Here is a 108,164-nt window from a genome sequence, read left to right as displayed (position 1 = left end):
TGCCAGGCATCAAATAAAGCGAAAGGCCATCCGTCAGGATGGCCTTTTTGCGTTGATGCAGAAAAAAAAGCCGGATGCGGCGCTGGTGCGTCTTATTCGTCCTCCGCAGGGTTACGGTAGGGGGCAACAGCGCATTATTCCCTCACATACGCCAGATTCAGCAACGGATACGGTTTCCCCAAATCGTCCACCTCAGAGCGCCCTGTAACCTTAAAGCCCATCTTCTTATAGAACCCAACCGCCTGCTCATTTTGCTCATTAACGTTGGTTGTCAGTTCCGGTGCCATCGAGAGCGCATGCTCCACCAGCATCCGACCCACGCCGCAGCCGCGCACATCAGGATCGATAAACAGCGCATCCATATGCTGCCCACTTAATAACATAAACCCAACCGGCTGATCCCGCTCATTAACCGCGACCCACAACGGTGCTTCCGGCAGAAAGGAACGCACCAGCTCTTCCAATTCGGCCCTATACTCTGCTGATAAAAAATCGTGGGTGGCATCGACAGAACGACACCAAATCGCAACGAGTTCCTCCCCTTCCTCATGCCGTGAGCGGCGAATACTAATAACCATTTTCTCTCCTTTTAGTCATTCTTATATTCTAACGTAGCCTTTTCCTTGAAACTTTCTCACCTTCAACATGCAGGCTCGACATTGGTAAATTTTCTGGTTATCTTCAGCTATCTGGATGTCTAAACGTATAAGCGTATGTAGTGAGGTAATCAGGTTATGCCGATTCGTGTGCCGGACGAGCTACCCGCCGTCAATTTCTTGCGTGAAGAAAACGTCTTTGTGATGACAACTTCTCGCGCGTCTGGTCAGGAAATTCGTCCGCTAAAGGTGCTTATCCTTAACCTGATGCCGAAGAAGATCGAAACTGAAAATCAGTTCTTACGCCTGCTTTCAAACTCGCCTTTACAGGTCGATATTCAGCTGTTGCGCATCGATTCCCGTGAATCGCGCAACACGCCCGCAGAGCATCTGAACAACTTCTACTGTAACTTTGAAGATATTCAGGAACAGAACTTTGACGGTCTGATTGTCACGGGTGCGCCGCTGGGTCTGGTGGAGTTTAATGATGTCGCTTACTGGCCACAGATCAAACAGGTGCTGGAGTGGTCGAAAGATCACGTCACCTCAACGCTGTTTGTTTGCTGGGCGGTACAGGCCGCGCTCAATATCCTCTACGGCATTCCTAAGCAAACTCGCACCGACAAACTCTCTGGCGTTTACGAGCATCATATTCTCCATCCTCATGCGCTTCTGACGCGTGGCTTTGATGATTCATTTCTGGCACCACATTCGCGCTATGCTGACTTTCCGGCAGCGTTGATTCGTGATTATACCGATCTGGAAATTCTGGCGGAGACAGAAGAAGGGGATGCATATCTGTTTGCCAGTAAAGATAAGCGCATTGCCTTTGTGACGGGCCATCCCGAATATGATGCGCAAACGCTGGCGCAGGAATATTTCCGCGATGTGGAAGCCGGACTAAACCCGGATGTACCGTATAATTATTTCCCGCACAACGATCCGCAAAACAAACCGCGAGCGAGCTGGCGCAGTCATGGCAATTTGCTGTTTACCAACTGGCTCAACTATTACGTCTACCAGATCACGCCATACGATCTACGCCGTATGAATCCTACACTGGATTAATCTTCTGTGGCGGTCGATCGTTAAGCGATTCAGCACTTTACCTCAGGCACCTTCGGGTGCCTTTTTTATTTCCGAAACACACCTCAGCAAGTGAATAAATTTTATTCATATTGTTATCAATAAGTTATCATATATTTTTATTTAAAATGGAAATTGTTTTTGATTTTGCATTTTAAATGAGTAGTCTTAGTTGTGCTGAACGAAAAGCACACAACGATCCTTCGTTCACAGTGGGGAAGTTTTCGGATCCATGACGAGGAGCTGCACGATGACTGAACAGGCAACAACAATCGATGAACTGGCTTTCACAAGGCCGTATGGCGAGCAGGAGAAGCAAGTTCTCACTGCCGAGGCGGTAGAATTTCTGACTGAACTGGTGACACGTTTTACGCCTCAGCGGAATAAATTACTGGCAGCGCGCATTCAGCAGCAGCAAGATATTGATAACGGAACGTTGCCTTATTTTATTTCGGAAACAGCTTCCATTCGCGATACAGGCTGGAAAATTCGTGGTATTCCTGCGGACTTACAAGATCGTCGAGTCGAGATAACTGGCCCGGTTGAGCGCAAGATGGTGATCAACGCACTCAACGCGAATGTGAAAGTGTTTATGGCCGATTTCGAAGATTCACTGGCACCAGACTGGAACAAAGTGATCGATGGGCAAATTAACCTGCGCGATGCGGTTAACGGCACCATCAGTTACACCAACGAAGCAGGCAAAATCTATCAGCTCAAGCCAAATCCCGCGGTGTTGATTTGCCGGGTACGCGGTCTGCACTTGCCGGAAAAACATGTCACCTGGCGCGGCGAAGCGATTCCTGGCAGCCTGTTTGATTTTGCGCTCTATTTCTTTCACAACTACCAGGTACTGTTGGCAAAAGGCAGCGGCCCCTATTTCTATCTGCCGAAAACCCAGTCCTGGCAGGAAGCGGCCTGGTGGAGCGAAGTTTTCTGCTATGCAGAAGATCGCTTTAACCTGCCGCGCGGAACTATCAAGGCGACGTTGCTGATTGAAACGCTGCCTGCCGTGTTCCAGATGGACGAAATCCTTCACGCGCTGCGTGACCATATTGTTGGTCTGAACTGCGGTCGCTGGGATTACATCTTCAGCTATATCAAAACGTTGAAAAACTATCCCGATCGCGTCCTGCCAGACAGACAGGCAGTCACGATGGATAAACCCTTCCTGAATGCTTACTCACGCCTGTTGATTAAAACCTGCCATAAACGCGGTGCTTTTGCGATGGGCGGCATGGCGGCGTTTATTCCGAGCAAAGATGAAGAGCGCAATAACCAGGTGCTCAACAAAGTAAAAGCGGATAAAGCGCTGGAAGCCAATAACGGTCACGATGGCACGTGGATCGCACATCCCGGCCTTGCTGACACGGCAATGGCGGTATTCAACGACATTCTCGGCTCCCGCAAAAACCAGCTTGACGTAATGCGCGAACAAGACGCGCCGATTACTGCCGATCAGCTGCTGGCACCTTGTGATGGTGAACGCACCGAAGAAGGTATGCGCGCCAACATTCGCGTGGCTGTGCAATACATCGAAGCATGGATCTCCGGCAACGGCTGCGTGCCGATTTATGGCCTGATGGAAGATGCGGCGACGGCTGAAATTTCCCGTACCTCGATCTGGCAGTGGATCCATCATCAAAAAACGTTGAGCAATGGCAAACCGGTGACCAAAGCCTTGTTCCGCCAGATGCTGGGCGAAGAGATGAAAGTCATTGCCAGCGAACTGGGCGAAGAGCGTTTCTCCCAGGGGCGTTTCGACGATGCCGCACGCCTGATGGAACAGATCACCACTTCTGATGAGTTAATTGATTTCCTGACCCTGCCAGGCTACCGCCTGTTAGCGTAAACCACCACATAACTATGGAGCATCTGCACATGAAAACCCGTACACAACAAATTGAAGAATTACAGAAAGAGTGGACTCAACCGCGTTGGGAAGGCATTACTCGCCCATACAGCGCGGAAGATGTGGTGAAATTACGCGGTTCAGTCAATCCTGAATGCACGCTGGCGCAACTGGGCGCGGCGAAAATGTGGCGTCTGCTGCATGGCGAGTCGAAAAAAGGCTACATCAACAGCCTCGGTGCACTGACTGGCGGTCAGGCGCTGCAACAGGCGAAAGCGGGCATTGAAGCGGTCTACCTGTCTGGCTGGCAGGTTGCGGCAGACGCTAACCTGGCGGCCAGCATGTATCCGGATCAGTCGCTCTATCCGGCGAACTCGGTTCCTGCCGTAGTGGAGCGGATCAACAATACTTTCCGCCGTGCGGATCAGATCCAGTGGTCCGCGGGCATTGAGCCGGGCGATCCGCGCTATGTCGATTACTTCCTGCCGATCGTTGCTGATGCGGAAGCCGGTTTTGGCGGTGTCCTGAATGCCTTTGAACTGATGAAAGCGATGATTGAAGCCGGTGCAGCGGCAGTTCACTTCGAAGATCAGCTGGCGTCAGTGAAGAAATGCGGTCACATGGGCGGCAAAGTTTTGGTGCCAACTCAGGAAGCTATTCAGAAACTGGTCGCGGCGCGTCTGGCAGCTGACGTGACGGGCGTTCCAACCCTGCTGGTTGCACGTACCGATGCCGATGCGGCGGATCTGATCACCTCCGATTGTGACCCGTATGATAGCGAATTTATTACCGGCGAGCGCACCAACGAAGGTTTCTTCCGTACTCATGCAGGTATTGAACAAGCGATCAGCCGCGGCCTGGCGTATGCGCCGTATGCTGACCTGGTATGGTGTGAAACCTCCACGCCGGATCTGGAACTGGCACGTCGCTTTGCGGAAGCTATTCACGCGAAATATCCGGGCAAACTGCTGGCTTATAACTGCTCGCCGTCGTTCAACTGGCAGAAAAACCTCGACGACAAAACTATTGCCAGCTTCCAGCAGCAGCTGTCGGATATGGGTTACAAGTTCCAGTTCATCACCCTGGCAGGCATCCACAGCATGTGGTTCAACATGTTCGACCTGGCAAACGCCTATGCCCAGGGCGAGGGTATGAAGCACTATGTTGAAAAAGTGCAGCAACCGGAATTCGCCGCCGCGAAAGATGGCTACACCTTTGTTTCTCACCAGCAGGAAGTGGGGACAGGTTATTTCGATAAAGTGACGACCATTATTCAGGGCGGCACGTCGTCAGTTACCGCGCTGACCGGCTCCACCGAAGAATCGCAGTTCTAACAACCGATAAACGTTGCTAACTGTAGGCCGGATAAGGCGTTCACGCCGCATCCGGCAATGAGCATCTGATGCGACGCTTGCGCGTCTTATCATGCCTACAAATGTTGCTGACTGTAGGCAGGATAAGGCGTTCACGCCGCATCCAGCAATCAACGCCTGATGCGACGCTTGCGCGTCTTATCCGGCAATTCTCTGCTCCCGACGAGGACAACAAATGCCGCGTGGCCTGGAATTACTGATTGCACAAACCATTTTGCAAGGTTTCGACGCTCAGTATGGTCGATTCCTCGAAGTGACTTCCGGGGCGCAGCAGCGTTTCGAGCAAGCCGACTGGCACGCTGTCCAGCAGGCGATGAAAAACCGTATCCATCTTTATGATCATCACGTTGGTCTGGTGGTGGAACAGCTGCGCTGTATCACTAACGGCCAAAGCACGGACGCGGAATTTTTACTGCGCGTCAAAGAGCATTACACCCGGCTGTTGCCGGATTATCCGCGCTTCGAGATTGCGGAGAGCTTTTTTAACTCCGTGTACTGTCGGTTATTTGACCACCGCTCGCTGACTCCCGAGCGGCTTTTTATCTTTAGCTCCCAGCCAGAGCGTCGCTTTCGTACCATTCCGCGCCCGCTGGCAAAAGACTTTTATCCCGATCACGGCTGGGAATCGCTACTAATGCGTGTTATCAGCGATCTGCCGCTGCGCCTGCGCTGGCAGAATAAAAGCCGTGATATCAACTACATCATTCGCCATCTGACCGAAACGATGGGGACTGATAACCTCGCCGAAAGCCATTTACAGGTGGCGAACGAACTGTTTTACCGCAATAAAGCCGCCTGGCTGGTGGGCAAACTGATCACGCCTTCCGGCACGTTGCCCTTTTTGCTGCCTATCCACCAGGCGGACGACGGCGAGCTGTTTATTGATACCTGCCTGACGACGACCGCCGAAGCGAGCATCGTCTTTGGCTTCGCTCGTTCATATTTTATGGTTTACGCGTCGCTACCTGCCGCACTGGTCGAGTGGTTACGGGAAATTCTACCGGGCAAAACGACCGCAGAGCTGTACATGGCCATCGGCTGCCAGAAGCACGCCAAAACTGAAAGTTACCGTGAATATCTGATTTATCTGCAAGGCTGTAATGAGCAATTTATTGAAGCGCCGGGCATTCGTGGAATGGTGATGCTGGTGTTCACGCTGCCGGGCTTTGATCGGGTATTCAAAGTGATTAAAGACAAGTTCGCGCCGCAGAAAGAGATGTCTGCCGCTCACGTTCGCGCCTGCTATCAGTTGGTTAAAGAGCACGATCGTGTAGGTCGAATGGCGGACACCCAGGAGTTTGAAAACTTTGTGCTGGAGAAGCGGCAAATCGCACCGGCATTAATGGAATTACTGCTCCAGGAAGCGCCGGAAAAAATCACCGATCTCGGCGAACAGATTGTGATTCGCCATCTCTACATCGAACGGCGGATGGTGCCGCTCAATATCTGGCTGGAACAGGTTGAGGGCCAACAGCTGCGCGACGCTATTGAAGAGTACGGCAACGCTATTCGCCAGCTTGCCGCCGCCAACATCTTCCCCGGCGACATGCTATTTAAAAACTTTGGTGTCACCCGTCACGGGCGCGTGGTGTTTTATGATTACGATGAAATTTGCTACATGACGGAAGTGAATTTCCGCGACATCCCACCGCCGCGCTACCCGGAGGACGAACTTGCCAGTGAGCCGTGGTACAGCGTCTCGCCGGGCGATGTTTTCCCAGAAGAATTCCGCCACTGGCTATGTGCCGACCCGCGCATTGGGCCACTGTTTGAAGAGATGCACGCCGACCTGTTCCGCGCTGATTACTGGCGCGCGCTACAAAAACGTATCCGTGAAGGGCACGTGGAAGATGTTTATGCGTATCGGCGCAGGCAGCGGTTTAGCGTGCGATTCGTATAAATCAGAGACGAAAAATCACCGCATACCGCCATATGCCAGCGTGACTTCCTTCGCCGCTTTAATCACCATCGCGCCAAACTCGGTTACGCGGTCGTCGGTAATACGTGAAATCGGCCCGGAAATCGAAATTGCGGCAAATGGTTCGCGGTGCTCATCGAAAATACACGCCGCGAGGCAACGAAGCCCCAACGCATGTTCTTCATCGTCAAATGAATAGCCACGTTTACGCGTCTGGGCGAGGTCCTCTTTTAGATGCACAGGAGACACCAGCGTCGCGTGGGTATAGGCATGTAAGCCTTTGCGATGCAGCAGCTTCGTCACCTGCTCTTCGCTTAGTTGGGCTAAAAAGGCTTTACCGGCACCAGAGGCATGCATCGGTAACTTACCGCCGATAGGGGCTGACATACGCATCAGATGCGTACACTGCACCTGGTCGATAATAATCGCTTCGTGATCGCTTTGATCCAGCACCGCCATATTGACCGTTTCGCCAGACTCTTCCATCAGATTGCGCAGAATAGGATGGACAATGGCTAACAAATTACGGCTCTGGAGAAAGCTGCTGCCGACCATAAAAGCATGTGCGCCGATCGCCCAGTGACCCAGTTCACCGACCTGACGGACGAACCCCTGCTGTTGCATCGTGGTTAGCAGGCGGTGAGTCGTGGAATTGGGTAATCCGGCTTGCTGTGCCAGTTCCGTAAGTGCCACACTGCCATTGGATTCGGCAATCCACTCCAGTAATTTCAGCCCACGCGTTAAAGACTGAACCTGTCCAGTCGCGGGTGCGGTGGCAACGGCGGGTTTTCTGCCGCGTTTTGCGGGAATGGGTGCGACCATGACAGTCTCCTTTTTCTGTATCGTGGAAATCATTTTCATTTTTATTACGGTGTAATGCAATAGTTGCCACACTGATCCGATGAGTTAATGTTGAACAAATCTCATGTTGCGTGGTGGTCGCTTTTACCACTGATGCGTTTATGCCAGTATGGTCTGTTGAATTTTTTTACAGTCTGGGTTGAGCGTGTCGGGAGCGAGTGTGAGCAGCAAAGTTGAACAACTGCGTGCGCAGTTAAATGAACGTATTCTGGTGCTGGACGGCGGTATGGGCACCATGATCCAGAGTTATCGACTGAACGAGGCAGATTTTCGCGGTGAACGTTTTGCCGACTGGCCTTGCGATCTTAAAGGTAACAACGACCTGCTGGTTCTCAGCAAACCGGAAGTGATCTCCGCCATCCACAACGCTTACTTTGAAGCGGGCGCAGATATCATCGAAACCAACACCTTCAACTCCACGACGATTGCGATGGCGGATTACCAGATGGAATCCCTGTCGGCGGAAATCAACTTTGCGGCGGCGAAACTGGCGCGTGCTTGTGCTGACGAGTGGACCGCGCGCACGCCGGAGAAACCGCGCTACGTTGCTGGTGTTCTCGGCCCAACCAACCGCACGGCGTCTATATCGCCGGACGTAAACGATCCGGCATTCCGCAACATCACTTTTGACCAGCTGGTGGCGGCTTATCGCGAATCCACCAAAGCGCTGGTGGAAGGTGGCGCGGATCTGATCCTGATTGAAACCGTTTTCGACACCCTTAACGCCAAAGCGGCGATTTTTGCGGTGAAAACGGAGTTCGAAGCGCTGGGCGTTGAACTGCCGATTATGATCTCCGGCACCATCACCGACGCCTCCGGGCGCACACTCTCCGGGCAGACCACCGAAGCATTTTACAACTCATTGCGTCACGCCGAAGCGCTGACCTTTGGCCTGAACTGTGCGCTGGGACCCGATGAACTGCGCCAGTACGTGCAGGAGCTGTCACGTATTGCGGAATGCTACGTCACCGCCCACCCGAACGCCGGGCTGCCCAACGCTTTTGGTGAATACGATCTCGATGCCGACACGATGGCAAAGCACATCCGCGAATGGGCGGAAGCGGGATTCCTCAATATCGTCGGCGGTTGCTGCGGCACCACGCCACGACATATTGCGGCAATGAGTCGCGCAGTAGAAGGATTAGCGCCGCGCAAACTGCCGGAGATCCCCGTCGCCTGTCGTTTGTCCGGCCTGGAGCCGCTGAACATTGGCGAAGACAGCCTGTTTGTTAACGTCGGGGAGCGGACTAACGTCACCGGTTCTGCCAAATTCAAACGCCTGATTAAAGAAGAGAAATACAGCGAGGCGCTGGATGTGGCGCGTCAGCAGGTGGAAAGCGGCGCGCAGATTATTGATATCAACATGGATGAAGGGATGCTCGACGCCGAAGCGGCGATGGTGCGTTTCCTTAGCCTGATTGCCGGTGAACCGGATATCGCCCGCGTGCCGATTATGATCGACTCCTCAAAATGGGACGTCATTGAAAAAGGTCTGAAGTGTATTCAGGGCAAAGGCATTGTTAACTCTATCTCAATGAAAGAGGGCGTCGACGCCTTTATCCATCATGCGAAACTGTTGCGTCGTTACGGTGCAGCGGTGGTGGTAATGGCCTTTGACGAACAGGGCCAGGCCGATACCCGTGCACGGAAAATCGAAATTTGCCGTCGGGCGTACAAAATACTCACCGAGGAAGTCGGCTTCCCGGCGGAAGATATCATCTTTGATCCGAACATCTTCGCGGTCGCAACTGGCATTGAAGAGCACAACAACTACGCGCAGGACTTTATCGGCGCGTGTGAAGACATCAAACGCGAGCTGCCCCATGCGCTGATCTCCGGCGGCGTCTCTAACGTCTCGTTCTCGTTCCGTGGTAACGATCCGGTGCGCGAAGCTATTCACGCGGTGTTCCTCTACTACGCCATTCGTAACGGTATGGATATGGGGATCGTCAACGCCGGGCAACTGGCGATTTACGACGACCTGCCCGCCGAACTGCGCGACGCGGTGGAAGATGTGATCCTTAACCGTCGCGACGATGGCACCGAGCGTTTACTGGAACTTGCCGAGAAATATCGCGGCAGCAAAACCGACGATACCGCTAACGCCCAGCAGGCGGAGTGGCGCTCGTGGGACGTGAATAAACGTCTGGAATACTCGCTAGTCAAAGGCATTACCGAGTTTATCGAACAGGACACCGAAGAAGCCCGCCAGCAGGCCGAGCGCCCCATTCAGGTGATTGAAGGCCCGCTGATGGACGGCATGAACGTGGTCGGCGACCTGTTTGGCGAGGGCAAAATGTTCCTGCCGCAGGTGGTGAAATCGGCGCGCGTCATGAAGCAGGCGGTGGCGTATCTCGAGCCGTTCATTGAAGCCAGCAAAGAGCAGGGCAAAACCAACGGCAAGATGGTGATCGCCACAGTGAAGGGTGATGTCCACGACATCGGTAAAAATATCGTTGGCGTGGTGCTGCAATGTAACAACTACGAAATTGTCGATCTCGGCGTGATGGTGCCTGCGGAAAAAATCCTCCGTACCGCCAGAGAAGTGAATGCCGATTTGATTGGCCTTTCGGGATTGATCACTCCATCGCTGGACGAAATGGTCAACGTGGCGAAAGAGATGGAGCGTCAGGGCTTCACCATTCCGCTACTGATTGGCGGTGCGACCACCTCAAAAGCGCACACAGCGGTGAAAATCGAGCAAAACTACAGCGGCCCGACGGTGTATGTTCAGAACGCCTCGCGCACCGTTGGCGTCGTGGCGGCGCTGCTTTCCGACACTCAGCGTGATGACTTTGTCACTCGTACCCGCAAGGAGTACGAAACCGTGCGTATTCAGCACGGACGCAAGAAACCGCGCACCCCGCCAGTTACGCTGGAAGCTGCGCGCGATAACGACTTCGCTTTTGACTGGCAGGCTTACACGCCGCCCGTGGCACACCGTCTCGGCGTGCAGGAAGTCGAAGCCAGCATTGAAACGCTGCGTAATTACATCGACTGGACGCCGTTCTTTATGACCTGGTCGCTGGCTGGGAAGTATCCGCGCATTCTGGAAGATGAAGTGGTAGGCGAAGAGGCGAAGCGGCTGTTTAAAGACGCCAACGACATGTTGGATAAATTAAGCGCCGAGAAAATGCTGAATCCGCGTGGCGTGGTGGGCCTGTTCCCGGCAAACCGTGTGGGCGATGACATTGAAATCTACCGTGACGAAACGCGTACACATGTGATTAATGTTAGCCACCATCTGCGTCAACAGACCGAAAAAACCGGCTTCGCTAACTACTGTCTCGCTGATTTCGTGGCGCCGAAACTCTCTGGCAAAGCGGATTACATCGGCGCATTTGCCGTGACTGGTGGACTGGAAGAAGATGCACTGGCTGATGCCTTCGAAGCACAGCATGATGATTACAACAAAATCATGGTGAAAGCGCTTGCCGACCGTCTGGCGGAAGCCTTTGCGGAATATCTCCATGAGCGCGTGCGTAAAGTTTACTGGGGCTATGCGCCGAACGAGAACCTCAGCAACGAAGAGCTGATCCGCGAAAACTACCAGGGCATCCGTCCGGCACCGGGCTATCCGGCCTGCCCGGAACATACGGAAAAAGCCACCATCTGGGAGCTGCTGGAAGTGGAAAAACACACTGGCATGAAACTCACGGAATCTTTCGCGATGTGGCCCGGTGCATCGGTTTCGGGTTGGTACTTCAGCCATCCGGACAGCAAGTACTATGCCGTGGCGCAGATTCAACGCGATCAGGTCGAAGACTATGCCCGTCGTAAAGGTATGAGCGTTACCGAAGTTGAGCGCTGGCTGGCACCGAATCTGGGGTATGACGCGGACTGATTCACAAATATGTCACTTTTCCTTACAACAAACAGGGCACTCAATGGGTGCCCTGTCTCTTTATTAATATGAAACACTTATACTGGAATCAGGCGGGAATAATCTTAGCCGGAAAAACGAATGTCAAAAGGCACAGTAAAGATGCCAGCCAGCGTGTTTCCGGTCCTTTGGTCATTCAATTGCTTCAGGAACATATAACGATAAGGAGAACCTGAACTCGTGTTAACGCTGCTTCACCTGCTTTCTGCCGTCGCCCTGTTGGTCTGGGGGACGCATATTGTTCGAACAGGCGTAATGCGCGTCTTCGGCGCACGCCTGCGTACAGTCCTTAGCCGGAGTGTCGAAAAGAAGCCGCTCGCCTTTTGCGCGGGGATCGGCGTTACCGCACTGGTACAGAGTAGTAATGCCACCACCATGCTGGTGACCTCGTTTGTCGCCCAGGATCTGGTTGCTCTCGCGCCCGCGCTGGTGATTGTGCTGGGGGCTGATGTCGGGACGGCGCTAATGGCGCGGGTCCTCACCTTCGATTTATCCTGGTTGTCACCGCTGCTCATTTTTATCGGCGTTATTTTTTTCCTCGGACGCAAACAGTCACGCGCCGGGCAACTGGGCCGCGTCGGTATTGGTCTTGGGCTGATTTTGCTGGCGCTGGAGTTGATTGTGCAGGCCGTAACGCCGATCACCCAGGCAAACGGCGTTCAGGTGATCTTTGCTTCGTTGACTGGCGATATTCTGCTGGATGCGCTGATTGGCGCGATGTTCGCCGTTATCAGCTACTCCAGCCTTGCTGCTGTATTGCTGACCGCTACTTTGACCGCCGCAGGCATTATCTCCTTCCCGGTGGCGCTCTGTCTGGTAATCGGAGCCAACCTCGGTTCCGGCCTGCTGGCGATGCTCAACAATAGTGCCGCCAATGCCGCTGCTCGCCGTGTTGCGATGGGTAGCTTGTTGTTTAAGCTGGTGGGGAGCTTGATTATCCTGCCATTTGTCCATGTTCTGGCTGAATCAATGGATAAACTGCCTTTGCCAAAAGCGGAACTGGTTATCTATTTCCACGTCTTCTACAACCTCGTTCGTTGCCTGGTCATGCTGCCGTTTGTCGATCCAATGGCGCGATTTTGCAAAACGATTATTCGCGATGAACCTGAGTTGGATGCCCATCTGAAACCAAAACATCTGGACGTTAGTGCGCTGGATACTCCGACTCTTGCTCTGGCGAATGCCGCCCGTGAAACACTGCGCATCGGTGACGCGATGGAACAGATGATGGAAGGGCTGAATAAAGTGATGCACGGTGAACCGCGTGAAGAGAAGGAGTTGCGCAAGCTGGCGGATGATATCAACGTCCTCTACACCGCGATTAAACTTTATTTGGCGAGGATGCCAAAAGAAGAGCTGGCGGAAGAAGAGTCGCGCCGCTGGGCAGAGATTATCGAAATGGCTCTCAACCTGGAGCAGGCTTCCGATATCGTCGAGCGCATGGGCAGCGAAATTGCTGACAAATCACTGGCAGCACGGCGGGCATTTTCGCTTGATGGGTTGAAGGAACTGGATGCGCTCTATGAGCAATTGCTCAGTAATTTAAAGCTGGCAATGTCGGTGTTCTTCTCTGGCGATGTCACCAGCGCTCGTCGTTTGCGCCGTAGTAAGCATCGCTTTCGCATTCTTAATCGCCGTTATTCCCATGCTCACGTTGATCGCCTGCATCAGCAAAACGTGCAAAGCATTGAAACCAGTTCGCTGCATTTAGGCTTACTGGGCGATATGCAGCGTCTGAACTCGCTGTTTTGTTCGGTGGCTTACAGTGTGCTGGAACAGCCGGATGAAGATGAGGGTCGGGACGAGTATTAATATGCCTGATAAGACGCGTCAAGCGTCGCATCAGGCACTATGTACAAGATGCCGGATCATGCATCCGGCAATTCACTTAAAAACGGTGACCCGCTTCCAGCGGCACCGCTTCCTCACCAGCTTTAAATACATAAGTGGTATTCGGGCCGCCCAGCGTAGCGTGACCTTTACTCACCGTGATCCAGTTACCTTCCGGCAGGCCAATAATGGTCAGTTCTGGCGCGACGACCAGCAGTTCGCGAATACGCTGCTCGCGCGTTTCCCCTTTATGGCCTTCCGGCAGCGCGTTGGTGAAGTGCGGGTTGATTTGCAGCGGGAACAGATTCAGCGCATCGAAACCTTGCGGATCGACAATCGGCATATCGTTGGTGGTACGAATGGTTGGGCAAGCCAGGTTAGCGCCTGCGCTCCAGCCAATATACAGCGCGCCACGTTTAACCACGTCAGTAATTGGTGCCAGCAGCCCGCGCTCGCGGCACTGTTTCAGCAACTGGAAAGTGTTGCCGCCGCCGACAATCACGATCTCAGCATTTTCAATCGCGGCAACAGGATCGGCCACGCTATGAATACCGGTGACAGAAACGCCAAGTGGGGCAAGGACCGCAGCCGTTTTGGCCGTATAATCATCCCAGGTTTGCGTTACGCCAGCGAAAGGAATAAACACCGCTGAACGGCGACCTTGCAACTGTTCAGCAATCAACGGCAGCGCATGTTCCAGCCAGGCTTTACCCGGCAGCGTCGAGTTACTCAATAAAAGCAGTTCCATTACTTCTCCGGTTAGTAAGAAAACACGGAAGGAATGCTACCACTGCAAATTTAACCACTTACTGACGTGGCTCACGATGTCACACATTGTACCAGGCGTTCTGAAGACGGTTAGCAAACAAGGCGCTGAGGCTGATGACAAACGTAAGATTGCCTGATGCGCTACGCTTATCAGGCCTACAAGCTAATCGCAATATCTTGAATTTTCGCGATTTTGTAGGCCGAATAAGGTGTTTGCGCCGCATCCGGCATGAACAACGTGCACTTTGCCACCAATCAGAGCGCCCCTTAATGCGCTGATGTTTCTTATCCTTCTCGTGCAAATTGTGCCGCTTCAGTAATCAGCCGCGCATCAGGTCGCACACCGGTATACATCGCGAACTGCTCGACGGCCTGTAAAGCAATCACCTCTGCGCCGCTGATCGTCTGCTTATCAAGCTGCTGCGCCAGACGAATGAGCGGCGTTTCCGGTGGCAATGCCACGACGTCAAAAACGACGCTTGCCGTAGAGATCATTGCCTCGCTGAAGGCCAGCTCATGGCTCTCTTTACCGCCAGCCATGCCAACGGGGGTAACGTTAACCAGAATGTCGCAGTCGATTCCTTCTGGCTGCGGTTGCCACTGGAAGCCATACTGCTTCGCCAGCGCCGGGCCGCTCTCGTGGTTGCGGGCGGCGATGATGACATCGGTAAACCCCGCGTCGCGAAAGGCGGCAATGACCGCTTTGCCCATGCCGCCACTGCCGCGAATCATCACACGTGCGGCGCTATTGAGCTGGTGGTGAATAATCAGGTTTTTCACCGCAATGTAGTCGGTGTTAAACCCGGTCAGCCTGCCGCCGTCATTCACGATGGTATTCACTGAATCAATGATTTTCGCTGACGGATCGATCGCATCGAGAAAGGGCATACAGCTTTCTTTAAACGGCATCGACACGGCACAGCCGCGGATACCTAATGCGCGAACACCTTTCACCGCCGCCTCAATATCCTGGGTGGCGAACGCTTTGTAGATGAAATTCAGCCCCAGCTTTTCATACAGATAATTGTGAAAACGTGTGCCGAAGTTGCCGGGGCGACCGGCCAGCGACATGCACAGTTGAGTATCGCGATTAATCATGGCTGATTGCCTTTGCATGAGTGAGCAGATATTGCTCCGCCTCACCGGACCATACTCCCTGATGACGCGTCAGAATTGCCGCCAGTGCTTGATCCTGAATCTGCGTGAGTGACGTCAGCGGCAGGTCTTTCCCGGTATACACCAGTTTTTTGCCGCCGCCGACGGCAGGCAATTCAAGCGTGGTTTCGCCCGCAGCATTCAGCCCAAGAATATGTGTTACCACTTTTGCGGCCTGCACTTTTTTCTCTTCGATCAGTTTGACCGCCGCACGCATGTCATCGGTATTGCCGCCCGATGTGCCAACGTAATGAGTAAAGGCATAATGCACATCGTAGAAATTAATTGGCGCGCTGAAGTGCTTATCCTGCGGTCCGGCGAAGAAATTCAGACAACCATCTGTCGCCAGCAAGGAAGAGGCGAGAGTCACCAGTCCTTCATTAGGCACAAAGACGAAAATATCATCGAAGCCGTGACCGCCACTCAGTGCCATTAACGTATCAAATGCTGCATCGGCGGCATTGAGATAATGAATCAGTGTTTGCGGTTCTGATGGATAGTGCTGCCGTGCATAACTCAATTTGTTATTGTCGGTATCGGTAATAACGAGCAGCGACGGGTTAACAGGCCCATGCAGCGCATAATCAATCGCTAACAGTCCCATTGGTCCGGTGCCGCCGAGGATCAGTGTGCGCCCTTGCGGGCGAATCCCCATCGTGTGGTTATAACTACCTTCCTGAAGATGATAGTTGGCGTTGAACGCGCCAATCACGCAGGAAAGCGGTTCAACCAGCGAGCCTTCAAAGTAGGTTTCGCCGTCGTATGCCAGCAGGCAATCCTGTTCCATAACCTCATTTGGGATAACCACATGTGTGGCTTCACCACCCACCCACGGGAAAGAGTAACCGGGGCAGTCCGGGCTTTCCGGCAATTGCAGGTTGGCCTGAATCACATAGCGCTGGCCCGGCTGAAATTTGTGCTGCCACTTTTTACCCACGGCCAGAATATCGCCGCAAAATTCATGGCCGATGATGATGGGATTGGTCGCTACATCGTCGGGTACTTTTTTATGGTTTTCACCCAGATTGGCCTCTTTCCAGGAAGAGAGGCACAGGCTGTCGGTGACCACCGTCGCGAGGATTTCATCCTCCTGCATTTCAGGAAGATCAAAGGTTTCCAGGCGTAAATCACGTTTACCATAAAGACGCAGAGCTGTTGTTTTCATAAACCACCTCGTGTTGAACGATGGCCCCGACGGTTGCGCCGGGGCGAAGAATCAGGACAGGAAGCCCAGCGCATTGCCGATAATCCCTAAACCAAACAGGGCGAAAATCAGCCATACCGGGTTAATTTTTTTGTTGAGCAGACGCACCATCAGCAGCGTCAGACCGAGCGCCAGCAAACCAGGGCAAAGTTGGTCGAGAATGTTCTGCACGGTCATGGTGACGGTGGAGCCATCGGCGGCAGGCGTTTGCGAGACGACCAGCGGCACGTTGATCGACGTCCATTTGGTGACCAGCACGCCCATCACAAACAGTCCGAGAATCGATGCGCCCTCAGTCAGTTTTTGCAGCAAATTACCGCCCATATCGCTGACGATATTCACGCCTTTACGAAAGCCCAGTTGCAGCCCATACCATTTCATTGCCAGACGTACTGCATTGAAAATAAAGAAGAACAGCAGTGGGCCGAGAATGTTGCCAGAAAGAGCCAGAGATGCGCCGAGCGCGGCGGTAATCGGGCGCAGGGTTCCCCAGACCAGTGGATCGCCAACCCCTGCCAATGGTCCCATCAGACCGACTTTGATGCCGTTAATGGTGCCGTCATCAATTTCTGCACCGTTGGCCCGCGCTTCTTCCATGGCGGCGGTCACGCCGATGACCGGACCACATACGGCTGGCGTGGTATTGAAGAACACCAGGTGTCGCCTGAGCGCCGCAACCTGATCCTCTTTTAATGGGTAGAGTCGCTTGATGGCGGGGATCATGTCGTAGCAAAAGCCCAGCCCATGAATGCGTTCAAAGTTGAAGGACGCCTGTTGCAGGTTGGAGCGCAGAAACATGCTCACCAGATCGCTGCGTGTAATTTTTCTCTGTTCCATGATGGCTCCGTTAATCATCAAGTTGGTCAAGGGCGGTGATAGTGGTGGTCTGGGGATGTGGTTCAGCTTTACGCCACTGTGGATTTAGCTGGATGTAGAGCAGGGCCATGATCACGCCGACGCCACCGAACGCCAGCAGACTGAGATCGAGGTAGCCACCTGCGAGGAAACCGAGGAAAAAGAAAGGCATCAAATATTTCACGCCCATCATGCGAAGCACCATGGCGTAACCGACCACCACGATAAAACCGCCAGCAATCTGCAATCCACGGGTCACAAATTCGGGAATGGCGCTCAGCATATTGCTCACCATATCGGCGCTGACGAACAGCGAGACAATCAGTGCCGGAATCGCAACGCGCAGTGCCTGCACGCCAAGCGCGGAGACATGCAGAATATCGAGAGTGCGAAACCGCGCTTCTTCCGCTGCTTTATCCGCCGCGTGCTGGAACACAACGGTGATGGTGCGGGCAAACACCGTCAGCACCTGGCCTGCCGCAGCCACAGGCAACGCGATGGCGATACCGGTGGCGATGCTTTGCTGGCCAACGATAACCAGAATGGCGGAGATTATGCTGGCGAGTGCAGAATCCGGAGATTGCGCCGCGCCGACGTTCATCCAGCCGAGAGCTATCAATTCCAGCGTACCACCGAGCATAATTCCGGTTTTTAAATCACCGAGAATTAAACCAATCACCGTACAGGCAATTAACGGGCGATGAGTCTGAAATTCATCCAGCACGCTGCCCATTCCGGCAATACAGGAAAAAAGAAATATGGCAATGATTTGTAGGGTACTTATTTCCATGATTTGTCACCTTTTAAGTGTCGTCATCCCTGCCTGTTAAAGCATATGTACACAGGCGCTATTATTTAATTTGCGACTAACTGTTCTTTTATTTTGTCGATAATATTGATGGAAGGATCTGACGCTACAACGCGTAAATCCAGCGTGACGCCAAGATTATTTAACTCATGAAATGCGTTAATATCATCGTCATCTAATGAAACTGCTTTGGTTAACTGTTTTTTACCGGGTCGCCAGGCCATGCCGCCAATATTCAGGGTGCCGATTTTTACTCCCTGGCGAACCATCGCTAAGGCATCCTGAGGTCGGGTAAAAAGATAAAATACGGTTTCGTCCTGATATTGTGGGTTGTGATACACCGCGACGGCTTTTTCAATATTGACCACGTTAACTTTCATTCCCGGCGGGGCGGCCTGACGCAATAATGTCCGGCGAACTTCATCGTTATACACCTCGTCATTGCAGATAATAATGCGCTGGGCGTTAGCTACTTTCGACCAGACGGTAGTGACCTGGCCGTGGATTAGGCGGTCATCAATGCGGGCGAGCGTAATGTTCATCAGAAATCCTCCTCTGCCGTTGCCAGTTGTTTCCAGACAACGCAGGTTTGCTTTGCGATTTGCGTCAGGTGTTCACACAGTTCATCAACGTTCATGCTGTCCTGGTTATCGACCAGTTCGAGCGCCAGCGGCAGGGAAAGGCCGCTGATTACCCGCAGGCACGGATTACGCATCGCAAGCGTTGCCGCCGCGTTCCACGGGCTGCCGCACTGTAAGTCCACGGCGATTAACCACTCGTCATGATTGTGAATACTCACTAACTTTTCCAGCTTTGCCACGATGTCTCCGGCGTTCTCGCCGGGCACAAATTCAACTGCCTCAACATTGGCGTCGCCGTACACCATCTGAACCGATTCCAGCATGGCGCAAGCTAATTTGCCGTGGGCGCAAAAAATGGCATTGACCATAAAGCCTCCTTACCCGCGCGTTTTGCCGCCGGCAATGTTAGTGGTTACTCCGGTGATATAGCTGGCGCGTTCAGACAGCAGATAACAAACAAAATCAGCCACTTCCGCTAATCTTCCGGAACGCCCAATAGGAATGGAATTTTTGGTGTAGCCTTCCCGCAACTGTTCGACGGTGATATTGCGCGTCCACGCCAGCGCTTCTTCATATTCCGGCGTGCGCAGCCCGGTTTTTTCCAGAATTCCCGGCGCGATACCGACCACACGGATACCGTGTTTACCCAGCTCTTTCGACCAGGAGCGCGTGAAACTATTGAGCGCGGCTTTGGTCGCGGCGTAGCAGCTTTGGCCTTCTGAGCCTTCCAGCCCACTTTCCGAGGAGACATTCACAATCACCCCATCATGTTGTTTGACCATCTGCCGCGCCACCGCCTGCGACATCAGAAAAACGCCTTTCTGGTTGATATTGACCATTTTTTCGAATGTAGCTTCGTTGAGTTCATACTGTCCGGCAGGCGCTTTCTCATCGACCAGCAGACGCGGGAAGTTGACCCCGGCGTTATTGACTAGACCGTCGATGCGACCAAAACGCTGAATAATTTCCGCTACCGTATGATTTACCTCTTTGGCGCTGGAAATATCGGTCGGCCAGAACTGATAACCTTTATGACTTTCATATTGAACATCGCCACCGTGAATATCGACCATCTGTACATTCGCGCCTTGTGCTAATAATTCATCCACAATCGCTAGACCAATACCGGATGCGCCACCGGTGACAATAATGATTTTATCCTGCAAATTTAACCACGTTTGCATAACAGACTCCTGATTTTAGGTAATAGAGGCCCGCCGTAATTTTTTATTACGGTAAACATCGGGAAGATTTTTATTTCAGTAATAGTTCAGCTGTGTTGCTATTCGTTACCAGACAATTAATATATTTTCCACGCAGTGCGCCAATAATTCCGCTATATTTCTCTTCACCTATAGCAATACCAATGGAATACCGCGCCTGCTTTAATTTATTCATTTCGATAGAGAGCGTTTTTTCGCTCATATTCGTTTCAACCATTGCGCCGTGAATATCAAAAAAGCGCGAGCAAATATCACCGGCAACCTGACGGGCATTCAGGTCGTCACTCTCTTCGCCGCCATAAAATGCATGCCAGTTGGCGCCATCGCGAATAGCCGGTGAGCCAATCCCCACGAGGGCGACATCCAGATTATCCCAGTAGGCTGAGATGGTTTTAAAGTGCTGAGACTGCATGATCCCATTACGAATTAAGGGGTTATCTAGCAGAGCTGGAAAATCCGCGAGCTGCGATTCCCCTTTCAGCTTTGCCGCCGCGCTGTAGGTTAATGTGTTTACGTGATAGCGGCTTTCGAGTTTACCGGACGGGCCGCCAATAATCGGTACGCAAATTAACTGCCGCGATTGCCCCGCCTGCGGCAAGTTTTCAACCAGTGCGCTCACCGCGCGGCCCCAGGAAAAACCAACAATATCACCAGGTTCCAGCAAACGATCTAACAATTGCGCGCCGTGTAACCCCATTACCGCCAACTGAGCGTCTTCCTCTTCATCGCGCCCTGATACCACCACAGCTTCTTTCAGACCAAACTTTTGCTTCAGTTGCTGCTCCAGCCAGAGATTTTCGTTGTAGTCATAGTTGATGGCGATGGTGACAATTCCCTGTTCGCGGCCCCGTTTAAGTAAGCGGCTGATGGTGGTCCGATAAATACCCAGTTCGCGGGCGATTTGCGCCTGCGTCATGTCCTGTTCGTAATAGAGTTGGGCAATCTTCACAATCAAACGGATATCGTCACTGTTTTCCATCGCCGCCTCCTGATTTTGCACATTTGTGCAAATATGCTTTTTAACCGCTTGATCTGATATAACTCCATCATGGTGACCTTTAAAAGCGATTTTTCACTCTTTGTTTGGACTGAAATGGCGCTTTATCTTGCACATTTGTTTCTCTGCGTAGCAGTCATCAGCACAGGTGTGCAGAGATTCGTAATAGGTTGATTATCCTGGTTTTCGCCAGGCAAATTTGCATCAGGCTTCTGGTGACACTTTTGTGATAAAAGGCGCGGCAGATCACATTTAATTTCGACGTTGCCGCATAACCCTGTTTTTCCCCGCTAAGAGGTACGGTATATTCCGCGTTTTACAGGAGAATTTATGCTGCCCGACTCATCAGTCCGTTTAAATAAATACATCAGCGAAAGCGGAATTTGCTCACGCCGCGAAGCGGATCGCTACATCGAGCAAGGCAATGTGTTCCTTAATGGCAAGCGTGCCACCATTGGCGATCAGGTGAAACCCGGCGACGTTGTAAAAGTAAACGGTCAGTTGATTGAGCCACGGGAAGCCGAAGATTTGGTACTTATCGCCCTGAACAAGCCCGTCGGTATTGTCAGCACCACCGAAGATGGCGAGCGCGATAACATTGTCGATTTCGTTAACCACAGCAAACGCGTGTTCCCGATTGGTCGCCTGGATAAAGACTCCCAGGGGCTGATTTTCCTCACCAACCACGGCGATCTGGTGAATAAGATCCTCCGCGCGGGTAACGATCATGAGAAAGAATATCTGGTGACGGTCGATAAACCGATTACCGAGGAGTTTATTCGCGGCATGAGTGCGGGAGTGCCAATCCTCGGGACGGTGACTAAAAAGTGCAAAGTCAAAAAAGAAGCGCCGTTTGTCTTCCGCATTACCCTGGTGCAGGGGCTGAACCGTCAGATCCGTCGCATGTGCGAGCACTTTGGCTACGAAGTGAAAAAGCTGGAACGTACGCGCATTATGAACGTCAGCTTAAGCGGCATTCCACTGGGAGAATGGCGCGATTTAACCGACGACGAGCTTATCGATCTCTTTAAGCTCATTGAAAATTCCTCTTCCGAGGCGAAGCCCAAAGCGAAGGCCAAACCGAAAACGGCAGGCATCAAACGCCCGGTGGTGAAGGTAGAAAAAACGGCGGAGAAAGGTGGCCGCCCGGCATCAAACGGCAAGCGTTTCGCCTCGCCGGGGCGGAAGAAAAAAGGTCGTTAATCAGCGTTTGCCGCGCGTCGACGTATTTGCCGACCAACTGAATGACGCTTCAGGATCCGGTTTATAAGCCTGCTTTTTCTTCAACTGGCGGGCTTTTTTCGCTTCAGCCTCACGCTCAACCATTAATTTATCGATGTACTCTTTCTTAATGCTGTTGGTTTCGGCGTTGGTCAGCACGCGACCATGTGCAATACGCGCGCGATCCAGCAGCGTCTTCAGTTCGCGCTGTTCACGCTCAGTCATCTCTTTTTGAGTAATACGGGGGAGTGCCATGATGGTGCCCTCTGTTAATCGGATAGTTCAGTGTACGGGAATTTATTTGCAAGCAGAACTGATAAGATTCATTTGCCTTCTCTTTATTTTTATCTGCTTAGATAATTGGCGATAAATACAGATAAAAATTTAACGAAAATAAATGACCGCTAACTTATAAAATTTAATTAATTCTTTGTTATTCAATGCGTTAAAGTTGTTATTTTACTTCTGGCCTGTTTCTCGCAATAACGATATCTCATTGATAACATCTCTGTTTTCAGTGGTCTGGTACGGGTTAGTTAATATCAAAGGATGAGTCAAATGCCATTAAATGGAGTCTGTGCTGCGATGCGCGAACGGGTATCGCAGCAGTTAAAGGAAATTGAACGTCGCTATGGCGTGAAAGTGCTGTACGCCTGCGAATCGGGGAGTCGCGGCTGGGGATTTGCTTCGCCCGACAGCGATTACGATGTGCGGTTTTTGTATGTTCATCCGCTGGAATGGTATCTGCGGGTAGAGTCACCACGCGATGTTATCGAACTGCCTATCGACGACGAACTTGATGTTTCCGGTTGGGAATGGCGCAAAGCGCTGGGATTGCTGAAAGGTGCGAACCCGACGCTAATTGAATGGCTGGATTCACCGGTGGTCTATCAGCAAGATGAAGAAACGATAACGGCGCTTAAGGCAATGGTCCCAATGTGGTTTTCTCCGTTGCGTGCGCGTTGGCATTATTATTCGATGGCGCGGAAAAATTTTCGCGGTTATTTACAAGGCGACGAAGTGCGGCTGAAAAAATACTTTTATGTGCTGCGTCCGCTGCTGGCCGTGCGCTGGGTCGAAGCGGGAAAAGGCGTACCGCCAATGTGTTTTTCCGAATTGCTGGTGGGAAGTGAGTTGGATGCGGCCTTACGCGCAGAAATAGATGAGTTGCTGGAACGTAAACAGCGTGCGGGTGAAGCGGAATATGGCCCACGCCGTCCATTGCTACATGTGTTTATCCATGCGGAACTGGCGCGTGGGGAAATTCCGCCTGTGTTACCGGATAGTAGGGATGGTGATGCCAGGGAGCTGGATAGGTTGTTGATGGCGACAGTGATGGGAGAATAAATTCGGCCCGGCAAGTATCATCCGGGCCGCACTGTTTTTACTCAAACAAATTACTATGCAGTTTCTGCACCACCTGTTCCGCATCTTCGCCTGGCACCAGGAAGCACAGGTTATGACTGGAAGCACCGTAGCAAATCATGCGAATGTTGAACGGTTCAAGTACGCCAAACACCTCTTTGCCAACACCACAGGCTTTTGACAGGTCGTTACCAATCAGAGCCACCAGCGCCAGGCCTTCTTCCACTTCTACCCGGCACAGAGCTGAAAGCTCCATCAGCAGCGATTGTGTCAGCAACGTATCGCCAGTTGACGTTGAACCGGTAGTGTCGAGAGTTAATGCCACGCTCACTTCTGACGTAGTAATTAAATCCACCGAAATATTATGCCGTGCGAGAATGCCGAAAACCTCCGCGAGGAAGCCGCGAGAATGCAGCATATTCAGGCTATGCAGGGTTAATAGCGTTTGTTTGCGACGCAGAGCCAGCGCACGAAACAACGGCGGATTCTCGGTTTTATTACACACCAAAGTACCGCCAGCACGCGGATCTTTGCTTGAACCGACAAACACCGGGATATCGCTGCGAACTGCAGGCAGTAAGGTTGCCGGATGAAGTACTTTGGCACCAAAGGTTGCCATTTCAGCTGCTTCTTCAAAGGCGATTTCATCAATTCGTTTGGCATCAGGCACGACGCGTGGGTCGGTAGTATAAATCCCCGGCACATCTGTCCAGATATCGACGCGAGCAGCGTTTAACGCTTCTGCCAATAGTGCCGCCGTGTAGTCACTACCGCCGCGACCAAGCGTTGTGGTGCGCCCTTTACTTTCACTGCCAATAAAGCCCTGGGTGATGACTAAACCTTCGCTGAGACGTGGGGTTAGTTGCAGCGCAGACAGTTCTGCCAGCGCAGCAATATCTGGCTCCGCGCGGCCAAAGCGATCGTTTGTGCGCATCACTTTACGCACATCGAACCACTGGGCCTGAACATTGCGTTCACGCAGAATCTCCACAAACAGTAGGGTAGACATCAGTTCGCCGTGGCTGACCAGTTCATCAGTTAGTGCTGGAGAGGTTGCCAGTGCAGCAGCTTCGGCCAGGACGGTAATGTTCTCCAGCAAACGTTCAATCTCTTCACGGATGACGTTCGGGTAACGCAGGCGCTCCAGAATGGCGAACTGAATATTGCGAATGGCATCGAGTTTTTCGAAACGCTCAACCGGTTCCAGACCTTCAGCCAGTGCAACCAACAGATTGGTAATGCCCGCAGAAGCAGAAAGCACAACTAAACGCACATTCACATCAGAAAGCACAATGTCGGCGCTGCGGTTCATGGCGTCGAAATCAGCCACGCTAGTACCACCAAATTTGGAGACAACAATATCGGGCATAACAACCTCGTGTCAGGGAATGAAAGAAGCGACCTTGGCACAAAGGCATAACAGAAACCGGTGCAGGCGCAGACCGTATTTATAAATAAAAGGTGTAGGGGAGTGTGTCAACGCCGGGATTATGCGGATTATTCATGCAGCGGGCGTGGTCAGAAATTGTGCTTATAACGTCTATACTTTTTATCCTCTTCAGTGGTTAGCTGAGCTAACGGCACTAAAACCATCACATTTTTCTGTGACTGGCGCTACAATCTTCCAAAGTCACAATTCTCAAAATCAGAAGAGTATTGCTAATGAAAAACATCAATCCAACGCAGACCGCTGCCTGGCAGGCACTACAGAAACACTTCGATGAAATGAAAGACGTTACGATCGCCGATCTTTTTGCTAAAGACGGCGATCGTTTTTCTAAGTTCTCCGCAACCTTTGACGATCAGATGCTGGTGGATTACTCCAAAAACCGCATCACTGAAGAGACGCTGGCGAAATTACAGGATCTGGCGAAAGAGTGCGATCTGGCGGGCGCGATTAAGTCGATGTTCTCTGGCGAGAAGATCAACCGCACCGAAAACCGTGCCGTACTGCACGTGGCGCTGCGTAACCGTAGCAATACCCCGATTCTGGTTGATGGCAAAGATGTTATGCCGGAAGTCAACGCGGTGCTGGAGAAGATGAAAACCTTCTCAGAAGCGATTATTTCTGGTGAGTGGAAAGGCTATACCGGCAAAGCCATCACCGACGTGGTGAACATTGGGATCGGCGGTTCTGACCTCGGCCCGTACATGGTGACCGAAGCACTGCGCCCTTACAAAAACCACCTGAACATGCACTTTGTTTCTAACGTTGATGGCACTCACATCGCGGAAGTGCTGAAAAAAGTAAACCCAGAAACCACGCTGTTCCTGGTAGCATCTAAAACCTTCACTACTCAGGAAACCATGACCAACGCCCATAGCGCGCGTGACTGGTTCCTGAAAGCGGCAGGTGATGAAAAACACGTTGCGAAACACTTTGCGGCGCTCTCCACCAATGCCAAAGCCGTTGGCGAGTTTGGTATTGATACCGCCAACATGTTCGAGTTCTGGGACTGGGTCGGCGGTCGTTACTCCCTGTGGTCAGCGATTGGCCTGTCGATTGTTCTCTCTATCGGCTTTGATAATTTCGTTGAACTGCTTTCTGGCGCACACGCGATGGACAAGCATTTCTCCACTACGCCTGCCGAGAAAAACCTGCCTGTACTGCTGGCGCTGATCGGCATCTGGTACAACAATTTCTTTGGCGCGGAAACTGAAGCGATTCTGCCGTACGACCAGTATATGCACCGTTTCGCGGCGTACTTCCAGCAGGGCAATATGGAATCCAACGGTAAGTATGTTGACCGTAACGGTAACGTAGTGGATTACCAGACTGGCCCGATTATCTGGGGTGAACCAGGCACTAACGGTCAGCATGCGTTCTACCAGCTGATCCACCAGGGAACCAAAATGGTACCGTGCGATTTCATCGCTCCGGCTATCACCCATAACCCACTCTCTGATCATCACCAGAAACTGCTGTCTAACTTCTTCGCTCAGACCGAGGCTCTGGCGTTTGGTAAATCCCGTGAAGTGGTTGAGCAGGAATATCGCGATCAGGGTAAAGATCCGGCAACGCTTGACTACGTGGTGCCGTTCAAAGTGTTCGAAGGTAACCGCCCGACCAACTCTATCCTGCTGCGCGAAATCACTCCGTTCAGCCTGGGGGCGTTGATTGCGCTGTATGAGCACAAAATCTTTACTCAGGGCGTGATCCTGAACATCTTCACCTTCGACCAGTGGGGCGTGGAGCTGGGTAAACAGCTGGCGAACCGTATTCTGCCAGAGCTGAAAGATGACAAAGAAATCAGCAGCCACGATAGCTCAACCAATGGTCTGATTAACCGCTATAAAGCGTGGCGCGGTTAATCATCGTGCATGCATGATGCCGATATGTACATCGTATTCGGCAATTAATACATAGCACGATTGATTAAATAACCTTAATAACAATGCCGACTATAAGTCGGCATTGTTTTATCAGATAAATCCCCTTGTCGGAGATTTAACGGAAATCATACCGTGAGGTTAATCCTAAAATAGATTTTTAGTCTGTAATGATTTCGGAAAATACGCAGGTTAATCACTTTTTAATTTATTTTAAATTCATGATTTTTAATCTTATTTATATATAAGTTAAAGCTTATATTTGATATTCATTCCAATTATCCTAAAACCCTATCACTAATTCCCCGCGCCGTAATTCGCATGCTTTAGTTGTGTATACTCGATCCCGCCTGAAATGTTTTTGGGTAAATCTCCATTCATTCAATGAAGGGAAATTGTTATGAAAAAAGTTCTGTATGGCATTTTTGCCATATCTGCGCTTGCGGCGACTTCTGCGTGGGCTGCACCTGTACAGGTGGGCGAAGCGGCAGGGTCGGCAGCAACGTCGGTTTCGGCGGGTAGTTCCTCCGCGACCAGCGTCAGCACCGTAAGCTCGGCGGTGGGTGTCGCGCTCGCGGCAACCGGTGGCGGTGATGGTTCTAATACCGGGACCACCACAACCACGACCACCAGTACCCAGTAATAACGTATGTATCCCCAAAATAATTCAGTATGACGGGGATTAACCATAACCACACTCCGGTGTGGTTATTCTGCCCCTCTGGAGAAGAGTCGTGAAGCGACCTGCACTCATTCTTATCTGCCTGTTATTACAGGCCTGTTCAGCCACGACTAAAGAGCTGGGCAATTCACTGTGGGACAGTCTGTTCGGTACGCCAGGCGTACAGCTGACGGACGATGATATTCAAAATATGCCCTACGCCAGCCAGTACATGCGGCTAAATGGCGGTCCACAATTATTTGTCGTTTTGGCCTTCGCTGAAGACGGACAACAAAAATGGGTTACTCAGGATCAGGCCACTCTCGTTACACAACATGGGCGTCTGGTGAAAACTTTGCTTGGCGGCGACAACCTGATTGAAGTGAATAACCTTGCCACTGACCCGCTGATCAAACCAGCACAAATCGTTGATGGCGCAACCTGGACGCGCACGATGGGCTGGACTGAGTACCAGCAGGTACGCTACGCCACCGCACGCTCAGTCTTCAAATGGGATGGCACCGATACCGTCAAAGTCGGCAGCGATGAAACCCCGGTTCGCGTGCTGGACGAAGAAGTCTCCACCGACCAGGCGCGCTGGCATAACCGCTACTGGATCGACAGCGAAGGGCAAATTCGCCAGTCGGAACAGTATCTCGGCGCGGATTATTTCCCGGTGAAAACCACTCTCATCAAGGCGGCAAAACAATGATTAAAAAAACTATTGTCGCGTTGCTTTTGAGTGTGGGGGCGTCATCGGTCTTCGCGGCGGGAACCGTCAAGGTATTCAGCAATGGCAGCAGTGAGGCCAAAACGCTGACGGGTGCAGAGCATTTAATCGATCTGGTAGGCCAATCTCGACTGGCAAACAGCTGGTGGCCCGGTGCGGTGATTAGCGAAGAGCTGGCAACGGCGGCAGCATTGCGTCAGCAGCAGGCGTTGCTGACACGGCTGGCAGAACTGGCTGCAGATTCCAGCGCCGACGATGCCGCCGCCATTAACGCCTTACGCCAGCAAATTCAGGCGTTGAAAGTGACGGGCAGGCAAAAAATCAAACTTGATCCCGATATCGTCCGCGTTGCTGAACGCGGTAACCCGCCGTTGCAGGGCAACTACACACTGTGGGTCGGACCACCGCCGTCCACGGTCACATTGTTCGGGCTTATCAGCCGTCCTGGCAATCAGCCATTCACTCCCGGTCGCGACGTGGCGAGCTATCTCTCTGACCAGAGCCTGCTCAGCGGTGCGGATCGCAGCTACGCGTGGGTGGTTTACCCGGACGGACGCACGCAAAAAGCGCCGGTGGCTTACTGGAACAAGCGTCACGTAGAGCCGATGCCCGGCAGCATTATTTATGTTGGCCTCGCGGACTCCGTCTGGAGTGAGACACCTGATGCCTTTAACGCCGACATTCTTCAGACTCTGACGCAGCGGATACCCCAATAATGAAAAAAAGACATCTGCTTAGCTTACTGGCGCTGGGCATTAGCACGGCTTGCTACGGCGAAACGTATCCTGCGCCCATTGGTCCGTCGCAATCGGATTTCGGTGGCGTAGGACTGTTACAAACGCCCACCGCCCGCATGGCGCGGGAAGGGGAGTTGAGCCTGAACTATCGCGATAACGATCAGTACCGTTATTACTCAGCTTCAGTGCAACTCTTCCCGTGGCTGGAAACAACGCTGCGCTACACCGACGTGCGCACCCGCCAGTACAGCAGCGTCGAAGCGTTCTCTGGTGATCAAACGTATAAAGATAAAGCCTTCGATCTCAAACTGCGTTTGTGGGAAGAGAGTTACTGGATGCCGCAAGTGGCGGTTGGCGCGCGGGATATCGGTGGCACGGGGCTGTTCGATGCAGAATATCTTGTCGCCAGCAAAGCTTGGGGGCCGTTCGATTTTACGCTCGGTCTGGGCTGGGGATATCTGGGTACCAGCGGTAACGTGAAAAATCCGCTCTGTTCAGCCAGTGATAAATATTGCTATCGCGATAACAGCTACAAACAGGCGGGATCTATCGACGGCAGCCAGATGTTCCACGGCCCGACCTCACTGTTTGGCGGCGTGGAATACCAGACGCCCTGGCAACCGCTGCGTCTGAAACTGGAGTATGAAGGCAATAATTATCAGCAGGATTTTGCCGGAAAGCTGGAGCAAAAAAGTAAGTTTAACGTCGGGGCGATTTATCGCGTTACCGATTGGGCCGACGTTAACCTTAGCTATGAACGTGGCAACACCTTCATGTTTGGCGTCACGCTGCGCACCAACTTTAATGATTTACGTCCTTCGTACAACGATAACGCCCGCCCGCAATATCAACCGCAGCCACAGGATGCCATTTTGCAGCATTCGGTGGTGGCGAATCAGTTAACGCTGTTGAAATACAACGCCGGACTGGCCGATCCGCAGATCCAGGCGAAAGGCGATACACTGTATGTTACTGGCGAGCAGGTGAAGTATCGTGATTCGCGCGAAGGGATCATTCGTGCTAATCGGATCGTGATGAACGATCTGCCGGAGGGGATCAAGACGATCCGCGTTACGGAAAATCGCCTTAACATGCCGCAGGTGACGACGGAAACCGATGTCGCCAGCTTGAAAAATCATCTCGCCGGAGAGCCGCTGGGCCACGAAACGAAGCTGGCGCAAAAACGCGTCGAGCCAGTGGTTCCGAAGTCCACCGAGCAGGGCTGGTATATCGACAAATCGCGCTTTGATTTCCATATCGATCCGGTGCTGAACCAGTCGGTCGGTGGCCCGGAAAACTTTTACATGTATCAGCTGGGCGTGATGGGAACGGCGGATTTGTGGCTGACGGACCATCTGCTCACCACCGGTAGCCTGTTTGCTAACCTTGCCAACAATTACGACAAGTTTAACTACACCAATCCACCGCAGGACTCACACTTACCGCGTGTTCGTACCCATGTGCGCGAGTATGTGCAGAACGATGTCTATGTGAATAACCTGCAAGCCAACTACTTCCAGCATCTGGGCAACGGCTTCTACGGTCAGGTCTACGGCGGCTATCTCGAAACCATGTTTGGCGGTGCGGGGGCAGAGGTGTTGTATCGCCCCCTGGACAGCAACTGGGCGTTTGGTCTGGATGCCAACTACGTTAAACAGCGCGACTGGCGTAGCGCAAAAGATATGATGAAATTCACCGATTACAGTGTGAAAACCGGACATCTGACCGCGTACTGGACGCCATCTTTCGCCCAGGACGTGTTGGTGAAAGCGAGTGTCGGGCAGTATCTGGCAGGGGATAAAGGCGGCACGCTGGAGATCGCCAAACGCTTTGATAGCGGCGTGGTGGTGGGTGGCTATGCCACGATCACTAATGTTTCGAAAGAGGAGTACGGCGAAGGGGACTTCACCAAAGGTGTGTATGTCTCTGTACCGCTGGATCTCTTCTCGTCTGGCCCGACACGTAGCCGTGCGGCAATTGGCTGGACGCCGCTGACGCGTGACGGGGGTCAGCAACTTGGGCGTAAGTTCCAGTTGTATGATATGACCAGCGACCGTAGCGTGAATTTCCGCTAAGTCATGGGAAAGGTGCCAGTTTTCGCAATCACTGGCACCCTCATTCTTAATGGCCTGTTGAGCCATCAGGAACGCAGTTCACCCCCGGTTTGCGATCTGGTGTGTAAAGGCGAAAACATTCTGTCTTCCTGTCCGTCGATATGGGTTGCAGGTCTGGTTGCCTGAGCGACTGGGCCATCATTGGGCTGGAGACATTGCTTTGCGGTAGGTCGGCTTTATCAGCAGTACCGAGCGGACCAGCATAAGCAGGAAGAACAGAGACTGATAACAACAAAGCAGCAAAATAAGGCTTCATTTTTACCACCTTTATCAGGTTACGTTTCATTTGTTCCAGAGGAACATTGTCGATTTTTCGCGCATTACTGGTGGCTGAGAATCACCTGAATGGGTGATTTTTGCATTACCGGCTTTGGTGCGGTTTGCCTTGCCGGATGCGCGCGCCAAATCCAGGTTGAACAAAACATACACAAAAAATATAGATCTCCGTCACATTTTTACGTTATACAGGAAGCTCGCCACTGTGAAGGAGGTACAGCTATGACGTCACTCTCTCGTCCGCGCGTGGAGTTTATCTCCACCATTTTGCAGACCGTACTCAATCTGGGTCTGTTGTGTCTCGGCCTGATTTTGGTTGTCTTCCTCGGCAAAGAAACGGTGCATCTGGCTGATGTGCTGTTCGCGCCAGAACAAACCAGCAAATATGAGCTGGTGGAAGGACTGGTGGTTTACTTTCTCTATTTCGAATTTATCGCGCTGATTGTGAAGTACTTTCAGTCCGGTTTTCACTTCCCGCTACGTTACTTTGTCTATATCGGGATCACCGCCATTGTGCGCTTGATCATCGTCGATCATAAATCGCCACTGGATGTGTTGATCTACTCAGCAGCGATCCTGTTGCTGGTGATCACCCTGTGGTTATGTAATTCGAAACGGCTGAAGCGGGAGTAAAAAAGAGGCGCTCCGAAGAGCGCCGAATAACAGTCACAAGTTAGGATAACGTAAGTTGAGGGTCTAGCGGCATAACATTGGCAGAACAACATCTTTAACCTTTCACACCACCTGCCGTCAGGCCGTTAACCAGCCAGCGCTGAGCCAGCAAGAAGACGATGGTGATGGGTAATGCAGACATCACGGCAGCGGCAGCAAAGTCGCCCCACAGGTAGTTTTGCGGGTTGAGGTATTGCTGCATACCCACGGCCAGGGTGTAACTGTTCACGTCACGCAGTAACAACGACGCGACCGGAACTTCGGTAATGGCAGCGATAAACGACAGGATGAACACCACCGCCAGAATCGGTACAGATAATGGCAACAGGACGAGGCGGAAGGCCTGCCACGGTGTCGCACCATCCAGCGCTGCTGCTTCTTCCAGCGAGCTGTCGATGGTTTCGAAATAGCCTTTAATCGTCCAGACGTGCAGCGCAATCCCCCCCAGGTACGCGAAGATCACGCCGCCGTGAGTATTCAGGCCGATGAACGGAATGTACTCACCCAGACGATCAAACAACGCATACAACGCCACCAGTGAGAGTACTGCCGGGAACATCTGGAAAATCAGCATCCCTTTCAGCAGCGTCGCTTTGCCAGGGAAGCGCATACGGGCGAAGGCATAAGCGCAGGTGGTGGAGAGCGCCACAATACCAATCGCGGAAATACCGGCGACCTTTACCGAGTTCCACAGCCACAGCAGTACCGGGAATGGCGGTGGCGTAATGCGGCCATCCGCCTGTTCAACGCTAAAACCTAACGCCAGTTTCCAGTGATCCCACGAGATTTGCTCCGGGATCAGGCTACCGGTCGCGAAGTTCCCCTGGCGCAGCGAGATGGCGACGACCATCAGCAGCGGGAACATAATTGCCGCGATAAAAAGTAGTAGTAGCAGGTGAGTAATAAACAAACGTGCTTTTTGCGATTTCGGTTGGACCATTGCCATTTTGTTATCTCCCTTAATCAAACTTCATTCGCGTGGCTTTCAGGTTCACTATCGCCAGCGCACCGACCAGCAGGAAGATCAGCGTGGCAATCGCCGCCGCCAGACCGAAGTCCTGACCCCCGCCGCCTTCAAAGGCGATACGGTAGGTGTAGTTAACGAGCAGGTCGGTATAACCGGCTGGCGTGGTCGTGCCAAGACGATCCGGGCCGCCGTTGGTTAACAGTTGAATCAGCACGAAGTTGTTAAAGTTAAAGGCAAAGCTGGCGATCATTAGTGGTGTGAGCGGCTTGATCAGCAGCGGTAGCGTAATTTTGAAGAAGTTCTGGAACGGACCTGCGCCATCCATCGCTGAGGCCTCATACAGATCGTCCGGAATCGCTTTCAGCAAGCCCATGCAGAGGATCATCATGTACGGATAACCCAGCCAGGTGTTGACGATAATCAGCATCGTTCTGGCGGTGGTTGGATCGCTGAACCAGGCGGGCTTCACACCAAACAGCGCGCTCAACATCATGTTGATTTCACCAAAGCTCTGGTTGAACAATCCTTTGAAAATCAAAATTGAAATAAACGATGGCACCGCGTAGGGCAGAATCAGCAGGACGCGATAGACAGCTTTGCCGCGCAACGCTTCCCACTGCACCAGACACGCCAGCACCATGCCGACCGCCACCGTTAAAAAGACGGTGATAAGTGAGAACACTACGGTCCAGACGAAAATTGCAAGGAACGGTTTTTGGATCCCTTCGTCGGTGAAGACGCGGGTAAAGTTTTTCCAGCCAGTAGTCACGGTATAACCCGGGCTGAGTTTTTCGTCACCCCAGTTGCCGTCAGCAGTGATGGACTGGTAAAAACCAATCTGGTCGTTTGGACGATATTTTACGCCACTCTGGTTATTGGTCAGCGTACCGTCATCGCCTAATGTGTACAGCGGCTGAGTGCCGGAGAACTGGCGCAGGGAGCTCATCATCACTTTGTTGCCATCCGGCAGAATGGCGGTAATGTTGCTCAGGGCTTGACGATTCTGGGTAATCACGCGCAGATTCGCACGCTCGCCTTCAGGCTGCGTGGCCGTTTCTTTCAGTTGCAGTTTTTGCTCGCCGCCAAATTTAAAGGCGTCGGAGAGATAATTTTTGCCGGTTTCGCCGTCGGTGAGCGCCAGTTGCCACTCATCACCAGCGGGATAAAGACCAAAGTTATAGGTTTTCCCTGCCTGCCAGGCGCGGTCCAACAGAACTTCCTGAGCGCGTTCAAAGGTAAGCTGGTTGGTGCTGCTGTAGTTGGTGAAGGCGATGGCGATGGTGCAGACCAGAGGGAAGAGGACGAATAGCCCCATCCCGGCCATTCCCGGGTAGACATAGCGCCAGGCGTAGACTTTACGATTGGCGAAAATATAGAGCCCCGCTGAGCTTAAAATCAGCGTGGTAATGGCGAACAGGTATTCCCCTTGTGCGTACATTAAAACAACAAGGTAACCCACCAGCAGGCCGAGCAGACCTAACACTGACCATTTCAGCGCGTCGCTTTGCCACCAATGTTTCTTTTTAATGACATCCATGGGGTTCTTCCTCATTCCAGGACAGATAAGGCGTTTACGCCGCATCCGGCAACAACTGCCTGATGCGACGCTGACGCGTCTTATCAGGCCTACATACGTTTCGTTTTCGTAGGCCGGATAAGGCGTTTACGCCGCATCCGGCAATCAATGCCTGATGCGACGCTGACGCGTCTTATCAGGCCTACATACGTTTTATTTTCGTAGGCCGGATAAGGCGTTCACGCCGCATCCGGCAACAACTGCCTGATGCTACGCTGGTGCGTCTTATCAGGCCTACATACGTTTCGGCTTCGTAGGCCGGATAAGGCGTTCACGCCGCATCCGGCAACAACTGCCTGATGCGACGCTGGTGCGTCTTATCAGGCCTACATACGTTTCGTTTTCGTAGGCCGGATAAGGCGTTTACGCCGCATCCGGCAACAACTGCCTGATGCGTCGCTGACGCGTCTTATCAGGCCTACATACGTTTCGGCTTCGTAGGCCGGATAAGGCGTTTACGCCGCATCCGGCATTTCAGGCATTACTTAGTGATACGACCCTGTGCATCTTTCAGCGCGGCATCAACGGTCTGACGACCACTGGCTGCGTTGATTACTGCGGTACGCACGGCATACCAGAAGGCGGACATCTGCGGGATGTTCGGCATGATTTCACCGTTCTTGGCGTTATCCATGGTGGCGGCGATGCGTTGATCTTTCGCCAGCTGATCCTGGTAAGACTTCAGCGCCACGGCACCCAGCGGTTTGTCTTTATTCACCGCTTCCAGACCTTCGTCGGTCAGCAGGTAGTTTTCGAGGAACTCTTTCGCCAGCTCTTTGTTCGGACTGGCCGCGTTAATGCCTGCGCTCAGCACGCCAACGAACGGTTTGGAAGGTTGTCCCTTGAAGGTTGGCAGCATCGTCACACCGTAGTTCACTTTGCTGGTGTCGATGTTAGACCATGCCCACGGACCATTAATGGTCATCGCAGTTTCACCTTTGTTAAAGGCTGCCTCTGCAATGGAGTAGTCAGTATCCGCATTCATGTGTTTGTTTTTAATCAGATCAACCAGGAAGGTCAGACCCGCTTTCGCGCCAGCGTTATCCACGCCAACGTCTTTCACGTTGTATTTGTCGTTTTCATACTTGAACGCATAACCACCGTCGGCAGCAATCAGCGGCCAGGTAAAGTACGGTTCTTGCAGGTTGAACATCAGCGCGCTCTTACCTTTCGCTTTCAGTTCTTTATCCAGCGCCGGGATCTCTTCCCAGGTTTTTGGCGGGTTCGGCAGCAGATCTTTGTTATAAATCAGCGATAACGCTTCAACTGCAACCGGGTAAGCAATGAGTTTGCCGTTAAAACGCACGGCATCCCAGGTGAATGGATAAATCTTGTCCTGGAGCGCTTTGTCCGGAGAGATTTCAGCTAACAGACCAGACTGGGCATAGCCGCCAAAGCGGTCGTGCGCCCAGAAGATGATGTCCGGACCATCGCCAGTTGCCGCAACCTGGGGGAATTTCTCTTCCAGCTTGTCCGGATGCTCAACGGTGACTTTAATTCCGGTATCTTTCTCGAATTTCTTACCGACTTCAGCAAGGCCGTTGTAGCCTTTATCGCCGTTGATCCAGATTACCAGCTTACCTTCTTCGATTTTGGCGAGAGCCGAGGCGGAAAACATCATCGTCGTTAAAACAGATAATGCGAGGATGCGTGCACCTGTTTTTATTTTCATAATCTCTGGTCCTTGTTGGTGAAGTGCTTGTGAAAACGCCTAAACGGACTCTAGTTTCTTTATACGGCAACCTCTTTCCATCCTCCTTGCCCCTACGCCCCACCTTCGTTTTGTGTGATCCATGTCGCAGAAATGGCAGTATTGCGGGAGGGCGCACACAAAATCGCCATGTTTTTTGCAAGCAACATCACGAATTTCCTTACTTTCCTTCGGATTAGTACGCAGACACCACCTTCTCATCCTCCCGCCTCCTCCCCCATAAAAAAGCCTGGGGGTGGAGGATTTAAGCTATCTGTCGATCAAGCATAGTCACCGCATCATGAATGTTGCTGTCGATGACAGGTTGTAACGAAGGGAGAAGGGCATGGCGAGCGTACAGCTGCAAAATGTAACGAAGGCCTGGGGGGATGTGGTGGTATCGAAAGATATCAACCTCGAGATCCACGAAGGTGAGTTCGTGGTGTTTGTCGGGCCATCTGGCTGCGGTAAATCAACGTTACTGCGCATGATTGCCGGTCTTGAGACGATCACCAGCGGCGACCTGTTCATCGGTGAGAAACGAATGAACGATACCCCGCCAGCAGAACGCGGCGTCGGCATGGTGTTCCAGTCCTATGCGCTCTATCCCCATCTGTCAGTGGCAGAAAACATGTCCTTTGGCCTGAAACTGGCGGGCGCGAAGAAAGAGGTGATCAACCAGCGCGTTAACCAGGTGGCGGAAGTACTGCAACTGGCGCACTTGCTTGATCGCAAACCGAAGGCACTCTCTGGCGGGCAGCGTCAGCGAGTGGCGATTGGTCGTACTCTGGTGGCAGAGCCAAGCGTGTTTTTACTTGATGAACCGCTATCCAACCTTGACGCTGCGCTGCGTGTGCAGATGCGTATCGAAATCTCCCGCCTGCATAAACGTCTGGGCCGCACGATGATTTACGTCACCCACGATCAGGTCGAAGCGATGACGCTGGCCGATAAAATCGTGGTGCTGGATGCCGGGCGCGTGGCGCAGGTCGGGAAACCCCTCGAACTGTATCACTATCCGGCAGACCGCTTTGTCGCAGGTTTTATTGGTTCGCCGAAAATGAACTTCCTGCCGGTAAAAGTGACCGCCGTTGCAATCGATCAAGTCCAGGTTGAGCTGCCGATGCCAAACCTCCAGCAAGTCTGGCTTCCTGTTGAAAGCCACAACGTTCAGGTCGGAGCCAACATGTCACTGGGCATTCGCCCGGAACATCTACTGCCAAGTGATATCGCCGACGTCATCCTTGAAGGTGAAGTTCAGGTCGTCGAGCAACTCGGCAACGAAACCCAAATTCATATCCAGATCCCTTCCATTCGTCAAAACCTGGTGTACCGCCAGTCTGACGTGGTGTTGGTAGAAGAAGGTGCCACATTCGCTATCGGCCTGCCGCCAGAGCGTTGCCATCTGTTCCGTGAGGATGGCACTGCATGTCGTCGACTGCATCAGGAGCCGGGCGTTTAAGCACCCAACAAAAGACACAAAACCTGTGACAGGTGATGTGAAAAAAGAAAAGCAATGACTCAGGAGATAGAATGATGATTACTCTGCGCAAACTTCCTCTGGCGGTTGCCGTCGCAGCGGGCGTAATGTCTGCTCAGGCAATGGCTGTGGATTTCCACGGTTACGCTCGTTCCGGTATCGGCTGGACAGGGAGTGGCGGTGAACAACAGTGTTTCCAGACCACTGGTGCTCAAAGTAAATACCGTCTTGGCAACGAATGTGAAACTTATGCTGAATTAAAATTGGGTCAGGAAGTGTGGAAAGAGGGCGATAAGAGCTTCTATTTCGACACTAACGTGGCCTATTCCGTCGCGCAACAGAATGACTGGGAAGCCACTGATCCGGCCTTCCGTGAAGCGAACGTGCAGGGTAAAAACCTGATTGAATGGCTGCCTGGTTCCACCATCTGGGCGGGTAAGCGTTTCTATCAACGTCATGACGTTCATATGATCGACTTCTACTACTGGGATATTTCTGGTCCTGGTGCCGGTCTGGAAAACATCGATGTTGGCTTCGGTAAGCTCTCTCTGGCTGCAACCCGCTCTTCTGAAGCAGGTGGTTCTTCCTCGTTCGCCAGCAACAATATCTATGACTACACCAACGAAACTGCGAACGATGTCTTCGACGTGCGTTTAGCGCAGATGGAAATCAACCCAGGCGGTACGTTAGAACTGGGTGTCGACTACGGTCGCGCTAACCTGCGTGATAACTATCGTCTGGTTGATGGCGCATCGAAAGACGGTTGGTTATTCACTGCTGAACATACTCAGAGCATCCTGAAGGGCTTCAACAAGTTTGTTGTTCAGTACGCAACTGACTCGATGACCTCGCAGGGTAAAGGTCTGTCGCAGGGCTCTGGCGTCGCGTTTGATAACGAACACTTTGCCTACAACATCAACAACAACGGTCACATGCTGCGTATTCTTGATCACGGTGCGATCTCGATGGGTGACAACTGGGACATGATGTACGTGGGTATGTATCAGGACATCAACTGGGATAACGATAACGGCACCAAGTGGTGGACCGTCGGTATTCGCCCGATGTACAAGTGGACGCCAATCATGAGTACCTTGATGGAGATCGGCTACGACAACGTCGAATCCCAGCGCACTGGCGACAAAAACAATCAGTACAAAATTACCCTCGCACAACAATGGCAGGCTGGCGACAGCATCTGGTCACGCCCGGCTATTCGTGTCTTCGCAACCTACGCCAAGTGGGATGAGAAATGGGGCTATGACTACAACGGTAGTTCCTCTTCCAACCCGAACTACGGTAAAGCCGTTCCGGCGAGCTTCGAAGGTGGTAGCTTCGGTCGCGGTGATAGCGACGAGTGGACCTTCGGCGCCCAGATGGAAATCTGGTGGTAATAGCAATGTGTATGCCGGATAAGGTGCTTGCGCCGCATCCGGCAACCAACGCCTGATGCGACGCTGCCGCGTCTTATCAGGCCTACAACAGCTGCCGAATGTAGGCCGGATAAGGCGTTCACGCCGCATCCGGCAACCAACGCCTGATGCGACGCTGTCGCGTCTTATCAGGCCTACAACAGCTGCCGAATGTAGGCCGGATAAGGCGTTTACGCCGCATCCGGCATAAAAACACGTTGCCATTATCTATAAGGGGCGCAAGCCCCTCTGATTATCGGTTTAGCGCGCTATTGCCTGGCTACCGCTGAACTCCAGATTTTGAGGTGAAAACAATGAAAATGAATAAAAGTCTCATCGCCCTCTGTTTATCAGCAGGGTTGCTGGCGAGCGCGCCTGGAATTAGCCTCGCCGACGTCAACTACGTACCGCAAAACACCAGTGACGCGCCTGCCATTCCATCTGCTGCGCTGCAACAATTAACCTGGACACCCGTCGATCAATCCAAAACTCAGACTACCCAGTTAGCGACTGGCGGCCAACGGTTGAACGTTCCTGGTATCAGTGGCCCGGTTGCGGCATACAGCGTTCCGGCAAACATTGGCGAACTGACCCTTACGCTGACCAGCGAAGTGAACAAACAAACCAGTGTATTTGCGCCGAACGTGCTGATTCTTGATCAAAACATGACGCCATCTGCCTTCTTCCCCAGCAGTTATTTCACTTACCAGGAACCTGGCGTCATGAGCGCCGATCGTCTGGAAGGGGTGATGCGCCTGACACCAGCGTTGGGGCAGCAAAAACTGTATGTTCTGGTCTTTACCACGGAAAAAGATCTCCAGCAGACGACGCAACTGCTCGACCCGGCAAAAGCCTATGCCAAAGGTGTCGGTAACTCGGTGCCAGATATTCCAGATCCGGTTGCCCGTCATACCACTGATGGCCTGCTGAAACTGAAAGTGAAAACCAACTCCAGCTCCAGCGTGTTGGTGGGGCCGTTATTTGGTTCTTCCGCTCCAGCTCCGGTTACGGTAGGTAACACGACGGCACCCGCCGTGGCTGCACCCGCTCCGGCACCGGTGAAGAAAAGCGAACCGATGCTCAACGACACGGAAAGTTATTTTAATACCGCGATCAAAAACGCTGTCGCGAAAGGTGATGTTGATAAGGCGTTAAAACTGCTTGATGAAGCTGAACGCCTGGGATCGACATCTGCCCGTTCCACCTTTATCAGCAGTGTAAAAGGCAAGGGGTAAGTACGCCCCACAGTGCTGATTTTGCAACAACTGGTGCGTCTTCCGGCGCACCTTTTTTTCTCCCTCCCAGTGATTGTTGCGTTTTTGTTGCGTATTAGATCACTTAATATGCTTTACATCTCCCGTTATCGCTTTTCTGCGATACAATGCCTTTACGTTATGTAACGGAGAGTTCGGCATGTCACACCCCGCGTTAACGCAACTGCGTGCGCTGCGCTATTTTGCAGAGATTCCTGCGCTGGAACCGCAACTGCTCGACTGGTTGTTGCTGGAAGATTCCATGACTAAACGTTTTGAACAGCAGGGAAAAACGGTGAGCGTAACGATGATCCGCGAAGGGTTTGTCGAGCAGAATGAAATCCCCGAAGAATTACCGCTGCTGCCGAAAGAGCCCCGTTACTGGTTACGAGAAATATTGTTATGTGCTGATGGTGAACCCTGGCTCGCCGGGCGTACCGTCGTTCCTGTGTCAACGTTAAGTGGCCCCGAGCTGGCGTTACAAAAATTAGGTAAAACGCCGTTAGGCCGCTATCTGTTCACATCATCGACATTAACCCGGGACTTTATTGAGATAGGCCGTGATGCCGGATTGTGGGGGCGACGTTCCCGCCTGCGATTAAGCGGTAAGCCACTGCTGCTGACCGAGCTATTTTTACCGGCGTCACCGTTGTACTAAGAGGAAAAAAATATGGAGTGGAGTCTGACGCAAAATAAGCTGCTGGCGTTTCACCGCTTAATGCGTACGGATAAGCCAATTGGCGCGTTACTGCTGCTCTGGCCAACGTTGTGGGCGCTGTGGGTGGCGACACCGGGTGTTCCCCAACTCTGGATCCTGGCGGTGTTTGTCGCAGGCGTCTGGCTGATGCGCGCCGCCGGTTGCGTGGTGAATGACTATGCTGACCGTAAGTTTGACGGCCATGTTAAGCGCACGGCAAACCGACCACTTCCCAGCGGTGCGGTTACGGAGAAAGAGGCGCGAACGCTATTTGTGGTGCTGGTGTTGCTTTCGTTCTTACTGGTATTGACACTGAACACGATGACCATTCTGTTGTCGATTGCCGGACTGGCGCTGGCGTGGGTTTACCCGTTTATGAAGCGGTATACCCATTTACCGCAAGTGGTGCTGGGTGCGGCGTTTGGTTGGTCGATTCCAATGGCTTTTGCCGCTGTGAGTGAATCGGTGCCGTTAAGCTGCTGGATGATGTTCCTTGCCAATATTCTGTGGGCGGTGGCTTACGACACGCAATATGCGATGGTCGACCGTGACGATGACGTGAAGATTGGCATTAAATCCACCGCAATTCTGTTCGGCCAATACGATAAGTTGATTATCGGTATTTTGCAGATTGGCGTACTGGCGCTGATGGCAATCATCGGTGAGTTAAATGGCTTAGGCTGGGGATATTACTGGTCAATTCTGGTGGCTGGCGCGCTGTTTGTTTATCAACAAAAACTGATTGCCAACCGCGAGCGTGAAGCCTGCTTTAAAGCATTTATGAATAATAACTATGTTGGCCTGGTGCTGTTTTTAGGGCTGGCAATGAGTTACTGGCATTTCTGATGATGTAAAAAAGCCGGATGATCATCCGGCTTTCTTCTGGGCTGCCTGATGCGCTGCGCTTATCAGGCCTACACAATAAATCGCAATTTATTGAATTTGCAGATTATGGTCGGCCGGATAAGGCGTTTGCGCCGCATCCGGCAACTCTCACCGATTACCCTTCGCTTTGCGTCGCACTCTCAATCGTCAAACGTACATCTGACGTAATCAACTCCGCCAGCAACTGATAGACCTTCATCGTTTCTGCCGGTTCGGCGTCGCCGCTGTCGCTGATATACCCTTCATCACGCAGCGTCAGTACCAGAGAACTGAATACTGCTTTGTCGAAGAACTCTGGCGCGTTGATACCGTGAAGCACGGAGAGACGTTGCGCCACGGTGCGGCTCTCTTTCTCCAGCGTACCGCGGTTGATCGACGGGTTGGCGCTCAGCAGCCAGAAAGTGATGGCATAACGTTGCAGCGTTTCGCGCGCGCCTGCGGCCAGCAACTGAAGCGTGCGGGAATGCGCTGGGTTGATATGCAATTCATCATCTTGCAGCGTAATCAGCCCCTGGCGTTGCATTTCATTCGCCAGCGCATCAATAACGCCCGGCAACTCGTCGCGCTCCCAGCGCAGGAACAGCTCCGCTTTCAGCATCGGATACAGCACATTGACGTGCTCCATCAATACGTCGCGGGAGATGTGGCGATGCTGGGTGACAATTGCCGCCATCAGCGAAGGCAGCACCAACATATGCGCAATGTTGTTGCGATAGTAGGTCATCAGCACTGCTTGCTCGCGCGGCAGAATGATGATGTCGCCGATCGTATCCTTCTCAACTTCAAACTTGTTCATCTGCAGCGCGTGATCGATAAGCTCGCTGGCACTGGCTGAAGGAACGGTAGAGTCCGTGGAGTAAGGCACGTTGCGCATCAAATCCAGATAGCAGTTGAGTTGCTCGGTTAACTGCTCGCGGGTGAGTGAGCGCTGACGTGACGCCAGAAGTGCAGTACAGCACAGGTTCATGGCGTTAGCCGCGCCCGCGTTGTTAATGCGTACCATCAGATCGGCAGCAATGTTATTGACCGTCGGCGTTAACCAGGCCGGACGCACCGCTTCGATGGGATCGATAGATTCACGCCAGTCTGGCACGTGCTGGTTAAGGTAGGTCATCAACGGCATTGGTTCACCGAAGTTGACATAGCCCTGACCGAGATTACGCAGCTTGCTTAAACCGCGCAGCATCTGCAGCAGGCTCTCTTTCTCTTTCGTTGCCCCGCGCAGTTCTTTGGCGTAAGTACCCACTTCCATGACGTGCTCATAACCGATGTAGATCGGAATTAACGTAATCGGACGTGTGCCGCCACGCAGCATCGCCTGAATGGTCATCGACAGCGTACCGGTTTTCGGGTCCAGCAAACGGCCTGTACGCGAACGACCGCCTTCCACAAAGTACTCGACGGAATAACCACGGCTGAACAGTTCGCCGAGATACTCACGGAAAACCGTGGAATAAAGTTTATTGCCTTTAAACGTGCGGCGAATAAAGAACGCACCCAGACGGCGGAAAATCGGCCCGGCAGGCCAGAAATTCAGGTTGATCCCGGCGGCGATATGCGGCGGCACCAGCCCCTGGTGATACAGCACGTAAGAAAGCAGCAGGTAGTCCATGTGGCTGCGGTGGCAAGGCACATACACCAGCTCATGACCGTCGTGGGCCAACTGGCGAACGCGCTCGGCGTTATGGACGTTGATGCCCTGATAAAGTCGGTTCCAGGTGAAGCCCAGAATACGGTCAGTCAGGCGGATCATCTCGTAAGAGAAGTTCGCAGCAATCTCTTCCATCAGTGCAATAGCATTCTGCTGCGCTTTTTCATGGGAGATTTTTTTGCTCCGCGCTTCGTCTTCTACCGCTTTGGCAATGGCGCGGGAGGCGAGCAGTTTGTTAAACAGATCCTGACGAGCTGGCAGGCGCGGCCCCACGGCTGCCAGACGCTGGCGGGCAAAGTGCATACGCGCCACGCGCGCCAGTTTTTGGGCGATGGTTTTATCCGTGCCGTGTTCATCCGCCATACGGCGCAGCGAAACTGACGGAGAAAAACGCACAAAGCTGTCGCGACCGAGCCATAGCACGGCGAAAAATTTCTGTACGCCGTTGAGCATGCGCAGTGGCGGGTTAACTTCACCTTTTTCGCGCCCCGGCGCACGACCAAACATCACCGATACCGGCACCATCTGCACATCCAGATTTGGGTTGCTGCGGTGCAGATCGAGATAGTCGTGGAACAGCTTAATAGACTCTTCTTTCGGTGTGTAATAGGTGAAAACACGCGGCCCGCCATGAATAAACACATAGCGCGGTAGTAACGTGCCGTCTATTTCCAGCGGCTCTAATGGGTCAGGCAGGTCGTGCGCCAGGCACTGGGCGCGCAACGTCAGCAAATCCGCTTTTGAGTTGTACGGTAAAACGTACATAATTGGACGAGAGGTATCCAGTCCCAGTTCCGGGGCAGGATCTGCCGGAATAGACTTGCTTTTTACCAGGATGCTTAATGGTAAATTCAGTAATTTGTAGTAAATTCGTGGCCAGCCGGACATAAACGATGTAAAGCCTCTGGTTAATAATGCAAATGCGCGGGAAGGATAGCAGAAAGTCATGGGAAATTCTGTGGTATCCGCTCATGTTTCGCGCGACGTTACGCTAACCGTAATCTTCGGATTCAACGGTACACTGATATTGACGCTCATAATGTAAAAAGGTTCTTTCGATGGCCAATAATACCACTGGATTCACCCGAATTATCAAAGCTGCTGGCTATTCCTGGAAAGGTTTACGTGCCGCATGGATCAACGAAGCGGCATTCCGTCAGGAAGGTGTCGCGGTATTGTTGGCAGTTGTTATTGCCTGTTGGCTGGATGTGGATGCAATAACCCGAGTATTGCTTATTAGTTCTGTCATGCTGGTGATGATTGTGGAAATTCTCAATAGTGCCATCGAAGCGGTGGTTGACCGTATTGGCTCTGAATACCATGAGCTTTCCGGGCGGGCGAAAGATATGGGCTCTGCCGCGGTGCTGATCGCCATTATCGTCGCCGTGATTACCTGGTGCATTCTGTTATGGTCGCATTTTGGATAACCCTTCCAGAATTCGATAAATCTCTGGTTTATTGTGTAGTTTATGGTTCCAAAATCACCTTTTGCTGTATATACTCACAGCATAACTGTATATACACCCAGGGGGCGGAATGAAAGCGTTAACGGCCAGGCAACAAGAGGTGTTTGATCTCATCCGTGATCACATCAGCCAGACAGGTATGCCGCCGACGCGTGCGGAAATCGCGCAGCGTTTGGGGTTCCGTTCCCCAAATGCGGCAGAAGAACATCTGAAGGCGCTGGCACGCAAAGGCGTTATTGAAATTGTTTCCGGCGCATCGCGCGGGATTCGTCTGTTGCAGGAAGAGGAAGAAGGGTTGCCGCTGGTGGGTCGTGTGGCTGCCGGTGAACCGCTTCTGGCGCAGCAGCATATTGAAGGTCATTATCAGGTCGATCCTTCCCTGTTCAAACCGAATGCCGATTTCCTGCTGCGCGTCAGTGGGATGTCGATGAAAGATATCGGCATTATGGACGGCGACTTGCTGGCAGTGCATAAAACCCAGGATGTGCGTAATGGTCAGGTCGTTGTCGCGCGTATAGATGACGAAGTTACCGTTAAGCGTCTGAAAAAACAGGGTAATAAAGTCGAACTTCTGCCAGAAAATAGCGAGTTTAAACCCATTGTCGTTGACCTTCGTCAGCAGAGCTTCAGCATTGAAGGGCTGGCGGTTGGTGTTATTCGCAACGGCGACTGGCTGTAATCTATCTCTGATACCGCGATGCCGCCTGGCATCGCGGTTGGTTTTTAATCTCTCTTCATCAGGCTTGTCTGCATGGCATTCCTCACTTCATCTGATAAGGCACTCTGGCATCTGGCTTTACCCATGATTTTCTCCAATATCACCGTTCCCTTGCTGGGACTGGTTGATACGGCGGTCATTGGTCATCTTGATAGTCCGGTTTATCTGGGCGGCGTGGCGGTTGGCGCAACGGCGACCAGTTTTCTCTTTATGCTGTTGCTGTTTTTGCGTATGAGCACTACCGGGCTTACTTCACAGGCTTATGGTGCCAAAAATCCTCAGGCATTGGCGCGTGCGCTGGTGCAGCCGTTGCTGCTGGCACTGGGGGCCGGAGCGTTGATTGCGTTACTGCGTACGCCGATTATCGAGCTGGCGCTGCATATTGTTGGTGGTAGCGAAGCGGTTCTGGAACAGGCGCGGCGATTTCTTGCAATCCGCTGGTTAAGCGCACCGGCGTCGCTGGCGAATCTGGTGCTGCTCGGCTGGTTGCTCGGCGTGCAATATGCCCGCGCGCCAGTGATTTTGTTAGTGGTTGGCAATATCCTCAACATTGTGCTGGATGTCTGGCTGGTGATGGGGCTGCATATGAACGTGCAGGGCGCGGCGCTGGCGACGGTTATTGCGGAATATGCAACATTGCTGATTGGTCTGCTAATGGTGCGTAAAATCCTCAAACTACGCGGCATCTCCGGCGAAATGCTGAAAACTGCCTGGCGAGGAAACTTCCGTCGCTTGCTGGCGCTTAACCGCGATATCATGCTGCGCTCGCTGTTGTTGCAACTCTGTTTCGGCGCGATCACCGTACTTGGCGCGCGACTGGGGAGCGATATTATCGCCGTCAACGCAGTCCTGATGACGTTACTCACCTTTACAGCCTATGCGCTGGATGGTTTTGCCTACGCGGTTGAAGCCCACTCCGGTCAGGCGTATGGTGCGCGCGACGGTAGCCAGTTACTGGATGTCTGGCGCGCAGCGTGCCGCCAGTCGGGGATCGTGGCATTGTTGTTTTCGGTGGTTTATTTGCTGGCGGGTGAACATATCATCGCGTTTCTAACGTCGTTAACGCAGATCCAGAATCTGGCCGATCGCTACCTAATCTGGCAGGTTATTTTACCGCTGGTAGGAGTCTGGTGTTATCTGCTGGATGGTATGTTTATTGGCGCAACGCGCGCTGCCGAAATGCGCAATAGTATGGCAGTCGCAGCAGCAGGGTTCGCTTTGACGCTACTGACGTTGCCGTGGTTGGGTAACCATGGTTTATGGCTGGCGTTAACCGTCTTTCTGGCGTTGCGCGGGCTTTCTCTGGCAGCTATCTGGCGGCGTCACTGGCGCAACGGTACCTGGTTTGCCGCAACATGACGGTTAAAAGTTCTGAATAAATAATCCTAAGCCAAATTCCTGACTACACTTAATCCCACGTTCAGAAGAAAAGTGAGCGTACACTCATTCACCACCTAACGATGAGGATTTGAATATGAATAAAGACGAAGTCGGCGGTAACTGGAAACAGTTCAAAGGTAAAGTGAAAGAGCAATGGGGCAAACTGACCGATGATGACATGACGGTCATTGAAGGTAAGCGTGACCAGTTAGTGGGTAAAATCCAGGAACGTTACGGTTACCAGAAAGATCAGGCAGAAAAAGAGGTTGATAGCTGGGAAAAACGCCATGATTACCGCTGGTAATTAATCCCTCCTGCCCGACGTGTACAAGGATGTACGCCCTCTTAACGCGGTTTCTTTTTAACCTGCACAGAGTGATCATGCTGGCACTGTTCAGGATGACGACACGCTTCAACTTCCACACATGCCGCACAGAGACCATGTGCTTCAATCACATTATGCCGCAGGGCAAAACCCATTTTTGCCGCCAGCGTATGCATAATGTCTTCCACGCCTTCTGCACACTCTTCTTTCACTGCGCCGCAGCGATCGCAAATAAACATGGCTGAAGTATGGGTGGGCTGATCGAACAGATGGCAGAGCACATAGCTGTTGGTGGATTCCACCTTATGCACAAAACCTTGTTCAAGCAGAAAATCGAGCGCGCGATAAACCGTCGGCGGCTTGGCTTGCGGCTCGGCTTCGCGCAGCAAATCAAGTAGATCGTAGGCGCTGATAGCCCCTTCTTGCAGGCTCATCAGGCGCAGCACTTCGAGACGTTGCGGTGTCAGGCGCACATTACGCTGCGCGCAGAGTTTTTCAGCCTGCGCCAATAACTCCTGCGTTGTGGTCTTTTCCATTGTGCACCTCGAAAGTGGGGTTAAGAATGTCCTTACTTTACCATAATTCTCACTTAAACGCCGACAACCGGGCATCGAAGCTGCCACATTGCCTGATCGCATATTCGTTATGCTATAGTAGCGCCCCCAATTCACCAGATGCTTAAAAAATCGCCATGTCAGCAGAATCACAAACCGCTTATCCCGCATACCGTTTCTCTATTGCTCCTATGCTCGACTGGACGGACAGACACTGCCGTTATTTCCTGCGTCTGCTCTCCCGTAATACGCTGCTCTATACCGAAATGGTGACCACAGGGGCGATTATTCACGGTAAAGGTGATTACCTGGCGTACAGTGAAGAAGAGCATCCGGTGGCGTTGCAGTTGGGCGGTAGCGATCCGGCGGCGCTGGCGCAGTGTGCGAAGCTGGCAGAAGCGCGCGGATATGATGAGATCAACCTGAATGTCGGCTGCCCGTCAGACCGGGTACAGAACGGCATGTTTGGCGCGTGCCTGATGGGGAATGCGCAACTGGTGGCTGACTGCGTAAAAGCGATGCGCGACGTAGTGTCGATTCCAGTGACGGTGAAAACGCGTATTGGCATTGACGACCAGGACAGCTATGAATTTCTCTGTGATTTTATCGACACTGTTTCCGGCAAAGGCGAATGCGAGATGTTTATTATCCATGCGCGCAAAGCCTGGCTTTCTGGTTTAAGTCCGAAAGAAAACCGTGAGATCCCGCCGCTCGATTACCCGCGTGTCTATCAACTGAAGCGTGATTTCCCGCATCTGACTATGTCGATTAACGGCGGCATCAAGTCACTGGAAGAGGCTAAAGCACACCTGCAACATATGGATGGCGTGATGGTCGGGCGTGAAGCGTATCAAAACCCAGGCATTCTGGCGGCGGTGGATCGAGAGATATTTGGTTCCTCGGATACCGATGCCGATCCGGTGGCGGTGGTACGCGCTATGTATCCGTACATTGAGCGTGAACTCAGCCAGGGGACGTATCTCGGTCATATCACCCGGCATATGCTGGGGCTGTTCCAGGGGATTCCTGGTGCGCGGCAGTGGCGGCGGTATTTAAGTGAAAATGCCCATAAAGCGGGCGCTGACATTAACGTGCTGGAACATGCGCTCAAACTGGTAGCGGATAAGCGTTAATTTTTCACCACAAAGTAGTCAAATTCACCACGCCCTGCGCTTCGACGCGGGGCGTTTTGTTGATAAATCAATATGTTATTTCTGGCATGATTCTTGTAAAACAAGCAAGAGATTTCATTTTTGGGAGAACATCATGCTGGAACTACTTTTTGTGATTGGCTTTTTTGTCATGTTGATGGTCACCGGCGTTTCATTGCTGGGCATTATCGCTGCGCTGGTTGTGGCGACGGCCATTATGTTCCTCGGTGGGATGCTGGCATTGATGATTAAGTTGCTGCCGTGGCTGCTGTTGGCGATTGCGGTAGTGTGGGTGATCAAGGCGATTAAAGCGCCAAAAGTGCCTAAATATCAGCGTTATGACCGCTGGCGTTACTAAGGGATTGTGCGGATGATCACAACCTCGGGTTTTATCCTTAGAACAAAATAGGAATTGATAATCAAATCTGTCACTATTGCGCGTCAAACAAATTCATCGAGCTGTACCCTACATACAGCCGAACTATAAAAGAAAGGGCTTCCCAGGTGGAAGCCCAATTTCTTTATGGAATCAGTAAGCTGGAACCCTGCGTCGCCCGGCTTTCCAGAATCTCATGCGCACGCCGCGCATCCTTCAGCGGGTACTTCTGATGTTCTGCGACATCCACTTTAATTACGCCGCTGGCAATCAAAGAAAACAGTTCATTACTGGCTTCAGTTAACTCTTCCCGCGTGGTGATATAGCCTTGCAGGGAAGGGCGTGTCACATACAGCGAGCCTTTCTGATTGAGAATGCCTAAGTTCACACCCGTCACCGCGCCTGATGAGTTGCCAAAACTGACCATTAAACCGCGACGTTGCAGGCAATCCAGCGAGCGTTCCCAGGTGTCTCTGCCTACGGAATCGTACACCACACGCACTTTCTTGCCGTCGGTAATCTCTTTTAACCGCTCGACCAGATTCTCTTCGCGATAGTTAATCACCTGCCACGCGCCTGCTTTTAAGGCGCTTTGCGCTTTTTGCGCCGTTCCCACGGTGCCGATAAGTTTTGCCCCTAAGGCTTTTGCCCACTGACAGGCAATTAAGCCCACGCCGCCAGCAGCCGCATGGAACAGGAACTGTTCGTCAGGTTTGATTTCATACGTTTTGCGTAGCAGATAATAAACCGTTAAGCCTTTCAGGAATGATGCGGCGGCTTGCTCAAAAGAGATCGCCGCGGGAAGAATTGCGGCTTTATCGGCATTGACGTTATGCACAGAGCTGTAAGCCCCTAACGTTGACTGTGCATAAACCACGCGATCGCCTGCTTTAATATGTTTCACGCCGCTGCCGACTTTGCTCACGATGCCAGCTGCTTCTGTGCCTAATCCACTGGGTAGCGATAGCGGCGGATAAAGGCCGCTGCGGATATACGTGTCGATAAAATTAATGCCAATGGCTTTATTTTCGACCTGGATTTCATTCTCCGCCGGATCGGCAGGCGTGAACTCCACGGCTTGCAGAACTTCCGGGCCACCGTGCTTGTGAAATTCGATGCGTGTTGCCATTTAAACTCCTTTACTGAGCGACATATCTGTTTTAAGCCTAACAGTAGTCGCCGGGCCGCGCGGGGATTTTTTCCGGGCTGTGGTCACAACCCGGAATATCTCTGGTCAGTATTGAAACAGCGTCGCCGCAATCCAGTTTTGCCACTGGCGCTCAAAGTTGGTTAGCGTTAATACGCCCCGCTCACGGCACAAGCGAATCCAGGCATGGCAATCATTAGCTTCCAGACAAACACAAATCATGTATTGCCGGGCATCCTGATTTTCTGGTCGAAAACGCCAGGTCAGGAGTGGCCCACCTGGCGTTTGCGGTGCGATACCGGCTTCGCCATCATAGACAGCCCTGGCGCCACGGCTCCCGCCACCATTTTCGATATAGCATTGTAAAGAGCGCAGTACAGCCAGCGCCAGTTGCGCACTTTGCCGCCACTGGAAAGATTGGGCGAGGCTGTTTTCATCGCTTTGAATGCCTTCCCGGCGAATATCTTCACAAAGTGTTGCTATGGTTTGCGCGGCAGTGTTGATCCCCTGCGTATGACACAAAATTGCAGCATGGTGGCTCATGGTATTTTGTATCGTTTCTCGCACGTCGTCGCGCAGCAGCCCCTGATTCAGGAACTGTTGCGCCTCATTAATCGTGCTGAGAATTTGTTGCCTCTCGAGAGGGAGGTCCAGACTTTTCTGATGAGCAATATGCAATGCACAGCGGCGGGCGAAAACTTGCCCGGCATTGAGCGCCGACCCACCAGGACGCGTCACACCATGTGTTCCGGCATTTTCTCCGGCAGCATAACAACCAGTTAGCGATGTACGCCCCCAAATATCAACATCAATTCCGCCATTAAGATGTTGATTGTTTAGCGTAAATTTTAGCGGTGAGGCTGTGAGATCATGACCATGCATCTGATACAAACGAATAGCCAGAGGATTCATCTGTGTTAATCGCGCCAGCGGTTGCGCCAGCAGGGCGTGATTTTGTTGCAGATAGTCGATGACATCATCATCCAGTTCCCGCAGGTTGAATGGCGTTCCGTCCGCTGCGGGTTCGGGTTCCCGCAGAAAATCGAGGAAAACATCGCGCCCTTTTTGTGTCTCCTCATACACCGCGACATCCAGCAGGCTGGAGCCATATTCCAGCATTCGTTCCGCGTGAAACGGCCACTGGTAACCTTTGCGAAATATCGCGGAGGCCAGCATACGAGTCGTGGGGTAATAAGCTGCCAGAAAATTATACTGACGTCCGGAGTGGTCCTGCGAGTAGATGCGCGGCATCGCTTGCATGTAAGTACCGGAAAGATTCCACGGAAATTGGCTGCGCGGTGTACCGATACCAAACTGACTCTCCGTAAGATTCACCAGGCTTATACCTGCTTCCAACGCCATGCCCAACGCACTAAAACAGTTCACCGGATAGACACTGTCACGATAAAGTTCACCTGGCCCGCCCGTGGCTAAAACCAGATGTTGGCAGCGAATTACTATCATTCGCCAGGGATTATCCCGACAGGCTTTATCGATAGCGATCACCCCTACGACTCGTCTGTTTTCTCCTTCACCGCGGGTCAGGATACGAATCGCCGTTGTGTGATCGCGCAGAGGAATATTAAGGCGCATTGCCTCCAGAGCCAGAACTTTAACCATCAGGCGAGAAGTTCGTGGGCCGCAACTGGTGGCGCGACCGAACTCATCGTGATCGGTTTGATAACGCAACGTTGCGCCAAAGAGATCTTCTGGCAGATCCAGACCCAGATATTTCAGTACTTCACAGGTGTTCACTGAGCCGACGGCTTCAACATAGGCAGTGTCATGATCCATCGAACCGCCCGCCGCCAGAGTGTCACTTAATGCCAGAAAATGGTCACCATTTGCACGGGTATTGGCGGTGTGGAGCGTTTGTTTATCAGAACCAGAACAGGCGGAAGTGCCCCAGAAGGCTTTGCTGGAGGCTACCATGATATCGACATTTTGCCGTTTCAGCTCGACGGCAGCTCGCCATCCGGCAGCACCACTGCCTAGCACCAGCGTGTTGCAGCGGTACTCAGGTAAAATGGCGCCGTTAAGGTCGATACTACCGCTGGCTTGAGCCAGCGGTGCGTAATGGGGCATTTTGATATCAGTGAGCGCCGTTAGCGTTTCGTCAATCATTGCGTCCCACCTATTTCATCAGACTTTCGATTAAGCCGCTCATTGCCATATAGCCCATGATTAGCGTAAATGCGCTTATGGCAATAAACATGACGTTTTCCCAGCGTGAGCAACGATATTCGCCCATTAACGAAGGCTTGTTCGCCAGCCAGAACATACATAAAACAGTCAGCGGCAGAATAATAGCGTTAAAGGCCTGGCTGGCAATCATCACCAATACCGGGCGTGCGTGGAACAGCGGCACAACCAGACAAAGCAGAGACATAACCGTCATCAGGATACGGTAACCTGGGCTAACTTCGTTGCTGGTATCACGCCAGTCAGCCAGCAGCCAGGGCGTTAACAGTAAATTCGGGAACTGACTGGAAAGCCCGGCAGCAACAATACCAATAACAAATAGTCCCACGGCAGCCGAGCCAGCAATAGGTTCGAGAATAATGACCATTTGCGAGGCGTTATTTAAACCTGTGCCAGTTTGATACAACGTACCCGCAGCCGCAGCCATCACCGCCGCACTGATGATGAACATCATTCCTGCACTGACAATGGCATCACGATTTTGATGAGGCAGATTGTCCACACCCCAACCATTACTTTTTACCAGAGTCGTGCGCATAAGAAACATTGCTGGCGCTACGGTGGTACCCACCATGCCAGAAATTATCAGAAATGGCGTACTGTTATCGCCAGCAACAGGATCGGGAACAGACGGAATAAATCCGGCCAGCAGATCTGCGACCGGCGGCATCATAATGAAAAAATTAATCACAAACGCCAGCCCCATAATGCCAACCAGCGCGGAGAGGATTTTGTCGAACCCGGCGTTGCTGTTGGTCCAGAGCATCACGTTAATCATAATGACCATCGCGATAGCCCAGGCGAGTGCTGAGATACCGCCACTAAACCAGGTCGTGGACCATGTTGCCATTACATCCGCCAGAATGCCCATTACCCCCATAATGGAACCACTGACGGCAACGGTTAACCCGATCAGAAACAACATAGCAACGCCAGGATGGATATGGCGACGAAATGCAGTCAACGCGCGTTCACCTGTGACGGAAGCATAACGACCATAAATACGGATTAAAAACCAGGTAACAATGCAAGAAAGCGCCACGGCCCACATCAGCGAGACGCCATAGTTTGCACCCGCTTTCGCCATAGTGGTGATACTGCCTGTCCCAATGCTGTAGCCAATAAGAAAGATGCCAGGCGCAAAGGCCGCAAGTTTTGTCATTATTCGCCGGAATAAAGAAGGCGTTTGGGGAACAGAGGTTGTCATATTCATTATCTTTCTTTCCTTGTAAGAGGCTTTCAGCGCGCCTGAAAGTGCGGGAGACGCTTCTCGGCGAATGCCTGACTTCCTTCACGAGCATCTTCAGTAGTGGCGGAAAAAGCGCCAGCAAGTGCTTCAAGCGTCGAGGCAACGGCAATACCTTCTCCGGCATCGATAACTTGCTTGGCGATCTGCACAGCAACCGGAGCACGTTGGGCGATACGTTGTGCCAGTTGCAGCCCGGCGTCGTGTAACGTTTCCCTGGCGACAACACGATTCACCAGCCCGCAGGACAGCGCACGCTGTGCATCTAGTGGTTCGCCGGTAAATACCAGTTCTTTCACCAGTGAGCGCCCAAGCAGTGCCGTCAGCCGCTGCGTTCCTGACCAGCCAGGCACTGTCGCCAGTCCGGTTTCTGGTAGCGCCATCCGAGCCTCGGCGCTACAAATACGGATATCGGCGGTAGCAGCCAGTTCCAGACCACCGCCATAAGCCAGTCCGTGCACCAGGGCGATTACGGGTTGTGGCAGTTGTGCCAGAGCGTCAAATGCCTGATGACCGCGGCGGATCCAGTTGCGCCACATATCAAGTGCAGAAAGAGAGGTCCAGCGATGAATATCCGCACCGACACAAAACGCTTTTTCACTGGCGCTGGTCAGCAGAACTACGCGGATCTCCGAATCCGTTTCCAGCGTGTGGCAATGTGTCAGCAGCTGTTCAAGCATCTCCGGGGTTAATGCGTTGAGTTTCGCCGGACGATTAATCACCAGAGTGGCAATGAAACCGTTGCGCTGGAGGTCAATAGTGCCGTTATTCATGGTGACGTCCTTGTTGAAAATAGTGGGGATTCATTAGCTTGAGATCGTCTGCCAGACGGAGTGGGGCATCGCTTTGGGCGAGAATGTCGCGTTCAGGATCAATACCAGGGGCAATTTCTGTGACCAGTAGCCCGTCTGGTGTTAATTCCAGAACGCAGCGTTCAGTGATGTACTGCACTTGCTGCCCGAGTCTTATTGCGCGTTTGCCGGAGAACGTCACGTGGGCGACTTCTTGCACCAGCTTTTTGGCTTTGCCTTCTTTAATGATACGCAGCTGACCATCATCCAGTTGCAGCTGGGCACCAGCATTGAAAAAGCCAGAGAAAATAATTCGCTTCGCATGTGAAGTGATATCAATAAACCCACCGCATCCGGCAGTGACATGTGGACGGGCAGGCAGATGCGAGACGTTTACTGAGCCATCTGCGCCGATTTGTAAAAATGACATCAGAGTGAGATCAAAACCCCCGCCCTGGAAATAGGTGAACTGCTGGGGAGAGGGCAAAAATGCTTCTGCATTAGAGGCGCAGCCGAATTGAAATTCCAGTAGTGGAACTCCGCCAATTGCGCCCTGTTCCAGCAGCCAGGTGACATCACCGTGGCGACCTTGTTCCAGTAAAATACGCGGTACATTGGCAGAAATACCAAAGCCAATATTTACCGCATCTCCACTTTGTAGTTCTTGCGCGACTCGCTGGGCAATAACCCGCGCCGGGCCATGTTCCATATAACGAAAGGCGGACAGCGGACGACTGATTTCGCCGGAAATGGCAGGTTCGTATTGTGTTTGCGTGGTTTGTGTTTGTTCCGGCGCAATCACGATGTAATCCACCAGTACACCCGGAATACGCACCTCTTTTGGTTTCAGACTTCCGGCGGCAACCTGCCGTTTTACCTGCGCAATTACGATGCCACCGTTATTGCGAACAGCTGTGGCCTGTTCCAGTGGCCCAAGATAAGCCCCTTCATGTTCATAAGTCAGGTTGCCGCGTTCATCGGCAGTGGTAGCGCGAATGATCGCTACCTGGGGCACGATGCTGGGGAAAAACAGCCAGTCGTCGTTAGCAAATCGAACACGTTCAACCAGAGATTGTTGCGCCGCTTTTTCATTCATTGCGCCGCCCTGCAACAGGGGATCCACATAGGTATCCATGCCTGTTTGTGTCAGCACGCCAGGACGATGAGCCGCCGCTTCCCGGTGCATATCAAATAAGATCCCGGAAGGCAGATTCCAGGCGGGGATCGCGTTGTCATTGATCATTTGCCAGATTAACGGAGGCGTCATTGATGATGGCCCAGAGGGGTAGGAGCCAGCGATCACTTTTGCCAGTAAACCCGATTGCGCCAGATGATCGATGCCTTTTACGCCATACATATCACCTGCGGCGATAGGGTGGATGCTGGTGATGTTTTGCGGATGTCCGGCATGTTGAAAGCGTTCACCTATTGCTGCCAGCACGGCATCAGGACACCCCATTCCACTGGAGGAGGAGACGGTGACAACTGCGCCATCAGCAATCAAATCTGCAGCTTCCGATGCAGTGATCGTGCGTACAGAGCACATAATAATTTCCTTATTTCGATATAAAAATAATTAAAAATATCAATGTAAAACAACATAATAGTGATTATAAATTAATTGGAACGATCTAATTTATGCGTAATTTGTACGATTGGCGTGCAAAAAATACAACAAGGGAAGTATGAATCTGTGATCGAATCGACGATCTCCTGCGATCCATGGCGTTAACGGATCGCATGAGTAAAAGGAGATTATGATAAAGTAAATGCCTTGATCTTATGGGGGGTTGGAGTAGTCATGGCGAAGTCGGATACAGGAAGAAAGCGGGTAACATTAACCGATGTTGCACGTGCGGCTGGCGTTTCGAAATCGACCGTGTCGCTGGTACTCAACGACAGTCCGCTTATCAAAAAAGAGACGCAACAAAAAGTCCAGCAAGCCATTGAGCAATTAGGCTATGTCTATAACCGTTTTGCTGCCAATCTGCGTTCGCAAAAATCGCTGACTATCGGCGTGGTGATTGATGATTTGACCAACCCTTTTTTCGCTGAATTTACAATGGGCCTTGAGATCACGCTGGCGGAGCACGGTTTTATCACCGTAATGTCCAATACCTCCCAGCGTAGCGATCGGCAAAAACAGGTACTTGATACCTTGCTGGAACACCACGTCGCGGGCATTGTCCTCTGTCCAGTAAACAGCACCTCAGAAGCCGATTTACAGCGTTATGCCAACAGTTCCACACCCTTATTAATCACAATGCGCCCTCTGGACTGGCAACAATTGCCCGTCGATTACGTTGGCGTGGACAGCCACGCAGGCGTCCGGGAAGCTACGGAATATCTCATTCAACAAGGGCACAGAGACATCGTGTTTATTGGGGGACTTACGCACCATATGCGTTATCAGGGATACCTGGAGGCGATGAATCATCATGATTTACAGCCGTGGAGCACTGATGCTTTTTCGCTGCGCGCTGAACCGACTCAGGCCAACGGTTACCAGTTGATGCAACAACTGTTGGATATGCCTTCTCCACCCACAGCGGTGATTTGTTATAACGATTTAATGGCTTTTGGCGCGGAGTCGGCACTGGGCGAAAGAGGATTATTTGCCGGGGAAGATATTTCGTTGATTGGTAATGATGGCGTGGCGGCTTGTGCTTACAGTAACCCGCCGTTAACCACAATTGCGGTAGAGCCATTGGCTCTGGGGAAACAGGCGGCGCAGCAAATTTTACGGCGTATTGCGCAGCCAGACGCACCGCTCAGCCATTACGTCTATCGCCCAACCCTGCAAATTCGCGCTTCTACCGGAAGACGGGGGCGTTAAATGCTGTAGCGAGAAACTGTTTCTCGCTATACTCTCTATCCCTTTTTAACAGCAGGTAACTCCATTCACTATGGCTGGAAATAAACCCTTCAACAAACAGCAGGCTGAGCTTCGCGAGCGCGATCCACAAGTTGCCGGGCTGAAAGTGCCTCCGCACTCGATCGAAGCGGAGCAGTCGGTGTTGGGCGGTTTAATGCTGGATAACGAACGCTGGGACGATGTGGCCGAGCGTGTAGTGGCAGACGATTTCTACACCCGTCCGCACCGCCATATCTTTACCGAAATGGCGCGTTTGCAGGAAGGTGGTAGCCCGATAGACCTGATAACTCTGGCGGAATCGCTGGAGCGCCAGGGGCAACTTGATAGCGTCGGTGGTTTCGCTTATCTGGCAGAGCTGTCAAAAAATACGCCAAGTGCGGCGAACATCAGCGCTTATGCTGACATCGTGCGGGAACGTGCTGTTGTCCGTGAGATGATCTCAGTTGCTAACGAGATTGCCGAAGCTGGTTTTGATCCGCAAGGGCGCACCAGTGAAGACTTGCTGGACCTTGCTGAATCCCGCGTCTTTAAAATTGCCGAAAGTCGCGCCAATAAAGACGAAGGGCCGAAGAACATCGCCGATGTGCTCGACGCTACCGTGGCGCGTATTGAGCAACTGTTCCAGCAGCCGCACGATGGCGTCACCGGGGTAAACACCGGCTATGACGATCTCAACAAAAAAACCGCCGGTTTGCAGCCGTCGGACTTGATTATCGTCGCGGCGCGTCCGTCGATGGGTAAAACGACATTTGCGATGAACCTCGTCGAAAATGCGGCGATGTTGCAGGATAAACCGGTACTTATCTTCTCGCTGGAGATGCCATCGGAACAGATTATGATGCGTTCTCTGGCATCGCTGTCGCGCGTTGACCAGACCAAAATCCGTACCGGGCAACTGGATGATGAAGACTGGGCGCGTATTTCCGGCACGATGGGCATTTTGCTCGAGAAACGTAACATCTATATTGATGACTCCTCCGGTCTGACGCCAACGGAAGTGCGCTCGCGCGCGCGTCGTATTGCCCGTGAGCACGGCGGCATCGGGCTTATCATGATCGACTACCTGCAGCTGATGCGTGTGCCGTCACTTTCCGACAACCGTACGCTGGAAATTGCAGAAATCTCCCGCTCGCTGAAAGCGCTGGCAAAAGAACTGAATGTGCCGGTGGTGGCCCTGTCCCAGTTGAACCGTTCTCTGGAACAACGTGCCGACAAACGTCCGGTCAACTCCGACTTGCGTGAATCCGGCTCCATCGAGCAGGATGCGGACTTGATCATGTTTATCTATCGTGATGAGGTTTATCACGAGAACAGTGATTTGAAAGGCATCGCGGAAATTATTATCGGTAAACAACGTAACGGCCCAATCGGGACGGTACGCCTGACCTTTAACGGTCAATGGTCGCGCTTCGACAACTACGCGGGGCCGCAGTACGATGACGAATAATAATTATTTTATGTATTAGGTAATTAAAGCAAACACTTATCAAGGAATACAAATGCAAGCGGCAACTGTAGTGATTAACCGCCGCGCTCTGCGACACAACTTGCAACGTCTGCGTGAACTGGCCCCCGCCAGTAAACTGGTTGCGGTGGTGAAAGCGAACGCTTATGGTCACGGTCTTCTTGAAACCGCGCGAACGCTTCCTGATGCCGACGCCTTTGGCGTAGCCCGTCTCGAAGAAGCCCTGCGGCTTAGAGCAGGGGGCATCACGCAACCTATATTGTTACTGGAAGGCTTTTTTGAAGCAGACGATCTGCCGACTATTTCCGCTGAACATCTGCATACTGCCGTGCATAACGAAGAACAGCTTGCTGCTCTGGAAGAGGCCAGTCTGGAGGAGCCAGTTACCGTCTGGATGAAACTCGACACCGGTATGCATCGACTGGGCGTTTTACCGGAACAAGCTGAGGCGTTTTATCAACGTCTTACGCAATGTAAAAACGTCCGTCAGCCGGTGAATATTGTCAGCCACTTTGCTCGCGCTGATGAGCCAAAATGCGGCGCGACTGAGAAACAACTCGATATCTTCAATACCTTTTGCGAAGGCAAACCCGGCAAGCGTTCAATCGCCGCATCGGGCGGAATTTTGTTATGGCCGCAGTCGCATTTTGATTGGGTGCGCCCGGGCATCATTCTTTACGGCGTGTCACCGCTGGAAGATGGCTCCACCGGTGCTGATTTCGGTTGCCAGCCTGTGATGTCACTGACCTCCAGCCTGATTGCCGTGCGTGAGCATAAAGCGGGTGAACCGGTAGGCTATGGCGGCACCTGGATTAGCGAACGCGATACCCGCCTTGGCGTGGTGGCGATGGGCTATGGCGATGGCTACCCGCGCGCCGCGCCGTCCGGTACGCCAGTGCTGGTTAATGGTCGTGAAGTGCCGATTGTTGGTCGCGTGGCGATGGATATGATTTGCGTAGATTTAGGTCCACAGGCGCAGGATAAAGCCGGGGACCAGGTCATTTTATGGGGTGAAGGTTTGCCCGTAGAGCGTATCGCAGAAATAACAAAAGTGAGTGCTTACGAACTTATCACGCGCCTGACGTCAAGGGTCGCGATGAAATACGTGGATTAATCGTTCTGTAATAGTTGATTGTCTGTGCCGGATGCGGCGTGAATGCCTTATCCGGCACGTAATATCTTGTAAATTCAATAAATTGATATTCTCGCATAGGCCTGATAAACGTCATGCATCTGGTGGTTTTGCGTTTGTCATCAGTCTTACCCTCTGGTTAATTGCCGTTCGTCGCTGAACATCCTCTCGATCTTCGCCATCTTCCGGTTTATTGTGTTTTAACCACCTGCCCGTAAACCTGGAGAACCATCGCGTGTTTCAAAAAGTTGACGCCTATGCTGGCGACCCGATTCTTTCGCTTATGGAGCGTTTTAAAGAAGACACTCGCAGCGACAAAGTGAATTTGAGTATCGGTCTGTACTACAACGAAGACGGGATTATTCCGCAACTAAAAGCTGTCGCGGAAGCGGAAGCGCGTCTGAATGCACAACCTCATGGCGCTTCGCTTTATTTACCGATGGAAGGGCTGAACAGCTACCGCCATGCCATTGCGCCGCTGCTGTTTGGCTCTGACCATCCGGTGTTACAACAACAGCGTGTGGCGACCATTCAGACGCTCGGTGGTTCGGGGGCATTAAAAGTAGGCGCTGACTTCCTGAAACGCTACTTCCCGGAATCAGGCGTCTGGGTCAGCGATCCTACCTGGGAAAACCACGTAGCAATATTCGCTGGGGCTGGATTCGAAGTGAATACTTACCCCTGGTATGACGAAGCGACTAACGGCGTGCGTTTTAATGACCTGTTGGCGACGCTGAAAACATTACCTGCCCGCAGCATTGTGCTGCTGCATCCTTGTTGTCATAACCCAACGGGCGCCGATCTCACCAACGACCAGTGGGATGCGGTGATTGAAATTCTCAAAGCACGCGAGCTTATCCCATTCCTCGATATTGCCTATCAAGGATTTGGTGCCGGTATGGAAGAAGATGCCTATGCCATTCGCGCGATCGCCAGCGCCGGATTACCTGCTCTGGTGAGCAATTCATTCTCGAAAATTTTCTCCCTCTACGGTGAGCGTGTCGGCGGTCTTTCTGTGGTGTGTGAAGATGCCGAAGCCGCAGGTCGCGTACTGGGGCAGTTGAAAGCAACTGTTCGCCGCAACTACTCCAGCCCGCCGAATTTTGGTGCGCAGGTGGTGGCTACGGTGCTGAATGATGCGGCGTTAAAAGCTAGCTGGCTGGCAGAAGTGGAAGAAATGCGTACCCGTATTCTGGCGATGCGTCAGGAACTGGTGAAGGTATTGAGTAAAGAGATGCCAGAACGCAATTTTGATTATCTGCTTAAGCAGCGCGGCATGTTCAGTTATACCGGTTTAAGCGCTGCTCAGGTTGACCGACTGCGTGAAGAGTTTGGTGTTTACCTGATTGCCAGCGGCCGCATGTGTGTTGCCGGACTTAATGCGCAAAATGTGCATCGCGTGGCGAAGGCGTTTGCAGCCGTGATGTAATGTCGTTAGCAGGTGGTTGAACAGCCGCCTGCTCAATTTTAACTTGTTGATATAATTATTATCATTGAGAATAGAGAGAAAGAAAAACTCTGCCCCTCATATAAAGCCGCTCACTTCTGGTAAGCGATATTAACCACGGACTAAATGGATATACCTACTCCATGGATAGACATTAAGCTATTAAAAAACACGAACTTCTCTCATGTGATCCTGCTCCCTTTCTCTAACAAAACCGCAGATAATCCTTCCTTTCCTCCGCTGCTGGCGTTATGGTCAGATGGTTTTTTCAACAAATCTCACAATAAAAAGTTTTAACTTACTGACTATTTAGGGAAAAATATGCGCAAGATCACACAGGCATTGAGTGCCGTTTGCTTATTGTTCGCTCTAAACAGTTCCGCTGTTGCCCTGGCCTCATCACCTTCACCGCTTAATCCGGGTACTAACGTAGCCAAACTCGCTGAACAGGCACCAATTCATTGGGTTTCAGTCGCCCAAATTGAAAACAGTCTGGCAGGACGCCCACAGATGGCTGTTGGGTTTGATATTGATGACACTGTTCTGTTTTCCAGCCCTGGATTCTGGCGCGGCAAAAAAACGTTCTCGCCAGAAAGCGAAGATTATCTAAAAAACCCAGCATTCTGGGAAAAGATGAACAACGGTTGGGATGAATTTAGTATTCCAAAAGAGGTCGCGCGTCAGCTGATTGATATGCATGTCCGCCGTGGCGACACCATTTTCTTTGTGACAGGTCGTAGCCCTACGAAAACTGAAACAGTGTCAAAAACGCTGGCTGATGACTTTCACATTCCTGCAACCAGTATGAACCCGGTGATTTTTGCGGGCGATAAAGCAGGACAAAATACAAAAACGCAGTGGCTACAGGATAAAAATATCCGAATTTTTTATGGTGATTCCGATAACGATATTACCGCTGCACGTGATGTTGGCATCCGTGGCATCCGCATTCTGCGAGCCTCCAACTCCACCTACAAACCCTTGCCACAAGCGGGTGCATTCGATGAAGAGGTGATCATCAATTCAGAATACTGATAAGTCGGGAGAGCGCCTGACTCTCCCGAATGCTGTTTTTTTAATCGCACCTTTATCCTTTCGCTGTCTTGCTGCAAACTGATTAAGAGAGTTTTATCAAGGAGCAGCACATGTGGTTTCAAAAGACGCTCACGCTTAGCGCTAAATCTCGTGGGTTTCATTTGGTAACGGATGAAATCCTGACTCAACTAGCTGATATGCCGCGTGTTAATGTCGGTTTACTGCACCTGTTGCTGCAACACACTTCCGCCTCTCTGACACTTAATGAGAATTGCGACCCCACAGTACGCTATGACATGGAGCGTTTTTTCCTCCGCACCGTTCCCGACAATGGAAACTATGAGCATGACTATGAAGGGGCAGACGATATGCCTTCTCATATCAAATCCTCGATGCTGGGGGTATCGCTCGTATTGCCAGTGCATCAGGGGCGTATTCAGACCGGCACCTGGCAGGGAATATGGCTTGGGGAACATCGCATCCACGGCGGTTCGCGTCGCATTATCGCGACACTACAAGGGGAGTAAAAAATGACCATTTCGGAGTTGCTACAATATTGCATGGCAAAACCAGGCGCAGAACAGAGTGTGCATAGTGACTGGAAAGCAACGCAAATCAAAGTGGAAGATGTGCTGTTTGCGATGGTGAAAGAAGTGGAAAATCGCCCAGCGGTTTCGCTGAAAACCAGCCCTGCGCTGGCCGAGCTTTTGCGACAGCAGCATAGCGATGTTCGTCCCAGTCGGCATCTGAACAAAGCGCACTGGAGCACCGTATATCTCGACGGCTCGTTGCCGGATTCGCAAATCTATTATCTGGTCGATGCGTCTTATCAGCAGGCGGTGAATTTGCTGCCGGAAGAAAAACGTAAATTGCTGGCGTAACTCTGAAAGGAAAAAGCCGTTCAGCAAGCGGCCTGAGAATGATGACAAACGCAAAATTGCCTGATGCGCGACGCTTATCAGGCCTACGTAACCCATGCAATATATTGAAATTGCATGTTTTTGTAGGTCGGATAAGGCGTTCACACCGCATCCGGCAAGAACAAAGCGCACTTTGTCAATAATCTGAGGCCGCTCAGAAAGCGGCCTTAACGATTACAGCATCGGCTTGAGGAAGCGTGCCGTGTGTGATGCTTCACACTCCGCGACGGTTTCTGGCGTACCGGAGACGAGGATCTCGCCGCCGCCGCTACCACCTTCCGGCCCCAGGTCGACAATCCAGTCTGCGGTTTTGATTACGTCGAGATTGTGCTCAATCACCACAATGGTGTTGCCCTGATCGCGCAGTTTATGCAGCACGTCGAGCAGTTGCTGAATATCGGCGAAGTGCAGGCCGGTAGTCGGCTCGTCGAGAATATACAGCGTCTGCCCGGTGCCGCGTTTTGACAGCTCACGCGCCAGCTTCACACGCTGGGCTTCACCGCCGGAAAGCGTGGTTGCGGACTGCCCGAGGCGGATATACGTCAGGCCAACATCCATCAACGTTTGCAGCTTACGCGCCAGTGCAGGTACGGCATCGAAGAACTCTCGCGCCTCTTCGATGGTCATATCCAACACTTCGTGGATGGTTTTGCCTTTGTACTTAATCTCCAGCGTTTCACGGTTATAGCGTTTACCTTTGCACTGGTCGCACGGTACGTAAATATCCGGCAGGAAGTGCATCTCCACTTTGATTACGCCATCGCCCTGACAGGCTTCGCAGCGTCCGCCACGGACGTTAAAGCTGAAACGCCCCGGCGTATAGCCGCGCGCACGGGATTCCGGTACGCCCGCAAACAGTTCGCGCACAGGCGTAAACACGCCAGTATAGGTCGCCGGGTTAGAACGCGGAGTACGACCAATCGGGCTTTGGTCGATATCGATGACTTTATCGAAATGCTCAAGTCCCTGAATATCTCGATACGGTGCCGGTTCGGCGATGGTTGCGCCATTCAACTGGCGTTGGGCAATCGGGAACAGCGTGTCGTTAATCAGCGTCGATTTACCGGAACCTGAAACACCTGTAATGCAGGTAAACAGACCGACCGGCAGCGTCAGCGTTACGTCTTTCAGGTTGTTGCCACGCGCGCCTGTCAGCTTCAACACTTTTTCCGGATCCGCCGGAACGCGTTTCTTCGGCACTTCAATCTTGCGTTTGCCGCTCATGTACTGCCCGGTCAACGACTCCGGCACGGCCATAATCGCTTCCAGCGGACCTTCCGCGACCACTTCACCACCGTGTACACCCGCGCCCGGGCCAATGTCGATAACGTGGTCAGCGGCGCGAATCGCGTCTTCGTCGTGCTCCACCACAATCACGGTATTACCGAGATCGCGCAGATGGATAAGCGTACCCAACAGGCGCTCGTTATCGCGCTGGTGCAGGCCGATAGATGGCTCATCCAGCACGTACATAACGCCAACCAGCCCCGCGCCAATCTGGCTCGCCAGACGAATACGCTGGGCTTCACCGCCGGAAAGCGTTTCTGCCGAGCGGGAAAGTGTCAGATAGTTCAGACCGACGTTAACGAGGAATTTCAGACGATCGCCAATCTCTTTGAGGATTTTTTCTGCAATCTTCGCCCGCTGACCAGCGAGTTTGAGATTGTTGAAAAACTCCATCGCATGACCAATGCTCATGTCGGAGATAGCAGGCAGCGGCGTATTCTCGACATACACGTGGCGTGCTTCCCGACGCAGACGTGTTCCGTCGCAGCTGGTACACGGGCGATTGCTGATAAACTTGGCTAATTCTTCGCGTACCGCGCTGGATTCCGTCTCTTTATAACGGCGCTCCATATTGTGCAGCACGCCTTCGAACGGATGACGACGAATGGAGGTATCGCCACGATCGTTCATGTATTTGAATTCGATGTTTTCTTTGCCAGAACCGTACAGCACCACTTTATGCACGTTCGCGCTCAGGCTGCCCCACGGTGCTTCGACGTCGAACTTATAGTGATCTGCCAGCGATTTCAGCATCTGGAAGTAATAGAAGTTGCGGCGATCCCAGCCACGGATCGCACCGCCAGCCAGCGACAGTTCCGGATTCTGGATCACGCGGTCAGGATCGAAATATTGCTGTACGCCGAGGCCGTCACAGGTCGGGCAGGCCCCCGCCGGGTTGTTAAACGAAAACAGACGTGGTTCCAGTTCACGCATACTGTAGCCGCAAATCGGACAGGCGAAGTTGGCGGAAAATAGCAGCTCTTCCGCTTTTGGATCGTCCATATCAGCGACGACCGCTGTACCGCCAGAAAGCTCCAGCGCCGTTTCAAACGACTCAGCCAGACGTTGGGTGAGATCGTCGCGCACTTTGAAACGATCAATAACCACTTCAATGGTGTGTTTCTTTTGCAGTTCCAGTTTCGGTGGATCGGAAAGATCGCAGACTTCGCCATCTATGCGCGCACGGATGTAGCCTTGACTTGCCAGATTCTCCAGCGTTTTCGTGTGTTCGCCTTTGCGCTCTTTAATAATCGGCGCCAGCAGCATCAGACGTTTACCTTCCGGCTGCGACAGCACGTTATCCACCATCTGGCTGACAGTTTGCGCCGCCAGCGGAACATCGTGGTCCGGGCAGCGCGGCTCACCGACGCGAGCGTATAGCAGACGCAAATAGTCGTGGATTTCGGTGATTGTCCCCACCGTAGAGCGCGGGTTATGAGACGTCGATTTCTGTTCAATTGAGATGGCGGGTGAAAGCCCCTCAATATGGTCGACGTCCGGCTTTTCCATCAGTGACAGAAACTGCCGCGCATAGGCGGAAAGGGATTCAACGTAACGACGCTGCCCTTCGGCATATAAGGTGTCGAAAGCGAGCGAGGATTTGCCAGAACCCGAAAGCCCGGTCACGACAATGAGTTTGTCGCGGGGGATAACGAGGTTGATGTTTTTTAGATTATGGGTGCGGGCGCCCCGAACTTCGATCTTATCCATTCACCTTTCCCGGATTAAACGCTTTTTTGCCCGGTGGCATGGTGCTACCGGCGATCACAAACGGTTAATTATGACACAGAATGACCTGAATGAATATACAGTGTTGGAATGTGAAACCCAGAGCGCGATGTAACAATGTTTGACCAGAATTGTTTAGCGGAACCGAGGTCACAACATAGTAAAACCGCTATTGGTAATGCTACAATCGCGCGTTTACACTTATTAGAACGTTTTTTTTCAGGAGACATGAACATGGCCAGCAGAGGCGTAAACAAGGTTATTCTCGTTGGTAATCTGGGTCAGGACCCGGAAGTACGCTACATGCCAAATGGTGGCGCAGTTGCCAACATTACGCTGGCTACTTCCGAATCCTGGCGTGATAAAGCGACCGGCGAGATGAAAGAGCAGACTGAATGGCACCGCGTTGTGCTGTTCGGCAAACTGGCTGAAGTGGCCAGCGAATATCTGCGCAAAGGTTCCCAGGTTTATATCGAAGGTCAGCTGCGTACCCGCAAATGGACCGATCAATCCGGTCAGGATCGCTACACCACGGAAGTGGTGGTGAACGTTGGCGGCACCATGCAGATGCTGGGTGGTCGTCAGGGCGGTGGCGCTCCGGCTGGCGGTAACGTCGGTGGCGGTCAGCCGCAGGGCGGTTGGGGTCAGCCTCAGCAGCCGCAGGGTGGCAATCAGTTCAGCGGCGGCGCACAGTCTCGCCCGCAGCAGTCCGCTCCGGCAGCGCCGTCTAACGAGCCGCCGATGGATTTCGATGACGATATCCCATTCTGATTTTGTTTTAAAACAATAGATTATATTGTTTTAAGGTAGGTGATTAGCGCATCTGCCAGGGATAAAAAAAGAAGCCTCCATAATGGAGGCTTCTGCATATCACACCAAAATCATCGGCCATTGTGGCGGTGCCTGATTTGTGGCTTCGACCATTACCGACTCAATATTGTGCCAGATTGCGGCAATATCCATCATGGTGATTCCGAGCAGTCCCATCGCGAACCAGCAGGCGGAAACAACGCCCAGGCCACTACTGATCACCGCGAGTCCTACGTAATCAGACCGACGAAAACGGATGTTGAGCGTACTTGCCAGAAACATCAGTACGGCGCTAAGAAGCTGCCAGCGAAGAAGAACCACGCCAGTGGTGAGGGTAGCCATCGAACATTTCCTCTGAAAATAACCGATGCCCTGGACAGCACGGTGTTGTTCACGGGAGGCGTGATGCACTCTGGCTATCATGGGGCTTGCAAAATACCAAAATGAAACAATTAGTGCGTTTCATTATTTTTGTGAACTATATCACAATTGGTTGTTTGTTAGCCAGATAGAGTCGCTATTTTTATTAGCATGCTTATTTTGTGGTTTTTCAGTGGCGTCGCGGAAATACAAAATATCGTATCTTCCTGATTGACTCGCATTTTTTAGTAAATTCTTTTTGATATCAGCGTGTTATTTTTAATAAAACAACGATTATAAAGGTATCAATTTCAAATCAGGCAAAAGTGCTATTTATACCGTAAGATTTATCTAACGTCGTCGGTGGCCAGGGTTTTCACCTTGCAATGACCAGCTATAACCAGACAGGGAATTGATAGAAATGAGTCATCGTGCACGACACAAATTGCTGGCGTTGCCGGGCATTATCTTTGTAGCACTCCTCCCCATCATCCTGTCACTATGGATTGCCTTCATTTGGGCAAAATCAGAAGTGAACAATCAGCTTCGTGTCTTTGCCCAACTGGCGCTGGATAAATCCGAGCTGGTCATTCAACAGGCAGATTCAGCGAGCGATGAAGCGAAACGCTATCAGGGGCAAGTTTGTACACCGGATCATCAAAAGCGAATGTTGAATATTATTCGTGGCTATCTTTATATCAATGAACTGATATATGCCCAGGATAACCATTTTTTATGTTCTTCACTTATCGCCCCTGCTGACAGATATATGATCGCCCCCGCGGATTATAAGCGTGACCCTGACATTTCTATCTATTATTATCGCGATACCCCTTTTTTCTCCGGTTATAAAATGACTTATATGCAGCGGGGTAATTATGTGGCGGTCATCAATCCTTTATTCTGGAGTGAGGTGATATCTGACGATCCGACGCTACAATGGGGCGTGTATGATACGGTGACGAAAACCTTTTTTTCGTTAAGCAACCAGGCCTCGGCTGAAACGTTTACTCCGTTAATTCATCTGAATGATTTAACGGTGCAACGAAATGGTCATTTGTATGCAATGGTACATTCGACAAAACGCCCAATAGCGGCCATTGTTGCCACTTCAAATAAACGTCTTATCGCTCATTTTTATAATCATCTTATTTTTGCTTTGCCCGCAGGTATTTTTTGCAGTCTGGTACTCCTGTTACTCTGGTTGCGGATTAGCCAGGAGTACCAGTCACCCAAACGCAAATTGCAACGCGCCCTCGAAAAAAGACAGCTTTGTCTTTATTACCAGCCAATTATCGATATCAAAACAGAAAAATGTATTGGCGCTGAAGCGTTGCTACGTTGGCCAGGTGGTCAGGGGCAAGTGATGAGTCCGGCAGAGTTTATCCCATTGGCGGAAAAAGAGGGGATGATTGAGTTAGTCACTGATTATGTTATTGATAATGTATTCAGCGATCTTGGGGCGTATCTGGCAACACATGCCGATCGCTATGTTTCTATTAACCTGTCGGCCTCCGACTTTCATACATCGCGTTTAATTGCGCGAACCAATCAGAAAATAGAGCAATACGCGGTGCGTCCGCAGCAAATTAAATTTGAAGTTACTGAACATGCGTTTCTTGATGTCACCAAAATGACGCCGATTATTCATGCTTTCCGTCAGGCCGGTTATGAAGTTGCGATTGATGACTTCGGTATTGGCTACTCCAACTTACACAACCTTAATTCATTGAATATCGATATTTTGAAAATCGATAAATCGTTTGTTGAGACGCTGACCACGCACAAAACCAGCCATTTGATTGCGGAACACATCATTGAACTGGCGCACAGTCTGGGGCTAAAAACGATAGCGGAAGGGGTAGAAACGTCGGAGCAAGTTAATTGGCTGCGCAAACGCGGCGTGCGTTATTGCCAGGGCTGGTACTTTGCAAAGGCGATGCCGCCGCAAATGTTTATGGAATGGACAGGGAAATTACCCGCACATGAGTTAATGTGCGGGCAATAATTCTAGATACGGTGGCGATAATCGCTGGGAGTGCGATCAAACTGCCGACGGAAAACGCGGGAAAAGGTCTGCTGCGAGACATACCCAAGATCCATTGCGATATCAAAAATAGGGCGCTCGGTGGTGCGCAACTCAACGGCAGCCAGTAACAGGCGGCGTTGACGAATGTAATCACCAAGTGTCTGATGCGTTACCGTGCGGAACATCCGCTGTAAGTACCACTTTGAATAACCTGATTTTTTTGCGACGACATCAATGTTCAGTGGCTGGTCAATATGCTCGTCAATCCATGCGATAAGATCCTGAATAATTTTCTGATGGGACATAAATCTGCCTCTTTTCAGTGTTCAGTTCGTTAATTCATCTGTTGGGGAGTATAATTCCTCAAGTTAACTTGAGGTAAAGCGATTTATGGAAAAGAAATTACCCCGCATTAAAGCCTTGCTCACCCCAGGCGAAGTGGCGAAACGCAGTGGGGTAGCGGTATCTGCACTGCATTTCTATGAGAGCAAAGGGCTGATTACCAGTATTCGAAATAGCGGCAATCAGCGACGATATAAGCGTGATGTGCTGCGATATGTGGCGATTATCAAGATTGCTCAACGTATTGGCATTCCATTGGCGACTATTAGTGAAGCATTTGGTGTGTTGCCTGAAGGGCATACATTAAGCGCCAAAGAGTGGAAGCAGCTTTCTTCGCAATGGCGAGAAGAATTAGATCGGCGCATTCATACCTTAGTGGCTCTGCGAGATGAACTGGACGGTTGTATTGGCTGCGGCTGCCTTTCGCGTAGCGACTGCCCGTTGCGTAACCCGGGCGACCGCTTAGGGGAAGAAGGTACTGGCGCGCGTTTGCTGGAAGACGAGCAAAACTAAAGCGCCACAAGGGCGCTTTAGTTTGTTTCCGGTCTTTGTCTTTCACTCTATCCCGCTGGTACACAGGAGGGTTTCCCCCGACGTCAACACACCTCATTCGAGCACGTGGTGGAGGTTCCGGTTGGTGTTGATACTTTAATTGTATGCCGCCTCCGTATTTTCGCCAGTGCAAAAAGACGCTTTTTAGACGCAATGTTTTTGCCATCTTGCACGATTTTTTACTGCAACCCTTCGCTACAAGCTACCTACAAATGCCGTAATTTTGCGCATCGACGATAACGTTTGCGCATCAATTGCCTGGTTTTTCATCGTCAATACAAGAAAAGGGAAAAAAGCAGCAAACTTCGGTTGAAAAAGCCGCTATGATCGCCGGATAATCGTTTGCTTTTTTTTACCACCCGTTTTGTATGCGCGGAGCTAAACGTTTGCTTTTTTGCGACGCCCCACATTGTCGCAAACCTGAAGCAGGAAGATAACGTTTCGCTGGCAGGGGATTGTCCGCCACGCATCTTGACGAAAAATAAACTCTCAGGGGATGTTTTCTATGTCTACGCCATCAGCGCGTACCGGCGGTTCACTCGACGCCTGGTTTAAAATTTCACAACGTGGAAGCACTGTCCGTCAGGAAGTGGTTGCCGGGTTAACAACGTTTCTGGCGATGGTCTACTCGGTCATCGTCGTTCCGGGCATGCTGGGTAAAGCAGGCTTCCCACCAGCAGCCGTTTTTGTTGCGACCTGTCTGGTTGCCGGGATTGGTTCTATCGCGATGGGGCTGTGGGCCAATTTGCCGCTGGCTATCGGTTGCGCTATCTCCCTGACCGCGTTTACTGCATTCAGCCTGGTGCTGGGGCAGCATATTAGCGTTCCGGTCGCGCTGGGCGCCGTGTTCCTGATGGGGGTGCTGTTTACAGTCATTTCTGCAACGGGTATCCGTAGCTGGATTTTGCGCAACTTGCCACACGGTGTGGCGCACGGTACGGGGATTGGTATCGGCCTGTTCCTGCTGCTGATTGCTGCGAATGGTGTTGGCCTGGTCATTAAAAATCCGCTCGACGGTCTGCCGGTTGCGCTGGGTGATTTCGCCACCTTCCCGGTCATTATGTCGCTGGTAGGTCTGGCGGTGATCGTCGGTCTGGAAAAACTGAAAGTGCCGGGCGGCATTCTGCTGACCATTATCGGTATCTCGATTGTGGGCCTGATCTTCGATCCTAACGTTCATTTCTCCGGCGTTTTCGCTATGCCGTCTCTGAGCGATGAAAATGGTAACTCGCTGATTGGTAGCCTGGATATTATGGGCGCGCTGAATCCGGTGGTACTGCCGAGCGTACTGGCGCTGGTGATGACGGCGGTCTTTGATGCGACCGGAACCATCCGTGCAGTCGCCGGTCAGGCGAACCTGCTGGATAAAGACGGGCAGATCATTGATGGCGGTAAAGCGCTGACCACCGACTCCCTGAGCAGCGTTTTCTCAGGCCTGGTGGGGGCGGCTCCGGCCGCGGTATACATTGAGTCTGCGGCGGGTACGGCAGCGGGTGGTAAAACCGGTCTGACGGCAATCACCGTTGGCGTGCTGTTCCTGCTGATTCTGTTCCTCTCTCCGCTTTCTTACCTTGTTCCAGGTTACGCAACGGCTCCTGCGTTGATGTATGTTGGCCTGCTGATGTTGAGTAACGTGGCGAAAATCGACTTTGCTGATTTTGTTGATGCGATGGCGGGGCTGGTGACGGCGGTATTCATTGTACTGACTTGTAACATCGTGACCGGCATTATGATCGGTTTCGCGACCCTGGTTATTGGCCGTCTGGTTTCTGGCGAATGGCGTAAGCTGAACATTGGTACGGTTGTTATCGCCGCGGCACTGGTGACCTTCTACGCGGGTGGCTGGGCTATCTAATCTTTAATAAGATTCTGAAAACGGGTGGCAATGGCTGCCCGTTTTTATTTTCTCCGTACATTGTGTGAGCTTTTGCGATATTCTGAAAAAACTGAGAATTCAGGCATAACGCCTTTCTCAAACCATAAAACATCGCAAACAGGGAACGCATGGAAATCTTCTTTACCATACTGATAATGACCCTCGTGGTTTCGCTGTCCGGGGTGGTCACTCGTGTCATGCCCTTTCAGATCCCGCTTCCGCTTATGCAAATCGCCATTGGTGCGCTACTGGCGTGGCCGACGTTTGGTTTGCATGTGGAGTTTGATCCTGAACTCTTTTTAGTTTTGTTTATCCCGCCGCTGCTCTTTGCTGATGGCTGGAAAACGCCGACCCGTGAATTTCTCGAACATGGTCGGGAGATCTTCGGTCTTGCGCTGGCGCTGGTGGTAGTCACCGTAGTCGGCATTGGCTTCCTCATTTACTGGGTGGTGCCAGGCATTCCGCTAATTCCGGCCTTTGCGCTGGCGGCGGTGCTCTCTCCGACCGATGCCGTGGCGCTCTCCGGGATTGTTGGCGAAGGGCGAATACCGAAAAAAATCATGGGCATTTTGCAGGGCGAAGCGTTGATGAATGACGCCTCCGGCCTGGTGTCGCTGAAGTTTGCCGTGGCAGTCGCGATGGGAACTATGATCTTCACTGTTGGCGGTGCGACGGTCGAATTTATGAAAGTCGCGATCGGCGGTATTCTCGCGGGGTTTGTGGTGAGCTGGCTATATGGTCGCTCGCTGCGCTTCCTGAGCCGCTGGGGCGGCGATGAACCTGCGACACAGATAGTCCTGCTGTTCCTGCTGCCGTTCGCCTCTTATCTGATTGCCGAACATATTGGCGTTTCCGGTATCCTTGCGGCAGTTGCTGCCGGGATGACCATTACCCGTTCAGGCGTGATGCGCCGTGCGCCGCTGGCGATGCGTCTGCGTGCGAACAGCACCTGGGCGATGCTGGAGTTTGTCTTTAACGGCATGGTGTTCTTGCTGTTGGGCCTGCAACTGCCGGGCATTCTGGAGACGTCGCTGATGGCGGCAGAGATCGACCCGAACGTCGAAATCTGGATGCTGTTTACCGACATCATCTTGATTTACGCAGCGCTCATGCTGGTCCGTTTCGGCTGGCTGTGGACGATGAAAAAGTTCAGTAACCGCTTCCTGAAGAAGAAACCGATGGAGTTTGGTTCGTGGACCACACGAGAAATTCTTATCGCGTCTTTTGCCGGGGTTCGCGGGGCTATCACCCTGGCTGGTGTGCTCTCTATTCCGCTGCTGTTGCCGGATGGCAACGTCTTCCCGGCGCGTTATGAGCTGGTGTTCCTGGCGGCTGGCGTCATTCTCTTCTCGCTGTTTGTTGGCGTGGTGATGCTGCCTGTTCTGCTGCAACACATTGAAGTCGCAGATCATTCTCAGCAGCTGAAAGAGGAACGCATTGCGCGCGCGGCAACGGCAGAAGTAGCGATTGTGGCGATCCAGAAAATGGAAGAGCGACTGGCGGCGGACACTGAAGAGAATATCGACAACCAGTTGCTTACCGAAGTCAGCTCGCGCGTCATCGGTAACCTGCGTCGTCGTGCCGATGGCCGAAACGACGTTGAAAGCTCCGTCCAGGAAGAGAACCTGGAGCGTCGCTTCCGTCTGGCGGCGTTGCGTTCTGAACGTGCGGAACTTTATCACCTGCGCGCCACGCGGGAGATCAGCAACGAAACGCTGCAAAAGTTGCTACACGATCTTGATTTGCTGGAAGCGTTGTTAATAGAAGAGAACCAATAACGCTTTGGCGGTGTAATCGGTAAAAAGGTGCAGTACATCGCACCTTTTTACCGTTGGTCAGGTGACCAGAGGCTAGTGGAGATTAATGCGCGCGGCCCTGCTCAACGCCAAAGCCGGTCTGGGAACGGATAAATTGCGCACGGAACAGTTCACGCTCGCGCGCCCCTTCCGCTGAATTATCGGTTGCCGAGAAGAACCAGATGCCGAGGAATGCCACGCTGATTGAGAACAGCGCCGGGTATTCGTACGGGAAGATGGCTTTTTCGTGACCGAGGATCTGTACCCAAATCGTTGGGCCGAGGATCATCAGTACTACCGCAGTAATCAGCCCTAACCAACCGCCCATCATTGCGCCACGAGTAGTCAACTTCGACCAGTACATGGAAAGCAGAATGATTGGGAAGTTGCAGCTCGCGGCGATGGCAAACGCCAGGCCCACCATGAACGCGATGTTCTGATTCTCAAACAGCACGCCGAGGATAATGGCAATCACGCCGAGGATCAGCACGGTGATTTTCGAGACTCGCAGCTCTTCACGTTCGGTTGCGCCTTTTTTGAAGACGTTAGCGTACAGGTCATGCGAAACCGCGGAAGCGCCCGCCAGCGTCAGACCCGCAACTACCGCGAGGATAGTGGCGAAAGCAACCGCTGAAATAAAGCCGAGGAACAGGTTGCCGCCCACCGCATTGGCCAGGTGAACTGCCGCCATGTTGTTACCACCAATCAGATGGCCCGCAGCGTCTTTATATTCCGGATTCGCACCGACCAGCATGATCGCGCCAAAGCCGATAATAAAGGTCAGGATGTAGAAGTAGCCCATAAATCCGGTAGCGTAGAACACGCTCTTACGCGCTTCGCGTGCATCGCTGACCGTAAAGAAGCGCATCAGAATATGCGGCAAGCCAGCCGTACCAAACATCAGCCCAAGCCCCAGCGACAGTGCGGAGATCGGATCTTTCACCAGTCCGCCCGGCTTCATGATGTCGACACCTTTCGGGTGTACCGCCATCGCTTCGCTGAACAGGTTGTTGAAGCTAAAGCCGACGTGTTTCATCACCATGAAGGCCATAAAACTAGCGCCGAACAGCAACAGAACGGCTTTGATAATCTGTACCCAGGTGGTCGCCAGCATGCCGCCGAACAGAACGTACATCATCATCAGCACGCCGACCAGCACCACCGCAATGTGATAGTTAAGGCCAAACAGCAGTTCAATCAATTTACCGGCGCCGACCATCTGGGCGATAAGGTAAAGCGCCACCACCACCAGAGAACCACAAGCCGAAAGAATACGAATCGGCCCTTGTTTCAGGCGGTAAGAAGCCACATCCGCAAAGGTATAGCGGCCCAGGTTACGCAGACGTTCAGCAATCAGGAACAGAATGATTGGCCAGCCCACCAGGAAGCCCAGCGAGTAGATCAGCCCGTCATAGCCGGAAGTAAACACCAGCGCGGAGATCCCCAAAAATGAGGCGGCAGACATATAGTCCCCGGCAATCGCCAGCCCGTTCTGGAAGCCAGTGATATTGCCGCCTGCGGTGTAGTAGTCATTACGAGAACGTACGCGTTTTGACGCCCAGTAGGTAATGCCGAGCGTGAACACGACGAAAATCAGGAACATAATAATCGCCTGCCAGTTTGTTGGCTGGCGCTCAACGGCCCCGCTAATAGCATCCGCGGCGTTAGCTGCGAAAGGGAGTGTGGCGGCAAGCGCCGTCAGAACTCTTTTCATGATGCTTGTACCTCATGCAGGACTTCATTATTTAGACGGTCGAATTCGCCGTTCGCCCGCCAGATGTAGATACCAGTGAGAACAAAGGAGATAACAATGACCCCAACGCCAACGGGAATACCGCGTGTGACGCTGGTGTTCGGATTCAGCGGGGTGCCCAGCCAGCCGGGCGCGAAGGCGATCAGTAAAATAAAGCTGATATAAACTGCCAGCATAATAATCGACAGGATGGTGGCAAACCGTTGCCGTTTTTCGACTAACTCCCTGAAATGCGCATTGTCTTCTATCCGCTGATAAATCGTACCATTCATCACAGATTCTCCAGAGGTAATGTAGGGATTGTTTTAATTCCCGCTCCCTTATGGGAGAAGGTTAACGCTCGGGTAACCCTTGCCGAATGTAGGCCGGATAAGGCGTTTACGCCGCATCCGGCAATCAACGCCTGATGCGTCGCTGTCGCGTCTTATCAGGCCTACAAACCGTTACCGACTCGCATCCGGCAATTGTGGGTTACGATGGCATCGCGATAGCCTGCTTCTCTTCAAGCAGCTTCTCGACCACGCCAGGATCGGCAAGCGTCGAGGTATCGCCCAGGTTGCTGGTATCGCCCGCCGCAATTTTGCGCAGAATACGGCGCATAATTTTGCCGGAGCGGGTTTTAGGCAGGGAGTCGGTCCAGTGCAGCACGTCTGGCGTCGCCAGCGGGCCAATCTCTTTACGCACCCAGTTGCGGACTTCTGCGTATAGTTCTGGTGACGGTTCCTCCCCGTGATTAAGCGTGACGTAGGCGTAGATCGCCTGACCTTTAATATTGTGCGGAATACCCACCACGGCGGCTTCGGCAATCTTCGGATGCGCCACCAACGCCGACTCAATCTCCGCCGTCCCCAGACGGTGACCAGAGACGTTCAGCACGTCGTCCACGCGCCCGGTGATCCAGTAATAGCCATCTTCATCGCGACGCGCGCCGTCGCCGCTGAAATACATATTTTTGAAGGTGGAGAAGTAGGTCTGTTCAAAACGTTCGTGATCGCCAAACAGCGTACGCGCCTGACCCGGCCAGGAATCGGTGATCACCAGACTGCCTTCAGCGGCACCTTCTTGTGGATTACCTTCGTTATCCACCAGCGCCGGTTGTACGCCGAAGAACGGACGCGTTGCAGAACCGGCTTTCAGTTCGGTCGCTCCAGGCAGCGGCGTAATCATGAAACCGCCAGTTTCGGTCTGCCACCAGGTGTCGACCACCGGGCATTTCTCGTTGCCGATCTTCTTCCAGTACCACTCCCACGCTTCCGGATTGATTGGCTCGCCCACGGAACCGAGAATGCGTAGCGACGAACGGTCGGTGCCTTCAATCGCTTTATCGCCTTCCGCCATCAGCGCGCGAATCGCCGTTGGCGCGGTGTAAAGAATATTGACCTGATGCTTATCCACCACCTGCGCCATACGGGCAGGCGTCGGCCAGTTCGGTACACCTTCAAACATCAGCGTGGTCGCGCCGCAGGCCAGCGGGCCGTACAGCAAATAACTGTGTCCGGTAACCCAGCCCACATCAGCGGTACACCAGTAGATATCGCCCGGATGATAATCAAAGACATATTTAAAGGTCAGCGCCGCGTACACCAGATAACCGCCGGTAGTGTGCAGCACGCCTTTCGGCTTACCGGTAGAACCGGAGGTGTAGAGAATAAACAGAGGATCTTCGGCGTTTATCTCTTCCGCCTGATGCTGATCGCTGGCTTGCTCAACCAGGTCGTGCCACCACAGGTCGCGCCCTTCCTGCCAGTCGATTTTTCCGCCAGTACGCTTCAGTACCACCACATGTTCAATGCTGGTGACGTTCGGGTTTTTCAGCGCGTCATCAACGTTTTTCTTCAGCGGAATACTACGCCCGGCGCGCACACCTTCATCGGAAGTGATCACCAACCGTGAGTTAGAATCGATAATGCGTCCGGCAACGGCTTCCGGCGAGAAGCCGCCGAAAATTACCGAATGCACCGCGCCAATGCGGGCGCAGGCCAGCATCGCGACCGCAGCTTCCGGTACCATCGGCATATAAATCGCCACCACATCACCTTTTTTAATGCCCAGCTCGAGCAGGGTATTGGCGAAGCGGCAGACGTCGCGGTGCAGCTCTTTATAACTAATATGTTTGCTCTGACTGGCGTCATCGCCTTCCCAGATAATAGCGGTACGATCGCCGTTTTCTTGCAGATGGCGGTCAAGGCAGTTTGCCGCCAGATTCAGCGTGCCGTCCTCGTACCATTTAATGGACACATTACCGGGGGCAAAGGAGGTGTTTTTCACCTTCTGGTACGGTTTGATCCAGTCGAGAATTTTTCCCTGTTCGCCCCAAAAGGTATCTGGTGCGTTAATTGATTGTTGGTACATCGCTTCGTACTGCTGAGGGTTTATCAGGCAATGGTCTGCGATGTTGGCAGGAATGGTGTGTTTGTGTATTTGGCTCATGCTTTTGTTCTCCTTGTGGGATGTTAATAATATGTGTCATAAGCGTTAAATGTAGGGGTATTGGCAGTTTTGTTTAGTATTTGGGCGGCAGATCACGCAAAAGTAGAATTGTGCAAATAAACGACAGGATTATTTTTGAAGGACACCAACAAAAGTTGGCATTTTCTTTCTGGAACATGCAGTTATGCATGTGTTTGAAATGGAGGAAATTATCAACTAACTCTAAAGTGGTATTTTACATGCACTTACAATTGATTAAAGACAACATTCCGCATATGGTTATTTGTTACACATAGGGGCGAGCAATGTCATGACAGTGTATGTGCGGTTACTGTCATGAAAAAACAATAAAAACTGCCATTGCCTCAATGGCAAAATTTGGATAAAGCCCCTATGACAAGGATAAAAATAAACGCACGCCGTATCTTCAGCTTGTTGATTCCTTTTTTCTTTTTCACTTCTGTTCACGCTGAACAAACGGCCGCTCCCGCGAAACCTGTAACTGTGGAAGCGAAGAATGAAACCTTTGCCCCACAGCATCCCGATCAATATCTCTCCTGGAAAGCCACCTCGGAACAGTCAGAGCGTGTTGACGCCCTGGCGGAAGATCCACGGCTGGTGATCCTGTGGGCGGGGTATCCCTTCTCGCGCGATTACAACAAGCCGCGTGGACATGCCTTTGCTGTGACTGATGTGCGTGAAACTCTGCGTACCGGTGCGCCGAAAAACGCCGAAGATGGTCCGCTACCGATGGCATGCTGGAGTTGTAAAAGCCCGGATGTGGCGCGCCTGATCCAGAAAGACGGCGAAGATGGCTACTTCCACGGTAAATGGGCGCGCGGCGGCCCGGAAATCGTCAACAACTTAGGTTGTGCCGACTGCCATAACACCGCCTCACCAGAGTTCGCCAAAGGTAAGCCGGAGTTAACCCTTTCCCGTCCATATGCGGCGCGTGCAATGGAAGCCATTGGCAAACCTTTTGAGAAAGCTGGACGTTTCGACCAGCAATCGATGGTTTGCGGTCAGTGCCATGTGGAGTATTACTTCGACGGCAAAAACAAAGCGGTTAAATTCCCGTGGGATGACGGCATGAAAGTCGAAAATATGGAGCAGTATTACGACAAAATTGCCTTCTCTGACTGGACTAACTCCCTGTCAAAAACGCCAATGCTGAAAGCGCAGCACCCGGAATATGAAACCTGGACAGCGGGCATTCACGGCAAAAACAACGTGACCTGTATCGACTGCCATATGCCAAAAGTGCAGAACGCCGAAGGCAAACTCTACACCGACCATAAAATTGGTAATCCGTTTGATAACTTCGCCCAGACTTGTGCGAACTGCCATACCCAGGACAAAGCCGCCTTGCAAAAAGTGGTCGCGGAACGTAAGCAGTCGATTAACGACCTGAAAATCAAGGTTGAAGATCAACTGGTTCACGCTCACTTCGAAGCGAAAGCGGCACTGGACGCAGGCGCGACGGAAGCCGAAATGAAGCCGATTCAGGACGATATCCGTCATGCCCAGTGGCGTTGGGATCTGGCGATCGCTTCCCACGGTATTCATATGCACGCACCGGAAGAAGGTCTACGGATGCTCGGTACTGCGATGGATAAAGCGGCGGATGCGCGTACCAAATTGGCGCGTTTGCTGGCGACCAAAGGCATCACCCATGAAATCCAGATCCCGGATATCTCGACCAAAGAGAAAGCCCAGCAGGCAATTGGCCTGAACATGGAGCAAATCAAAGCCGAGAAACAGGATTTCATCAAAACGGTGATCCCGCAGTGGGAAGATCAGGCACGTAAAAACGGTCTGTTAAGCCAATAATCCCCGTTCCGCCTCGCAAGGGGCGGAAAACAAAATGGAGTGAATATGAGCGTATTACGTTCGTTATTAACTGCTGGGGTGCTGGTGTCGGGCCTGTTGTGGAGCCTGAACGGAATTACCGCTACCCCTGCGGCGCAGGCATCTGGCGATCGCTACGAAGTTACCCAGCAGCGTAACCCGGATGCCGCCTGTCTGGACTGTCATAAACCAGATACCGAAGGTATGCATGGCAAACATGCTTCCGTTATCAACCCGAATAACAAACTGCCGGTCACTTGCACCAACTGTCACGGCCAGCCATTACCGCAACACCGCGAAGGGGTGAAAGATGTGATGCGCTTTAACGAGCCGATGTACAAGGTTGGAGAGCAGAACAGCGTCTGTATGTCCTGCCATCTACCGGAACAGTTGCAAAAAGCGTTCTGGCCGCACGATGTTCACGTAACCAAAGTGGCGTGCGCCAGCTGCCATTCCCTGCATCCACAGCAAGATACGATGCAGACGTTAAGTGACAAAGGACGGATCAAGATTTGCGTCGATTGCCACAGCGATCAGCGCACCAATCCGAACTTTAACCCGGCGTCTGTTCCGTTGCTTAAGGAGCAGCCATGACCTGGTCACGTCGCCAGTTTCTCACCGGCGTCGGTGTGCTGGCAGCCGTTAGCGGCACCGCGGGGCGCGTGGTGGCGAAAACGTTGAATATCAATGGGGTGCGTTACGGCATGGTGCATGACGAGTCGTTATGTATCGGCTGTACCGCCTGTATGGATGCTTGTCGGGAAGTGAACAAGGTGCCGGAAGGTGTCTCGCGCCTGACGATTATTCGTAGCGAGCCGCAGGGCGAATTTCCTGATGTGAAATATCGCTTCTTCCGTAAGTCTTGCCAGCACTGCGATCATGCGCCGTGCGTTGACGTCTGCCCAACGGGTGCCTCTTTTCGCGATGCCGCCAGTGGGATTGTCGATGTTAATCCGGATCTCTGCGTCGGTTGTCAGTACTGCATCGCCGCCTGTCCGTACCGCGTGCGCTTTATCCATCCGGTCACGAAGACAGCGGACAAATGCGATTTCTGCCGCAAGACTAATTTGCAGGCCGGTAAGTTACCCGCGTGCGTTGAAGCTTGCCCGACGAAGGCGCTGACGTTTGGCAATCTGGACGATCCCAACAGTGAGATTTCACAACTGCTGCGCCAGAAGCCCACTTACCGCTACAAGCTGGCGCTGGGAACCAAACCGAAGCTGTACCGCGTGCCGTTTAAATACGGGGAGGTGAGCCAATGACTCAGGCTTCCGCATTTCATTTTGAATCGCTGGTGTGGGACTGGCCGATTGCCATCTATCTGTTTTTGGTGGGGATCTCTGCCGGACTGGTGACGCTGGCGGTGTTGCTGCGTCGCTTCTACCCGCAGGCGGGTGGTGCAGACAGTACGTTGCTGCGCACCACGCTGATTGTCGGGCCTGGCGCGGTGATCCTCGGCCTGCTGATCCTCGTCTTTCATCTGACGCGTCCGTGGACCTTCTGGAAGCTGATGTTCCACTACAGTTTTACCTCGGTGATGTCGATGGGGGTGATGCTGTTTCAGCTCTACATGGTGGTGCTGGTGCTGTGGCTGGCGAAAATCTTTGAACACGATTTACTTGCCCTGCAACAACGCTGGTTGCCGAAGTTGGGGAGCGTGCAAAAGGCCTTGAGCCTGCTGACGCCCGTTCATCGCGGACTGGAAACGTTGATGCTGGTGCTGGCGGTGCTGCTGGGGGCTTATACCGGTTTTCTGCTGTCGGCGCTGAAATCGTATCCGTTCCTCAATAACCCGATCCTGCCTGTGCTGTTCCTCTTCTCCGGCATCTCGTCCGGTGCGGCGGTGGCGCTGATCGCCATGGCGATACGCCAACGCAGTAACCCGCATTCCACGGAAGCGCACTTTGTTCACCGGATGGAAATCCCTGTGGTATGGGGTGAAATTTTCCTGCTGGTGGCGTTTTTTGTCGGTCTGGCGTTGGGCGATGACGGTAAAGTGCGTGCGCTGGTGGCGGCATTGGGCGGCGGTTTCTGGACGTGGTGGTTCTGGCTTGGTGTCGCTGGGCTGGGGCTGATTGTGCCAATGTTGCTCAAACCGTGGGTCAATCGCAGTTCCGGCATTCCTGCCGTGCTGGCGGCGTGTGGGGCCAGCCTGGTCGGCGTGTTGATGCTGCGCTTTTTCATTCTCTACGCCGGACAGTTGACGGTGGCGTAAGCCAGAAAAGAGGTGGTTTCTGGACGTATTACTTCCTGAAGTCGGTTTTCTGGCGTTGTTGTTAAGTCTCGGGGTCAATGTTTTGACCCCGTTGATGAGCTTCGTGGGAGTGCGGTTGCGCTGGCCTGCCATGATGCGGCTCACCAGCATTGGCATTCTGGCGCAGTTCACACTCCTGCTGCTCGCCTTTGGCGTACTGACGTATTGTTTTCTCATCAGCGATTTCTCGGTCATTTATGTCGCACAACATAGCTACAGCCTGCTGTCGTGGGAACTCAAACTGGCGGCGGTGTGGGGCGGTCATGAAGGTTCGTTGCTACTTTGGGTATTGTTGCTTTCCGCCTGGAGCGCGCTGTTTGCCTGGCATTATCGGCAGCAAACCGATCCGCTATTTCCGCTGACGCTAGCCGTTTTATCTCTCATGATCGCCGCACTGCTACTGTTTGTGGTGCTGTGGTCCGATCCCTTTGTGCGGATATTCCCCCCAGCAATCGAAGGCCGCGATCTCAATCCGATGCTGCAACATCCCGGTCTTATCTTTCATCCACCGCTGCTTTACCTTGGCTATGGCGGTTTGATGGTGGCGGCGAGCGTGGCGCTGGCGAGTTTACTGCGCGGCGAGTTTGATGCGGCCAGCGCCCGAATTTGTTGGCGCTGGGCGTTACCTGGCTGGAGCGCATTAACGGCGGGGATCATCCTCGGTTCCTGGTGGGCCTATTGCGAACTCGGCTGGGGCGGCTGGTGGTTCTGGGATCCGGTGGAAAACGCCTCTTTATTACCCTGGCTTTCTGCCACTGCGCTGCTGCACAGTTTATCCCTGACACGCCAGCGGGGGCTTTTCCGCCACTGGTCGCTGCTGCTGGCGATCGTTACTCTGATGCTGTCGCTGCTGGGGACGTTGATTGTCCGTTCTGGCATTCTGGTTTCGGTTCATGCGTTCGCGCTGGATAACGTCCGCGCCGTGCCGTTGTTCAGCCTGTTTGCGCTGATTAGCCTTGCGTCTCTGGCTCTGTATGGCTGGCGAGCGCGGGACGGTGGCCCGGCGGTGCGTTTTTCAGGGTTATCGCGAGAAATGTTAATCCTCGCTACGCTGTTGCTGTTTTGCGCGGTGCTACTGATCGTGCTGGTGGGAACGCTTTATCCGATGATTTACGGCTTGCTGGGCTGGGGACGCCTCTCCGTTGGCGCACCGTATTTTAACCGCGCGACGTTACCGTTTGGTCTGTTGATGCTGGTGGTGATTGTGCTGGCGACGTTTGTCTCTGGCAAACGCGCGCAGCTTCCGGCGCTGCTGGCGCATGCGGGCGTGCTGTTATTTGCCGCGGGGATCGTGGTTTCCAGCGTCAGCCGTCAGGAGATCAGCCTGAATTTACAGCCGGGGCAGCAGGTAAAACTGGCAGGATACACCTTCCGGTTTGAGCGCCTCGATCTGCAAGCCAAAGGCAATTACACCAGCGAAAAAGCGATAGTGGCACTGTTTGACCATCAGCAACGTATTGGTGAATTAACGCCGGAGCGGCGTTTCTATGAAGCACGCCGTCAGCAAATGATGGAGCCGTCAATTCGCTGGAACGGCATCCATGATTGGTATGCGGTCATGGGCGAGAAAACCGGAGCTGATCGTTACGCTTTTCGTTTGTATGTACAAAGCGGTGTGCGCTGGATCTGGGGGGGAGGATTGTTGATGATTGCGGGCGCATTGTTAAGCGGATGGCGGGGGAGGAAGCGCGATGAATAAAGGGCTTCTCACTTTGCTGCTGCTATTTACCTGTTTTGCGCACGCTCAGGTCGTAGACACCTGGCAATTCGCCAATCCGCAACAACAGCAACAGGCGTTAAATATTGCCAGCCAGTTACGTTGTCCGCAGTGCCAGAATCAGAACTTACTGGAATCCAATGCGCCGGTTGCAGTCAGTATGCGCCATCAGGTTTACAGCATGGTGGAGGAGGGGAAAAGTGAAGTCGAAATCATTGGCTGGATGACCGAACGCTACGGAGATTTTGTTCGCTATAACCCACCGTTAACGGGTCAGACGCTGGTGTTGTGGGCGCTGCCAGTGGTGTTGTTACTGCTGATGGCACTGATCCTCTGGCGAGTAAGGGCGAAGCGATGAAACAGCCTCAAATACCGGTGAAAATGCTGACAACACTCACGATTTTGATGGTATTTCTCTGTGTCGGCAGTTATCTGTTAAGCCCGAAATGGCAGGCGGTGCGTGCGGAGTATCAGCGTCAGCGCGATCCGCTACATCAGTTTGCCAGCCAGCAAACCCCGGAAGCGCAGCTTCAGGCATTGCAGGATAAAATCCGCGCCAATCCACAAAACAGTGAACAGTGGGCGTTGCTGGGCGAGTACTATCTGTGGCAAAACGATTACAGCAATTCGCTGCTGGCGTACCGTCAGGCGTTGCAACTACGTGGTGAGAACGCTGAACTGTATGCGGCGCTGGCGACGGTGCTTTATTACCAGGCCAGCCAGCATATGACCGCCCAGACTCGCGCAATGATCGACAAAGCCCTCGCGCTGGACAGTAATGAAATCACCGCCCTGATGCTGCTGGCTTCAGATGCGTTTATGCAGGCGAATTACGCGCAAGCCATCGAACTATGGCAAAAAGTGATGGATCTAAACTCACCACGAGTTAACCGAACACAGCTGGTTGAGTCGATTAATATGGCAAAACTGCTGCAGCGGCGAGCGGATTAATCATTCAGTGTTGAAGATTATGTTATTGAGATGTGTAAAAAATAATCGAATGAACACATGCAAAAAATAATCACCAATCAGTATTATTGCAAATTAAACAAATAAAAATCTTTTCATAACAAATAGTTATTCATTAATTTTGCCATAAAGTCGCGTTATTATGCATTAATGCAGCGAAAAGCTCTGTTGTTAAAGGGTTGCGCGACATACCGCGCAAATGATACTGATCATAAGCGTTAAAAAAATCCACAAACCAACGCAACACAATCCATACCCTGCAGTTTATAACGTTCTTGCGTTTTTGAACGGGGAACGGCGTTCCACTGAGGAAGTCAATCGTATGAAAAATATAAAAATCAGCCTTGCCTGGCAGATACTCATTGCTATGGTGCTGGGCATTCTCCTGGGAAGTTACCTGCATTATCACAGCGACAGCCGTGACTGGTTAGTCGTTAATTTTCTCTCCCCGGCAGGTGATATCTTTATCCACCTGATTAAAATGATCGTTGTGCCGATCGTGATTTCCACGCTGGTGGTCGGTATCGCGGGTGTCGGCGATGCCAAGCAGCTTGGGCGAATTGGCGCGAAAACCATTATCTACTTTGAGGCGATCACCACTGTCGCCATCATCCTGGGGATCACCCTGGCGAACGTCTTCCAGCCTGGAGCAGGGGTCGATATGTCACAGCTGGCGACTGTCGATATCTCGAAATATCAGAGCACCACGGAAGCGGTACAAAGCAGTTCTCACGGTATTATGGGGACGATTTTGTCGCTGGTGCCGACGAACATTGTGGCATCGATGGCGAAAGGCGAAATGCTGCCAATCATCTTCTTCTCGGTGCTGTTTGGTCTGGGGCTTTCCTCCCTGCCCGCGGCGCATCGCGAACCGCTGGTGACTGTGTTCCGCTCCATCTCTGAAACCATGTTTAAAGTGACGCACATGGTGATGCGCTATGCCCCAGTGGGGGTGTTCGCGCTGATTGCGGTGACAGTGGCTAACTTTGGTTTCTCTTCTCTGTGGCCACTGGCGAAACTGGTGCTGCTGGTGCATTTCGCCATTCTGTTCTTCGCGCTGGCGGTGTTGGGAATTGTGGCGCGCCTGTGCGGGTTAAGTGTCTGGATCTTGATTCGTATTCTGAAAGATGAGTTGATTCTGGCGTACTCCACTGCCAGCTCAGAAAGCGTACTGCCGCGAATTATTGAGAAGATGGAAGCCTACGGCGCCCCGGCATCGATCACCAGTTTCGTGGTGCCGACCGGTTACTCTTTTAACCTCGATGGTTCGACGCTGTATCAAAGTATTGCGGCTATCTTCATCGCGCAGTTGTATGGCATTGACCTGTCCATCTGGCAGGAAATTATTCTGGTGCTGACGCTGATGGTGACCTCGAAAGGGATTGCTGGCGTGCCGGGCGTGTCGTTTGTGGTGCTGCTGGCGACGCTGGGCAGCGTAGGTATTCCGCTGGAAGGTCTGGCGTTTATTGCTGGTGTTGACCGTATCCTCGACATGGCACGTACCGCGCTGAACGTAGTGGGTAATGCGCTGGCGGTGTTGGTGATTGCCAAGTGGGAACACAAATTTGACCACAAAAAAGCGATGGCCTACGAGCGTGAAGTGCTGGGCAAATTTGATAAGACTGCGGATCAGTAATTGAAGATTGCCGGGGACATCCTCCCGACAATGTATGGATGCCTGATGCGACGCTTAGCGCGTCTTATCAGGCCTACGCCAGACAGCGTAATATCCTGATTTAGCGTGATTTTGTAGGTCGGATAAGGCGTTTACGCCGCATCCGACATCAATGCCTGATGCGACGCTTACCGCGTCTTATCAGGGCTACCTTAACCATTGGTTAATTTTTCAAACTCTTCACACCCGGTATCAAACCCTTCCATACAGCTCAGGTTTAACCAGTGCAGCGCCTTCTGTTTGTTCTTCTCGATAAAACCTTCTTCACCGTTTAAGAACATCATTCCTGCCCAGTACTCGGAATAACCGGTACGGGAAATCGCAGAGCTACGCTTGAAATACCAGGTCGCTTTCTCATCATCGGCCTTAATGCCTATGCCGTTGGCGTAAATCAAACCAAGCAGCATCTGGGCATCGACGGCGGAGTCGTTCTCCAGATCTTCCGAGGCGTTTTCTAACAGCGAAATCGCCTTCGGATAATCCGGTTTACCTGCCTGAGTATTCACCAGAATATGTGCCAGCGTCACTTCACCTTCTTTACTGCCCGCTTGCGCTGCTTTTTCGGCGAGAATTTTTGCTTGTGGATAGTCCAGACTGACCGGATTGGTGATTTTAATCTGCGCCAACAGCGCGCAGGCATCGGCATCACCACTGTCGGCGGCTTTCTGTGCCCAATATTCGGCTTTGCTCAAATCGCCGGAGCTAAACCAGCTGTCGGCAAGAAAATATTGTGCGCGTCTGTCTCCGGCCTCTGCCGCCTTTACATACTGGCTGCCAGGCTCAGAGTCATTCGCGTGGGCAAAGAATGTCAAAAACAACATCAATGCGATAATTTTTTTCATTTTGATAATACGATTGGGTAGGGTGTATCCAGTATAAAGAGTTCGAATGGATAAAAAAACAGCCTCCCAGAGGAGGCTGTAGAAGGGACTTATTTACGCCAGTGCCGCTTCGCGCAGGCGAGTTTTCAACTTGTTGTACTCGTCAATCACGTACTGCTCGGCGGCGCGCTGATCGGCGATCGGCTCGACGCGCACGGCGCAGTATTTGTATTCCGGCGTTTTGGTAATCGGGCTTAAGTTCTCGGTAACCAGCTCGTTACAGGCGCCAATCCACCACTGGTAGGTCATGTAAATCGCCCCTTTGTTAGGACGATCGCTGACCTGCGCACGGGTGATAATTTTGCCTTTACGCGAGTGCACCCAAACCAATGCCTCATCTTCAATACCCAGACGTTTGGCGTCTTCGGTATTGATTTGTGCGTAGCCAGGTTCATCAGCCAGCGCTGCCAGTGCCGCACAGTTACCGGTCATCGAACGGCAAGAGTAGTGGCCAACTTCACGCACCGTTGACAGTACCATCGGGTACTCGTCGGTGAGTTTGTCGATTGGCGCTACCCAGTCGCAGGTGAAGAACTGCGCCAGACCGTTCGGGGTATCAAACTTCTCTTTAAACAGATAAGAAGTCCCCTGATCGGCATCTGACGTATCGCGGCAAGGCCACTGGATGAAGCCCAGTTCGCCCATTTTCTCGTAAGTTGCACCGTAGAAATCCGGGCACAGATGACGCAACTCGTCCCAGATCTCCTGGGTGTTGTTGTAGTGCATCGGATAACCCATACGGGTGGCGATTTCACTGATAATCTGCCAGTCCGTTTTCAGATCCCACTTCGGTTCAACCGCCTTGAAGAAACGCTGGAAGCCACGGTCAGCCGCAGTATAGACACCTTCATGCTCGCCCCACGACGTTGACGGTAAAATGACATCCGCCGCCGACGCGGTTTTGGTCATAAAGATGTCCTGAACGATGACCAGTTCCAGATCTTCAAAGGCTTTACGGACTGCCGACAGTTCCGCATCCGTTTGCAGCGGATCTTCGCCCATAATGTACGCGGCACGCACTTCGCCATGCGCTGCGCGGTGCGGCAGCTCGCTGATGCGATAGCCGGTATGAGCAGGCAGGCTTTCTACGCCCCAGGCTTTGGCGAATTTCTCGCGGTTAGCCGGATCTTTCACGTACTGGTATCCCGGATACGTATCCGGCAGCGCGCCCATATCACAGGCGCCCTGCACGTTGTTCTGACCACGAACCGGGTTAACACCCGCATGCGGCTTACCGAGGTTACCGGTCAGCATCGCGAGGCTGGTCAGAGAACGGACGGTTTCCACGCCCTGATAGAACTGGGTCACACCCATGCCCCACAGAATAGATGCGCTTTCCGCCTGGGCATACATCCGCGCCGCCTGACGAATCTCACTGGCGCTAACGCCGGTGATATCTTCAACCGACTCCGGCGTGTAGCCTTCAACGATTTTACGATACTCTTCAAAGCCCTCTGTGCGAGAAGCGACAAACGCTTTGTCGTACAGATTTTCTTCAATAATGACATGGCCCATCGCATTCAACAGCGCGATGTTCGAGCCGTTTTTCAGTGCGATGTGCATGTCAGCAATGCGCGCGGTTTCAATTTTGCGCGGATCGCAGACGATAATTTTCGCCCCGTTACGTTTAGCGTTAATCACGTGATTCGCCACGATAGGGTGGGAATCCGCCGGGTTGTACCCGAAAACGAACACTAAATCGGTATTATCAATTTCGTTAATGGCATTGCTCATTGCGCCGTTACCGACCGATTGGTGCAGACCTGCAACCGATGGGCCGTGTCAGACGCGAGCGCAGCAGTCAACGTTATTGGTACCAATAACGGCGCGCGCAAATTTTTGCATTACATAGTTGGTTTCGTTACCCGTACCACGCGAGGAGCCTGTCGTCTGGATGGCATCCGGACCGTACTTCTCTTTGATGGCGCTCAGGCGCTCGGCAACGTAATTCAGTGCCTCATCCCAGGAAACAGGTTCGAGTTTGCCGCCACGCTGGCGACGGATCATGGGGGTTTTCAGGCGCGGGGTCAGGATCTGGGTATCGTTAATAAAATCCCAGCCATAATAACCCTTCAGACACAGAGTACCCTGGTTGGTTTTCCCCTGTGCTGCCTCCGCCCGGACGATTTTGCCGTTATCGACGACCAGGTTGATTTTGCAACCTGATGCGCAATATGGGCAAACCGTGACGACTTTTTTCATCAGTCTCGCTCCAGTTAATCAAATCACGCATACGCGCTCTCGACCACAGTATGCATCTTTTATGCCACATTTTATTTGAGGCTATTCCCTGATATTACGGGCACTATTTATTCAAAACTCTGACGAAAAACAGGCTGTCGTCAGTTTTGACGTGACGAAACGAAATACCGCGTGACAGCCATCACGCGGCAGACATTTTATTTTTTCTCAACGACGGGAGCCGCCTGATACCCGCCGCCCAGCGATTTCATCAACTGAATACTTTGAATCACACGGCGGCTGTCCAGCATCAGTAATGACATCTCTTCGGAAAGCACCGGCAACTGAGCTTCGGTGGCCAGTAAACGGCTGGTTAGACCGCGTTGGTAGGCGGCGTCGGCGGCACGCTGGGTGAAGCGGGTTGCTTCTACGCGTTCTGCCTGCATCTCCCGCTCGTCGTTGAGCGTTTGCAGACGTGTGCCATTGACTGCAACGTCGCGCACCGCGTTCAGTACTGACTGGTTGTAACGTTCAATCATCATGTTGCTGGCGGCGCGAGTGCCTTCGAGATTGGCATTCAACCGTCCACCGTCAAACAGCGGCAATTTCAGACCCGGGATGAAGTTGAACTGGCGACTGGTTTTTTTGAATAAGGTATCCAGGTGGATGGAGTCCAGACCGAAAAACGCTTTGATATCAAAGCTCGGATAGAACAACGCCCGCGCGGAATCTACCTGATCTAATGACGCCTGAACATACCAACGCATGGCTTGCAGATCCGGGCGCCTGGCGAGCAACTCATAAGAGAGTGTCGCCGGAATACCGGTCTGTACTTGCGGTAATGCCACCGACTTGATTTCCGGCATATCGCTGGCTCCCGCGCCAATCAATGCACGCAGAGATTCTCGCGTTTCGGTGATTTGCCCTTTGACGGCAGCAATTTGTTTATCGACGGCCAGAATCTGCGCCCGCGCGCCGTGGAAAGGCACTTGCGCTTCCAGACCGTGCGCCACTTTGCTCTGGTGCGCTCTCACCGCGTAATCAATCACATCGCGAGTTTGCTCTAACAGATCAAGCATCTGGTAGCTGGCCTGCATGCTGTAATAAAGCTGCGCTACGCCAGTGGTCAGCGATAGCTCTACTGCTGCGGTTTCTGCCAGCGCGGCATTATGCGCGCCAATGGCGGCGGCAACCGCCGAGCGATGCACACCCCACAAATCAAGATCCAGTCCGGCAAACAAACCTACTGTGGCTTCCGTATAGTACGGCCCGTCCATACCCAGTGCTGGCGCATCCATTGAATAAGGGCTTAAAAAACCGTTCGCCGAGACGCGTTGGCGGTTGAGCATCCCTATCGCCGCCACCTGCAATTGTGAACCGGCATCTAACAGGTCGGCCTGTGATTGCGCTTTTTCTTCCCGCAGTTTCGCTTCGGCAAGCGTGTGTGAACCTTGCAACGTGTGCTGGATCAGGGTATCCAGTTGCGGGTCGTTAAATTGTTTCCACCACTGCGCCTGCGGCCAGCCGGAACTGGCCAGATGAATATCATCGGCAAGTTTGATTTGTTCCGGTTTGAGCTGTTGATGAGGCGCAGAATCCTTGCGTACCAGGGCACAGCCGGAAATCAGCGTCGTGCTGCCGAGAATGCTGCACAACAGCAGACGTGAAAGTTGACGATTGATCATTGTGTGGCTCCTTGTGCCTGTTCCGTGGCGGGCGTTAATGCCGGGGCTGTCCAGTCGGGCAAGCGGGCGAAAAGCTGGCAGACGTGTTGCTCCTGTTTTAATAAGGTGGGCAGGATGGCCTGCGAGGCGGGTGTTTCTTCAAGCGTTATTTGAGGAGAACGGCTGAGTGCAGTTGCCAGACCGGCGGCGTATTTCTCCAGTGCGTCGGCAAACTGGCCTGCTCTGTCCGGCTGTAGTGCGTTATCCAGCGCCTGCGCCGAGTTCCAGGTCGCATCCCAGGCGTGAAGAATGTCGCGTCCCTGACGAATAACCGTTTGCGAACGTTCAATCAGTAATGCGCGTTCTTCGCTGTCCAGTTGACGCTCCAGCGCCACGCGTTGGCACATCTCTTCACAGGCATTAAACGCCGCATGCAGACCTATGCGAATTTGCAGATAAGTGCGCAGAGCCGTGGCTTCCTGCTGGCGTGGGATCCGCATTACCTTACTTAACATACCCAGCGCACCAGCCAGTTTTTGCGGCAGCGTGCGTGCTTCACTTTCGGGCCAGACAAAGGTGTAAATCACCGCGGACACCACGGTACCAATGATGATACCCAGGGCGCGATCGCGAATTTCCACCAGGTCGTACACCGGGCCAAAAACGTTTTCGAGCGTGGCGAGCGCGAAGGTGACCACCATCTGTGTGCCGATATAAGAAGAACGTTCGGAGCTGGTGGCAATCCATGCGCCCAACAGGAAAATCGGTGCCAGCACAAACAGCAATTCGACAATATTGTCCAGCCAGGGCATGACCAGTAGTGTAAATAACAGCGCCAGAATCGCGCCGCAAAAAGCCCCGCCAAAACGCAGCACCATCTTCTGGTACGACGAACCGACATTTGGATTAGCGACGATCACGCAGGTCAGCATACAGGTGTGAATGCCTTCCCAGTCCACGCCGCTGTAGAAGGTGTAACAGATCAAACAGGCGAGCAGCGTTTTTACCGCGTAGCGCATATAGTCTGGATTGGTAAAAGCATCGGCGACCATTGACGGCGGTTTGGCTGCGGGCGTTGGCGGCGTATTCGGGTCCATCTGACCCAGTTGCAATAACGTCTGGCAGATATTCTCCAGGTTACATTCCCGTGCCGCCATCGCTTCATCTTCACTAAGTCGCCAGTCGCTTTGCCAGCACTGACCTTTGGCAATGGCATGTCGCAGCTTGTTGATTTCTGAGGCTAATTTTTGCCGAAATTCAATGATTGCCTGAGAATCAGCAAAAGAGGTGGGATCGTAGCGATTCAGCGTCGAGTAAATGTAGGTTACCGTTGCCACGCAGCTTTGCCACCATGCGCTTTGAGTTCGCCAGTTGGCATCGTCCGCGAGACAAAAGACATTGAGTTTTTGCAGCGCCAGCGCCTCTCTTTCAATCCGCGTTTCGGGTAGCGGTGCGAGGCTGTCCGTCAGGTGACCAATGGCATCATCAAGCCGATCATTAAGCGCCTGATGCATTTGCGTAATGGCACGACTGGGAAACCACAGCACGCCGATTAACGTCATCAGCAAGGTTGGATAGAGGCCAACAACGATACACCACAGCGTTAAGCGCACGACCACTTCCGGATAGTCGAGCATGGCGGGGAAGGTTTGCCCGTAAATAGCGACAATGGCGACGGCGAAAAAGACCAGCCCCAGCCGATGGGTGCGCATCAAAAACATGCAGCCCATCAGGATCGGTCCGGCGATGATCAATCGGATCAACGGTTCGCCGTATGACCATTTGTAGATCAAAAACAGGCTGGCGATCTCCAGCACAGTGGCGACCACAAACAAGATCGCCACAAATTTGGTGTAAAACGCGTTCGACTGAATACCGTAAAACAGCACTGCCAGCGATAACGCCACAAAAGGGATCTCAAAGGTCATCGAGATCAGAATCACCAGCAGGCAGCCTACCCAGAGTTGCACGGTCTGCGGCACGCGGCCTGGTCGCCGCTCGCTTAACTCTTCATGAAAGAACGCCAGCAGCCTGACCACCGGTAATGGCAGGGAGTTGAGCGCGCTCATTATTGCGGCTCAAGATTAGCGACTGCCGAAGCACCGATGCGGAACATTTCCGGATCAGGTTTATCAACCATGATTTTGACCGGAAAACGCTGGGCGACGCGGACCCAGTTAATAGACCGAGACACTTTCGGCAGGCCGCCCAGCACCAGGCCGCCGTCATCCGGTAGCACGCCGTAGCCAATCGAATCCACTTTACCCTCGAAGGCTTTGCCGCTGTCGCTCATCAGGCGAATCGTTGCGGGTGTACCTGAGCGAATATTTTTCAGATCGGTTTCGCGGAAGTTGGCGATAACGTACCAGTGACGAGTGTCGATTAGCGTGAAGATAGGGCGCATGGCAGAAGCAAATTGCCCGACGGAGGTTTTGAGGGAAATGACCCGGCCATCAAACGGCGCGCGAACGGTTGCCATTTCCAGATGCAGTTTCGTCAGCGCGATATCCGCTTCGACTGCCGCACGCTGGGCAACTAATGCATCGACGCCGCTGACGGCGCTGGCGGCTGACTGCGCCTGCAACAATACGGCATTAAGATCCGCTTCTGCGGCGCGCTGCGCAGTTCTTGCACGGTCAACGTCTTCCGCTGAGACAAAACCTTCTTTCAGTAATGGCTCGGTGCGGCGTAATGTATCGCTGGCCTGTTTTGCAGCGGCACGGGCTTTTTCTACCGTGGCATTAACCGAGTCGGCACCAAACTGTTGCGCGTCAACGCTACGCTGGGTGAGCATAATTTGCTTATCCAGCGCCGCGAGGGAGGCTTCAGCTTTCGCCAGATTGGCTTCGTACGGGCGCGGGTCGATGCGGAACAGCAAATCACCCTGTTTCACCGCCTGGTTGTCGGTGACCGCCAGTTCTACAATGCGACCGCTGACTTCCGGCACCACATCAATGGTATCTGCTGACGCGTAAGCGTCATTAGTTGATGGCGCACTGTCTACGCGCCAGATAACGAAAACAAGGGCAACCAGCGCCAGCGCAACCACTAACAGAGCAGGGAATTTACTGCGAGGAGCTTTTTTCGGCGTACTTTCCATGAGCGCGTCTCAAATAGATTAGAAAAATGCCAGCCAGAACAGCATGGCGTAGAGAGCAAAAAGGGCGGTATAAATAATTCCGACAAATGCCAGATTGATATTTGTCCGCTGAATCATTCGCCTCGTGATGAGCGTCAAAATAAGGCTGGCAATAGCGCAGAAAAACCAGCTGGGATAATAAGCGCCGATCACCGGGATTGCCGGAGATAATGAACATCCCGAAACCATGAAGACGGGAATTATCCAGGCTGTTTTTTTGAGTTGCATCGCCATGCGAGAGAGAACTGTTGGCATATTAAATACATCCTGTCTGCTGCGAACAATATCTGTAGTGAATATCAATATCCATTGAAGGCGTCAGTATGGCTATTTTCTCGATGAATAAAAATAGCTTTATTCAGCCACCGCATTCATAACTTATATATTTTATGTATTAATTGGTTGTATGTATTTTTAAAATAAATACTTTTGGGGGCTTAAGCGCCCCCAAAAGCGAGTGGCATTAATTTGGAGTTACGATATTCACCCACAAATCGAAATTATCCAGACAGGCAATAATTTCTTCCAGTTTCGCGCCATTGCCAATAATTTTGGCTTTCTTCGCTTTTACCAGATCCGCCATTTTGGCTTGTCCGGTCAGCACGGCGTGCAGATCTTCACGGCTGATATAGAAAGAGGCGTTGGCTTGCGGTTGCAGTGTTTTACGGTAGTTAAGCACGCTATCGTTCAGCGTCAGGTTGAGGTTATCGCCGTTGCTCATATTGAAGTTCAGGCTGATATTTTTACCCGCGGCTTTCGCGCTATCGAGGCGAACGGCCATAAAGTCGAACAGCATTTCGACCGACATTCCGCGAATGGTGTCCGGGGAACCGGTGGTGCCGTGGCTGAACTTATGTACCCCTTCGCGCAGTTCTTTCGCGCCGGTCAGGTAGAAACCGCGCCAGGTAGCGGACTCGGCCTGATAGCCCAGCTGTTCAAAGTTATTCGCTTGCAGATTCTTCGCCACCTGGTCACCCGGGTTGGCGGCGATCACCTGTTTCAGCAACTCTGCGGACCAGCGATAATCACCTTGCTTGTTCGCTTCTTTCGCCAGGTTGATGACACGGGCAGAACCGCCCAGCGCCTGCACATAACGTTTACCCATCTCCACCTGACCATACGGATGCAGGTTAGCCGGGTTACCGTCGTAATAGCCAAGATAGAAGTTATACACCGCGCGGGCGTTGTGGCTGACAGAACCGTAATAGCCGCGGCTGGCCCAGTTATTGGCAAGCGCAGGCGGCAGCTTAATCATGTCGCCGATTTCATTCATGGTGTAGCCCTGGTTTGCCAAGTGCAGGGTCTGGTCGTGAATGTACTTGATAGTATCGCGATATTTACCAATATAATCATTGATATGCTTATTGCCCCAGACCGGCCAGGTGTGCGGCATAAACAGTACTTCCGCGTCGTTACCCCACATATCCAGCGTTTCGTTCAGATACTCGGTCCACTTGCTGGTGTCGCGGGTTTTCGCGCCGCGCAAAGTGTAGAAGTTGTGCAGGGTATGCGTGGCGTTCTCGGCGGTACACAGGGCTTTCAGGGCCGGAATATAGAAGTGCATTTCGGCTGGCGCTTCGCTGCCTGGGGTCATCAGGAAGTCAAACTCCAGGCCGTCGATAATCATCTTCTCGCCAGTTCTGACGATAGTTTTAGTCGGTGCAATAATGCTCGGGTCGCCCGTTGCCAGCGTCACACCGAGGCCGTTGCCTACGTTGCCTTGCGCGTTGTGAGGCAGTAACAGACCGTAAGAGTAGAGCGCACGGCGGCTCATGATGTTCCCCGCCAGCACGTTTTCGCTGATGGCTTCGTCCATAAAACCAGCTGGGGCAATCACCTGAACTTTGCCGGATTTCACATCGGCTTCAGAGATAATACCTTTCACGCCACCATAGTGGTCGGCGTGGCTGTGAGTGTAGATAACGGCAACAATCGGTTTTTGCGGACAATGCTGGAAGTAAAGGTCAAGTGCGGCTTTTGCGGCAGGTGGCGTCACCAGCGGGTCGATAACAATAATGCCTTTCTCGCCCTCAACGAACGTAATGTTAGAGATATCCTGGCCGCGCACCTGATACATTTTATCGGTGACTTTGAACAGGCCAGAAATACCGTTGATTTGCGACTGACGCCACAGGCTGGGGTTTACGGTTTTCGGTGCAGCGGCATTAATATCAAATTTGTAATCATTCGCGCGGTAGTAAACTTTACCGTTCGCATCACGCAGAATACCTTCATCCAGCAGCGGGGCGATAAATCCACGCTGGGCATCGTCAAAATCCTGACGATCGCTAAACGGTAATGATTTGGCGTAATTCTGATTAACCTGCTGGGTATATTGAGTGGCGCCTTTCGCTTCATCTGTTGCGTAAGCGGTATTTATCATCATGCCGCTGACGGTGGTTAAGGCAATAACAATCCTGCTCAAACGGAATAACCGAGAGTTATTCATATAAATCTCCATTTATCATTTATGTCGTAAATATGTAATCCATGCAAAATACGTCATTTAAAGCTGGCGTTATCATAATTGGGAATTTGCGACTTTAATAAGTGGAAGTGTGAGCGGAACGAGCCATTTTATTAGGCATTTGTGCTGAAGAGGGAAAATTACGGCATATTTATTATTGTCATCAATAATGTGACCTAACTTATGTTTTTATTATATATATTGCTTTTCTCTTTCACTTCGGCAAGAAGTCCGCACAATGATTAATCAGGTGAATAATTCGGAGTATAACCATGAAACCTGTTGTGCTGGTGGTGGATGATGACACGGCTATCTGCGCACTGTTGCAGGACGTGTTAAGTGAACATGTCTTTACGGTTTCGGTCTGCCATACCGGGCAGGAGGCAATATCACGTGTTGAGGGCGATCCTGATATCGCGCTGGTAGTGCTGGATATGATGCTACCCGATACCAACGGCCTGAGGGTATTGCAACAATTACAGAAAATGCGTCCTGCACTGCCGGTGGTGATGCTGACCGGCCTGGGCAGTGAGTCTGATGTGGTGGTCGGGCTGGAAATGGGCGCAGATGATTACATCTGCAAGCCGTTTACCCCACGGGTCGTGGTCGCGCGACTAAAAGCGGTGCTACGGCGCGTTGGCGCGCTGGTGGTCAATGAGGAGAAAAACGCCGGACTGTCATTCAATGGCTGGTATCTCGATACCACGCGCTGCCAGTTGCACAATCCGCTACAACAACATGTCGAGCTGACCCAGGGCGAATATGGCTTGTTACTGGCCCTGGCGCAAAACGCTCGTCGGGTATTGAGCCGCGAGCAGTTGCTGGAGTTCACCCACAGCGATAGCGTGGAGGTGTTTGATCGCACCATCGACGTATTAATCATGCGCTTACGCCGCAAAATCGAACTAAACCCGCATCAGCCGATGTTGATTAAAACTCTGCGCGGTCTGGGGTATGTCTTCGCTGCCGACGTGCACTAATCCGACAATTCTGTTTGTAGTTCTTCCAGCGTTTTTGCCCCGTCGATAGCATTGGCACATAACAGGCTTGCCCGCGCGCAGGCGTGTGCCAGTTTGATGCTCTCGGTAAGCGTCCAGCGTTCATGGCAGCCATATAAAAATCCGGCACAAAATGCATCGCCCGCGCCGACGCTGCCGATAATTTCCCGTTGCTCTAACTTTTGCGAAGGGATCCACACGCCGCCCTGTTCCGGTGTCTCTCCCCAGGCACCTTCCGGGCAGTGGATCACCACTCGCTGGCGTACGCCCGCATCTAACAGTTCACGCGCGGCGGCAGCAATATGCACGATATGCGGTTCGCCGTTGGGTAAGCGAATTTCCAGCCCGCTAAACTCCCCGGCCTCCAGTTCGTTAATTATCAGATAATCCAGATGGCGCAACGCGGGCAGCACCATCGGCTGATAACGCGGATCGCCCTTGCGGGAGACAAGGTCGAGCGAGGTTTCAAAGCCATTATCACGCATTTGCGCCAGCAGACGCGCGCTACGAGTACCGTAAACATCGTCCGGCATATCCAGGCTATCGAGCAACAGTAAATAGCCGAGATGGAAAATCTTCATGCTGTTATCAAGCTGATCGAACGCCGGAAGATCAAGCAGTCGGTTAGCGCCCGGCGAATGGAAAAAGGTGCGCTGCCCGCCGGGGTCGGTCATCACCTGCGACATCGACGTCGGGGCAAAGGTGGTGCGCTGCACATGCTGGCGATTGACGTGATATTGCTCAAGCATCGCCATGATGTAATCGCCGTCGCTGTCCTGACCGATTAGCCCGACCGCCTGTAACGGCATCCCGGTGCGCATTTTCGCCAGCGTCAGCAGGACGTTAAGCGGCGCGCCTCCGGTTGAGCGTTCGCTGTGGGTGATCTCCGCCAGCCAGCCGCGCTCTGGCCACTGGATAATCTGATGGACGTGGTCAACCAGCATATTGCCTGCGGCGATAATCCCTTTACGTTCCATCATGCTTGCCCCGCACTGCCGAAAATACGCATCTGTTGTGCAACCGTATCGCTGATGGCGGCTTCCACTGCCAGCAGTAACTCGGCGAACTCGTCATACATCGGCAGACGGCGCGCCATTCGGGCCTCAACGGCTGCCAGCGCCGCTTGCGACATACCAGTGTAGAAATTGATTTTGTGGATACCCCGTTCGATGGCGCGGCGGAAATCGGCATCGCTAATCCCTGAGCCGCCGTGTAACACCAGCGGGATAGCCGCCTGCTGGCGGATAGCGTCGAGGCGCGGGAAATCGAGTTTCGGTTCGCCGCGATATTTGCCGTGTGCATTGCCAATCGCCACGGCCAGCGCGTCAATGCCGGTACGGTCGACAAAATCACGCGCCAGTTGCGGATCGGTAAACAGAGATTCATCGGCATGACCGTAAAGCGCACCGCCTTCGTCGCCACCTACCGCGCCCAGTTCAGCTTCTACCGATACGCCAACGGCATGGCACATTTTCACCACTTCCCGCGTCTGGCGGACATTTTCTTCATACTCCAGCGTGGAGCCGTCAAACATTACCGAGCTGAATCCCAGCCGCAACGCTTGCACCACCGATTCAAAATGCAGCCCGTGATCGAGATTTAACACCACCGGAATGGCATGGCGCGCCGCTTCAAATTTCACGGCTTCGACCAGGGAATCCAGCGAGATATATTTAAAATGTACTTCGGCAATGTTGATAATAAACGGCGAGCGTTCCAGTCTGGCCGCAGCGAATAGCGCGCGTAAAAAGTGTGAGTCCAGCACATTAAACGCGCCTAACGCATAGTGATGTTCGCGGGCATGAGCCAGCCCTTCAGCGAGAGAAATCAACGGCATAACGTTCTCCTTATTCAGCGGAACTGGCGGTATTCGTTACACAACACCAACTGGGCCGGTTCGTCTTCGTCAATCAGGTTGTAGCGGTCCAGCGGCTGTAAAAAGTGGTTATCGTGGTCGTCGTCATTAACAGAAGAGACTTCGCCAACCAGCACATCGCCAAAACCGGCTTCTGCCCAAAAGCTGTGATAAAGGCCAGGCGGCAGGCAGATACTTTCGCCGGGAGACAGGCGCAACTGACTGCCTGCGGTATGTTTCTGGCGGCAGCCGTCGATCACCACCGTAACGTCGCTATCAACCGTTTGCTCGTTGCTATCGGCATTCCACAGTTCAACAATCAAATTGCCGCCGCCGCGATTGATAATGTCCTCACGCTTACGCCAGTGAAAATGCATTGGCGTTACCTGCGCATCGCGCACATGCATGATCTTCTCGGCGTAACATTTCACATACGGCATTCCTTTTGGTGAGCCGTTACGCAGGGTAAACAGCGTCAGCCCCTGTGCAGCAAAGTCGTTGCCACCAAAAGCGGTAACATCCCAGCCGAGTTTGAGCTCAAAAACTTCCTCCCACGCAGTGGAGTCGAGTTGTTGCCATTGGGCAGGCGTGAAACTGGCAAAGGGCGGAAGATGCACGTCATGTTGCGAAAAGAATTGCCGTGTATGGCCGAGAATGTCGTTTATAGCGGAGCGTTTCATCGAAAGCGTTCTCCTTAGCGGTGGCCGGGCAGCTGCGCCGCCCGGCGTGTGGACTTATTTCACCGTCCAGCCTTTGTAATTGCCGACGTTGTTTTTGTCGATCATCGTCACCGGGATCAGCACCGGCTCTTTCGGCGCGGGTTTGCCCTGCAAAATGTCGTAGCCAATTTCCACCGCTTTCGCTGCCATCACCTGGGGATCTTGCGCAGGGGTGGCGACAAACAACGAGTTCTCACGTTTCAGCGCCTCTTCGGCGTCCGGGCTTCCGTCAACGCCGACAATAAAGAACTCGCTACGTTGTGCCTGTTTGGCTGCCAGATCGGCACCGATCGCGGTGGGATCGTTAATCGCAAATACGCCGTCGATCTTCGGATTTGCCGCCAGCAGTCCGGTCATTACCTCCAGCCCGCCTTCACGACTGCCTTTGGCGTTCTGGTTGTCAGAGAGCACCTTGATGTCAGGATGGCGTTTAAATTCAGTCTGGCAGCCTTCAACGCGGTTTTGCACGGCGGACACCGGAGGCCCGTTGATGATCACCACGTTGCCTTTGCCTTTCAGGCGATCGGTGATGTACTTACAGGCCATTTCGCCTGCCTGGGTGTTATCGGAAGTGATGGTGGCATCGGCGCCTTCTGCCGCTACGTCAACTGCGACGACCACGATCCCGGCGTCTTTCGCCCGTTTCACCGCCGGGCCGATCCCTTTTGAATCGGCAGCGTTGAGGATGATCATATCGACGTTAGCGGCGATAAAGTTGTCGATCTGCGACACCTGCTGGCCCAGATCGTAGCCGCTGGAAACCAGCGTCACTTTGACGTTATCGCCTGCCAGTTTGCGTGCTTCCAGCTCCGCGCCTTTGGTGATCTGTACGAAGAACGGGTTCGCCAGGTCGCCCACCGTCACGCCTATCGATTTCAGATCTTTCGCCTGGGCGAACGGTGCCGCTGCCAGCAGCGCGCCTGCACAGAGCGCGGTCACTAAGGGCTTCAATCTCATGCTGTATTCCTCATGTGTAGGGTATTGTTGTTATGCGCTTTGATGATGTCGGGTACGGTATTTATCGATCAGCACCGCAATGATGATCACCGCCCCTTTGATCACCAGTTGCCAGAAGTAAGAGACGCCCATTAGGGTCATGCCGTTGTTTAGCGTGGCGATAATCAGCGCCCCAACCAGCGTGCCGGTGATGGTGCCGATGCCACCGACAAAACTGGTGCCGCCGAGGATCACCGCCGCAATGGCATCCAGTTCGTACCCCATGCCTAAGTTGCCGTTGGCGCTGTACAGCCGCGAGGCGCTCATAATCCCGCCAAGCCCTGAAAGCAGGCCGCTCATGCCATAAACAAACAGCAGCACCAGCCAGACCTTAATGCCGGTAAGACGCGCTGCCTGCATATTGCCGCCGACGGCGTAGATATGAACGCCAAGCGTGGTGCGGCGCAGAATAAACCAGCACAGCACAATCACTGCGAGGGCAATCACCACCAGCCACGGGACAGGCCCAAGATAGTTATTACCTATCCACTCGAAATTAATGTTGGAGTTGATGACCGTGGTGCCGTCCGCCAGCAGATACGCCGCCCCGCGTAGCGCCGTATAGGTGCCGAGCGTGACGATAAACGGTGGCAATCCGGCAAAGGCCACCAGTGCGCCGTTGAACAACCCCAGCAGCAGGCCGAACATCAGCGCCGCTGGAATCGACAGCATGGCGAACTCCGGGCTAAGGGAGACGACCATCGCCGCTACCGCCGTGGTGCCGAGAATTGAACCTACAGAAAGGTCGATCCCGCCAGTCAAAATGATGAAGGTCATCCCCGCCGCCAGCACAATGTTGATCGACGCCTGGCGGGTAATATTTAGCAGGTTGCTTTCGGTAAAAAAGTTTGGCGCGATAAAGCCAAATACCGCCACGATCAGAATTAAAATGGGCAAAATGCCGACCGTTTGCATCAGATCGCTCATCAGCATTTTTTTGGCAGAGGTCTTTACAGAGGTCGTCATGAGGGCACCGCCTGGGAATGGGCGTCGTTGACGCCAGTCGCTAAGGTCATAATGTTTTCCTGGGTGATGTTTTTGCCGTTTAACTCACCGGCAATGCTGCCTTCGCGCATCACATAAACGCGATCGCTCATGCCGACTATCTCCGGCAGTTCGCTGGAGATCATTAGGATCGCCACGCCTTTGCGCGCCATCTCGTTCATGATCCGGTAGATCTCGCTTTTTGCGCCGACATCCACACCACGCGTGGGTTCGTCGAGCAGTAAAATACGCGGGCCAATCGCCACCCAGCGGGAGATCAACAGCTTTTGCTGATTGCCGCCTGAAAGCCCGCCCGCTCGCACCTGGGCATGAGGCACGCGGATGTTGAGCAACTTAATGGCGTCATCGGAGATGGTTTGTGCTTTTTTGCGGTTGAGTATTCCCCAGCTGGCATCGCGCTCCAGGGTTGCCATGGTGATGTTTTCGGCTGCCGCCATTTCAAGGAACAAACCTTGTTCTTTGCGATTTTCGGTGAGAAAACCAATGCCAAGATCGATAGCTTCGCGCGGGGAGTGGATCACCACCGGTTCACCATCGACTTCAATCATTCCGCCCGTCGCTTTATGCACGCCGAAGATCAACTGCGCCAGCTCTGAACGTCCGGCTCCTACCAGCCCGGCGAGGCCGACAATTTCGCCGGAACGCACCAGCAGGCTACTCGGCTGGACTTTGCCACCGTCGGTCAGGTGGTGAACATTCAGGCGGGCTTTGCCGAGCGGGATATCGCGCTCTTTATTGAACAGATCGCTCAGTGGCCTGCCGACCATCATCCGTACCAGTTCAGCGGCGTTGAGGTTATCGCGGGTCAGGCTGCCAACGTATTGCCCGTCGCGCAGCACGCTGACGCGATCGGAAAGCTCATACACTTCCGCCATGCGGTGGCTGATATAGATAATCGCCATCCCTTCATCGCGCAGCCGCATAATCAGTTCAAACAGGCGGTGAGTTTCACGCGAGGAGAGGGCGGCGGTGGGTTCGTCCATCACCAGAATGCGGCTGTTGCGATGCAGCGCGCGGGCGATTTCGACCTGTTGTTGCTCGGCAATGGTCAGCGTCATGACTTTATCGCTGGCGTTAAACTGCGCGCCGAGGCGGTCGATCACTTTTTGCGCCTGCATCAGCATCTCTTTGCGCTGCACCAGCCCGCCGTGGGAAAGCTCGCTGCCGAGGAAAATGTTTTCAGCTACCGTCAGATTCGGTGCCAGCTGCATCTCCTGATAAATCAGCGTAATACCGGCGCTTAAGGCATCTTTTGGCGTGCGAATGTGAAAGGGCTTGCCGTCAATCAGGATCTCGCCGCTGGTGGCGGTATACGCCCCCGCCAGCACCTTCATCAGCGTGCTTTTTCCCGCGCCGTTTTCCCCCATCAGGGCATGGATCTCGCCAGGGTAAACCGTCAAATCCACCCCCTTGAGCGCATAAAATTTGCCGAAGGCTTTGGCAATATTGCGCATCTCCAGAACCGGCGTGCTGTTCATGGCAGACTCCTGCGAGGTTGTCGATATCAGCACTCCATCACAGGAAAGTAAATGCAAAATGTCAGAAGCCGTTCATATTTGTCATATTGCGATTTTTCTTTACGGAGCGTGATATGGCGCACCCCGGACATCACTTTTTTGCCAGCGCGCGCGGGCGATTGCTGCTTTTAAATTTGCTGGTGGTGGCGGTGACGCTGATGGTCAGCGGCGTGGCGGTAATGGGTTTTCGTCATGCCAGCCAGATGCAGGAGCAGGTGCAGCAGCAAACGGTGGATGATATGACCGGCAGCCTGAATCTGGCGCGCGACACGGCAAACGTGGCGACGGCGGCGGTGCGATTGTCGCAGGTAGTAGGGGCGCTGGAATACAAAGGTGAAGCCGAGCGATTGCAGGAGACACAGCGGGCGTTAAAAATTTCGCTTGAGCAACTGGCGGACGCGCCTTTAGCGCAGCAGGACGCCGGGCTGGTGACGCGAATCATCACGCGTAGTAACGAACTGCAAACCAGCGTCGGCGGAATGCTGGAGCGCGGGCAAAGGCGGCATCTGGAGCGTAACGCGCTGTTAAGTTCGCTATATCAAAACTTAAGTTATCTGCGACATTTGCAAAAAGTCACTCACGCGGAAGATGACATTTTGCTTAACGAGATGAACCGACTGATTGTTGCCGCTATTGCCACGTCCGCGCCGCAGGCGATTATTCATCAACTGGTCGGGGTGATGTCTGCATTACCGACCCACAGCGATACGCCATTGGTTAATACGCTACTCACTGATTTCAATGATGAACTGCGCAAGCTGGCGCCGCTTTCGGCCGCTCTCGAGCAAAGCGATCTGGCGATCAGCTGGTATATGTTCCACATCAAAGCGCTGGTGGCGATCCTCAATAGTGACATTAACCGTTACGCCGAACAGGTGGCGACGCTCTCCGGTCAGCGGGTGGCACAAAGTTACCAGGATCTGCGCTCCGGCGAGAGGCTGATCATGATTTTCGCTCTGTTAGCGGTGGTGATCACCGCGTTTGCAGGCTGGTATATCTATCGCAATCTCGGCTCTAACCTGACGGCAATTTCCCGCGCCATGAGCCGCCTGGCGCACGGTGAAGCGGACGTCACTTTTCCGGCGTTACAGCGACGCGATGAGTTGGGTGAACTGGCGCGCGCCTTTAACGTTTTTGCCCGCAATACCGCGTCACTCGAACGAACCTCACGGCTGTTGAAAGAGAAAACCACGCAGATGGAGATTGCCCAAACCGAGCGGCAGGGGCTGGAAGAGGCGCTATTGCACAGCCAGAAGTTGAAAGCGGTCGGGCAACTGACGGGCGGGCTGGCGCATGATTTTAATAATCTACTTGCAGTGATTATCGGCAGCCTGGAGCTGGTGAACACGGACTCGCCCGACGCGCCGCGAATACAGCGGGCGCTGCAAGCCGCCGAACGTGGGGCGCTACTGACCCAGCGGCTACTGGCGTTTTCCCGCAAGCAGTCCTTACATCCGCAAGCCGTTGAACTGAAAACTCTGCTGGAAGAGTTAAGCGAATTAATGCGCCACTCCTTACCGGCAACCCTGGCGCTGGAGATCGAAGCGCAGTCTCCGGCGTGGCCTGCGTGGATTGACGTCAGCCAGCTGGAAAACGCCATCATCAATCTGGTAGTGAACGCCCGCGATGCGATGGAAGGGCAGACGGGAATCATCAAAATTCGCACCTGGAATCAGCGTGTCACCCGCAGCAGTGGGCAGCGACAGGACATGGTGGCGCTGGAGGTCATCGATCATGGCAGCGGCATGTCGCAGGCGGTGAAAAGCCAGGTGTTCGAGCCGTTCTTTACCACCAAACAGACGGGCAGCGGCAGTGGGCTGGGCTTGTCGATGGTCTATGGTTTCGTGCGCCAGTCGGGCGGGCGCGTAGAAATTGAAAGCGCGCCGGGGCAGGGAACAACGGTCAGATTACAGCTTCCCCGCGCGCTGACGGTGGCGAAAAACCTCTCGCCAGCGGTGGTAGAGCAGACAGCCGTCAGCGGCGATAAACTGGTGTTAGTGCTGGAAGATGAAGCCGCGGTGCGCCAGACCATCTGCGAGCAGTTGCACCTGCTGGGCTATTTGACGCTGGAAGCGAGCAGCGGCGAACAGGCGCTGGACCTGCTGGCGGCATCAGCAGAAATCGATATTTTTATCAGTGACTTAATGCTCCCCGGCGGCATGAGCGGCGCAGAAGTGGTCAATGCGGCCCGCAAACTTTACCCGCACCTGACGCTGCTACTCATCAGTGGTCAGGATTTACGCCCCAGCCATAACCCCGCGCTGCCCGATGTGGCGCTACTGCGCAAACCTTTTACCCGCGCGCAGCTGGCGCAGGCGCTGGGGCAAATTGAGGGATGATTTTCAGAATTTATCAAGAGGCCTGAAGCAAACGTGCTGCTATTGTGAGCAATTCTGTTCTGAATGGGATATAAAAGGAATTATGCCAGTACTGACAAGAGGCGATTCACATATGATCGTGATGCCAACCACCTATAGCCCTATGACGGTTGCTCGTTCTTTTCGCGTGGTGGAAGAGATCGAGCTTTCTGGACGTCTGTTACAGGTAATTTATGACAAGCAGACGCCAAGAGCGGCCATCATTGAAGCGGACATTGAAGTTTTTGCAGGCGTGCCGCGTCATCGGGTACTTGCCGCTCTCGATCTGCAGCGTAAAAAAGAGTTCGGCAGCGATATCATTGCCGTTGAACGCTGGTGGGAAGACTCGGATCTGGTACAGGTGGAAGGTATTTGTGTCTCTCCTGGTGAGCGCGATAAGGGGCTGGCAACTCGGCTGTATGAAGCGCTAATTCTGCAATGCGGTATCACGCTAATCAGCGATTTTGATCAATATGATGGCGGGAAGATGCTCTGGCAGAAGATCGCGCGCGAGTCCGATCAGATTTCCGTGTTTGTATTAGACACTGAACAAGGGGCATTTTGGCCTTACGATGGCACGAAAGTGATCTACGATGGCGGTTGCATTCCGGAAGAGCGTATCTGGAGTATTTCACCGGATCAAAAATGTCATGGCATTGTGCTGGTGGCGGAAAATAAACAGCGAGCTAACCAGCTAATGGAAGAGTCTGCGCCTTACCGAATTTGAGATTACTCCGCTACTCCGCTCATTCACACTCAACTAACGTTAAGCCAGTCCATTGCAGAGACTGGCTTATGAAACCTTACTCCACGCTCTTTCTTTTCACCCTGCTCACGCTGTCCACCGTTCCGGCCCAGGCCGATATTATCGACGACACCATTGGCAATATTCAGCAGGCGATTAACGACGCTTATAACCCTGACCGTGGGCGTGACTATGAAGATTCGCGCGACGACGGCTGGCAGCGTCAAGTGAGCGACGATCGGCGCAGACAATATGACGACCGCCACCGCCAGTTTGA

General features: G+C 52.7%; 92 protein-coding genes (1 of these 92 only partly in view). 49 read left to right on the top strand and 43 right to left on the bottom strand.

Annotated features, from left to right (window positions below):
• Nucleotides 1-134: 134 nt before the first annotated feature.
• Complete coding sequence (locus FEK43_RS06860) at nucleotides 135-578, bottom strand: acetyltransferase (protein WP_135408613.1); 444 nt, start codon at nucleotides 576-578, stop codon at nucleotides 135-137.
• A gap of 156 nt (nucleotides 579-734) precedes the next feature.
• On the opposite strand from FEK43_RS06860, the gene metA reads away from it, so the two are divergent.
• The 4 genes from metA to aceK all read left to right on the top strand — a co-directional run bounded on the left by metA (nucleotide 735) and on the right by aceK (nucleotide 6,807).
• Nucleotides 735-1,664: a homoserine O-succinyltransferase gene (gene metA / locus FEK43_RS06855; protein WP_130205743.1), complete on the top strand. Its 930-nt coding sequence runs from the start codon at nucleotides 735-737 to the stop codon at nucleotides 1,662-1,664.
• A gap of 268 nt (nucleotides 1,665-1,932) precedes the next feature.
• Nucleotides 1,933-3,534, top strand: a complete 1,602-nt coding sequence (aceB, locus tag FEK43_RS06850; RefSeq protein WP_135408615.1) for a malate synthase A — start codon at nucleotides 1,933-1,935, stop codon at nucleotides 3,532-3,534.
• A 29-nt stretch (nucleotides 3,535-3,563) separates the two neighbouring features.
• Nucleotides 3,564-4,868, top strand: coding sequence for an isocitrate lyase (aceA, locus tag FEK43_RS06845; protein WP_000857847.1), 1,305 nt, complete (start codon nucleotides 3,564-3,566; stop codon nucleotides 4,866-4,868).
• Between the two features lie 214 nt (nucleotides 4,869-5,082).
• On the top strand, nucleotides 5,083-6,807 hold the full coding sequence (aceK, locus tag FEK43_RS06840; protein ID WP_135408617.1) for a bifunctional isocitrate dehydrogenase kinase/phosphatase: 1,725 nt from the start codon (nucleotides 5,083-5,085) through the stop codon (nucleotides 6,805-6,807).
• A 15-nt stretch (nucleotides 6,808-6,822) separates the two neighbouring features.
• On the opposite strand, the gene iclR is transcribed toward aceK, so the two are convergent.
• A complete protein-coding gene (iclR, locus tag FEK43_RS06835; RefSeq protein WP_000226403.1) occupies nucleotides 6,823-7,647 on the bottom strand; it encodes a glyoxylate bypass operon transcriptional repressor IclR in 825 nt (274 codons plus the stop codon).
• Between the two features lie 199 nt (nucleotides 7,648-7,846).
• Here iclR and metH point away from each other — a divergent pair, with 199 nt between their 5' ends.
• A complete protein-coding gene (metH, locus tag FEK43_RS06830) occupies nucleotides 7,847-11,530 on the top strand; it encodes a methionine synthase (protein ID WP_135408619.1) in 3,684 nt (1,227 codons plus the stop codon).
• Nucleotides 11,531-11,749: 219 nt separating this feature from the next.
• Complete coding sequence (locus FEK43_RS06825; protein WP_130205749.1) at nucleotides 11,750-13,381, top strand: Na/Pi cotransporter family protein; 1,632 nt, start codon at nucleotides 11,750-11,752, stop codon at nucleotides 13,379-13,381.
• Nucleotides 13,382-13,457: 76 nt separating this feature from the next.
• Here FEK43_RS06825 and pepE read toward each other — a convergent pair whose 3' ends face one another.
• The 9 genes from pepE to FEK43_RS06780 all read right to left on the bottom strand — a co-directional run bounded on the left by pepE (nucleotide 13,458) and on the right by FEK43_RS06780 (nucleotide 20,972).
• Nucleotides 13,458-14,147: a dipeptidase PepE gene (gene pepE, locus FEK43_RS06820; RefSeq protein WP_133142544.1), complete on the bottom strand. Its 690-nt coding sequence runs from the start codon at nucleotides 14,145-14,147 to the stop codon at nucleotides 13,458-13,460.
• A gap of 305 nt (nucleotides 14,148-14,452) precedes the next feature.
• Nucleotides 14,453-15,265, bottom strand: coding sequence for a shikimate 5-dehydrogenase (locus tag FEK43_RS06815; protein WP_131162356.1), 813 nt, complete (start codon nucleotides 15,263-15,265; stop codon nucleotides 14,453-14,455).
• A complete protein-coding gene (gene sorE, locus FEK43_RS06810) occupies nucleotides 15,258-16,487 on the bottom strand; it encodes an L-sorbose 1-phosphate reductase (protein WP_131162355.1) in 1,230 nt (409 codons plus the stop codon). The genes FEK43_RS06815 and sorE overlap by 8 nt, the downstream gene beginning before the upstream one ends.
• Nucleotides 16,488-16,538: 51 nt before the next feature.
• Complete coding sequence (locus FEK43_RS06805) at nucleotides 16,539-17,363, bottom strand: PTS system mannose/fructose/sorbose family transporter subunit IID (protein ID WP_130205755.1); 825 nt, start codon at nucleotides 17,361-17,363, stop codon at nucleotides 16,539-16,541.
• Between the two features lie 10 nt (nucleotides 17,364-17,373).
• On the bottom strand, nucleotides 17,374-18,171 hold the full coding sequence (locus tag FEK43_RS06800; RefSeq protein ID WP_000406332.1) for a PTS mannose/fructose/sorbose transporter subunit IIC: 798 nt from the start codon (nucleotides 18,169-18,171) through the stop codon (nucleotides 17,374-17,376).
• 65 nt (nucleotides 18,172-18,236) lie between these two features.
• A complete protein-coding gene (locus FEK43_RS06795; protein ID WP_130205757.1) occupies nucleotides 18,237-18,731 on the bottom strand; it encodes a PTS system mannose/fructose/N-acetylgalactosamine-transporter subunit IIB in 495 nt (164 codons plus the stop codon).
• On the bottom strand, nucleotides 18,731-19,138 hold the full coding sequence (locus FEK43_RS06790) for a mannose/fructose/sorbose PTS transporter subunit IIA (RefSeq protein WP_135408621.1): 408 nt from the start codon (nucleotides 19,136-19,138) through the stop codon (nucleotides 18,731-18,733). Before FEK43_RS06790 ends, FEK43_RS06795 begins: the two co-directional genes overlap by 1 nt.
• Before the next feature lie 9 nt (nucleotides 19,139-19,147).
• Nucleotides 19,148-19,954 carry an SDR family oxidoreductase gene (locus FEK43_RS06785; protein WP_135408623.1) on the bottom strand — a complete coding sequence of 269 codons (807 nt, stop codon included), beginning with the start codon at nucleotides 19,952-19,954 and terminating at the stop codon, nucleotides 19,148-19,150.
• Nucleotides 19,955-20,024: 70 nt separating this feature from the next.
• Entirely contained in the window at nucleotides 20,025-20,972 is a 948-nt protein-coding gene (locus FEK43_RS06780; RefSeq protein ID WP_130205763.1) for a sugar-binding transcriptional regulator, read from the bottom strand.
• Between the two features lie 348 nt (nucleotides 20,973-21,320).
• Between FEK43_RS06780 and rluF the strand changes: the two genes are divergently transcribed.
• Nucleotides 21,321-22,193 carry a 23S rRNA pseudouridine(2604) synthase RluF gene (gene rluF / locus FEK43_RS06775; RefSeq protein WP_130218604.1) on the top strand — a complete coding sequence of 291 codons (873 nt, stop codon included), beginning with the start codon at nucleotides 21,321-21,323 and terminating at the stop codon, nucleotides 22,191-22,193.
• Here rluF and FEK43_RS06770 read toward each other — a convergent pair whose 3' ends face one another.
• Entirely contained in the window at nucleotides 22,194-22,466 is a 273-nt protein-coding gene (locus tag FEK43_RS06770) for a DUF3811 domain-containing protein (protein ID WP_001207629.1), read from the bottom strand.
• A gap of 303 nt (nucleotides 22,467-22,769) precedes the next feature.
• Between FEK43_RS06770 and FEK43_RS06765 the strand changes: the two genes are divergently transcribed.
• Nucleotides 22,770-23,558: a nucleotidyltransferase domain-containing protein gene (locus tag FEK43_RS06765; protein ID WP_135408626.1), complete on the top strand. Its 789-nt coding sequence runs from the start codon at nucleotides 22,770-22,772 to the stop codon at nucleotides 23,556-23,558.
• A 37-nt stretch (nucleotides 23,559-23,595) separates the two neighbouring features.
• Here the strand turns inward: FEK43_RS06765 and lysC are convergent, their stop codons facing one another.
• Nucleotides 23,596-24,945, bottom strand: a complete 1,350-nt coding sequence (gene lysC, locus FEK43_RS06760) for a lysine-sensitive aspartokinase 3 (RefSeq protein WP_130224367.1) — start codon at nucleotides 24,943-24,945, stop codon at nucleotides 23,596-23,598.
• A 293-nt stretch (nucleotides 24,946-25,238) separates the two neighbouring features.
• Here lysC and pgi point away from each other — a divergent pair, with 293 nt between their 5' ends.
• From pgi to FEK43_RS06735, 5 genes are all read left to right on the top strand, one after another.
• A complete protein-coding gene (pgi, locus tag FEK43_RS06755; RefSeq protein WP_000789986.1) occupies nucleotides 25,239-26,888 on the top strand; it encodes a glucose-6-phosphate isomerase in 1,650 nt (549 codons plus the stop codon).
• 418 nt (nucleotides 26,889-27,306) lie between these two features.
• On the top strand, nucleotides 27,307-27,549 hold the full coding sequence (gene yjbE / locus FEK43_RS06750; protein WP_000757333.1) for an exopolysaccharide production protein YjbE: 243 nt from the start codon (nucleotides 27,307-27,309) through the stop codon (nucleotides 27,547-27,549).
• Between the two features lie 91 nt (nucleotides 27,550-27,640).
• Complete coding sequence (locus FEK43_RS06745; protein ID WP_130205771.1) at nucleotides 27,641-28,279, top strand: YjbF family lipoprotein; 639 nt, start codon at nucleotides 27,641-27,643, stop codon at nucleotides 28,277-28,279.
• Nucleotides 28,276-29,013 carry a capsule biosynthesis GfcC family protein gene (locus FEK43_RS06740; protein WP_135408628.1) on the top strand — a complete coding sequence of 246 codons (738 nt, stop codon included), beginning with the start codon at nucleotides 28,276-28,278 and terminating at the stop codon, nucleotides 29,011-29,013. Before FEK43_RS06745 ends, FEK43_RS06740 begins: the two co-directional genes overlap by 4 nt.
• Nucleotides 29,013-31,109, top strand: coding sequence for a YjbH domain-containing protein (locus tag FEK43_RS06735; RefSeq protein WP_135408630.1), 2,097 nt, complete (start codon nucleotides 29,013-29,015; stop codon nucleotides 31,107-31,109). The genes FEK43_RS06740 and FEK43_RS06735 overlap by 1 nt, the downstream gene beginning before the upstream one ends.
• Nucleotides 31,110-31,155: 46 nt before the next feature.
• Here the strand turns inward: FEK43_RS06735 and FEK43_RS06730 are convergent, their stop codons facing one another.
• Nucleotides 31,156-31,434 (bottom strand): hypothetical protein, encoded by a 279-nt coding sequence (locus FEK43_RS06730; RefSeq protein WP_024212568.1) that lies wholly within the window; start codon nucleotides 31,432-31,434, stop codon nucleotides 31,156-31,158.
• 212 nt (nucleotides 31,435-31,646) lie between these two features.
• On the opposite strand from FEK43_RS06730, the gene psiE reads away from it, so the two are divergent.
• Entirely contained in the window at nucleotides 31,647-32,057 is a 411-nt protein-coding gene (psiE, locus tag FEK43_RS06725; protein ID WP_000202902.1) for a phosphate-starvation-inducible protein PsiE, read from the top strand.
• A gap of 94 nt (nucleotides 32,058-32,151) precedes the next feature.
• Here psiE and malG read toward each other — a convergent pair whose 3' ends face one another.
• From malG to malE, 3 genes are all read right to left on the bottom strand, one after another.
• Nucleotides 32,152-33,042 (bottom strand): maltose ABC transporter permease MalG, encoded by an 891-nt coding sequence (gene malG, locus FEK43_RS06720; protein ID WP_001252058.1) that lies wholly within the window; start codon nucleotides 33,040-33,042, stop codon nucleotides 32,152-32,154.
• A 13-nt stretch (nucleotides 33,043-33,055) separates the two neighbouring features.
• Nucleotides 33,056-34,600 (bottom strand): maltose ABC transporter permease MalF, encoded by a 1,545-nt coding sequence (gene malF / locus FEK43_RS06715; RefSeq protein ID WP_135408632.1) that lies wholly within the window; start codon nucleotides 34,598-34,600, stop codon nucleotides 33,056-33,058.
• Between the two features lie 520 nt (nucleotides 34,601-35,120).
• Complete coding sequence (gene malE / locus FEK43_RS06710; protein ID WP_130205779.1) at nucleotides 35,121-36,311, bottom strand: maltose/maltodextrin ABC transporter substrate-binding protein MalE; 1,191 nt, start codon at nucleotides 36,309-36,311, stop codon at nucleotides 35,121-35,123.
• Nucleotides 36,312-36,675: 364 nt separating this feature from the next.
• Between malE and malK the strand changes: the two genes are divergently transcribed.
• From malK to ubiA, 5 genes are all read left to right on the top strand, one after another.
• Nucleotides 36,676-37,791 (top strand): maltose/maltodextrin ABC transporter ATP-binding protein MalK, encoded by a 1,116-nt coding sequence (gene malK / locus FEK43_RS06705; protein ID WP_130205781.1) that lies wholly within the window; start codon nucleotides 36,676-36,678, stop codon nucleotides 37,789-37,791.
• Nucleotides 37,792-37,862: 71 nt separating this feature from the next.
• A complete protein-coding gene (gene lamB, locus FEK43_RS06700) occupies nucleotides 37,863-39,203 on the top strand; it encodes a maltoporin LamB (protein ID WP_130205783.1) in 1,341 nt (446 codons plus the stop codon).
• Nucleotides 39,204-39,535: 332 nt separating this feature from the next.
• Entirely contained in the window at nucleotides 39,536-40,456 is a 921-nt protein-coding gene (gene malM / locus FEK43_RS06695) for a maltose operon protein MalM (RefSeq protein ID WP_130205785.1), read from the top strand.
• A 178-nt stretch (nucleotides 40,457-40,634) separates the two neighbouring features.
• Nucleotides 40,635-41,132, top strand: coding sequence for a chorismate lyase (ubiC, locus tag FEK43_RS06690; protein WP_064525550.1), 498 nt, complete (start codon nucleotides 40,635-40,637; stop codon nucleotides 41,130-41,132).
• A gap of 12 nt (nucleotides 41,133-41,144) precedes the next feature.
• The gene (gene ubiA / locus FEK43_RS06685) at nucleotides 41,145-42,017 is read left to right on the top strand and encodes a 4-hydroxybenzoate octaprenyltransferase (protein WP_135408635.1); all 873 of its coding nucleotides are present in this window, start codon (nucleotides 41,145-41,147) and stop codon (nucleotides 42,015-42,017) included.
• Nucleotides 42,018-42,171: 154 nt separating this feature from the next.
• Here ubiA and plsB read toward each other — a convergent pair whose 3' ends face one another.
• Nucleotides 42,172-44,595: a glycerol-3-phosphate 1-O-acyltransferase PlsB gene (gene plsB, locus FEK43_RS06680; RefSeq protein ID WP_130206092.1), complete on the bottom strand. Its 2,424-nt coding sequence runs from the start codon at nucleotides 44,593-44,595 to the stop codon at nucleotides 42,172-42,174.
• 170 nt (nucleotides 44,596-44,765) lie between these two features.
• On the opposite strand from plsB, the gene dgkA reads away from it, so the two are divergent.
• From dgkA to FEK43_RS06660, 4 genes are all read left to right on the top strand, one after another.
• Complete coding sequence (gene dgkA / locus FEK43_RS06675) at nucleotides 44,766-45,134, top strand: diacylglycerol kinase (RefSeq protein ID WP_000002907.1); 369 nt, start codon at nucleotides 44,766-44,768, stop codon at nucleotides 45,132-45,134.
• A gap of 109 nt (nucleotides 45,135-45,243) precedes the next feature.
• The gene (gene lexA / locus FEK43_RS06670) at nucleotides 45,244-45,852 is read left to right on the top strand and encodes a transcriptional repressor LexA (protein WP_064525560.1); all 609 of its coding nucleotides are present in this window, start codon (nucleotides 45,244-45,246) and stop codon (nucleotides 45,850-45,852) included.
• Between the two features lie 72 nt (nucleotides 45,853-45,924).
• Nucleotides 45,925-47,250 carry an MATE family efflux transporter DinF gene (gene dinF / locus FEK43_RS06665; protein ID WP_135408637.1) on the top strand — a complete coding sequence of 442 codons (1,326 nt, stop codon included), beginning with the start codon at nucleotides 45,925-45,927 and terminating at the stop codon, nucleotides 47,248-47,250.
• 115 nt (nucleotides 47,251-47,365) lie between these two features.
• Nucleotides 47,366-47,575 carry a CsbD family protein gene (locus tag FEK43_RS06660; protein ID WP_001030602.1) on the top strand — a complete coding sequence of 70 codons (210 nt, stop codon included), beginning with the start codon at nucleotides 47,366-47,368 and terminating at the stop codon, nucleotides 47,573-47,575.
• Nucleotides 47,576-47,616: 41 nt separating this feature from the next.
• Here the strand turns inward: FEK43_RS06660 and zur are convergent, their stop codons facing one another.
• Complete coding sequence (zur, locus tag FEK43_RS06655) at nucleotides 47,617-48,132, bottom strand: zinc uptake transcriptional repressor Zur (protein WP_130205794.1); 516 nt, start codon at nucleotides 48,130-48,132, stop codon at nucleotides 47,617-47,619.
• A 155-nt stretch (nucleotides 48,133-48,287) separates the two neighbouring features.
• On the opposite strand from zur, the gene dusA reads away from it, so the two are divergent.
• Nucleotides 48,288-49,283 carry a tRNA dihydrouridine(20/20a) synthase DusA gene (gene dusA / locus FEK43_RS06650; RefSeq protein WP_130205796.1) on the top strand — a complete coding sequence of 332 codons (996 nt, stop codon included), beginning with the start codon at nucleotides 48,288-48,290 and terminating at the stop codon, nucleotides 49,281-49,283.
• Between the two features lie 133 nt (nucleotides 49,284-49,416).
• A complete protein-coding gene (gene pspG / locus FEK43_RS06645) occupies nucleotides 49,417-49,659 on the top strand; it encodes an envelope stress response protein PspG (protein ID WP_000891404.1) in 243 nt (80 codons plus the stop codon).
• A gap of 163 nt (nucleotides 49,660-49,822) precedes the next feature.
• On the opposite strand, the gene FEK43_RS06640 is transcribed toward pspG, so the two are convergent.
• The 5 genes from FEK43_RS06640 to FEK43_RS06620 form a co-directional block, all read right to left on the bottom strand.
• Entirely contained in the window at nucleotides 49,823-50,806 is a 984-nt protein-coding gene (locus FEK43_RS06640; RefSeq protein WP_135408639.1) for a quinone oxidoreductase, read from the bottom strand.
• Between the two features lie 105 nt (nucleotides 50,807-50,911).
• Nucleotides 50,912-52,948: an FAD-binding protein gene (locus tag FEK43_RS06635; protein ID WP_135408640.1), complete on the bottom strand. Its 2,037-nt coding sequence runs from the start codon at nucleotides 52,946-52,948 to the stop codon at nucleotides 50,912-50,914.
• A 10-nt stretch (nucleotides 52,949-52,958) separates the two neighbouring features.
• The gene (locus tag FEK43_RS06630; RefSeq protein ID WP_165383314.1) at nucleotides 52,959-54,188 is read right to left on the bottom strand and encodes an Nramp family divalent metal transporter; all 1,230 of its coding nucleotides are present in this window, start codon (nucleotides 54,186-54,188) and stop codon (nucleotides 52,959-52,961) included.
• Between the two features lie 77 nt (nucleotides 54,189-54,265).
• A complete protein-coding gene (locus FEK43_RS06625) occupies nucleotides 54,266-55,045 on the bottom strand; it encodes an enoyl-CoA hydratase/isomerase family protein (RefSeq protein WP_130205804.1) in 780 nt (259 codons plus the stop codon).
• Nucleotides 55,038-56,609 (bottom strand): malonate decarboxylase subunit alpha, encoded by a 1,572-nt coding sequence (locus FEK43_RS06620; RefSeq protein ID WP_135408642.1) that lies wholly within the window; start codon nucleotides 56,607-56,609, stop codon nucleotides 55,038-55,040. Before FEK43_RS06620 ends, FEK43_RS06625 begins: the two co-directional genes overlap by 8 nt.
• Before the next feature lie 255 nt (nucleotides 56,610-56,864).
• Between FEK43_RS06620 and FEK43_RS06615 the strand changes: the two genes are divergently transcribed.
• The 7 genes from FEK43_RS06615 (at nucleotide 56,865) to FEK43_RS06580 (ending at nucleotide 63,898) form a co-directional block, all read left to right on the top strand.
• Nucleotides 56,865-57,899: a LacI family DNA-binding transcriptional regulator gene (locus tag FEK43_RS06615; RefSeq protein ID WP_130205808.1), complete on the top strand. Its 1,035-nt coding sequence runs from the start codon at nucleotides 56,865-56,867 to the stop codon at nucleotides 57,897-57,899.
• Nucleotides 57,900-57,969: 70 nt separating this feature from the next.
• On the top strand, nucleotides 57,970-59,385 hold the full coding sequence (gene dnaB / locus FEK43_RS06610) for a replicative DNA helicase (protein WP_130205810.1): 1,416 nt from the start codon (nucleotides 57,970-57,972) through the stop codon (nucleotides 59,383-59,385).
• A gap of 52 nt (nucleotides 59,386-59,437) precedes the next feature.
• Nucleotides 59,438-60,517 carry an alanine racemase gene (gene alr / locus FEK43_RS06605; RefSeq protein ID WP_130218569.1) on the top strand — a complete coding sequence of 360 codons (1,080 nt, stop codon included), beginning with the start codon at nucleotides 59,438-59,440 and terminating at the stop codon, nucleotides 60,515-60,517.
• 253 nt (nucleotides 60,518-60,770) lie between these two features.
• Nucleotides 60,771-61,964: an aromatic amino acid transaminase gene (gene tyrB, locus FEK43_RS06600; protein WP_135408644.1), complete on the top strand. Its 1,194-nt coding sequence runs from the start codon at nucleotides 60,771-60,773 to the stop codon at nucleotides 61,962-61,964.
• A gap of 339 nt (nucleotides 61,965-62,303) precedes the next feature.
• A complete protein-coding gene (gene aphA / locus FEK43_RS06590) occupies nucleotides 62,304-63,017 on the top strand; it encodes an acid phosphatase AphA (RefSeq protein WP_130205816.1) in 714 nt (237 codons plus the stop codon).
• 110 nt (nucleotides 63,018-63,127) lie between these two features.
• Nucleotides 63,128-63,544, top strand: a complete 417-nt coding sequence (locus FEK43_RS06585) for a secondary thiamine-phosphate synthase enzyme YjbQ (RefSeq protein ID WP_130205818.1) — start codon at nucleotides 63,128-63,130, stop codon at nucleotides 63,542-63,544.
• Between the two features lie 3 nt (nucleotides 63,545-63,547).
• A complete protein-coding gene (locus FEK43_RS06580; RefSeq protein WP_135408646.1) occupies nucleotides 63,548-63,898 on the top strand; it encodes an MmcQ/YjbR family DNA-binding protein in 351 nt (116 codons plus the stop codon).
• A 213-nt stretch (nucleotides 63,899-64,111) separates the two neighbouring features.
• Here FEK43_RS06580 and uvrA read toward each other — a convergent pair whose 3' ends face one another.
• On the bottom strand, nucleotides 64,112-66,934 hold the full coding sequence (uvrA, locus tag FEK43_RS06575; protein ID WP_130205822.1) for an excinuclease ABC subunit UvrA: 2,823 nt from the start codon (nucleotides 66,932-66,934) through the stop codon (nucleotides 64,112-64,114).
• Nucleotides 66,935-67,186: 252 nt separating this feature from the next.
• Between uvrA and ssb1 the strand changes: the two genes are divergently transcribed.
• A complete protein-coding gene (ssb1, locus tag FEK43_RS06565; protein WP_000168309.1) occupies nucleotides 67,187-67,723 on the top strand; it encodes a single-stranded DNA-binding protein SSB1 in 537 nt (178 codons plus the stop codon).
• Nucleotides 67,724-67,822: 99 nt separating this feature from the next.
• Here the strand turns inward: ssb1 and FEK43_RS06560 are convergent, their stop codons facing one another.
• A complete protein-coding gene (locus FEK43_RS06560; protein WP_064525602.1) occupies nucleotides 67,823-68,104 on the bottom strand; it encodes a YjcB family protein in 282 nt (93 codons plus the stop codon).
• A gap of 439 nt (nucleotides 68,105-68,543) precedes the next feature.
• Here FEK43_RS06560 and FEK43_RS06555 point away from each other — a divergent pair, with 439 nt between their 5' ends.
• The gene (locus FEK43_RS06555) at nucleotides 68,544-70,130 is read left to right on the top strand and encodes an EAL domain-containing protein (RefSeq protein ID WP_135408649.1); all 1,587 of its coding nucleotides are present in this window, start codon (nucleotides 68,544-68,546) and stop codon (nucleotides 70,128-70,130) included.
• 2 nt (nucleotides 70,131-70,132) lie between these two features.
• On the opposite strand, the gene soxS is transcribed toward FEK43_RS06555, so the two are convergent.
• Entirely contained in the window at nucleotides 70,133-70,456 is a 324-nt protein-coding gene (gene soxS, locus FEK43_RS06550; protein WP_000019357.1) for a superoxide response transcriptional regulator SoxS, read from the bottom strand.
• A gap of 85 nt (nucleotides 70,457-70,541) precedes the next feature.
• On the opposite strand from soxS, the gene soxR reads away from it, so the two are divergent.
• The 3 genes from soxR (at nucleotide 70,542) to FEK43_RS06535 (ending at nucleotide 74,699) form a co-directional block, all read left to right on the top strand.
• Nucleotides 70,542-71,006 (top strand): redox-sensitive transcriptional activator SoxR, encoded by a 465-nt coding sequence (gene soxR, locus FEK43_RS06545; protein WP_000412432.1) that lies wholly within the window; start codon nucleotides 70,542-70,544, stop codon nucleotides 71,004-71,006.
• Between the two features lie 544 nt (nucleotides 71,007-71,550).
• Entirely contained in the window at nucleotides 71,551-72,900 is a 1,350-nt protein-coding gene (gene ghxP, locus FEK43_RS06540; RefSeq protein ID WP_130205830.1) for a guanine/hypoxanthine transporter GhxP, read from the top strand.
• Nucleotides 72,901-73,049: 149 nt separating this feature from the next.
• Nucleotides 73,050-74,699, top strand: coding sequence for a Na+/H+ antiporter (locus tag FEK43_RS06535; protein ID WP_130205832.1), 1,650 nt, complete (start codon nucleotides 73,050-73,052; stop codon nucleotides 74,697-74,699).
• A gap of 82 nt (nucleotides 74,700-74,781) precedes the next feature.
• Here FEK43_RS06535 and actP read toward each other — a convergent pair whose 3' ends face one another.
• The 3 genes from actP to acs all read right to left on the bottom strand — a co-directional run bounded on the left by actP (nucleotide 74,782) and on the right by acs (nucleotide 78,900).
• Nucleotides 74,782-76,431 (bottom strand): cation/acetate symporter ActP, encoded by a 1,650-nt coding sequence (gene actP, locus FEK43_RS06530; protein WP_000832550.1) that lies wholly within the window; start codon nucleotides 76,429-76,431, stop codon nucleotides 74,782-74,784.
• Nucleotides 76,428-76,742, bottom strand: a complete 315-nt coding sequence (locus tag FEK43_RS06525) for a DUF485 domain-containing protein (protein WP_001337746.1) — start codon at nucleotides 76,740-76,742, stop codon at nucleotides 76,428-76,430. Before FEK43_RS06525 ends, actP begins: the two co-directional genes overlap by 4 nt.
• Nucleotides 76,743-76,941: 199 nt before the next feature.
• Nucleotides 76,942-78,900, bottom strand: a complete 1,959-nt coding sequence (acs, locus tag FEK43_RS06520; protein WP_130205834.1) for an acetate--CoA ligase — start codon at nucleotides 78,898-78,900, stop codon at nucleotides 76,942-76,944.
• 393 nt (nucleotides 78,901-79,293) lie between these two features.
• Between acs and nrfA the strand changes: the two genes are divergently transcribed.
• The 8 genes from nrfA (at nucleotide 79,294) to gltP (ending at nucleotide 87,324) form a co-directional block, all read left to right on the top strand.
• Nucleotides 79,294-80,730 carry an ammonia-forming nitrite reductase cytochrome c552 subunit gene (nrfA, locus tag FEK43_RS06510; protein WP_130205836.1) on the top strand — a complete coding sequence of 479 codons (1,437 nt, stop codon included), beginning with the start codon at nucleotides 79,294-79,296 and terminating at the stop codon, nucleotides 80,728-80,730.
• Nucleotides 80,731-80,775: 45 nt separating this feature from the next.
• Complete coding sequence (gene nrfB / locus FEK43_RS06505) at nucleotides 80,776-81,342, top strand: cytochrome c nitrite reductase pentaheme subunit (protein WP_135408651.1); 567 nt, start codon at nucleotides 80,776-80,778, stop codon at nucleotides 81,340-81,342.
• Nucleotides 81,339-82,010, top strand: coding sequence for a cytochrome c nitrite reductase Fe-S protein (gene nrfC / locus FEK43_RS06500; protein WP_000220281.1), 672 nt, complete (start codon nucleotides 81,339-81,341; stop codon nucleotides 82,008-82,010). Before nrfB ends, nrfC begins: the two co-directional genes overlap by 4 nt.
• Entirely contained in the window at nucleotides 82,007-82,963 is a 957-nt protein-coding gene (gene nrfD / locus FEK43_RS06495) for a cytochrome c nitrite reductase subunit NrfD (RefSeq protein WP_138158469.1), read from the top strand. Before nrfC ends, nrfD begins: the two co-directional genes overlap by 4 nt.
• A gap of 19 nt (nucleotides 82,964-82,982) precedes the next feature.
• Nucleotides 82,983-84,701: a heme lyase CcmF/NrfE family subunit gene (locus FEK43_RS06490; RefSeq protein ID WP_138158467.1), complete on the top strand. Its 1,719-nt coding sequence runs from the start codon at nucleotides 82,983-82,985 to the stop codon at nucleotides 84,699-84,701.
• On the top strand, nucleotides 84,694-85,077 hold the full coding sequence (gene nrfF, locus FEK43_RS06485; protein WP_130205843.1) for a heme lyase NrfEFG subunit NrfF: 384 nt from the start codon (nucleotides 84,694-84,696) through the stop codon (nucleotides 85,075-85,077). Before FEK43_RS06490 ends, nrfF begins: the two co-directional genes overlap by 8 nt.
• Nucleotides 85,074-85,670, top strand: coding sequence for a heme lyase NrfEFG subunit NrfG (gene nrfG, locus FEK43_RS06480; RefSeq protein WP_135408653.1), 597 nt, complete (start codon nucleotides 85,074-85,076; stop codon nucleotides 85,668-85,670). Before nrfF ends, nrfG begins: the two co-directional genes overlap by 4 nt.
• A gap of 340 nt (nucleotides 85,671-86,010) precedes the next feature.
• Nucleotides 86,011-87,324 carry a glutamate/aspartate:proton symporter GltP gene (gltP, locus tag FEK43_RS06475; protein WP_130205847.1) on the top strand — a complete coding sequence of 438 codons (1,314 nt, stop codon included), beginning with the start codon at nucleotides 86,011-86,013 and terminating at the stop codon, nucleotides 87,322-87,324.
• 191 nt (nucleotides 87,325-87,515) lie between these two features.
• Here the strand turns inward: gltP and yjcO are convergent, their stop codons facing one another.
• The 7 genes from yjcO to yjcS form a co-directional block, all read right to left on the bottom strand.
• Nucleotides 87,516-88,205, bottom strand: coding sequence for a Sel1 family TPR-like repeat protein YjcO (gene yjcO / locus FEK43_RS06470; RefSeq protein ID WP_064525643.1), 690 nt, complete (start codon nucleotides 88,203-88,205; stop codon nucleotides 87,516-87,518).
• Between the two features lie 93 nt (nucleotides 88,206-88,298).
• On the bottom strand, nucleotides 88,299-90,446 hold the full coding sequence (gene fdhF, locus FEK43_RS06465) for a formate dehydrogenase subunit alpha (protein WP_077629246.1): 2,148 nt from the start codon (nucleotides 90,444-90,446) through the stop codon (nucleotides 88,299-88,301).
• 197 nt (nucleotides 90,447-90,643) lie between these two features.
• Entirely contained in the window at nucleotides 90,644-92,110 is a 1,467-nt protein-coding gene (gene mdtP / locus FEK43_RS06460) for a multidrug efflux transporter outer membrane subunit MdtP (RefSeq protein ID WP_135408655.1), read from the bottom strand.
• Complete coding sequence (gene mdtO / locus FEK43_RS06455) at nucleotides 92,107-94,158, bottom strand: multidrug efflux transporter permease subunit MdtO (RefSeq protein ID WP_135408657.1); 2,052 nt, start codon at nucleotides 94,156-94,158, stop codon at nucleotides 92,107-92,109. Before mdtO ends, mdtP begins: the two co-directional genes overlap by 4 nt.
• A complete protein-coding gene (gene mdtN, locus FEK43_RS06450) occupies nucleotides 94,158-95,189 on the bottom strand; it encodes a multidrug efflux transporter periplasmic adaptor subunit MdtN (RefSeq protein ID WP_135408660.1) in 1,032 nt (343 codons plus the stop codon). The genes mdtO and mdtN overlap by 1 nt, the downstream gene beginning before the upstream one ends.
• 18 nt (nucleotides 95,190-95,207) lie before the next feature.
• Nucleotides 95,208-95,483 carry a YtcA family lipoprotein gene (locus tag FEK43_RS06445; protein WP_135408663.1) on the bottom strand — a complete coding sequence of 92 codons (276 nt, stop codon included), beginning with the start codon at nucleotides 95,481-95,483 and terminating at the stop codon, nucleotides 95,208-95,210.
• A 208-nt stretch (nucleotides 95,484-95,691) separates the two neighbouring features.
• Entirely contained in the window at nucleotides 95,692-97,677 is a 1,986-nt protein-coding gene (yjcS, locus tag FEK43_RS06440) for an alkyl sulfatase YjcS (protein WP_135408665.1), read from the bottom strand.
• A gap of 290 nt (nucleotides 97,678-97,967) precedes the next feature.
• Here yjcS and FEK43_RS06435 point away from each other — a divergent pair, with 290 nt between their 5' ends.
• Nucleotides 97,968-98,675, top strand: coding sequence for a response regulator transcription factor (locus tag FEK43_RS06435; RefSeq protein ID WP_130205859.1), 708 nt, complete (start codon nucleotides 97,968-97,970; stop codon nucleotides 98,673-98,675).
• Here the strand turns inward: FEK43_RS06435 and FEK43_RS06430 are convergent.
• From FEK43_RS06430 to FEK43_RS06405, 6 genes are read right to left on the bottom strand one after another with little or no spacing between them, the layout of a single operon-like run.
• The gene (locus FEK43_RS06430) at nucleotides 98,672-99,673 is read right to left on the bottom strand and encodes a carbohydrate kinase family protein (RefSeq protein WP_135408667.1); all 1,002 of its coding nucleotides are present in this window, start codon (nucleotides 99,671-99,673) and stop codon (nucleotides 98,672-98,674) included. The two genes, FEK43_RS06435 and FEK43_RS06430, sit on opposite strands and share 4 nt — an antisense overlap.
• Complete coding sequence (locus tag FEK43_RS06425) at nucleotides 99,670-100,530, bottom strand: ketose 1,6-bisphosphate aldolase (protein WP_135408669.1); 861 nt, start codon at nucleotides 100,528-100,530, stop codon at nucleotides 99,670-99,672. The genes FEK43_RS06430 and FEK43_RS06425 overlap by 4 nt, the downstream gene beginning before the upstream one ends.
• Nucleotides 100,531-100,544: 14 nt before the next feature.
• Nucleotides 100,545-101,228, bottom strand: a complete 684-nt coding sequence (locus FEK43_RS06420; RefSeq protein WP_130205865.1) for a D-lyxose/D-mannose family sugar isomerase — start codon at nucleotides 101,226-101,228, stop codon at nucleotides 100,545-100,547.
• Nucleotides 101,229-101,282: 54 nt separating this feature from the next.
• Nucleotides 101,283-102,224 (bottom strand): ABC transporter substrate-binding protein, encoded by a 942-nt coding sequence (locus FEK43_RS06415; protein WP_131161370.1) that lies wholly within the window; start codon nucleotides 102,222-102,224, stop codon nucleotides 101,283-101,285.
• A gap of 30 nt (nucleotides 102,225-102,254) precedes the next feature.
• Nucleotides 102,255-103,229, bottom strand: coding sequence for a ribose ABC transporter permease (locus FEK43_RS06410; RefSeq protein WP_135408671.1), 975 nt, complete (start codon nucleotides 103,227-103,229; stop codon nucleotides 102,255-102,257).
• On the bottom strand, nucleotides 103,226-104,746 hold the full coding sequence (locus tag FEK43_RS06405; protein ID WP_135408673.1) for a sugar ABC transporter ATP-binding protein: 1,521 nt from the start codon (nucleotides 104,744-104,746) through the stop codon (nucleotides 103,226-103,228). Before FEK43_RS06405 ends, FEK43_RS06410 begins: the two co-directional genes overlap by 4 nt.
• Nucleotides 104,747-104,859: 113 nt before the next feature.
• Between FEK43_RS06405 and FEK43_RS06395 the strand changes: the two genes are divergently transcribed.
• The 3 genes from FEK43_RS06395 to yjdP form a co-directional block, all read left to right on the top strand.
• Complete coding sequence (locus FEK43_RS06395; protein ID WP_135408676.1) at nucleotides 104,860-107,124, top strand: hybrid sensor histidine kinase/response regulator; 2,265 nt, start codon at nucleotides 104,860-104,862, stop codon at nucleotides 107,122-107,124.
• 112 nt (nucleotides 107,125-107,236) lie between these two features.
• Nucleotides 107,237-107,869, top strand: a complete 633-nt coding sequence (locus FEK43_RS06390; protein ID WP_130206094.1) for a GNAT family N-acetyltransferase — start codon at nucleotides 107,237-107,239, stop codon at nucleotides 107,867-107,869.
• Between the two features lie 68 nt (nucleotides 107,870-107,937).
• Nucleotides 107,938-108,164 carry the 5' portion of a DDRRRQL repeat protein YjdP gene (gene yjdP / locus FEK43_RS06385; RefSeq protein ID WP_130205873.1) on the top strand. Its footprint extends 103 nt past the window's final position, so the window shows 227 of its 330 coding nt (coding positions 1-227); it begins with the start codon at nucleotides 107,938-107,940; the stop codon falls past the right edge of the window.

Source organism: Escherichia sp. E2562 (genome assembly GCF_005781075.1).
Taxonomy (GTDB): Bacteria; Pseudomonadota; Gammaproteobacteria; order Enterobacterales; family Enterobacteriaceae; genus Escherichia.
Note: the sequence above shows the minus strand (reverse complement) of the source record. Positions and strands in the feature narration are given on the sequence as shown.

Coding starts and splice junctions, on each gene's coding strand:
- yjcS (WP_135408665.1), bottom strand. CDS start 97,677: ATGAATAACTCTCGGTTATTCCGTTTGAGCAGGATTGTTATTGCCTTA.
- nrfD (WP_138158469.1), top strand. CDS start 82,007: ATGACTCAGGCTTCCGCATTTCATTTTGAATCGCTGGTGTGGGACTGG.
- FEK43_RS06785 (WP_135408623.1), bottom strand. CDS start 19,954: ATGCAAACGTGGTTAAATTTGCAGGATAAAATCATTATTGTCACCGGT.
- FEK43_RS06790 (WP_135408621.1), bottom strand. CDS start 19,138: ATGGTCAATGCCATTTTTTGCGCCCACGGCAAATTAGCTTGCGCCATG.
- FEK43_RS06555 (WP_135408649.1), top strand. CDS start 68,544: ATGAGTCATCGTGCACGACACAAATTGCTGGCGTTGCCGGGCATTATC.
- yjbE (WP_000757333.1), top strand. CDS start 27,307: ATGAAAAAAGTTCTGTATGGCATTTTTGCCATATCTGCGCTTGCGGCG.
- aceA (WP_000857847.1), top strand. CDS start 3,564: ATGAAAACCCGTACACAACAAATTGAAGAATTACAGAAAGAGTGGACT.
- malM (WP_130205785.1), top strand. CDS start 39,536: ATGAAAATGAATAAAAGTCTCATCGCCCTCTGTTTATCAGCAGGGTTG.
- FEK43_RS06620 (WP_135408642.1), bottom strand. CDS start 56,609: ATGTGCTCTGTACGCACGATCACTGCATCGGAAGCTGCAGATTTGATT.
- rluF (WP_130218604.1), top strand. CDS start 21,321: ATGCTGCCCGACTCATCAGTCCGTTTAAATAAATACATCAGCGAAAGC.
- FEK43_RS06805 (WP_130205755.1), bottom strand. CDS start 17,363: ATGGAACAGAGAAAAATTACACGCAGCGATCTGGTGAGCATGTTTCTG.
- soxS (WP_000019357.1), bottom strand. CDS start 70,456: ATGTCCCATCAGAAAATTATTCAGGATCTTATCGCATGGATTGACGAG.
- malG (WP_001252058.1), bottom strand. CDS start 33,042: ATGGCAATGGTCCAACCGAAATCGCAAAAAGCACGTTTGTTTATTACT.
- FEK43_RS06410 (WP_135408671.1), bottom strand. CDS start 103,229: ATGACGACCTCTGTAAAGACCTCTGCCAAAAAAATGCTGATGAGCGAT.
- pepE (WP_133142544.1), bottom strand. CDS start 14,147: ATGGAACTGCTTTTATTGAGTAACTCGACGCTGCCGGGTAAAGCCTGG.
- aceK (WP_135408617.1), top strand. CDS start 5,083: ATGCCGCGTGGCCTGGAATTACTGATTGCACAAACCATTTTGCAAGGT.
- FEK43_RS06615 (WP_130205808.1), top strand. CDS start 56,865: ATGGCGAAGTCGGATACAGGAAGAAAGCGGGTAACATTAACCGATGTT.
- lamB (WP_130205783.1), top strand. CDS start 37,863: ATGATGATTACTCTGCGCAAACTTCCTCTGGCGGTTGCCGTCGCAGCG.
- FEK43_RS06405 (WP_135408673.1), bottom strand. CDS start 104,746: ATGAACAGCACGCCGGTTCTGGAGATGCGCAATATTGCCAAAGCCTTC.
- FEK43_RS06390 (WP_130206094.1), top strand. CDS start 107,237: ATGATCGTGATGCCAACCACCTATAGCCCTATGACGGTTGCTCGTTCT.
- FEK43_RS06585 (WP_130205818.1), top strand. CDS start 63,128: ATGTGGTTTCAAAAGACGCTCACGCTTAGCGCTAAATCTCGTGGGTTT.
- nrfB (WP_135408651.1), top strand. CDS start 80,776: ATGAGCGTATTACGTTCGTTATTAACTGCTGGGGTGCTGGTGTCGGGC.
- FEK43_RS06560 (WP_064525602.1), bottom strand. CDS start 68,104: ATGGCTACCCTCACCACTGGCGTGGTTCTTCTTCGCTGGCAGCTTCTT.
- psiE (WP_000202902.1), top strand. CDS start 31,647: ATGACGTCACTCTCTCGTCCGCGCGTGGAGTTTATCTCCACCATTTTG.
- lysC (WP_130224367.1), bottom strand. CDS start 24,945: ATGCCCGATATTGTTGTCTCCAAATTTGGTGGTACTAGCGTGGCTGAT.
- FEK43_RS06730 (WP_024212568.1), bottom strand. CDS start 31,434: ATGAAACGTAACCTGATAAAGGTGGTAAAAATGAAGCCTTATTTTGCT.
- FEK43_RS06640 (WP_135408639.1), bottom strand. CDS start 50,806: ATGGCAACACGCATCGAATTTCACAAGCACGGTGGCCCGGAAGTTCTG.
- nrfA (WP_130205836.1), top strand. CDS start 79,294: ATGACAAGGATAAAAATAAACGCACGCCGTATCTTCAGCTTGTTGATT.
- nrfF (WP_130205843.1), top strand. CDS start 84,694: ATGAATAAAGGGCTTCTCACTTTGCTGCTGCTATTTACCTGTTTTGCG.
- mdtP (WP_135408655.1), bottom strand. CDS start 92,110: ATGATCAATCGTCAACTTTCACGTCTGCTGTTGTGCAGCATTCTCGGC.
- alr (WP_130218569.1), top strand. CDS start 59,438: ATGCAAGCGGCAACTGTAGTGATTAACCGCCGCGCTCTGCGACACAAC.
- FEK43_RS06740 (WP_135408628.1), top strand. CDS start 28,276: ATGATTAAAAAAACTATTGTCGCGTTGCTTTTGAGTGTGGGGGCGTCA.
- plsB (WP_130206092.1), bottom strand. CDS start 44,595: ATGTCCGGCTGGCCACGAATTTACTACAAATTACTGAATTTACCATTA.
- FEK43_RS06815 (WP_131162356.1), bottom strand. CDS start 15,265: ATGATTAATCGCGATACTCAACTGTGCATGTCGCTGGCCGGTCGCCCC.
- FEK43_RS06765 (WP_135408626.1), top strand. CDS start 22,770: ATGCCATTAAATGGAGTCTGTGCTGCGATGCGCGAACGGGTATCGCAG.
- FEK43_RS06580 (WP_135408646.1), top strand. CDS start 63,548: ATGACCATTTCGGAGTTGCTACAATATTGCATGGCAAAACCAGGCGCA.
- pgi (WP_000789986.1), top strand. CDS start 25,239: ATGAAAAACATCAATCCAACGCAGACCGCTGCCTGGCAGGCACTACAG.
- ssb1 (WP_000168309.1), top strand. CDS start 67,187: ATGGCCAGCAGAGGCGTAAACAAGGTTATTCTCGTTGGTAATCTGGGT.
- ubiA (WP_135408635.1), top strand. CDS start 41,145: ATGGAGTGGAGTCTGACGCAAAATAAGCTGCTGGCGTTTCACCGCTTA.
- FEK43_RS06660 (WP_001030602.1), top strand. CDS start 47,366: ATGAATAAAGACGAAGTCGGCGGTAACTGGAAACAGTTCAAAGGTAAA.
- FEK43_RS06795 (WP_130205757.1), bottom strand. CDS start 18,731: ATGAACATTACGCTCGCCCGCATTGATGACCGCCTAATCCACGGCCAG.
- FEK43_RS06770 (WP_001207629.1), bottom strand. CDS start 22,466: ATGGCACTCCCCCGTATTACTCAAAAAGAGATGACTGAGCGTGAACAG.
- FEK43_RS06630 (WP_165383314.1), bottom strand. CDS start 54,188: ATGACAAAACTTGCGGCCTTTGCGCCTGGCATCTTTCTTATTGGCTAC.
- actP (WP_000832550.1), bottom strand. CDS start 76,431: ATGAAAAGAGTTCTGACGGCGCTTGCCGCCACACTCCCTTTCGCAGCT.
- FEK43_RS06415 (WP_131161370.1), bottom strand. CDS start 102,224: ATGAGATTGAAGCCCTTAGTGACCGCGCTCTGTGCAGGCGCGCTGCTG.
- soxR (WP_000412432.1), top strand. CDS start 70,542: ATGGAAAAGAAATTACCCCGCATTAAAGCCTTGCTCACCCCAGGCGAA.
- mdtN (WP_135408660.1), bottom strand. CDS start 95,189: ATGGAAAGTACGCCGAAAAAAGCTCCTCGCAGTAAATTCCCTGCTCTG.
- dinF (WP_135408637.1), top strand. CDS start 45,925: ATGGCATTCCTCACTTCATCTGATAAGGCACTCTGGCATCTGGCTTTA.
- FEK43_RS06625 (WP_130205804.1), bottom strand. CDS start 55,045: ATGAATAACGGCACTATTGACCTCCAGCGCAACGGTTTCATTGCCACT.
- FEK43_RS06535 (WP_130205832.1), top strand. CDS start 73,050: ATGGAAATCTTCTTTACCATACTGATAATGACCCTCGTGGTTTCGCTG.
- gltP (WP_130205847.1), top strand. CDS start 86,011: ATGAAAAATATAAAAATCAGCCTTGCCTGGCAGATACTCATTGCTATG.
- FEK43_RS06435 (WP_130205859.1), top strand. CDS start 97,968: ATGAAACCTGTTGTGCTGGTGGTGGATGATGACACGGCTATCTGCGCA.
- FEK43_RS06420 (WP_130205865.1), bottom strand. CDS start 101,228: ATGAAACGCTCCGCTATAAACGACATTCTCGGCCATACACGGCAATTC.
- dusA (WP_130205796.1), top strand. CDS start 48,288: ATGTCAGCAGAATCACAAACCGCTTATCCCGCATACCGTTTCTCTATT.
- aphA (WP_130205816.1), top strand. CDS start 62,304: ATGCGCAAGATCACACAGGCATTGAGTGCCGTTTGCTTATTGTTCGCT.
- FEK43_RS06430 (WP_135408667.1), bottom strand. CDS start 99,673: ATGATGGAACGTAAAGGGATTATCGCCGCAGGCAATATGCTGGTTGAC.
- zur (WP_130205794.1), bottom strand. CDS start 48,132: ATGGAAAAGACCACAACGCAGGAGTTATTGGCGCAGGCTGAAAAACTC.
- mdtO (WP_135408657.1), bottom strand. CDS start 94,158: ATGAGCGCGCTCAACTCCCTGCCATTACCGGTGGTCAGGCTGCTGGCG.
- FEK43_RS06635 (WP_135408640.1), bottom strand. CDS start 52,948: ATGATTGACGAAACGCTAACGGCGCTCACTGATATCAAAATGCCCCAT.
- FEK43_RS06395 (WP_135408676.1), top strand. CDS start 104,860: ATGGCGCACCCCGGACATCACTTTTTTGCCAGCGCGCGCGGGCGATTG.
- dnaB (WP_130205810.1), top strand. CDS start 57,970: ATGGCTGGAAATAAACCCTTCAACAAACAGCAGGCTGAGCTTCGCGAG.
- acs (WP_130205834.1), bottom strand. CDS start 78,900: ATGAGCCAAATACACAAACACACCATTCCTGCCAACATCGCAGACCAT.
- aceB (WP_135408615.1), top strand. CDS start 1,933: ATGACTGAACAGGCAACAACAATCGATGAACTGGCTTTCACAAGGCCG.
- uvrA (WP_130205822.1), bottom strand. CDS start 66,934: ATGGATAAGATCGAAGTTCGGGGCGCCCGCACCCATAATCTAAAAAAC.
- FEK43_RS06780 (WP_130205763.1), bottom strand. CDS start 20,972: ATGGAAAACAGTGACGATATCCGTTTGATTGTGAAGATTGCCCAACTC.
- nrfG (WP_135408653.1), top strand. CDS start 85,074: ATGAAACAGCCTCAAATACCGGTGAAAATGCTGACAACACTCACGATT.
- FEK43_RS06800 (WP_000406332.1), bottom strand. CDS start 18,171: ATGGAAATAAGTACCCTACAAATCATTGCCATATTTCTTTTTTCCTGT.
- ubiC (WP_064525550.1), top strand. CDS start 40,635: ATGTCACACCCCGCGTTAACGCAACTGCGTGCGCTGCGCTATTTTGCA.
- FEK43_RS06525 (WP_001337746.1), bottom strand. CDS start 76,742: ATGAATGGTACGATTTATCAGCGGATAGAAGACAATGCGCATTTCAGG.
- FEK43_RS06860 (WP_135408613.1), bottom strand. CDS start 578: ATGGTTATTAGTATTCGCCGCTCACGGCATGAGGAAGGGGAGGAACTC.
- FEK43_RS06445 (WP_135408663.1), bottom strand. CDS start 95,483: ATGCCAACAGTTCTCTCTCGCATGGCGATGCAACTCAAAAAAACAGCC.
- FEK43_RS06735 (WP_135408630.1), top strand. CDS start 29,013: ATGAAAAAAAGACATCTGCTTAGCTTACTGGCGCTGGGCATTAGCACG.
- lexA (WP_064525560.1), top strand. CDS start 45,244: ATGAAAGCGTTAACGGCCAGGCAACAAGAGGTGTTTGATCTCATCCGT.
- sorE (WP_131162355.1), bottom strand. CDS start 16,487: ATGAAAACAACAGCTCTGCGTCTTTATGGTAAACGTGATTTACGCCTG.
- malF (WP_135408632.1), bottom strand. CDS start 34,600: ATGGATGTCATTAAAAAGAAACATTGGTGGCAAAGCGACGCGCTGAAA.
- metA (WP_130205743.1), top strand. CDS start 735: ATGCCGATTCGTGTGCCGGACGAGCTACCCGCCGTCAATTTCTTGCGT.
- ghxP (WP_130205830.1), top strand. CDS start 71,551: ATGTCTACGCCATCAGCGCGTACCGGCGGTTCACTCGACGCCTGGTTT.
- pspG (WP_000891404.1), top strand. CDS start 49,417: ATGCTGGAACTACTTTTTGTGATTGGCTTTTTTGTCATGTTGATGGTC.
- nrfC (WP_000220281.1), top strand. CDS start 81,339: ATGACCTGGTCACGTCGCCAGTTTCTCACCGGCGTCGGTGTGCTGGCA.
- malK (WP_130205781.1), top strand. CDS start 36,676: ATGGCGAGCGTACAGCTGCAAAATGTAACGAAGGCCTGGGGGGATGTG.
- yjcO (WP_064525643.1), bottom strand. CDS start 88,205: ATGAAAAAAATTATCGCATTGATGTTGTTTTTGACATTCTTTGCCCAC.
- FEK43_RS06425 (WP_135408669.1), bottom strand. CDS start 100,530: ATGCCGTTGATTTCTCTCGCTGAAGGGCTGGCTCATGCCCGCGAACAT.
- dgkA (WP_000002907.1), top strand. CDS start 44,766: ATGGCCAATAATACCACTGGATTCACCCGAATTATCAAAGCTGCTGGC.
- iclR (WP_000226403.1), bottom strand. CDS start 7,647: ATGGTCGCACCCATTCCCGCAAAACGCGGCAGAAAACCCGCCGTTGCC.
- malE (WP_130205779.1), bottom strand. CDS start 36,311: ATGAAAATAAAAACAGGTGCACGCATCCTCGCATTATCTGTTTTAACG.